At 60.4% G+C, this 81069-nt stretch carries 61 protein-coding genes, 1 other RNA gene and 1 pseudogene (1 of these 63 only partly in view); 25 read left to right on the forward strand and 38 right to left on the reverse strand.

All coding sequences use genetic code 11. The annotated features are described in order from the left end of the window. Positions 1-1581, reverse strand: partial view of a DNA polymerase III subunit gamma/tau gene (gene dnaX, locus BJ917_RS08340; RefSeq protein ID WP_121103041.1) — the 5' portion only. 498 nt of this gene lie to the left of the window's left edge; only the first 1581 of its 2079 coding nucleotides appear in the window; its start codon is at positions 1579-1581; its stop codon lies beyond the left edge, outside the window. Positions 1582-1715: 134 nt separating this feature from the next. On the opposite strand from dnaX, the gene BJ917_RS08345 reads away from it, so the two are divergent. Further along, complete coding sequence (locus BJ917_RS08345; RefSeq protein WP_096512702.1) at positions 1716-2456, forward strand: ABC transporter substrate-binding protein; 741 nt, start codon at positions 1716-1718, stop codon at positions 2454-2456. A 102-nt stretch (positions 2457-2558) separates the two neighbouring features. Here BJ917_RS08345 and BJ917_RS08350 read toward each other — a convergent pair whose 3' ends face one another. Next, entirely contained in the window at positions 2559-4268 is a 1710-nt protein-coding gene (locus BJ917_RS08350) for a bifunctional diguanylate cyclase/phosphodiesterase (RefSeq protein WP_096512703.1), read from the reverse strand. A gap of 278 nt (positions 4269-4546) precedes the next feature. Between BJ917_RS08350 and BJ917_RS08355 the strand changes: the two genes are divergently transcribed. Further along, positions 4547-4861 (forward strand): helix-turn-helix domain-containing protein, encoded by a 315-nt coding sequence (locus tag BJ917_RS08355; protein ID WP_096512704.1) that lies wholly within the window; start codon positions 4547-4549, stop codon positions 4859-4861. 175 nt (positions 4862-5036) lie between these two features. On the opposite strand, the gene ffs is transcribed toward BJ917_RS08355, so the two are convergent. The 6 genes from ffs to BJ917_RS08385 form a co-directional block, all read right to left on the reverse strand. After that, positions 5037-5133, reverse strand: an RNA gene (gene ffs / locus BJ917_RS08360) — signal recognition particle sRNA small type. A 145-nt stretch (positions 5134-5278) separates the two neighbouring features. Next, positions 5279-6445 (reverse strand): putative zinc-binding metallopeptidase, encoded by a 1167-nt coding sequence (locus BJ917_RS08365; RefSeq protein WP_121103042.1) that lies wholly within the window; start codon positions 6443-6445, stop codon positions 5279-5281. A 249-nt stretch (positions 6446-6694) separates the two neighbouring features. Further along, on the reverse strand, positions 6695-9052 hold the full coding sequence (gene ligA, locus BJ917_RS08370) for an NAD-dependent DNA ligase LigA (protein WP_096512706.1): 2358 nt from the start codon (positions 9050-9052) through the stop codon (positions 6695-6697). Between the two features lie 91 nt (positions 9053-9143). Then, on the reverse strand, positions 9144-10004 hold the full coding sequence (gene zipA, locus BJ917_RS08375; protein ID WP_096512707.1) for a cell division protein ZipA: 861 nt from the start codon (positions 10002-10004) through the stop codon (positions 9144-9146). 257 nt (positions 10005-10261) lie between these two features. After that, positions 10262-13750, reverse strand: a complete 3489-nt coding sequence (gene smc, locus BJ917_RS08380) for a chromosome segregation protein SMC (RefSeq protein ID WP_121103043.1) — start codon at positions 13748-13750, stop codon at positions 10262-10264. A 2-nt stretch (positions 13751-13752) separates the two neighbouring features. Further along, positions 13753-14412 carry a GntR family transcriptional regulator gene (locus tag BJ917_RS08385; protein WP_096512709.1) on the reverse strand — a complete coding sequence of 220 codons (660 nt, stop codon included), beginning with the start codon at positions 14410-14412 and terminating at the stop codon, positions 13753-13755. 266 nt (positions 14413-14678) lie between these two features. Here BJ917_RS08385 and xdhA point away from each other — a divergent pair, with 266 nt between their 5' ends. From xdhA to guaD, 4 genes are all read left to right on the forward strand, one after another. Then, complete coding sequence (gene xdhA / locus BJ917_RS08390; protein WP_096512710.1) at positions 14679-16133, forward strand: xanthine dehydrogenase small subunit; 1455 nt, start codon at positions 14679-14681, stop codon at positions 16131-16133. Next, the gene (xdhB, locus tag BJ917_RS08395) at positions 16126-18525 is read left to right on the forward strand and encodes a xanthine dehydrogenase molybdopterin binding subunit (protein WP_121103044.1); all 2400 of its coding nucleotides are present in this window, start codon (positions 16126-16128) and stop codon (positions 18523-18525) included. Before xdhA ends, xdhB begins: the two co-directional genes overlap by 8 nt. 141 nt (positions 18526-18666) lie before the next feature. Then, on the forward strand, positions 18667-19509 hold the full coding sequence (gene xdhC / locus BJ917_RS08400) for a xanthine dehydrogenase accessory protein XdhC (protein WP_121103045.1): 843 nt from the start codon (positions 18667-18669) through the stop codon (positions 19507-19509). A gap of 23 nt (positions 19510-19532) precedes the next feature. Continuing rightward, complete coding sequence (gene guaD / locus BJ917_RS08405) at positions 19533-20837, forward strand: guanine deaminase (RefSeq protein ID WP_121103046.1); 1305 nt, start codon at positions 19533-19535, stop codon at positions 20835-20837. A gap of 162 nt (positions 20838-20999) precedes the next feature. On the opposite strand, the gene BJ917_RS08410 is transcribed toward guaD, so the two are convergent. Next, entirely contained in the window at positions 21000-21764 is a 765-nt protein-coding gene (locus BJ917_RS08410; RefSeq protein WP_096512714.1) for a GntR family transcriptional regulator, read from the reverse strand. Between the two features lie 349 nt (positions 21765-22113). On the opposite strand from BJ917_RS08410, the gene BJ917_RS08415 reads away from it, so the two are divergent. After that, on the forward strand, positions 22114-23304 hold the full coding sequence (locus BJ917_RS08415; protein ID WP_121103047.1) for a benzoate/H(+) symporter BenE family transporter: 1191 nt from the start codon (positions 22114-22116) through the stop codon (positions 23302-23304). Positions 23305-23441: 137 nt separating this feature from the next. Here the strand turns inward: BJ917_RS08415 and BJ917_RS08420 are convergent, their stop codons facing one another. After that, positions 23442-23786, reverse strand: a complete 345-nt coding sequence (locus BJ917_RS08420) for a YggL family protein (protein ID WP_007971486.1) — start codon at positions 23784-23786, stop codon at positions 23442-23444. A gap of 232 nt (positions 23787-24018) precedes the next feature. Here BJ917_RS08420 and dacB point away from each other — a divergent pair, with 232 nt between their 5' ends. Further along, on the forward strand, positions 24019-25479 hold the full coding sequence (gene dacB, locus BJ917_RS08425; protein ID WP_096512716.1) for a D-alanyl-D-alanine carboxypeptidase/D-alanyl-D-alanine-endopeptidase: 1461 nt from the start codon (positions 24019-24021) through the stop codon (positions 25477-25479). A 126-nt stretch (positions 25480-25605) separates the two neighbouring features. Here dacB and BJ917_RS08430 read toward each other — a convergent pair whose 3' ends face one another. After that, positions 25606-28005 (reverse strand): diguanylate cyclase, encoded by a 2400-nt coding sequence (locus BJ917_RS08430; protein WP_121103048.1) that lies wholly within the window; start codon positions 28003-28005, stop codon positions 25606-25608. A 209-nt stretch (positions 28006-28214) separates the two neighbouring features. Continuing rightward, positions 28215-30485, reverse strand: coding sequence for a bifunctional 23S rRNA (guanine(2069)-N(7))-methyltransferase RlmK/23S rRNA (guanine(2445)-N(2))-methyltransferase RlmL (gene rlmKL, locus BJ917_RS08435; RefSeq protein ID WP_096512718.1), 2271 nt, complete (start codon positions 30483-30485; stop codon positions 28215-28217). Between the two features lie 529 nt (positions 30486-31014). On the opposite strand from rlmKL, the gene rmf reads away from it, so the two are divergent. Beyond that, positions 31015-31230 carry a ribosome modulation factor gene (rmf, locus tag BJ917_RS08440; protein WP_003223300.1) on the forward strand — a complete coding sequence of 72 codons (216 nt, stop codon included), beginning with the start codon at positions 31015-31017 and terminating at the stop codon, positions 31228-31230. Positions 31231-31470: 240 nt separating this feature from the next. On the opposite strand, the gene BJ917_RS08445 is transcribed toward rmf, so the two are convergent. From BJ917_RS08445 to BJ917_RS08490, 9 genes and pseudogenes are all read right to left on the reverse strand, one after another. Continuing rightward, on the reverse strand, positions 31471-32490 hold the full coding sequence (locus tag BJ917_RS08445) for a quinone-dependent dihydroorotate dehydrogenase (RefSeq protein WP_096512719.1): 1020 nt from the start codon (positions 32488-32490) through the stop codon (positions 31471-31473). Positions 32491-32608: 118 nt separating this feature from the next. Further along, positions 32609-33985: a hypothetical protein gene (locus BJ917_RS08450; RefSeq protein WP_254007506.1), complete on the reverse strand. Its 1377-nt coding sequence runs from the start codon at positions 33983-33985 to the stop codon at positions 32609-32611. Positions 33986-34037: 52 nt separating this feature from the next. Then, positions 34038-34475 (reverse strand): hypothetical protein, encoded by a 438-nt coding sequence (locus BJ917_RS08455; protein ID WP_096512720.1) that lies wholly within the window; start codon positions 34473-34475, stop codon positions 34038-34040. Then, positions 34465-35973: a FliM/FliN family flagellar motor switch protein gene (locus BJ917_RS32270; protein ID WP_256658524.1), complete on the reverse strand. Its 1509-nt coding sequence runs from the start codon at positions 35971-35973 to the stop codon at positions 34465-34467. The genes BJ917_RS08455 and BJ917_RS32270 overlap by 11 nt, the downstream gene beginning before the upstream one ends. After that, complete coding sequence (locus BJ917_RS08470) at positions 35970-36377, reverse strand: Invasion protein B family (RefSeq protein WP_096512743.1); 408 nt, start codon at positions 36375-36377, stop codon at positions 35970-35972. The genes BJ917_RS32270 and BJ917_RS08470 overlap by 4 nt, the downstream gene beginning before the upstream one ends. Positions 36378-36390: 13 nt before the next feature. Next, positions 36391-37709: pseudogene (locus BJ917_RS08475) on the reverse strand (FHIPEP family type III secretion protein). A gap of 23 nt (positions 37710-37732) precedes the next feature. Continuing rightward, positions 37733-38839, reverse strand: a complete 1107-nt coding sequence (gene sctW, locus BJ917_RS08480) for a type III secretion system gatekeeper subunit SctW (protein ID WP_121103049.1) — start codon at positions 38837-38839, stop codon at positions 37733-37735. Next, on the reverse strand, positions 38836-40491 hold the full coding sequence (sctC, locus tag BJ917_RS08485; protein ID WP_121103050.1) for a type III secretion system outer membrane ring subunit SctC: 1656 nt from the start codon (positions 40489-40491) through the stop codon (positions 38836-38838). The genes sctW and sctC overlap by 4 nt, the downstream gene beginning before the upstream one ends. 4 nt (positions 40492-40495) lie before the next feature. After that, positions 40496-41230 (reverse strand): helix-turn-helix domain-containing protein, encoded by a 735-nt coding sequence (locus tag BJ917_RS08490; protein WP_121103051.1) that lies wholly within the window; start codon positions 41228-41230, stop codon positions 40496-40498. Between the two features lie 225 nt (positions 41231-41455). Here BJ917_RS08490 and BJ917_RS08495 point away from each other — a divergent pair, with 225 nt between their 5' ends. The 5 genes from BJ917_RS08495 (at position 41456) to cobA (ending at position 47388) form a co-directional block, all read left to right on the forward strand. Beyond that, positions 41456-42667 carry a CmpA/NrtA family ABC transporter substrate-binding protein gene (locus BJ917_RS08495; protein WP_121103111.1) on the forward strand — a complete coding sequence of 404 codons (1212 nt, stop codon included), beginning with the start codon at positions 41456-41458 and terminating at the stop codon, positions 42665-42667. 15 nt (positions 42668-42682) lie between these two features. Beyond that, positions 42683-43258: an ANTAR domain-containing response regulator gene (locus BJ917_RS08500; protein WP_096512749.1), complete on the forward strand. Its 576-nt coding sequence runs from the start codon at positions 42683-42685 to the stop codon at positions 43256-43258. Between the two features lie 332 nt (positions 43259-43590). After that, complete coding sequence (locus tag BJ917_RS08505; protein WP_096512750.1) at positions 43591-44802, forward strand: NarK/NasA family nitrate transporter; 1212 nt, start codon at positions 43591-43593, stop codon at positions 44800-44802. A 7-nt stretch (positions 44803-44809) separates the two neighbouring features. Then, positions 44810-46480 (forward strand): bifunctional protein-serine/threonine kinase/phosphatase, encoded by a 1671-nt coding sequence (locus tag BJ917_RS08510; RefSeq protein ID WP_121103052.1) that lies wholly within the window; start codon positions 44810-44812, stop codon positions 46478-46480. A gap of 140 nt (positions 46481-46620) precedes the next feature. Beyond that, positions 46621-47388 carry a uroporphyrinogen-III C-methyltransferase gene (cobA, locus tag BJ917_RS08515; RefSeq protein WP_121103053.1) on the forward strand — a complete coding sequence of 256 codons (768 nt, stop codon included), beginning with the start codon at positions 46621-46623 and terminating at the stop codon, positions 47386-47388. Between the two features lie 104 nt (positions 47389-47492). Here cobA and BJ917_RS08520 read toward each other — a convergent pair whose 3' ends face one another. From BJ917_RS08520 to ppsA, 8 genes are all read right to left on the reverse strand, one after another. After that, a complete protein-coding gene (locus BJ917_RS08520) occupies positions 47493-48542 on the reverse strand; it encodes an OmpA family protein (protein ID WP_096512753.1) in 1050 nt (349 codons plus the stop codon). Positions 48543-48649: 107 nt separating this feature from the next. After that, entirely contained in the window at positions 48650-49240 is a 591-nt protein-coding gene (gene sigX / locus BJ917_RS08525; protein ID WP_075949123.1) for an RNA polymerase sigma factor SigX, read from the reverse strand. A 90-nt stretch (positions 49241-49330) separates the two neighbouring features. Next, positions 49331-50155 carry a mechanosensitive ion channel domain-containing protein gene (locus BJ917_RS08530; RefSeq protein ID WP_096512754.1) on the reverse strand — a complete coding sequence of 275 codons (825 nt, stop codon included), beginning with the start codon at positions 50153-50155 and terminating at the stop codon, positions 49331-49333. A 2-nt stretch (positions 50156-50157) separates the two neighbouring features. Beyond that, the gene (locus tag BJ917_RS08535; protein WP_008017601.1) at positions 50158-50406 is read right to left on the reverse strand and encodes a hypothetical protein; all 249 of its coding nucleotides are present in this window, start codon (positions 50404-50406) and stop codon (positions 50158-50160) included. A gap of 63 nt (positions 50407-50469) precedes the next feature. Next, entirely contained in the window at positions 50470-51465 is a 996-nt protein-coding gene (locus BJ917_RS08540; protein WP_096512755.1) for a zinc transporter ZntB, read from the reverse strand. 26 nt (positions 51466-51491) lie between these two features. Continuing rightward, positions 51492-51980 (reverse strand): ribonuclease E activity regulator RraA, encoded by a 489-nt coding sequence (gene rraA, locus BJ917_RS08545; RefSeq protein ID WP_172901683.1) that lies wholly within the window; start codon positions 51978-51980, stop codon positions 51492-51494. Between the two features lie 140 nt (positions 51981-52120). Next, entirely contained in the window at positions 52121-53110 is a 990-nt protein-coding gene (locus BJ917_RS08550; protein ID WP_096512757.1) for an alpha/beta fold hydrolase, read from the reverse strand. A gap of 184 nt (positions 53111-53294) precedes the next feature. Next, positions 53295-55670 carry a phosphoenolpyruvate synthase gene (gene ppsA / locus BJ917_RS08555; protein ID WP_096512758.1) on the reverse strand — a complete coding sequence of 792 codons (2376 nt, stop codon included), beginning with the start codon at positions 55668-55670 and terminating at the stop codon, positions 53295-53297. A gap of 174 nt (positions 55671-55844) precedes the next feature. Between ppsA and BJ917_RS08560 the strand changes: the two genes are divergently transcribed. Next, positions 55845-56663 carry a pyruvate, water dikinase regulatory protein gene (locus BJ917_RS08560; RefSeq protein ID WP_096512759.1) on the forward strand — a complete coding sequence of 273 codons (819 nt, stop codon included), beginning with the start codon at positions 55845-55847 and terminating at the stop codon, positions 56661-56663. Positions 56664-56769: 106 nt separating this feature from the next. Here the strand turns inward: BJ917_RS08560 and prpD are convergent, their stop codons facing one another. From prpD to BJ917_RS08590, 6 genes are all read right to left on the reverse strand, one after another. Beyond that, on the reverse strand, positions 56770-58254 hold the full coding sequence (gene prpD, locus BJ917_RS08565) for a 2-methylcitrate dehydratase (RefSeq protein ID WP_121103054.1): 1485 nt from the start codon (positions 58252-58254) through the stop codon (positions 56770-56772). A gap of 185 nt (positions 58255-58439) precedes the next feature. Continuing rightward, the gene (gene prpF / locus BJ917_RS08570; protein WP_121103112.1) at positions 58440-59630 is read right to left on the reverse strand and encodes a 2-methylaconitate cis-trans isomerase PrpF; all 1191 of its coding nucleotides are present in this window, start codon (positions 59628-59630) and stop codon (positions 58440-58442) included. 66 nt (positions 59631-59696) lie between these two features. Continuing rightward, positions 59697-62291 (reverse strand): Fe/S-dependent 2-methylisocitrate dehydratase AcnD, encoded by a 2595-nt coding sequence (acnD, locus tag BJ917_RS08575; protein ID WP_096512761.1) that lies wholly within the window; start codon positions 62289-62291, stop codon positions 59697-59699. Positions 62292-62493: 202 nt separating this feature from the next. Beyond that, positions 62494-63621 carry a 2-methylcitrate synthase gene (gene prpC, locus BJ917_RS08580; protein ID WP_121103055.1) on the reverse strand — a complete coding sequence of 376 codons (1128 nt, stop codon included), beginning with the start codon at positions 63619-63621 and terminating at the stop codon, positions 62494-62496. A 42-nt stretch (positions 63622-63663) separates the two neighbouring features. After that, positions 63664-64554: a methylisocitrate lyase gene (gene prpB, locus BJ917_RS08585; protein WP_096512763.1), complete on the reverse strand. Its 891-nt coding sequence runs from the start codon at positions 64552-64554 to the stop codon at positions 63664-63666. Continuing rightward, positions 64551-65267, reverse strand: coding sequence for a GntR family transcriptional regulator (locus BJ917_RS08590; protein WP_177435573.1), 717 nt, complete (start codon positions 65265-65267; stop codon positions 64551-64553). Before BJ917_RS08590 ends, prpB begins: the two co-directional genes overlap by 4 nt. A gap of 301 nt (positions 65268-65568) precedes the next feature. Between BJ917_RS08590 and BJ917_RS08595 the strand changes: the two genes are divergently transcribed. The 4 genes from BJ917_RS08595 to pabB all read left to right on the forward strand — a co-directional run bounded on the left by BJ917_RS08595 (position 65569) and on the right by pabB (position 70189). Then, positions 65569-66105 carry an ATP-dependent zinc protease gene (locus BJ917_RS08595; protein ID WP_096512765.1) on the forward strand — a complete coding sequence of 179 codons (537 nt, stop codon included), beginning with the start codon at positions 65569-65571 and terminating at the stop codon, positions 66103-66105. Between the two features lie 5 nt (positions 66106-66110). After that, positions 66111-67646: an inactive transglutaminase family protein gene (locus BJ917_RS08600; RefSeq protein ID WP_096512766.1), complete on the forward strand. Its 1536-nt coding sequence runs from the start codon at positions 66111-66113 to the stop codon at positions 67644-67646. Further along, positions 67646-68632, forward strand: a complete 987-nt coding sequence (locus BJ917_RS08605; RefSeq protein ID WP_096512767.1) for an alpha-L-glutamate ligase-like protein — start codon at positions 67646-67648, stop codon at positions 68630-68632. The genes BJ917_RS08600 and BJ917_RS08605 overlap by 1 nt, the downstream gene beginning before the upstream one ends. Before the next feature lie 213 nt (positions 68633-68845). Beyond that, positions 68846-70189 carry an aminodeoxychorismate synthase component I gene (gene pabB, locus BJ917_RS08610; RefSeq protein WP_121103057.1) on the forward strand — a complete coding sequence of 448 codons (1344 nt, stop codon included), beginning with the start codon at positions 68846-68848 and terminating at the stop codon, positions 70187-70189. Positions 70190-70301: 112 nt separating this feature from the next. On the opposite strand, the gene thrH is transcribed toward pabB, so the two are convergent. After that, the gene (thrH, locus tag BJ917_RS08615; RefSeq protein WP_096512769.1) at positions 70302-70919 is read right to left on the reverse strand and encodes a bifunctional phosphoserine phosphatase/homoserine phosphotransferase ThrH; all 618 of its coding nucleotides are present in this window, start codon (positions 70917-70919) and stop codon (positions 70302-70304) included. A gap of 163 nt (positions 70920-71082) precedes the next feature. On the opposite strand from thrH, the gene BJ917_RS08620 reads away from it, so the two are divergent. The 4 genes from BJ917_RS08620 (at position 71083) to BJ917_RS08630 (ending at position 74672) form a co-directional block, all read left to right on the forward strand. Beyond that, positions 71083-71823: a phosphoadenylyl-sulfate reductase gene (locus tag BJ917_RS08620; RefSeq protein WP_096512770.1), complete on the forward strand. Its 741-nt coding sequence runs from the start codon at positions 71083-71085 to the stop codon at positions 71821-71823. Next, positions 71789-72112 (forward strand): hypothetical protein, encoded by a 324-nt coding sequence (locus BJ917_RS31730; RefSeq protein ID WP_147432555.1) that lies wholly within the window; start codon positions 71789-71791, stop codon positions 72110-72112. The genes BJ917_RS08620 and BJ917_RS31730 overlap by 35 nt, the downstream gene beginning before the upstream one ends. A 218-nt stretch (positions 72113-72330) precedes the next feature. Beyond that, complete coding sequence (locus BJ917_RS08625; RefSeq protein ID WP_096512771.1) at positions 72331-73872, forward strand: NCS1 family nucleobase:cation symporter-1; 1542 nt, start codon at positions 72331-72333, stop codon at positions 73870-73872. A gap of 71 nt (positions 73873-73943) precedes the next feature. Next, entirely contained in the window at positions 73944-74672 is a 729-nt protein-coding gene (locus BJ917_RS08630) for an aspartate/glutamate racemase family protein (protein ID WP_093217412.1), read from the forward strand. A 132-nt stretch (positions 74673-74804) separates the two neighbouring features. Here the strand turns inward: BJ917_RS08630 and BJ917_RS08635 are convergent, their stop codons facing one another. Continuing rightward, the gene (locus BJ917_RS08635; protein ID WP_121103058.1) at positions 74805-75728 is read right to left on the reverse strand and encodes a LysR family transcriptional regulator; all 924 of its coding nucleotides are present in this window, start codon (positions 75726-75728) and stop codon (positions 74805-74807) included. A 125-nt stretch (positions 75729-75853) separates the two neighbouring features. Between BJ917_RS08635 and BJ917_RS08640 the strand changes: the two genes are divergently transcribed. Beyond that, on the forward strand, positions 75854-76600 hold the full coding sequence (locus BJ917_RS08640) for a 3-oxoacyl-ACP reductase family protein (protein WP_096512773.1): 747 nt from the start codon (positions 75854-75856) through the stop codon (positions 76598-76600). Between the two features lie 127 nt (positions 76601-76727). Here the strand turns inward: BJ917_RS08640 and BJ917_RS08645 are convergent, their stop codons facing one another. Beyond that, a complete protein-coding gene (locus tag BJ917_RS08645; protein WP_121103059.1) occupies positions 76728-77423 on the reverse strand; it encodes an HAD-IA family hydrolase in 696 nt (231 codons plus the stop codon). A 247-nt stretch (positions 77424-77670) separates the two neighbouring features. Between BJ917_RS08645 and BJ917_RS08650 the strand changes: the two genes are divergently transcribed. Beyond that, on the forward strand, positions 77671-81069 hold a 3399-nt coding region (locus BJ917_RS08650; RefSeq protein WP_147432557.1), incomplete at its 3' end, for a DUF6531 domain-containing protein.

Genomic DNA, 81069 nt, shown 5'->3' on the forward strand with positions numbered 1-81069 from the left:
GTCCATGTCCGGTTCGATGTAGTCCTCGTCCAGCGGCGGCTCGTCGTCAAGGTCCATGCCCGGCGTGGCGGCATCGACGTCGGCCACGGATGGCTCCGGGATTGGCGCAGCGGCCCACTCCGGAGCGTCCGGCACCACGCTGTCAGGCGTCGGCAACGGCATCGGTGGCAATTCGGGTTGTTCGCTGGCGGTTTCCAGTACCGGTTCCACCGCTGGTTGCTGGACAGTGGCCGGCTCGACCGGGTCATTCCACGGCAGGTCGACAACCTCTTCGACCACGTCCGCCTCGACCACGGGCTCAGGCAACACCACAGGGGCAACCGGTTCACGTGTGGGAGCCGGCGCCGGAGCAACGACTGGCGCAGGGACCACGGGGGCAACGGCCGCAGCGACTACCGGCGCTACCACCGGCGCGGCAGCCACTGGTTTGGCGGAATCAACTGTGGCCTGGCTGATCCCCACTGGCTTTAGCGGTTGCCTCGGGGCGTCCGCGGTGTCGGCGGGACGGAACGCGAGCATCCGCAGCAGCACCATTTCGAAGCCGCCTCGCGGGTCCGGCGCCAGCGGCAAATCGCGGCGACCGATCAGGCCCATCTGGTAATAGAACTGCACATCTTCGGCCGGCAAGGCCTGGGCCAGCGCCAGTACCCGGTCACGGTCGCCGTGACCGTTGTCGACACCCTCGGGCAAGGCCTGGGCGATGGCAACACGGTGCAGCACGTTGAGAATTTCCGAAAGCACGCCATTCCAGTCCGGGCCTTGCTCGGCCAGATGACGGACGGCTTCGAGCAACGCCTTGGCATCCCCTTCGATCAGCGCATGCAGCACGTCGTAGACCTGACCGTGATCGAGGGTACCAAGCATCGCCCGCACGTCGGCGGCCATGACCTTGCCTTCACCAAAGGCAATCGCCTGGTCGGTGAGGCTCATGGCGTCGCGCATCGAACCATCGGCGGCACGGCCCAGCAACCACAGTGCATCGTCTTCGAACGGCACGTTCTCGACGCCCAGCACATGGGTCAAATGCTCGACCACGCGCTCCGGGGTCATGTTCTTGAGTGAGAACTGCAGGCACCGCGAAAGAATCGTTGCAGGAAGTTTCTGCGGGTCGGTGGTGGCCAGGATGAATTTTACGTAGGGTGGCGGCTCTTCCAGGGTTTTTAGCAGCGCATTGAAGGAATGGCTGGAGAGCATGTGCACTTCGTCGATCAGGTAGACCTTGAAGCGCCCGCGGCTCGGCGCGTACTGCACGTTGTCGAGCAGCTCGCGGGTATCCTCGACCTTGGTGCGGCTGGCGGCGTCGATTTCGATCAGGTCGACGAATCGGCCTTCATCAATCTCGCGGCATACCGAACACTCGCCACAGGGCGTGGAAGTGATACCTGTTTCACAATTCAGGCATTTAGCGATGATTCGCGCGATGGTGGTCTTGCCGACCCCGCGCGTACCGGTAAACAGGTAGGCGTGGTGCAGCCGCTGGCTGTCCAAGGCATTGATCAGAGCCTTGAGCACATGGGTCTGGCCGACCATTTCGCGGAACGAGCGCGGACGCCATTTACGTGCAAGAACCTGATAACTCATCGAAAACCATCGCCACTGGGAAGCAGAAGCGGCTAATGCTAGCGGAGCAAGGCCAAAATTGCATCCGGTGCGCTCGTCTAATCTGGCTAAGCTGCTTTTTGGGGGCTTTTTGATTCAAAGATAGCGGAGCGTTTATGCGGCTGGCCTTGGGGGCACTGCTGTTGATCAGCCTGGACGGCACCGCCGCGCAAGCGCCGTTGCGCTTCGTGGTGCCCGACAGTTGGGCAATGCCGATGGTGCAGCTGGAAAATGGCCGGCCGACCCAGGGCATCTTGTACGACGTCATGCTCAGCCTGGCGACCCAAATCGGCGTACCGGCGGAATTCCATGTACTGCCCAGAGGGCGTGTGCAAAGTGCCATGGAACATGGCGAGGTCGATATCCGCTGCTATGTTGCGCAGTCCTGGCTACCGGACCCGTCCGGCGACTACCTCTGGAGCATCCCGCTCTTCACTCAAGCTGATTTGCTGGTCAGCCGCCCTGCCCCGCAGACTTCAGTAATTGCGGCGAACCTGCCGCGACAATCCATCGGCACGGTGCTCGGCTACAGCTATCCGACCTTGCAGCCGTTGTTCGACGCCAATCAATTGCACCGCGACGATGCCCGCAATCAGGAGCAGGTGCTGGAAAAACTCTACGCCGGGCGCAATCGCTATGCCGTCAGCAATCAATGGACACTGGACTGGTTCAACCAGCGCCTGCTGCCGGGTCGGCAACTGCAAGGCGTGGCGGTGCTACAGGAGCAAAACGTTGGGTGCTACGTGCGCAATGATCCAAAAGTGCCGGGGCAACGGATCCTGCGTACGTTGGTGCAGATGAAAATGTCCGGGGAGATCGATGACATCATCGGGCTCTACATCGGCGGCAAACCATAAACCCTTGTGGGAGCGAGCCTGCTCGCGAATGCGGATTGTCAGTCTCATGGATGCCGAATGTGACGCCGCCTTCGCGAGCAGGCTCGCTCCCACATTGCATTTTCATGCGCCTGACGCCGTTTGATCCAGCACCCGCCATTTCAGCGGCACGACAAACCCTGCGACCCACCCCGGCACCTCTGCCGGCGGCATCGGGCGGGCGATGAAATAGCCCTGGGCCACGTCGCAGCCCAACCGCATCAGCAACTCACCGTGCTCGACGCTTTCCAGCCCCTCGGCAATCACCTGCCGGCCAAACGCCCGGGCCAGGCCGATGATCGCGGTGGTCAGGGCAAGATCGTCGCCGTCTTGCAGAATGTCGCGCACAAAGGATTTATCGACCTTGATGGTTTGGGTGCGCAGGCGCTTGAGGTAGCTCAGGGAAGAATAACCCGTGCCGAAATCCCCCAATGAAAATTGCACCCCCAGCGCCTGGCAGGCCTGCAAGCAATCGCTGACGTGCTGGATATTTTCAATGGCGACCGACTCGACGATTTCCAGGTCAAGCCGCTGCGGCGCGACTCTGGCATGTCGTGCCAGCACTTTTTTAAGCCTCTCGACAAAATCCGCCCGCTGAAAATGCCGTGCCGCGATGTTGATGCTCACCGGCCAGTCATGGCCGGCCTGCTGCCACTGATCCAGTTGCGTCAGCACCTGGTCCATCACCCACTCGCCGATGTCGATAATCAGGTCGGTTTCTTCCACCAGCGGCAAGAACGCCCGGGCCGGCACGATGCCCTGTTGCGGATGCTCCCAGCGCAGCAACGCCTCGAACCCGACGACCTCACCATGGCGCATGTTGACCTTGGGCTGGTAATGCAGGCGCAATTCATCGGCGGCCAGCGCCTGGCGCACCCGTTCGACTGTCTGGTGAGTGGCCTTGACCTCCCGATCCCGGGATACGTCGAATAGATGAAAGCGTTTGCGGCCGCTCTGCTTGGCCACATACATCGCCTGATCGGCATGGCGCAACAGAGTTTCAGCATCTTCATGGTCATGAGGAAACAGTGTGACGCCGATACTGGCAAACACATTGATGTCCTTGCCACTGAGCGAGTACGGCGCGGAAATCGCCTCCAGCACCCGGTTCAGTGCCGCGCGCAATTCCGGCAAATCGCGCACATAACGCAGTACCAGCACGAACTCATCCCCGGCCAGCCGCGCCACCACATCTTCGCCACGTACGATGCCGCGCAATCGTTTGGCTACTTCCACCAATAAAAGATCACCGCTGGCATGCCCGTAGCCATCGTTGACCGCCTTGAAGCCGTCGAGGTCAAGCATGCACACCGCCAGCGGGATGCCTTCCTGCCGCGAAAACTCCAGCGCCTGATCCAGCAAGTCCGATAGAAACGCGCGATTGGGCAGCCCGGTCAACACGTCATGCCCGACCCGCCATTGCAGGGAGTGCAGCAACTGACGCTTCTCGCTGATATCGAAACGAATCGATAAATAGCGCTCGATGCGCCCAGTGGCTTTATCGAGTACCGGCACCATGGTGCTTTCGACCCAATACAGGCTCCCGTCCTTGGTGCGATTGCAGATTTCACCCTTCCAGACATTGCCCGAGGCGATGGTGCGCCACATCCCGACGAAAAACTCGGCCGAATGCATGCCGGAATTGAGCATGCGATGGTTCTGCCCAAGCAACTCCTCGCGGCTGTAGCCCGAGATCGCACAGAATTGATCGTTGACGTGGGTAATCCGGCCGGTCAGATCGGTCTCGGAAAAAATGGCGGCGGCATCCACGGCCCTGCGGTACTTCTCATCCATGAGTCAGACTCGCTGTCACTGGCGGTGGAACCCGTTTAAGGCAGCAACACCAATACTGGTAATATTTTTGTCGAACCTGGGCACTCGCAATCCTGCGAGTGCGCGCGATAGTGGTTCATTTACTGCGTTCCAACTTCCGGGAACAGGTCACCCAACGCGCCTTCAGGGCGGCGATTCTACGAAACGCATCACATTTTGCAAAGCAAGGTGATGGATCATGCAGTTGTATAATGCAAAAATCTATCGTTAAGTTCTTGATTCTAAATGGGAATTGAGCGATGCAAATTTCAAGTTTGGGTCCGGCCATTCGGCGCTACCGCAAGGTCGCGGGGCTTACTCAGGCTGAACTTGGCGAAAAAACCGGTTTTGACCCCAAAACCATCAGCCGCTTCGAAACCGGCACCTATACCCCCAGCGTGGACGTACTGTTCCTGCTTGCCAATGTGCTGGGCGTGAAGCTGAAAGCCTTTTTCGCCGATCTGGGCGAAGAAGATGAACAGCGGGCGTATCTGTTCGATGTCGTACATAAAGCCACCCCGAAGGATCTGGGAAAGCTGATCGCAGCGGTTGACCAGGCCTTGTCCAAGCCTTAGTGCCAGAAAAGAAAAAAGGAGGCCGACTTGTCATGCTGACAGGTCAGCCTCCTTTTTATGTCGTAGCCTGAATCGGAAACGACAAAAAACCGCTATGGACTTGGTCCATGGCAGTGCAATAAAAGTACTTTCATATAGAAACACGAAGAGGGTTCGCGTGGCGTTAAGGTGGCGACCCCACCAGCCACACCCCGGCACACAATGTCACCGCTGCGGCTGCTCCCTTCCAGGCCTGACCGGGTTCACGGCTGATCGTTGCGGGGGGACCGATGGGGTCACCATAACGACGCTCACCTGACGGCGAGCCGCGCCATTGTACCTATCTGAGACGAAGTTACAACCGTTCGGGCGGATTAAAAAATATAGCTGCTTCAATGACATGCAGAACGCCCGAAAGATCGCAGCGTCCGGCAGTCTCTACAGGTCCTGCAAGACCTCGTCCGCCCTGCCCCCCTCGCGCTGAATGACCAGATGAATAAAGTGCAGCTTGGCGATCACCGCCGGTGGCAGCACGAAGGGATAAAAATCCGGCTGGCCCATGCTGCGCGACAGCTCATTGAGCATGCCGGCCAGTTCGATCCAGGCGTTGACGAACGACAGGAACGCCGCCCCGCCCGGATGTTGCGGGTCGTAGAGGGTATCCAGCGGAAATGGCTGATAGTCGAAGTCCATTTCCCGGGCGCTCATGCCAAACCCCAGCGCCGTATCCACCGCGTCCATCATGTGCAGGTAGTGCGCCCAGGTTTCAGCCCAGTCCTCCCACGGGTGCATCGTGGCGTAGGCGCTGACGTAGTGCTGCTGCCAATCAAGGGGGGCACCTTGTTGATAATGCCGATCCAGCGCCTCGGCGTAGCTGGCGCGCTCATCGCCGAACAGCCCGCGGAATGGTTCCAGCCAATCATTGCCAGCGATCAAACGGTCCCAGTAGTAGTGCCCTACTTCGTGACGGAAGTGCCCAAGCAGGGTGCGATAGGGTTCGTGCATCTGTACCCGCACCTGTTCGCGATGGGCATCGTCGGCTTCTTTGATATCAAGGGTGATCAGACCGTTCGCGTGGCCGGTGGTGGGTGGCTTGCCTTCAAGGTCGACACCTATGAAATCGAAGGCCAGGCCCGCCGCCTCGTCGACAGTCTTGGGAATCACCTGCAAACCCAAACTGACCAATTGCGCCACCAGACGCCGCTTGGCGGTTTCCACCTTGCGCCAGCGTTCGTGGTTTTCGGCTATCGATAGATCAGGAATAGTGCGATTCAGGCTACAGGCGATACACAAGGCACCCTGATCATGGGCAGGTAGCAACCAATTGCAGGCGGCCGGGGAATCGAGGTTGGCGCAACGGTGAAACAGGCCTGCGCCAGGATCGGCATCAAGGAGCCAGGTGCCCGTTTGCGCCCCCGGTTGCAGCGAGGACAAGCGACTCTGCTCCGGCTGATAACCCAACGCCGCGGAACAGGCCAGGCACTGGCTGTTGCGAAAGAACAGCGACTGCCCGCAACGACAGGGCCAGACCTTGCTATTGCGCGAACTATCGCCTTTGAAAGGCGCGGCGAGGCGCGAACTGAGCTGTTCGAAGAAACGGTACATGGCGATCTCTCCCTGGGGCTTGCCAAGACTAGATCATTCCTGATCGACGATCGTTCCCGATATTTGTGAGCGGGCTGAGATCGCTTTCGCTGGCAAGCCAGCTCCTACAAAGATCGCGTAAACCCTGTAGGAGCTGGCTTGCCAGCGAAGGCGGCATGCTTGACACACCGCGTCGCCAGCTTCGCCAGCAAGCCGGCTCCTACAAAGATCGCATAGGTCCTGCAGGAGCCGGCTTGCCAGCGAATGGCCTCACACCGATAGGCCGTGCGTACTCAGAAATCCGACAAACGCCTCTTCATCCAGCACCTTCAGCCCCAGCTCGTTGGCCTTGGTCAATTTCGACCCTGCCCCCGGCCCCGCCACCACGCAATGGGTCTTGGCCGATACCGAGCCGGCGACCTTCGCGCCGAGGCTTTCAAGTTTCTCCTTGGCCACATCGCGGCTCATCAGCTCCAACGAACCGGTCAGCACCCAGGTCTGGCCGGCCAACGGCAAACCTTCGACGACTTTCTTTTCGCTGTGCCAGTGCATGCCGAATTCGGCCAATTGCGTTTCGGCCGCCGCGGCCAGCAGGCGATTGTCCTCGACTGCAAAAAACTCACGAACCGAATTGGCCTGCTTCTCCGGCAGCGCCTGACGCATGTCCAGCCAGTCGGCGTCGATCACCCCTTGCAGCGATCCGAATTTGTCGGCCAGCTTCTGCGCCCCGCCCGGCCCGACCGAAGGAATGTGCAGCTTGTCGAGGAAACCACCGAGTGTCGTGCTGGCGGCAAATTCGGCGCCCAGCTCGCCCTGATCCTGAATCTGCAACCCGTGCTTGAGCAGATCGGCGATGACCTGCTGGTTATGCGCATCCTCAAAGAAGCTGTGAATCTCGTGAGCCACTTCCAGGCCAACATCCGGCAAGTACGTCAGCACTTGCGGCAGTGCTTGCTGCACCCGCGCCAACGAGCCCAGGGAGCGCGCCAGCACCTTGGCCGTCTCTTCGCCGACATCGGGAATCCCGAGGGCATAGATGAAGCGCGCCAGGCCTGGCTTCTTGCTGTCTTCGATGGCGCCGAGCAACTTCCTGCTCGACAGTTCGGCAAAGCCTTCCAGGTCGACAATGTCCTCGAACTTCAGGGCGTAGAGATCCGCGGGCGAACTCACCAGACCTTCATCCACCAATTGTTCGACGCTCTTGTCGCCCAGGCCCTCGATGTCCATCGCCCGACGGGAAACGAAGTGAATGATCGCCTGCTTGAGTTGCGCGCCACAGGCCAGTCGACCGACACAGCGATAGACCGCACCTTCGCTGACGGTCTCGCGACCCTTGCTACGCTTGACCAGTTGCGTGCGCTCGACATGGGAACCGCAGACCGGGCACTGCTCCGGAATCTGCACCGGCCGCGCGTTGTCCGGACGCCGCTCGGTGACCACTTGCACCACTTGCGGAATCACGTCGCCGGCGCGGCGGATGATCACTGTGTCGCCGATCATCAGCCCCAGTCGCGCCACCTCATCCATGTTGTGCAGCGTCGCATTCGCCACGGTGACACCCGCCACCTTGACCGGTTTCAGGCGCGCCACTGGCGTGACGGCGCCGGTGCGGCCAACCTGGAACTCCACATCGAGCAACTCGGTGAGTTCTTCCATGGCCGGAAATTTATGGGCGATGGCCCAGCGCGGCTCACGGGCACGGAAACCCAGCTCGCGCTGGGAGGCAATGCTGTTGACCTTGAACACCACGCCATCGATTTCATAGGGCAACGCATTGCGCCGCTCGCCAATGTCGCGATAGTAGTCCAGGCACTCATCGATACCGTTCGCCAGTTTCAGCTCATGACTGATCGGCATGCCCCAGGCCTTGAGCTGCTGCAGATTACCAATGTGCGTGTCGGCAATATCCGCGGACACCTGGCCGATGCCGTAGCAGCAGAATTCCAATGGCCGGTTGGCGGTGATCTTCGAATCCAGTTGCCGCAAGCTGCCCGCCGCCGCATTGCGCGGGTTGGCGAACGTCTTGCCGCCGACCTCCAGTTGCGTGGCATTGAGCCGCTCGAATCCGGCCTTGGACATGAACACTTCCCCCCGCACTTCCAGGGTCGGTGGCCAACCGGTGCCGTGCAGTTTGAGCGGGATGTTGCGCACGGTGCGCACATTGACGCTGATGTCTTCGCCGGTGGTGCCGTCGCCGCGCGTGGCGCCGCGCACCAGCACGCCATCCTGATACAACAGACTGACCGCCAGACCATCGAGCTTGGGCTCGCAGCTGTATTCAACCGCAGCGCCACCACCGAACAGATCACCAGCCGGCAAGTCCAGCCCCTCGGTCACCCGACGATCAAACTCGCGCATGTCGGTTTCTTCGAAGGCATTGCCGAGGCTGAGCATCGGCACTTCGTGGCGCACCTGAGTGAATGCCGACAACGCCTCGCTGCCCACTCGCTGGGTCGGCGAGTCGCTGGTGATCAGTTCGGGATTAGCGGCTTCAAGCGCCTTGAGCTCGTTGAACAGCCGATCATACTCGGCGTCCGGAATGCTCGGCTCGTCCAGCACGTGATAGCGGTAATTGTGCAGATCCAGCTCGGCACGCAGCTCTAGAATGCGGTTTTTGGCGGCAGTCATCGGTGTTCTCTCATAAAGCAAAAGAGCAGCCGAGGCTGCTCAATCTATTGTGCCGATCGTCCCGCGCCCGGCGCGGGAACAACCTTTTGAATCAACGTTTCTGGGTCAGGGCGCGACGCTCGAATTCAACGATGCGCTGACGGTAGTGTTCGATCGTCTGGGCGGTCAACACGCTGCGCTGATCGTCTTTCAGTTCGCCATTCAGCTCCTGGGACAGTTTGCGCGCCGCGGCCACCATCACGTCGAAGGCTTGCTTGGGATGACGCGGGCCTGGCAGCCCCAGGAAGAAGCTCACCGCCGGGGTACTGAAGTGGTCGATGTCATCCAGATCAAAAACGCCTGGCTTGACCGCATTGGCCATGGAGAACAGAACTTCGCCATTGCCGGCCATGCTTTCGTGACGATGGAAGATGTCCATTTCGCCAAAACGCAGACCGCTTTCCAGAATGTTCTGCAACAACGCCGGGCCTTTGAAGCCGGCGGCGTCGCGGCAAATCACGCTGATCACCAGCACTTCTTCGGCTTGCGGCTGATCTTTTTCGCTGACCGCAGCCGAAGCCTTGGTGTCTTCGACAAAATCGTCGTCGCGGCTGCTGAAGCCTGGGCCGCCGTCCAGATCGAGATTGAGGTTCAGGTCGCCCTGGGACGGCTCGCCACCACGCTTGCCGCGCTTGGAACCCGATTCACGGGTTTCGCGAGGCTCGCGCGCCGGCATGCTCACCGACGGCAGATCCTGCTCGTCCAGATGCGGTTCCTTATGGTCGTCCAGCACGCGGGACGGGCCCAACAGCTCGGCGCTGGTGTCCTCGTCCGGCAGGTTGGACAGACTTCGGTCAAGACGGAATTTCAGTTTTCCCTTGCCGCCGCGCATACGGCGCCAGCCATCAAAAAGAATACCGGCAATGACAATAATGCCGATGACGATCAGCCACTCGCGCAGACCGATTTCCATGTAATCCCGTGCCTCTATAAAAAATGCTGAAAAATAAGGGGTTTACAACCTGTAAACACCTTTAAAACGTGGCGCCAACTCTATGTTCTGACAGGTGTTTTGCCCACGTATACGAAAAATTGACATTAAACTAGCACGACCAAAGGTAACTTTACACCGTCTGTCACATAGGCTTCAGCGAATATGTCGATTGGCCAGCAACTCAGGACAAGTAAAAAAGTCCTACACGTCAGTAGTACCTATCCTACAGAGACAACTCAAGCCTCCACCATCGCCATCGCCTCCTCGACATCCACGGCCACCAGACGTGAACACCCCGGCTCGTGCATCGTCACCCCCATCAGTTGTTCGGCCATTTCCATGGCGATCTTGTTGTGGGTGATATAGATGAACTGCACCGTCTGCGACATCTCTTTGACCAGTCGTGCGTAGCGTCCCACGTTAGCGTCATCCAATGGCGCGTCCACCTCATCGAGCATGCAGAACGGCGCCGGGTTCAACTTGAAGATCGCAAAAACCAGGGCCAATGCCGTCAGGGCTTTTTCGCCACCGGAGAGCAAATGGATGGTGCTGTTCTTCTTTCCGGGCGGTTGCGCCATGATCGTCACCCCTGTATCGAGTAGATCTTCGCCCGTCAGTTCCAAATACGCGCGACCTCCACCGAAAACTTTTGGGAAAAGCGCCTGTAAACCGCCATTGATCTGATCAAAGGTATCCTTGAAGCGGTTGCGGGTTTCCTTGTCGATCTTGCGAATCACGTTTTCCAGCGTCTCGAGCGCCTCCACCAGATCGGCGTCCTGCGCATCCAGATAACGTTTACGCTCGGATTGTTGCTGGTATTCGTCGATGGCCGCGAGGTTGATCGCGCCCAGGCGCTGTATACGCGCGGCGATGCGTTCAAGCTCTTCCTCGGCGGCTTTTTCGCTGGCCTCGGCGGTCAGCGTGGCGAGCACGCCATGCAGGTCGTAACCGTCTTCGATCAACTGGTCCTGCAAGGCCTTGCGCCGCACGGTCAGGGCTTGCCATTCCATGCGCTGCTGTTCGAGCTGGCTGCGGATCAACTGCGATTGCTGCTCGGCCTGGCTGCGGCGCTTTTCGGCATCGCGCAATTCGCGGTCGGCATCTTCCAGGGCGATTTGCGCGGTCTTGAGTTCTTCGTCGACGGTCATGCGCTTGTCGAGCAACTCTTCGAGTTTCAGCCGCAGCTCTTCCAGCGGCGCTTCACCCTCCTCCAGATTGAGGCTCAACTGCTCACGCTTTTCGGTGAGGCGTTCGGACTGCATTTCCAGACGCTCCAGCGCCTGGCGCGTCGAATCGTGCTGCGCCTTGAGCGAGCCCAGGCGCACCGCCAGTTGATGGGCATGATCCTTGTGCTGCCGCGCTTCCTGACGCACCCGGTCAAGCCGCTCACGCAAGCTGTCGCGCTGGGCCAGCAGCAACTCGCGCTGCTCGGTGTCCAGCGCCATGCTGTCGAGGGCTTCCTGCAATTGCAGGCGCGCTTCGCCGATGTTTTCGTGCTCCAGCGCGCGCTGCTCGGTCAACTCGGCGATTTCTTCGTCGAGGCGGGTGCGACGCAAGGCCAACTGCTCGGCCTTGGCTTTGCCGGCCGACAACTGGGCTTTCAATTCGCCTTGTTGACGGGCTTCGTCTTGCAACAAGCGACGCAAATGTTCGCGGCCATTTTCCTGTTGACGCTGTTGCGCCCTGAGATTTTGAAGCTGGCTTTCCAGGGTTTCGACGGTGGCTTCAAGCGCTTCGCGATCGAGGCCCAGTTGCTGGATTTCCTGACCGCGGGCCAGCATGCCACTTTCCGCTTCGCTGGCTCGGCGTACACGCAGAAAATGCCGACCGACCCAGTAACCGTCGCGGCTGATCAGACTCTGCCCGGCAGCCAGCTGACCGCGCAAACTCAGGGCCTGCTCAAGGCTTTCGACCGGTTTGACCTGGCCCAGCCACGGCGACAGATCGACTTGCGCCTCGACCTTGTCGAGCAAGCTGCCCGGCACACGCACGCCATCACTGGCCGGGCTGAGCAAACGCAGGTCGCCCTGGGTAAACCCGGACAAATCGAAATCGTTGAAATCGTCCACCAGCACGGCTTGCAGATCGGCGCCCAGCACGGTTTCCACCGCCAGTTCCCAACCGGCTTCTACTTTCAGGCCCTCAGCCAGGCGCGGGCGATCGGCCAGATGCTGTTCGCGCAGCCACTCGGCGGTGCCAGTGCCTGGATCGAGCGCGGCTTGCTGCAAGGCTTCCAGCGAGGCCAACCGGCCATTGAGCCGTTGCAGTTCGCCCTGGGCCTGCTGCTGCGCGGACAGCGCCTGCTGCAATTGCTGGCGAAGCTGCTCAAGCTTTTCGACCTGAGCTTCTTCACTGGTCTGTAAATCCTCCAGGGTCGCCTCGGATTCAGCGAGTTGCTCGCTGAGTTCCATGATCGCCTGGTCTTCCGGGTCCGCCGACAGCAAGGCGCGTTCTTCGCCCAAGCGCTTCTGGCGATCGGCCAGGCGTTCCAGGCTGGTTTCCAGCTGCTGGATTCGCGACTGTTGAACTTCGGACTGGCGTCGCGGCTCGGCGGCGGTCAGGTTGAACGTGTCCCACTGCTCCTGCCAGCCATGCATGGTGGCTTCGGATTCTTCCAGTGCGGCGGCAGCCTCTTCGGCGGCGGCGCTGGTGACTTCCTGCTCCGGCGTGAGCATGTCCAGCTCTTCGCCGAGGGTCAGCATCAAGGTGCGGTCATGGCCCAGGTGCGACTCGGTTTCCAGGCGCGCGCGCTCGGCTTCCTTCAAGTCATCCTGCAGCTGACGCAGGCGTTGCTGACCATGCTGGATGCTCTGCTCGACCCGGGCGATGTCGCCACCGACTGAATAGAAGCGTCCCTGCACCAGATTGAAGCGCTCGGAGAGGTCGTGGTGCCCGTCACGCAAGCGTTCGATGCTGGCGTCGGCATTACGCTGTTCGGCCACCAAGGCCTCGAAACTGACTTCCTGGGTGCCAATGATCGACTCACGCTGGCCGACCTGATCGTTCAGATCCTGCCAGCGCAGGGCCGACAGTTGCGCCTTGAGCTGACGTTCTTCGGCCTTGAGCTCCTGATACTTCTTGGCGGCCTCGGCCTGGCGATGCAAGCGCTCGAGCTGACGCTCGAGCTCTTCGCGCAGGTCGGTCAGGCGCGCGAGGTTTTCGTGGGTGCGGCGGATGCGGTTTTCGGTTTCGCGCCGGCGCTCCTTGTATTTGGAGATGCCCGCCGCTTCTTCGATGAAATTGCGCAGGTCTTCGGGCTTGGACTCGATCAGCTTGGAGATCATCCCCTGTTCGATGATCGAGTAGCTGCGCGGGCCCAGGCCGGTGCCGAGGAAAATGTCGGTGATGTCACGGCGACGGCACTTGGTGCCGTTGAGGTAATAAGTGGTCTGGCTGTCGCGGGTCACTTTGCGGCGAATGGAAATTTCCGCATAGGCCGCGTATTCACCGAGCAATGTGCCGTCGGAGTTATCGAACACCAGCTCGATGCTCGCCTGGCTTACGGGTTTGCGGCTGGTAGAACCATTGAAGATGACGTCGGTCATCGACTCGCCACGCAAGTTCTTGGCCGAACTCTCGCCCATCACCCAACGCACGGCGTCGATGATGTTCGACTTGCCGCAGCCATTGGGCCCGACCACCGCCGCCATGTTACTGGGGAAGTTCACCGTGGTCGGATCAACGAAGGATTTGAACCCTGCCAGCTTGATGCACTTGAGCCGCACGCTTAGGCGTCCGTCAGGGCGGAAATCACCAGATCGCAACTACGCTGGCCATAAGCCGTCAGCACTTGGCGAATCTGTGGAAAGTCACGGGCGATCACGGCGGCGAGCAGGCGTTCGAACAGCTCCAGATACTCGCTCATCGAGGCCTTGCGCTGATCCAGGGCAAGGAAGTAGGCACGGCTCATGGCCGGCTGCAGATTCTCGACGGTTTCCTGCAGATAAGGATTGTTGGCGAACGGATACGTGGCGCGCATCACATTGAAACTGTCGTCGACGAAGGTATGGATGTCCTGGCGTTCGTAGCTGGCGGTCAGGCGCTGCTGGATCTGCACGAAAGGCGCCAGGTCGGCCTGCACTTTCCAGCCAGTGGCCACGGCGTTGGCCAGCAGGATGTACATCTCGCCCATCAGCGTGCACAGGCTCTGCACCTTGTGCGCGGTGAGCTCGGTCACATGGGCGCCACGTCGCGGCAGGATCGCGATCAGGTGGCGACGCTCGAGAATCAGCAAGGCCTCGCGGACCGAACCACGGCTGACGTCGAGGGCCTGCGTGACCTTCTGCTCCTGGATGCGCTCTCCGGGCTTCATTTCACCGCGAATGATGCGTTCGGCGAGGTGGTGAGCGATTTGCTCGGCGAGGCTGTCCGGCGCCTTGAACGTCATGGTTGTCCTTCAAACTCTTCGATCTGCACAAGCGGCGCAGTGTAGCGCAATTGATACGTCATGGCGCAGGGCCCAACCGGCGGAATTTGGCACGATTCAAGCAAAAAGCAGCCTATCCCGCGAGGGTCAATACTGTAGGAACGAGTGGTTGATCGACGAAATGCACTTTCCTGACCTTTAAGTCAGAAAATCATTGACCGGAAAGTCAGACCTGCTAAATTCGGTTCAAGTCGGTTAACAACAATAATGAGTCTGCGAGGCCTTCCGTGATCCAGTTTTTACTTAACCAGGAACTCCGTAGCGAGCACGCCCTGGACCCGAACCTGACCGTGCTCAATTATCTGCGCGACCATGTGGGCAAACCCGGCACCAAAGAAGGCTGCGCCAGCGGTGACTGTGGCGCGTGCACCGTGGTGGTCGGCGAGTTGCAGGTGGATGACGCGGGCCGCGAGCACATTCGCTATCGCAGCCTCAATTCGTGCCTGACGTTCGTTTCCTCCCTGCACGGCAAACAACTGATCAGCGTTGAAGACCTCAAGCACAAGGGCGAACTGCACAGCGTGCAGAAAGCCATGGTTGAGTGCCACGGTTCGCAATGCGGCTTCTGCACCCCCGGTTTCGTGATGTCGCTGTTCGCCCTGCAAAAGAACAGTGAGGCGCCGGATCATCACAAGGCCCACGAAGCCCTCGCCGGCAACCTCTGCCGCTGCACCGGCTATCGGCCAATCCTGGAAGCGGCCGAACAGTCCTGCTGCGGCAAGCAACCAGACCAGTTCGATGCCCGTGAAGCCGAAACCATCGCTCGCCTCAAGGCCATCGCGCCCACCGACATCGGCGAACTCAACAGTGGCGACAAACGCTGCCTGGTACCGCTGACCGTCGCCGATCTGGCCGACCTCTACGACGCTTATCCACAAGCCCGCCTGCTGGCCGGTGGTACGGACCTGGCGCTGGAAGTGACGCAGTTCCACCGCACCCTGCCGGTGATGATCTACGTCGGCAACGTCGCCGAGATGAAAAAGATCGAACGCTTCGACGACCGCCTGGAAATCGGTGCTGCCACCGCCCTCTCCGACTGCTACGACGCCTTGAAAGCCGAGTACCCGGACTTCGGCGAACTGCTGCAACGCTTCGCTTCCCTGCAGATTCGCAACCAAGGCACCCTGGGCGGCAACATCGGCAACGCCTCGCCCATTGGTGACTCGCCACCGCTGCTGATCGCCCTCGGCGCACAGATCGTCCTGTGCAAGGGCGAAACCCGCCGCACCATGGCCCTCGAAGATTACTTCATCGACTACCGCGTCACGGCGCGTCAGGAAAGCGAGTTCATCGAAAAGATCATCGTGCCCCGCGCCAGTGCCGAACAACTGTTCCGCGCCTACAAGGTGTCCAAGCGCCTGGACGATGACATTTCCGCCGTCTGCGCCGCGTTCAATATCCGCCTTGAAAACGGCGTGATCGCCGACGCCCGCGTGGCGTTCGGCGGCATGGCGGCGATCCCGAAACGCGCCAATGCCTGCGAAACCGTGCTGCGCAATGCGCCCTTCAACAGCGCCACCCTCGAGCGCGCCTGCGCCGCACTGGCGGAGGACTTCACCCCGCTCTCGGACTTCCGCGCCAGCAAGGAATATCGCCTGCTCAGCGCGCAGAACCTGCTGCGCAAATACTTCATCGAACTGCAAACACCGCACATCGAGACCCGGGTGACCGCTTATGTCTAACCATCACGCCGTAGAGAAGACTCAGGCCGAACTGGCTGAACTGTTCGCCAAGGACCTGACCACCGGTGTCGGCCGCAGCGTCAAGCACGACAGCGCCGCCAAACATGTGTCCGGTGAAGCGCAGTACATCGACGATCGCCTGGAATTTCCGAACCAGTTGCACGTCTACGCACGACTGTCGGACCGCGCCCACGCGAAAGTCATCAGCATCGACACTTCGCCGTGCTACGCCTTCGAAGGTGTACGCATCGCCATTACCCACGAGGATGTTCCGGGCCTGAAAGACATTGGCCCGTTGATGCCCGGTGATCCGTTGCTGGCCATCGACACGGTGCAGTTCGTCGGCCAGGTAGTGATGGCTGTGGCCGCCCGTGACCTGGAGACCGCACGCAAGGCCGCCATGGCCGCGGTGATCGAATACGAAGACCTGGAACCGGTGCTGGACGTGGTCGAGGCCTTTCGCAAAAAGCATTTCGTGCTGGACAGCCACACCCATCAACGCGGTGATTCGGCAGGTGCGTTGGCGACCGCGAAAAATCGTATCCAGGGCACGTTGCACATCGGCGGCCAGGAACACTTCTACCTGGAAACCCAGATTTCTTCGGTCATGCCCACCGAAGACGGCGGCATGATCGTCTACTGCTCCACGCAGAACCCCACCGAAGTGCAGAAACTGGTGGCCGAAGTGCTGGACGTGTCGATGAACAAGATCGTCGTCGACATGCGTCGCATGGGCGGTGGTTTCGGCGGCAAGGAAACCCAGGCGGCGAGCCCGGCCTGCCTGTGCGCGGTGATCGCGCACCTGACCGGCCAACCGACCAAGATGCGCCTGCCACGGGTCGAAGACATGTTGATGACCGGCAAGCGCCACCCTTTCTATGTCGAATACGACGTGGGCTTTGACGACAGCGGGCGCCTGCACGGCATCCAGCTGGAACTGGCGGGTAACTGCGGCTGCTCGCCGGATTTGTCGAACTCGATTGTCGACCGGGCGATGTTCCACTCCGACAACTCGTATTACCTGGGCGACGCGACCATCAACGGTCACCGCTGCAAGACCAACACGGCGTCGAACACCGCCTACCGTGGTTTCGGCGGCCCGCAAGGCATGGTCGCCATCGAAGAAGTGATGGACGCCATTGCCCGCCACCTGGCCCTCGATCCGCTGGCCGTGCGCAAGGCCAACTACTACGGCAAGACCGAGCGCAACGTCACCCACTATTACCAGACCGTCGAGCACAACATGCTCGAGGAAATGACCGCCGAACTGGAGGAAAGCTGCCAGTACGCCGAGCGCCGCGAAGCAATTCGCCGCTACAACGCCAACAGCCCGATCCTGAAAAAAGGCCTGGCGCTGACCCCGGTGAAATTCGGCATTTCCTTCACCGCCAGCTTCCTCAACCAGGCAGGCGCATTGGTGCATGTCTACACCGACGGCAGCATCCACCTGAACCACGGCGGCACCGAAATGGGCCAGGGCCTGAACACCAAAGTCGCGCAGGTCGTGGCCGAAGTGTTCCAGGTGGAAATGGACCGCGTGCAGATCACCGCGACCAATACCGACAAAGTGCCGAACACGTCGCCGACCGCGGCCTCCAGCGGCGCTGACTTGAACGGTAAAGCCGCGCAGAACGCGGCGGAAACCATCAAGAAACGCCTGATCGAATTTGCTGCGCGGCAGTACAAGGTCAGCGAAGAAGATGTGGAATTCCACAACGGTCACGTACGGGTTCGCGATCACATCCTGACGTTCGAAGCGCTGATCCAGCAGGCGTATTTCTCCCAGGTGTCGCTGTCGAGCACCGGCTTCTACAAGACCCCGAAAATCTACTACGACCGCAGCCAGTCCCGTGGTCGTCCGTTCTACTACTTCGCCTTCGGTGCGGCGTGCTGCGAAGTGCTCGTCGACACGCTGACCGGCGAATACAAAATGTTGCGCACCGACATCCTCCACGACGTCGGAGCCTCGCTTAATCCGGCTATCGACATCGGCCAGGTCGAGGGTGGTTTCATCCAGGGCATGGGCTGGCTGACCATGGAAGAGCTGGTGTGGAACAACAAGGGCAAGCTGATGACCAACGGCCCGGCCAGCTACAAGATCCCGGCCGTGGCGGACATGCCGCTGGACCTGCGGGTGAAGCTGGTGGAAAACCGCAAGAACCCCGAAGACACGGTGTTCCACTCCAAGGCCGTGGGCGAGCCGCCGTTCATGCTCGGCATCGCCTCGTGGTGTGCGATCAAGGACGCGGTGGCGAGCCTGGGTGATTACAGGCATCAACCGAAAATCGATGCGCCGGCGACACCGGAGCGGGTGTTGTGGGGTTGTGAGCAGATGCGGCAGTTGAAGGCGGTGAAAACCGTTGAGACCGAAACCGAGTTGGCTTCGCTCTAGGACCGAGCTGCGGCCATCGCTGGCAAGCCAGCTCCCACAGGATTTGCATGGAATCCTAATTTGTGGGCACCACAAAACACTGTGGGAGCTGGCTTGCCAGCGATGAGGCCCGAACAGACAACAGAGATGTTGAGGTGAGATATGTACAACTGGATCGACGCCCTCGCCGACCTGCAAAACCAGGGAGAGCCCTGCGTGCTGGTGACCATCATCGAAGAGCTCGGCTCGACGCCACGCAATGCCGGCTCGAAAATGGTCATCAGTGCCCGTCAGACCTTCGACACCATCGGTGGCGGGCATCTGGAATACAAAGCCATGCAGATCGCCCGCGAGATGCTCGCCAGCGGCAAGCAGGACACCCATCTGGAGCGCTTCAGCCTTGGCGCCAGCCTCGGCCAGTGCTGCGGTGGCGCAACAGTATTGCTGTTCGAACCGATGGGTCAGGTCCAGGCGCAAATTGCCGTGTTCGGCGCCGGCCATGTCGGCCGGGCACTGGTGCCGTTGCTCGCCAGCCTGCCCTGCCGGGTGCGCTGGATCGATTCGCGGGAAGAAGAGTTCCCCGAGCAGATCCCCCACGGCGTGCGCAAGATCGTCAGCGAAGAACCGGTGGATGAAATTGACGACCTGCCCGCTGGCAGCTACTGCATCGTCATGACCCACAACCATCAGCTCGACCTCGAACTCACCGCCGCGATCCTCAAGCGCAACGACTTCGCCTACTTCGGCCTGATCGGTTCGAAGACCAAACGGGTGAAGTTCGAACATCGCCTGCGCGACCGCGGTTTCGACAATAGCGTCGTGCAACGCATGCGCTGCCCGATGGGGATTGGCGAAGTCAAAGGCAAGTTGCCTGTGGAAATCGCCATCTCCATCGCCGGCGAGATCATCGCCACCTATAACGCGAATTTCGGCCAGCACACCGCCAGCGCCGGCTCGATTGCCAAACTGCTGCCCGCTTCACGCCGCAGCCAAGCGTCCAATTGATAAGACTGAGAACCGGGAATCCCATGCCTTTGACTCGCAAAGCCTACCGCGCCGCCATCCTGCACAGCATCGCTGACCCTGCCGAAGTGGGTATAGAAGCCTCCTACGAGTATTTCGAAGACGGCCTGCTGGTGGTCGATAACGGCAAAATCAGTGCCCTGGGTCACGTCAGCGAACTGCTGCCAACCCTGTCGGCGGACATCGAAATCACCCAGTATCAGGACGCGCTGATCACGGCTGGCTTCATCGACACCCACATCCATCTGCCGCAAACCGGCATGGTCGGTGCCTACGGCGAGCAATTGCTGGACTGGCTCAACACTTACACCTTCCCGTGCGAAAGCCAGTTCGCCGATAAAGCCCATGCCGACGAAGTCGCGGACATTTTCATCAAGGAACTGCTGCGCAACGGCACCACCACCGCACTGGTGTTCGGCAGCGTGCACCCGCAGTCGGTGAACTCGTTCTTCGAGGCCGCCCAACAGTTGGATCTGCGGATGATCGCCGGCAAGGTGATGATGGACCGCAACGCTCCGGACTACCTGACCGACACCGCCGAATCCAGCTACGTGGAAAGCAAGGCGTTGATCGAGCGCTGGCACGGCAAGGGTCGCCTGCACTACGCGGTCACGCCACGATTCGCGCCCACCAGCACTCCGGAACAGCTCACCCTGGCCGGCCAGTTGCTGACTGAATACCCGGATCTGTACATGCAGACCCACATCAGCGAAAACCTCAAGGAAATCGAGTGGGTCAAGGCGCTGTTCCCGGAGCGCAAGGGCTACCTCGACGTCTACGATCACTACCAGTTGCTCGGCGAGCGCTCGGTGTTCGCCCACGGCGTGCACCTGTGTGATGCCGAATGCGCGCGCCTGGCCGAAACCGGCTCCGCGATCTCGTTCTGCCCGACCTCGAACTTCTTCCTTGGCAGCGGCCTGTTCAACCTGCCGATGGCCGAAAAGCACAAACTGAATGTGGGTCTGGGTACCGACGTCGGCGGCGGCACCAGTTTCTCGCTGCTGCAAACCCTCAACGAGGCGTACAAGGTCATGCAGCTGCAAGGTGCGCGTCTGAGTCCGTTCAAGTCGCTGTACCTGGCCACCCTCGGCGGCGCCCGCGCGCTACGCCTGGAAGACAAGATCGGCAACCTGCAACCGGGCACCGATGCCGACTTCCTGGTGCTGGACTACAACGCCACGCCATTGCTGGGCTATCGCCTGAAGCAGGCCAACAACATTGCCGAAACGTTGTTTGTATTGATGACGCTGGGGGATGACCGGACGGTGCTGCAGACGTATGCGGCGGGGAATCTGGTGCATCAGCGCTGAGTTTTCTCCGGGCATAAAAAATCCCCCGCAATCGCCAGATTCCGGGGGATTTTTATGCCCTGTGGGAGCGAGCCTGCTCGCGATGGACTAGAGGGCATCGCGGGGTATCAGATACCCCGCGTAATCGTTAACGACCATCGCGAGCAGGCTCGCTCCCACAGGTCAGATTTTCGCTGGCGACCGCCCTGGCTTCTTGGTCTGCAACAAATGCGAGAACACCGCATGCAAATCATCCGACGCACTTTCTTCGTCGAGGTTGAGTTTGCTGTCGATGTGATCCATGTGATGCATCATCAGGTCCACCGCCAGCTCAGCGTTGCGCGCTTCGATCGCATCGATCAATTGAGTGTGCTCGTCGTAGGAGCAGTGGGAACGGTTGCCGCTTTCGTACTGGGCGATGATCAGCGACGTTTGGGACACCAGGCTGCGCTGGAAACTGATCAGCGGCGCGTTTTTCGCCGCTTCGGCCAGTTTCAGGTGGAATTCGCCCGACAGGCGGATGCCGGCACCGCGGTCGCCGCGGGAGAAGCTGTCGCGCTCGTCGTTGACCATTTGTCGCAACTCGGCAATCTGCTCGGCAGTGGCGTGTTGAACCGCCAGCTCAGTGATCGCCCGCTCGACCAGACGCCGGGCCATGAACACCTGGCGCGCCTCTTCGACGCTGGGGCTTGCGACCACGGCACCGCGATTCGGACGCAGCAACACCACGCCTTCATGGGCCAGGCGCGACAGCGCACGGCGAATGATGGTGCGGCTGACCCCGAAAATTTCCCCCAGCGCTTCTTCACTCAACTTGGTGCCGGGCGCCAGACGCTGTTCGAGGATGGCCTCGAAGATATGCGCGTAGACAATATCGTCCTGGGTACCGCTGCGGCCGGCTTTGCCTGCTCGCGGTTGTTTCTTGAGGGGTTGCAACTGTTCGTTCATGGGCACTCGAGTCGGGAGAACTGCGGCGAATTGACCGTGACTGTAATACGGCACAGTGGGTCGCTGGCAAGTATCGCGTAAAAAACACTGCGATTGTACACAATGGTTAGTGGCAACACGACTGTACGGCTGTTTGTCGCTTCTGCTGTATGGCAATGCCTGCTTACATTTGAGTTTAGGCTTGAACGCAGAATCCGTGGCATTCGCAATCCCATGTAGGAGCTGGCTTGCCAGCGAAGGCGGCCTCAAGGGCTATGCAAAACCCGATGGCCCCTTCGCTGGCAAGCCAGCTCCTACAGAGGGTTGTGTTGCCGCGGACATCTTCGTACGTATAAGGAACATCGCCGTCATGAACGAAGCCACACACACCCAGCTCCGCCCATTGGCCGACACCTCGCCGTCGGCCATCGTCGCCGGCTTCATCGCCATGATGACCGGCTACACCAGCTCCCTGGTGCTGATGTTCCAGGCCGGACAAGCGGCGGGCCTGACCAGTGGGCAGATTTCATCGTGGATCTGGGCGATTTCCATTGGCATGGCGGTGTGTTCGATCGGCCTGTCGTTGCGCTATCGCACCCCCATCACCATCGCCTGGTCGACCCCGGGCGCCGCGTTGCTGATCACCAGCCTGGGCGGCGTGAGCTATGGCGAAGCCATTGGCGCCTATATTACCTGCGCGGTGCTGGTGACGATTTGTGGCCTGACCGGCAGCTTCGAGCGGCTGGTGAAAAAAATCCCCGCGTCATTGGCGGCGGCCTTGCTGGCAGGGATTCTGTTCAAGATCGGCAGCGAAATCTTCGTCGCCGCCCAGCATCGGACCGCACTGGTGCTGGGCATGTTTTTCACCTACCTGGTGATCAAGCGCCTGTCACCACGCTATGCGGTATTGGCCGCATTGTTGATCGGCACTGCGCTGTCGGGGTTGATGGGGCTGCTGGATTTCAGCGGTTTTCATCTGGAAGTGGCCACGCCGGTCTGGACCACCCCGCACTTCTCCTTCGCCGCAACGATCAGCATCGGCATTCCGTTGTTCGTGGTCGCGATGACGTCGCAAAACATGCCGGGCATTGCCGTGTTGCGCGCCGACGGCTACAGCGTGCCGGCCTCGCCGCTGATCACCACCACCGGTATTGCTTCGTTGCTGCTGGCGCCGTTCGGTTCCCACGGGATCAACCTTGCCGCCATCAGCGCGGCGATCTGCACCGGGCCGCACGCCCATGAGGATCGCAACAAACGCTATACGGCAGCGGTCTGGTGCGGGATCTTCTACGGGATCGCCGGTGTGTTCGGGGCGACGCTGGCGGCGCTGTTTGCCGCGCTGCCCAAGGAGCTGGTGCTGTCGATTGCCGCACTGGCGTTGTTCGGCTCGATCATCAATGGCTTGAGCATCGCCATGAGCGAAGCGAAGGAACGTGAAGCGGCGCTGATCACCTTTATGGTCACGGCATCGGGGCTGACACTGTTTTCCATCGGTTCGGCGTTCTGGGGGATTGTCGCGGGGGTGGTGACGCTGGTGATCCTGAACTGGCGCAAAGCCTGAGCAACCACCCTCTGTAGGAGCAAAGCTTGCTCGCGATGGCGTCCTTGAAAGCGCCATTGCGAGCAAGCTTTGCTCCCACAAAGAGAAAAAGCAGGCATAAAAAAACGGCGACCCTTGGGTCGCCGTTCTTCATGACATCAAGCTACCGGATTGATCGGCTTTTCCGGGTACCAGACGTCCAGCAACGGGCTGACTTCAACGCTGGTCAGCTCGGTGCGGCCCTTGAGCCAGGCTTCAACGGCAGCGCGCTGTTCAGCGCTGACCGAGCCACGCTTCTGCAGGCAAACCAGACCGTAGTCGTCACCGCCGACATAGCCCAGGCCGTTGGCTTCCATGGCTTCTTTAAGGAACGCGTCGAGGAAAGCATCAATGGCTTCATCAGCCAAATCTTCTTTGAAATCCAGGTTCAGTTCGAAACCCAGCTCTTGAAATTCATCGACGCACAGTTTTTTGCGCAGACGCTGGGAACGGTTAGTCGCCATTGGAACAATCCTCTTAAGTAATAACGGCCGGCACTTTAGCAGTTTAAGCCGCCGATTGCCCGCCTCTGAACGGTGCGCGCCTTACCGCCGGTAAAAAAATTGCCGATAACTAGACCAAGGCACGGCCCAAGCCACGACACCTTGGGGCATAATGCCGACACTTTTGTGACCGCCGGGGCTTTCATTTTCATGCCCTCGTCTTTTCCCCCTCGACTGCAGGGTCTTATTTCAAATGATCAAATCGTTGCGTCCACTGCTGCTCGCCAGCCTTCTCCTCCCGCTGGCCCTCCCCGTTTCCGCTGATCCGATCAATACCGCCTTGTCGCCCAGCGTCGAAAAAGCCCTCAAGGCCAGCAAGTTGCAGGACAACGCCCTGTCGCTGGTGATGATTCCTCTCACGGGCCCCGGCACTGCCACCGTTTTCAACGCTGATGTATCGGTCAACCCGGCTTCGACCATGAAACTGGTCACCACTTACGCGGCCCTGGAAATGCTCGGCCCCAACCACCAGTGGAAAACCGAGTTCTACACCGACGGCACCCTCAGCGGCGGCATCCTCAACGGCAACCTCTTCCTCAAGGGCGGCGGCGATCCGAAGCTGAACATGGAGAAACTCTGGCTGCTGATGCGCGACCTGCGCGCCAACGGCGTGACCCAGGTTACCGGTGACCTGGTACTGGATAAGAACTTCTTCGTGCAACCGCAACTGCCCGAGTTCAACGACGACGGCAACGATGAGAACAAACCGTTCCTCGTCAAGCCCGATGCACTGCTGGTCAATCTCAAGGCGCTGCGGTTTGTCGCGCGCAATGACTCGGGCAAAGTGCTGGTTTCGGTGGAACCGCCAATCGCCAGCATCCGCATCGATAACCAGGTCAAGGCCATCAATTCCAAGCAATGCACCGGCGGCGTGCGCTACAACCCTGTACCCCAGGCCGATGGCAGTGTGACCGTCACGGTCGGCGGTCAGTTGGGCGAAGGCTGCAGCTCGCAGACTTACCTGTCGCTGCTCGACCATGCGACCTACACCGCCGGCGCCGTACGTGCGATCTGGAAGGAGCTGGGCGGCAGCATTCAGGGCAAGGATGTTCTGGCGCCGACCCCGAAAGATGCCAAGGTACTGGCGCGGGCGTTCTCACCGGACCTGGCGGAGATCATCCGCGACATCAACAAATACAGTAACAACACCATGGCCCAGCAGTTGTTCCTGAGCCTCGGCCAGAAATTCCGCACCGACGCCGACGCCGACGATGCCAAAGCGGCACAGCGCGTGGTGCGCCAGTGGCTGGCGAAGAAAGGCATCACTGCGCCGCACCTGGTGATGGAGAACGGTTCCGGCCTGTCACGCGCCGAACGCGTCAGTGCCCGGGAAATGGCCTCGATGCTGCAAGCCGCCTGGCACAGCCCTTATGCCGCCGAGTACATCAGCTCGATGCCGATTGCCGGCACCGACGGCACCATGCGCAAACGGCTGAAGACCACCGCGATGCGCGGCGAAGCCCACGTCAAGACCGGCACCCTGAACACTGTGCGCGCGATTGCCGGCTTCAGCCGCGATATCAACGGCAACACCTGGGCGGTGGTGGCGATCCTCAACGACAAGGCACCGTTCGGCGCATCGTCGGTGCTCGATCAGGTACTGCTGGACCTGTACCGCCAACCGAAACTGCCGCAGACCGCTTCGGTTCTGTAACCCAACGCAGAACCCATGTGGGAGCGAGCCTGCTCGCGAAAGCGGTGTAACAGCCAACATCTATGTTGAGTGTAAAATCGCTTTCGCGAGCAGGCTCGCTCCCACAGTGTTTGCATGCCGCTTGACTCAGTTCATCTCCCCCTGCACCCGATCCCTTCCCGCCTGCTTCGCCGCATAAACCCCCGAATCCGCCCGTAGCAACAGCGCATCCGCGCCCTCGCCGATCCGCCAACTGGCAATTCCGAAACTGGCCGTGACGACTCCCACTTCGTCGATCGGTGCACTGCGCAAGCTTTGCCACAGCTCCAGCGCCAGCACATGGGCCTGTTCGCCGCCGATGTCCGGGCACAGCACCATGAACTCTTCGCCCCCCAGGCGGCAGAACACATCCGTGCGCCGCAACCGTTGACCAATGCGCTCGCACACCGCTTGCAACACCCGATCGCCCACGGCGTGGCCGTGTTGGTCATTGATGCGTTTGAAGTGGTCGATGTCGAGCATGATCACCGACAGCTCGCCGCCGCCACGCTCCACACGGGCCATCTCGCTGGTCAGGCGCTCCTGGAAGTAGCGGCGATTGTGGATACCGGTCAGGGAATCGGTCACCGACAACGCGCGCAGTTCTTCTTCCACCCGCTTCAAATCGGAAATGTCCGAGATGTAGCCATGCCACAGTACGCCGCCACCGGGAAGCTCCTCCGGCGTGGCCTCGCCGCGGACCCAGCGCAGGCCACGCTGGGGCAGTTGCACGCGGTACTCCTCGCGCCAGGGGCTGAGGGTATCCGCCGAGGCGCGGATCGACGCGCGCACGCGCGTCGTGTCCTGCGGATGAATCCGCGTGAAGATCGCTTCGGCATTGAGCAGCAACACGTCCGGATCGAGTTCGTAGATCTCGCGAATACCGTCGCTGGCATAGATGACACTGAAGCGGCCGTCGAACTCCATCTTGAACTGGTAAATACCGCCGGGCACGTGGGCACTGAGTTTCTTCAACAACAGGTCCCGCGCAGCCAGCGCCTCATGCACGCGCTTGCGTTCGGTGATGTCGATGCACACTGCCAGATGCCCGACCCACAAGCCTTGCTCGTCGAGCACCGGCGTGGCCAGCATGTTGACCATCAAATAGCTGCCATCGCCCCGCACCAGCGTCCACTCCCGCGCTTCGTGCCCACCCTCGATGCTGCCTTCGACCAGCATCGCGTGGCAGGCCGGCACCGGCTTGCCGAATCGCGTGCTCAACTCGGCGGAACGTGCGGCGAGCTCCCGGGGCAAGTGCAGGTTTTCCAGGGTCATGTGCCCCACCACTTCGGCGGCGGTGTAGCCGAGCATTTGCTCGGCACCGGCATTGAAGGTGGTAATCACCCCGCGCAGGTCCGTGGCGATGATCGCCACCTGGGTGGCGGCATTCAGCACTCCGCGTAATTGGCCGTGGGTGCCACGCAGTTCCTGTTCGCGGGCGCGCAGTTCCTGGGTCCGCTGCTCGACCATTTTCAGCGCCCGTTGCCGCTGGCTGACCAGCACGTAGAGCAAGGCGCTGAGCAGTACGCTGAGCAAACTTCCGAGCACCACCAGGGTGGTCACCGACGAATGGTTGGCCTGCAGGAACGCCTCGCTGGGCTGGATATCGACTTGATATTCATGATCGGCCAGGCGCAACAGTCGGGTCGCGGACAACTCACTGATGGCGGGAGGGTTCGGTGATTGGAACAGTACTTCGTGTTGTTCCTCGGTGGATAAGTCGAGAATGCGCACCGCGAGATAATCACGGCCCGCCTCCGGCAAGTCGTCGGCCAACAGCTGGCGCATGCTGATCACCGCCATGACATAACCAAATGGCTTGCCGGTTGCGCCATCCGGGTTATTGCGCAACATGACCGGCGCGACCAGCAGCACACCCCGCGCATAAGCCGGTTCGATGCTGACCAGGTACATCGGTTGCGACACCGCCATGCGCCCATGCTGGTCGGCCCGCTCGAGGGTAGCGCGTCGCATCGGCTGGGCCAGCAGGTCGTAGCCCAACGGCGAACCCAGTTTACTTTGCGTCTGGCTGTACAGCACCACCACGTACTCATCCCGTTCGGCGGCCAATTGCAGCTGGCCGTCGGCATTGAGTTCGCGCAAGGTAAAACCACTCAGGCCCTCGTCCCGCACGCGGCGCTCGAAAGCCGCCCGCTGATCTCCCCTGACCCGTTCGGCGTACGAGTACGCCTGGGTCCGGTGCAGCAGAGGTTGGGTATATCCGTTGAATTCCTCTCGGGTCACCGAATCGGAATTGGCAAAGAACCGGCGCAGGCCGTCGAGGCGCTGCTCCTGGTCTTCGAAACGTTCTTCGATACGGCTGTAGCGTTCACTGGCCAGCAGTTGGAAACGTTGCCGCAATTGATGGTGAAACAGGTTGAGCGTCGACCAGGCCAGCAATCCCGTGAGAATCCCGCCGACGATCAATACCAGGAGCGCGACCAGCCAGGCCGAAACGTCTTCGCTGATAAAACCCAGGATCTTTGGGCGCACGGCGTGCAACGACATAAACGCAACTCAAAACGCCAGGTGCGGGAAAGCCCTTTGGCCATGAGTTGAGTTATAGCTATTAGCCACTAATTTGACCAGCACTGAAACCCCTGCAGGAGCGAGCTTGCTCGCGATGGGCTCAGCGGCACCGCGTACATCCAGAAGATACGCGTTATCGTTGTCGACCATCGCGAGCAGCGCTCGCTCCTACGGGAGAGGATCCACCATCAACGAGCCATGATTTTCCAGGCGCGGTGGATCTTGGCATTGCGGGCAAAATCCGGATCGATGGTTTGGGCGGTAATCTCTTCGATGGCATAACGCTCGGAAAGATTGGCCTCCAGTTCGAACTTGCGGAAGTTGTTGGAGAAGTACAACACCCCGCCGGCTGCCAGCCGCGCCATGGCCAGGTCGATCAATTGCACCTGGTCACGCTGCACGTCGAAGATACCTTCCATGCGCTTGGAGTTGGAGAAGGTCGGCGGGTCGATGAAGATCAGGTCGTACTCGTCACGACTGGCTTCAAGCCACGCCATCACATCGCCCTGCTCCAGGCGGTTCTTGTCGGAGAAACCGTTCAGCGACAGGTTGCGCCGCGCCCAATCCAGATAGGTTTTCGACAGGTCGACACTGGTGGTGCTGCGTGCGCCACCCTTGGCTGCGTGAACACTGGCGGTGGCGGTATAGCAGAACAGATTGAGGAAGCGCTTGCCGGCCGCTTCTTTCTGAATGCGCATACGCATCGGCCGGTGATCGAGGAACAGGCCGGTGTCGAGGTAATCGGTGAGGTTCACCAACAGCTTCACGCCGCCTTCACTCACTTCGACGAACTTGCCTTGCGCTGCCTGGCGTTCGTACTGCTTGGTGCCGCTCTGGCGCTCGCGGCGCTTGACCACTACGCGGCTCTTGTCGATGTTCAACGCCTGCGGAATCGCGGCCAGGGCATCAAACATACGTGCAGAAGCTTTTGCCGGGTCGATGGATTTTGGTGCGGCATATTCCTGGACATGGACCCAATCCTGATACAGATCGATGGCCATGGAGTATTCGGGCATATCTGCATCGTAGACGCGGTAGCAATCGATGCCTTCGCGCTTGACCCACTTGCCCAGCGCCTTGAGATTTTTTTGCAGACGGTTGGCAAACATCTGCCCGCCTTCGCTCAGGCGCGGCAGTTCGACCACCGGTGCGGGTGCCGGGGCCGGTTTGATCGGGTTACCGTTTTTGTTGTACTGGCGCTCTTGCGGCTCGCTTGGGGCCTGATCGTAAGCCGCCTGCTCACGCTCGGCCTGACGCTGTTCCGGCGTACGACGTTCGCCGGTGACGAATTGATCCGGCAGCACCTTGATCAGCAACAGCTTGCACGGCAAGGCGCCGTTCCAGAACGAATACTGCTTGTGGCTGCGGATGCCCATGCGCTTGCCCAGGTCCGGCGCGCCGGTGAATACCGCCGCTTCCCAGTTCAAGCAGGCCTGACGCAGGCGCTCGCCAAGGTTCTGGTAGAGATAGAGCAGGCTCGCCTCGTCACCCAGACGCTCGCCGTACGGCGGGTTACAGATCACCAGGCCTTTCTGGTTCTGGTCCGGACGCGGCTCGAACGTCGCGACTTCGCCCTGGTAGATCTTGATCCATTCGCTCAAGCCCGCACGCTCGACGTTGTTGCGGCCTGGTTGGATCAGGCGCGGATCAGCTTCGTAACCGCGAATCCACAGCGGTGGCTTGGCCAGGCCGGCTGCCGCGCGTTCGGACGCTTCTTCATGGAGTTTTTTCCACAGCGCCGGCACGTGGCCGAGCCAGGCGGTGAAGCCCCATTGCTCGCGACGCAGGTTCGGTGCGATATCGGCGGCGATCATCGCCGCCTCGACGAGGAATGTACCGACACCGCACATCGGGTCCGCCAGCGCGCCGCCTTCGGCCGCAATGCGTGGCCAGCCGGAACGGATCAGGATCGCCGCCGCGAGGTTTTCCTTCAGCGGCGCCGCGCCTTGCTGCAGGCGATAACCACGCTGGTGCAGGCTGTGGCCCGAGAGGTCGAGGGAAAGAATGGCTTCGCCACGGTCCAGGCGCAGGTGGATGCGCAGGTCCGGGTTGAGTTTGTCGATGGACGGACGGTCGCCCTGCGGGGTGCGCAGCTTGTCGACGATGGCGTCCTTGACCTTCAGGGCGCCGAAGTGGGTGTTGTCGATACCCGAGCCGTGGCCGCTGAATTCGACGGCCAGGGTGCCATCATTGAGCATGTGGTCTTGCCACTCGATGTCGAGCACGCCGTGATAGAGATCTTCGGCATCTTTCATCGGGAAACGCTTGAGTACCAGCAGCACCCGGTTGGCCAGGCGCGACCACAGGCACAGGCGATAAGCGGTTTCCATGGTGGCCATGCCGCGCACGGCAGAGGTGTGCTCACGTGCTTCCTCAAGGCCAAGCCCGACGGCTTCCTCGATGAGCAGGCCTTCGAGGCCTTTTGGGCAAGTGAGGAAGAGTTCGAAACGATCGGACATGAGAATTTCTGCGCCTTTGGCTGAGTGAACCGGCAACGCATTGCCGGCCCGGTTTTCAATCAGGCGCTTTTCTCGAAGAGCGCCCGCGTGGCACGAAGGTGTGCCGTTCCACCCCTGCTGCTCGGGTTAAATGAGCTTAGATGCAAGGGCAGATAAAAAAGTTGATGCAACAAAATGTCATAAGTCGACCCTTCGTCGAATAATGCCACACTGCAACGCGAGGCATTCTCACCAAAGGATAAACCCCGTCATCCTGCGGGGGGCCGATCATACAGGGCTTTGACTAATAAATACGGCACAAACATCGTGTTGCTTATGGCCATACCACATTAATAGTTACGCCCTTATGACAAAACGATCATTCCCTCGATGTGACGCATTGGTTAGAACTCAATACAGGTTGGCGCCGCAATGACGTCAACACCTTGGCTCGCCACGCCGGCAGCGAGCCCCAACGGCAGAATTTTTCTGCCTGACCTCAATAGAGGTCGACGCGATAAAAACAGTCAACAAGTGAGGGCTACACCCTATGAGAAGACTTAAGCGTGATCCGTTGGAAAGAGCATTTTTGCGCGGATATCAATATGGCGTTGGTGGCAAATCCCGTGAGCTTTGCCCATTTACTCTACCGTCGGTACGTCAAGCCTGGATCAACGGCTGGCGAGAAGGACGCGGCGACAACTGGGACGGTATGACCGGCACTGCGGGAATCCACAGACTCAACGAACTTCACGCCGTCGGCTAACACAGGGCACACACTCCGACACACAATCTGATTACGTAACGAATTAACCACGCACGTCCCATCCGGACGGCGGGCTCCGGCCCAGGGGCTCCTTTATAGGAGCCCTTTTTTATGCCTGTCGATTCATCTTGAGACGCAGAAAAACTTGTGGGAGCGAGCCTGCTCGCGAAAGCAATCTCACATTCAACAATGACGTTGGCAGACAGATTGTCTTCGCGAGCAGGCTCGCTCCCACAGGGCTTAGCGTAATGCCGCGATGGCGTCCACGGATTCGCGAATGAGCGCCGGGCCTTTATAGATGAAGCCCGAATAAATTTGCACCAGGCTCGCGCCCGCGGTGATTTTCTCGGCCGCGTGCTTGCCTTCGGTGATGCCGCCCGCCGCGATGATCGGCAAGCGACCGCCCAGCTCCGCCGCCAGCACTTTCACGGTGTGGGTGCTCTTGTCGCGAACCGGTGCGCCCGACAGACCGCCCGCCTCGTCGCCATGCTCCATGCCTTCAACGCCCACGCGGCTCAGCGTAGTGTTGGTCGCGATGACCGCGTCCATGCCGGTTTCGATCAAGGCTTGCGCGACTTGCGCGGTTTCTTCGTCGCTCATGTCCGGCGCGATCTTGATTGCCAGCGGTACATGCTTGCCATGACGCAAGGCCAGTTCCGCACGACGCTCGGCCAGATCAGCCAGCAACTGCTTGAGCGAATCACCGAATTGCAGGCTGCGCAGGCCGGGGGTATTCGGCGAGCTGACGTTGACCGTCACATAGCTGGCGTGGGCATAGACCTTGTCCAGGCAAATCAGGTAATCGTCGACCGCTCGCTCGACCGGGGTGTCGAAGTTCTTGCCGATGTTGATGCCCAGCACGCCCTTGTACTTGGCAGCCGCCACGCGGGCCAGCAGGTGATCGACGCCGAGGTTGTTGAAACCCATGCGGTTGATGATCGCCTCGGCTTCCGGCAGGCGGAACAACCGCGGCTTCGGGTTGCCCGGTTGCGGACGTGGGGTGATGGTGCCGATCTCGACAAAACCGAAGCCCAGCTGCGCGAAGCCGTCGATGGCCGCGCCATTCTTGTCCAGGCCCGCCGCCAGACCCACCGGGTTCGGGAAGTCGAGCCCCATGACACTGACCGGCATCTTCGCCGGGGCCTTGCACAGCAAACCGTTGAGCCCAAGACGCCCCCCTGCGCCGATCAGGTCCAGGGACAGATCGTGGGAGGTTTCCGGGGTAAGTTTGAACAACAGCTGACGGGCCAGGGTGTACATGGGCGGGTTGGACTCGGGGCGGCGAAAAGTGGCGGGGATTATAGCCGGGTGGAGGGACACAGGCGAGGGTGCACATGACACCGCCCCTCCACATACGAAACGACACTACGCAAAGCGTTTACGGCGCAGGATTTTCACTCAGTTGCGCGGGTGCATTAGCCCTGTCAGTACGCTGTGAACAACTCCAGATGAATGGAAAGTAGATGAGCATCAGGACCATCGCCAAACCGACAACCAAAAGATGACCTTGAGTACCTTCATCCAAATCGGAAAGAGCCAGCGTGACTGCCGCCGCTCCCAAAGCATGATTGAGTGCCTGGAATGCCGACGTTCGGGATGCGTTGACGTTAAGCAGAGCATTGGCCAGTTGCTCCCTCGATGGCAAACGCGCCCCCGCACGCACTTCCAGAACACTTCGTTGCAGCGATTCGGGGTCAAATTGAGCCGAATCCAACCCCACTGACGGAGATAGCAAGGGCCAGCTTCTACACAGGATGAAAATGAAGTCGTCAGTGACCGCTCCCAAGCCATTGAGTACGCCCTGAATGACATCCGCCCCGAGACTGTAGCCAAGCTCCGCCGCATACCGCCCCGCGCCGCTGAGTGGCATCAAGGCATTCAAATGTTCCAGTGAAAATTGAACAGCTCCATACGCTGCCGTGGTCACCCCGGTAGACAAGGCAGTCGCTCCACCCGCGTTGTCCTGCAAAGGGAAGAAGGCATTGGTCACGTCTCGAGCCACCGTATAGACATTCGTACCGATCACGGTGGAGAGCATGGTGTTTGTGGCGCCGGTCAGCTGTGCCGCAATAAACGCCCCCATCGTAATGCTTGCCATGCACACCCGCCCAAGTCGTGTCTGAAGTGTGGCCGCTCCTGCGCACTCATCACGGATAGCCCCCATCAGACTCATGGCCGGGCCGATCATCGTGATCGCGGCCACGGCCCAGACGCGAGAGGCGTCGGTGGAATCGCCTTCCCGGATAGCTTTTTCCACGTAATAACCAACGAGCTGGCGCAGTACCGTGGTCAGCGTGACGATCAGACCTGTTCGTGCCGTTACGTTCAGCAGGTTCAGTCCAGGTCCCCTCACTCCCTCTAGCAACTCCATGCCCGCCGTGATGACCGAATGCATACGACTTTCACGGGTTTGCTGGTTATCTGTCCTGTTCATTTCGGAAAGTCGGGCGGAAAAATCATCGTACGACCTGATTTCCCCATTTTCGATAAAGAGTCTCACCTCTCCTGCCGTTACCTGCCCTGTCTCACCGAGCTCATCGTGGCACTCACGCAATGCCATCGACACCGGACGATCCAGACGCGTCATACCCGCTACAATTTCCCGCTCCGTGCCCAGTATGTCAGCTCGAAAGTCCATTCCTGCGAGATCGAGCGATTCAAGCAAGGGGCTGTAGGTCTGTCTGGCAGAAGATGAAACAACATTGTCTGAAGAGGCGCGAAAGTTCCCAGCAGACGGAGTAATCGAAATAACCATTTTCTATTCCCTGAGTTGTTATTCATGTTTATTCGAGATGCTTTAGCCCACCTCACCACTCACTCTTCTCCCACGCCTCGTCCCCCATCGGCTGGAATACATCCCGCATGTAGCCCTTGACGAACAGGTCCATGCTGAACGCCAGGCCATTGGCGCCGCTGACTTCGCTATAGATCCGCGACTTTTCCAGACCCTCGTCTTTCAGCCGGACCAGAACCTGCAGCGTGACCGCCATCAACGCCTTGGCAGATGGATACGCGGGGGATTCTCCATCGGCACCCCGCAACGCGCGAAGGAACTCATAAATGGCCTTCTCACCTTGCCCTTCCATCGCCAACAGTTGTTGATACAAGCGCTCGAACTCAGGGTCCGGGCGCTTGTTGCCAGACAGCGCCGGGCTGGCAGCTATCAGGCGCGACTCCAGCGTCTCCACCACCGGACTTTCACCGCGCTCAAGCGCGCTGGAACTGTTTACGGATTCAATTTTCATGAAGCGCCTCGGTCGGGGCAGTGTGGGCGCAGCGGGCTGGGTGTTCGGCAAAGGTCGAACACAATTCCGTGAGTGCCTGCATCGAGCGCTGGTCCAGGGATCGAACCGATTCCGGCAGGTTCGCGATACACGCCAGCAATCGTGGTTCCAGCCGTTGCCGGGTCGTTTCAACATCGAATTCGAGTAGCTGATCGGCGAGCCGCACCACATAGCGCTCTTGAGTGTGATAGTCGATAACCAGTTCGCCGGGCCACAGCCTGCGCAATTGTTCGCGCAGTTCATTGCCTCGCGACCGGAAGTGCGCCGGCAACAGCACTTGCAGCACCGCACCCGAGCCGCCCTGATGCCCGGTCAGCCAGCGCTCCAGCATGTCGTCCAGCCATTCGGGACGACTCAAGGCTTGTGCGAGCAAATCGCGAGCGGCCTGCGCAAGGTCCTTGTGCAATTGCGCTCCCAGCGACTGCGATTCCAGCAAGCCGTTGGCCAGATGCCCGGTCGCACGCAAGAGGCCCTCGGCATAGCCTTCCCGAAACGCCTGGGCATGAATCGCTTCGACGCCCAATTGCTCCTCCAGTTGCACCAGTTCTCCACGGGCAACACACTTGCCATTGGCGCGAATCTCGACGTGATGGGCGGCATCGTCAGCCAGCGGGATCAGTTGCCCTTCGATGATCTGCGATAACGAGGCCAGATCGATTTGCTGGCTGGCGAGTACGAACTCCAGGCGCACCGATAAAGAACCAAGGTCAATCCCGGGATCCGGCGTGTCCTGTTGATTGGCTTCGACCATGGTCGATTGCATGTGTATTCCCTTTTCGTGAAACGTGAAAACGCCGAGGCATCGATCCGCCAGCCAACACTGGTGCACCACCACACAGCGGGAACGCTTCTCGGACTGGCGCAGATGTTCGACGAACTCGGTCACTTCTCTCCCGCGCTCACCGATCAGGCCGATGACAAAAACATCGGCATCGGTGTGGGCGATCAGCATGTTGATCAACGTGGTTTTGCCGGAACCGGCGGCGGCGAAGATGCCGATGCGCTGGCCGACCCCGCAAGTCAGCAAGCCGTCGATGACGCGAATTCCCGTGCGCAGCGAGTCCACAACCGGACGCCGCTGCTGGTACGACGGCGGGTCGGCATCCACCGGACAGTCGCGCTGAGCCAGCGCGGTTGAAGGTGCCAGACGCTCCACGATAGTGCCCTGTGGATCGACCACGCTGCCGAGCAAGGCATCACTGCACGTCAATTGCAGGGTCGAGCCCGTGGGCACAATCATCGACTCCCTGGACAAGCCTTTCGCATCGCCGAGCAAACTGAGTACGACGGCGTCGGGCTTGAAGCCGATGACCTGCGCCCTGGCCGCCACTTCAGGCAAGCGCCAATGGCGACGCACTTCACAAATTTCGCCGATCACCACATTGCTCAGCGCGGCTTCGACCAATGGACCGCTCAGTCGCAAGGGATGGGCAGCCGTTCGCTCCAATCGCCCGGTCATAGGCGCAGAATGCCGCACAGTTCTTCGACCACCGCCACAAAGTGGTCCAGGGCCTGGGCGAACTTGCCGGCTTCGCTGAGGGCCTGCTGATTGCACATCAGCCGCAGTTCCAGCTGCCCTTCTACCTCGCACAGATGCAACTGCCCACTGCGGGACCAAGGGCAGCCTTGCAGTAAAATCTGCAACAACCGGTCGGCACTACGGCCCAATTGCAGAGGCCCGATCTCCATCACCGCGGCCCAGACCCATACCTCTCCTTCCACATGACCGACGTTGATATTGGGCAAATCCTTCATCTGCATTTCAATGGTGCTGTGACTGTCGAAGTGTCCGATCTGGCTGTCCATGCAGCCACTGTGGCGCAGCGCTTCGCGCAACAGGTCGGCAATATCCATTGGCATCATTTACAGGTTTTCCTTACAGCGTCTTGATGACATTGACGGAGACGGTCTCGGAGACTTCGCCGAACGACATCACGTCCAGCTCCCGGAACCGCCCCTCGATCAGCTTCTTGATGTAGCGCCTTACATCGACCGAACACAGCAACACCATGTCCTTGTGCGCGATGTGCACGCTGTCCAGACCGACAGTCAGTCGGTCCATCAAATCCTCCGACTCCGCCGGTTCCAGGTTGATGAAACTGCCGCCCGAGGTTTGTCGAATGCCCCGCCGCACCACCTCTTCGAACTCCGGTGACAACAGCAGCACACGCAAGTCATTGCCCTGGGCGAACTTGTTGCTGATGTAGCGGGCCATCGCGCCGCGAACGTGCTCGACCAGTGCCAGCACGTCCTTTTCCCGCGATGCCCAATGCGCCAGCGACTCGAGAACGAGCTTCATGTTGCGCACGGAAATGCGCTCGCCGATCAACCGCTGCAGCACCTCGGCGATCTTTTGCACCGTGACGTGGCGATAGACTTCCTTGAGCAAATCGGGGTAGCGCGATTCCATTTCGTCCAGCAACTGCTTGGTTTCCTGCACCCCGAAAAACTCCTGGATGTTGCGCGCCAACAGCGTGACCAGGCAGCGATAGCATTCCTCGTCCGCCGGACGCAGGTGATACCCCAACTGCTGCACCCGCTCCCTGTCGCCGGCGTTGACCCAGACACCGCCCAGACGGTTGCTGTCGTTGCCGCGTACCAGGGCAAAACCCAGGGGCTCCAGCTCTGGCGAATAGTCGAGCAGGCGCCAGTGATCAAAATGGATATCGAACTGCTCGGCGCGCACTTCATTGATCAGCACCGCCACTTGATGGGTCGGCAACGCCTCGCTGGCACGCAGCTGCGGTTCCGGAATGCGCAACCCGTAGTCGACGAAAAACTGGCTGCGAAAACGCGCGGCCCAGCGGGCCTTGTTCAGTTCCTCCAGCCGCGCCGTGGGCACCAGCAACATCAACCCACCACCAGACTTTCGCCGATCACGAACTCACCGAACGACGCGATGATCTCCCCCGCATCGGCCTGACTGAGAATCAGGCGGCTGGTGCTGATCGACAGTGCCAGGCGAAACAAGGTGGTCAATAGCAGCAAGGCCGGGAATGTCGAAAAGCTGAGGATGCGTTCGATGTAGAACGAGCCCATGAACACCAGCAGCGAAATGACGATGTTCAGGCCGATGAGAAAATCCACCAGCGCCGTCGGCAGTGGAATGATCAGCATGGCGATGATCATCACCATCAGCGTCAGGATCAGCAGCTCCGGACGAGCGCCGACGTTTCGCAAAAACACATTGAGCATGGCAGGTCAGTTCCGCAAAAAAGTCACGGGCAACCGCCGAGACGTCGCTGTTCGATACATTCGTGGGCGTAGGCAATGTCGGCCAGCCGCATGAACTGTTGGGCCAGGCGCACCGGCGCTTCTTCGTCGGCAAACAGGGGCGTCGGCAATTGCAGGCTGTGCCGACGCAGCGTCTGCAGCACGGTCGAGCGTTCACGGTGCGGACTCAGCAGCACCCGCTCGCCCAATGCGCCGAGCAACAGTTGATCGAGCTCATCGGGGTAGGCCAACACGCCAAGCAGGAACACCAGCCAGTCAGGCTCGTGGGGGTTATGCCGACAGATGAGCGCGTCACCGAGCAGGCTGCCGATGAATAAGTCATCGGCCGAACGCAGGCGCTTGAGGTCGTTCACCCGGGCCAGCAGATGACCAAATTCTGCGCGCGAGCAACTCGGGTCCTGGGCGCTGATGTCGGTGAGCAACGCCGCTTCGATAAAGACCAGAACGTTCTTGCGCTGGAGTGGCCCGTACAACGCAATCCAGTCCTGATAGCAATCGACCGGGCCTTCGTCGGACTCGAGAAAATCGCGGTAGGTCTCGCGCAACAGTGCTGCGCGCACCGCCATGCTTTTACCGAACATCCGGGCTTTGAGGGCAGCGTTAATCCCGGCATTCATACGCTTGGGGGAGCCTTGGGCAACCACCGTCTGCAACAACGTTTCGAGTCGTTGACGAGTAGTCGTTTCCAGCTTTTTTCGGCGCAACAGTTCCCGCAGCACCAACGCCAGGTCGCTATCGTCGGGGAACAGATGTCGCACCATTTGCAGTAGCCAGGTGACAGGTTTGTCCGTCAGCCGCGCAAGGTTGAGAATCTGCCGTGCCTTGGGCACCGTGTCGTCGTCCAGCACCCGCTCGAAATTATCGGCCAGCGTGTCGGATTTGAGTTCGAAGTGCCGTCGGCCACGGAACTGCGCCAGCGCTGCCGACATTTCATCGCTGATCTGTACAAAACGCCCGACAGCAGCAGCCGTACCGCTGTCATCGAGATCGATGTCTGCATCCGCCTGAGGCTGTGGATGTTCGGCGGCCTTCTCGGCATTCAGCCGTGCCTGGGCGGCTCGCCCGCCCGTGGAAATCGATGGCAGAATCATTGTACGGCTGCCCGAAAATAGGACCGGCGCACACGCTCGTGCTGCTCCGGGGTCAGCAATCGTGTAGCCGGCTCTGCCGTGGTGGGCTCCAGTGCGTTGCGAATTTCCTTGGGTTGGATCAAGAACACCCGCACCGTGTTGGCCGAACGGTTCTGCCGATAGCTGAACAAGCGCCCGACCCACGGAATCGAACCCAGAACCGGTATGCGACCGACTTGCTCACTGTTGTCATCGCGGGTGAAACCACCCACCAACAGGCTCTTGCCCTGGGGCACCCGCGCCACCGTGCTGATACGTGTGCGGCCGACCGTTGGCAATGTACCCGGCGGCTTGTCCTGATCAGGTCTTTCGACTTCGTTGCCGTCCTCGATGTTGAGCGACATTTCGACCTCGTCCGCCTGGGCAAAACGGGGCAGTACGCTCACCAGCGTGCCGTAGGTCACGTGCTGCAAATCGACACTGCGCTCCCCCACCAGCGGGGCATAAAACGTGCGGTTGTTGTCGAAGATCGCCGGAACGTTTTCCTGCGTCAGGATCACCGGCCGCGACACCACATTCGCCCGGTTGGTGCGTTCCAGTGCCATGACCTGGGTCACGAACGACGCACCATCGAGGGTGGTCGCCGAGCCGGCATTGAGGGAAGCGGAAAATTTCCCGCCCGTATTCACGGCGCCTTGCCAGTTGATGCCCAGCTGGTTGAGTTCGTCCTTGTGCAAATCAATGATCCACAGCGACAACTCCACATGTCGTTTCGGCGTGTCCAGCGCGCTCACCAGGTTCTCGATAAAACGCACTTGCTCCGGCAACCCCTTGACCAGCAGGCTGTTGGTATCCGGATAGGCCACCACCCGAATGTTTCCGGCGGCCATGTCCCGCGCAAGGATGCGCGGCGCTGCCGGGTCCCGATCCGACGGGCTGGTCGCCAGGCCTTCCAGGGGAAACGCCGGCATCAACCCCTGCGGTCGCGGTGCAGGGGCGTGCGCCACCGACGGCTCGACCTCGCGCTTCTCGCCACGCAATAATTCCTCGATCACGGTGGCCAGTCCGGGGAGGGTCACCTTGTCATCGCGCAGCTCGTATTTGCGGTCGCTGACAAAGGTATTGTGTACCTGGATGACACCGATCTGCTGCTTGCCCAGCAACAACTCCGAACGCTGGTTATCCATCATCCCGGCCGCTTGCACCACCAGGTCGACATACATCGGCGGACCCGACACATGAAAAGTACGCAGACCGTCATGGCGCAGTGGATAACGCACATCGTGCAACCCGGAACGCTCAAGAAACGCCTGAAGCCTGGCCACCGTCAGGGTTTGCAGTGACACCATCGAGCTTTTGATTTCCGGGGCGTCATACAGGTAAATTGCCTGGCCGTCGGTGTACCAGATCAAACCCATTTTCAAGCTGACTCGCTCAAAGGTCTGTTGCGGTTTACGCAGATCGAACGTACCGGAAATGCGCTTGGCCGCAGCGGCCTTGCTGACGATGACCGGCTTGCCAAGCGATCCGGACAACTCGCTGAAAAAAGTCCGCGCGCTCTGTTCGCGGGCCTCGAATTCATAGATATCGGCCTGCGCGGCCAACGGCACGATGATCAACGTGGCACCCAGCCAGAAGGGCAAAACATACAAAGAGTGAATTAGGCGGTTCATCGGCTCACTTGCCTGGTAAATAGGTAATGTCGGCCAGGCTGCTGGGCGTGAAGCCCACCAGTTCGCGGATTTCCTTGGAGAAATGCGAAGAAGAGGCAAAACCGAACTCCAGCGCCACATCCGTCAGGGAACCGCCCTGCAGACTCATGTTCAACAGCGCCTGGGCCGTCCGCCAGCCGCGCAGGGCAGGCTTGGCTGCCGTACCCAGTGCCTTCCGGCACAGTCGGCGAAAATGCGACACAGAGACGCCATAGCGCTGCGCCAGGGTGGTCAGCTTTTCGCTGTGGGTGCCCTGTTCCAGCAGAAAGCGCACCAGTCCGTAACCCTCGGTATGACGCAACACGCTGGCAAAGGCCTGGTAGGCCACACCACCGACCATGGACTGTTCGATGTACCAGCGCTCCAGCGCGCGCTCGCACTGAACGGTGGGGTAAGCCACCGGCAATGCCGCCCAGGGAGCCGGGCCAGGCCGTTGATCATTCAGCGCGTTCCCCAGATCGATGAACACTTGCAACTTCACCAACGGTGCTTGCGCAATCGGCAGCGCCTGCATGCTGCCGTGCGCCTCGAATGCACCGCTCATCGCAATCAGCCCTTCCCAACCTGTCGGCAGGCAGCCGACCGTCGCGCACTGTTGCGAGACCAGTTGCACGGGGGATTCGCTGACACGCAGATGCAGCACCCGCTCGCTGGAACGGGCATCCGGGAAATGCGTGTCGCGTAGAGATTCGATGTGCACGCCAACCTCCTTCGGCCTGACGATCAAGGGCCGGCAGGATGAAAGACATGGCGCGTTGAATCCTGATGAAAAGCTGATGAAACCCCGGCTGGCATATGCCTTGCACCCGTTCAGGCATCAGCACCCGCGCCAACGACGGTGTGAGTGCCAGGACAATGACGTCGTGACCGGACTTGCGTGCGCAAGGCCACCGGTACGACGTTTTTTTTGCAAGGTGAATACGCGATGAACGAACCGTCCGCCGGCCCTCTGGCCTGGGTCAATGGCAGCGATGCCCCGGAAAAGACCGAAATCAATCTGGGCTTCATGGCCCTGAGTGACTGCGCCTCGGTGGTCGTCGCCGCCACCCAGGGCTTCGCCCAGCCCTACGGGCTGACCCTGAACCTCAAGCGCCAGCCATCCTGGGCCAATCTGCGGGACAAACTGGTCAGCGGCGAACTCGACGCTGCCCACAGCCTGTACGGCTTGATCTACGCCGTGCACCTGGGCATCGGTGGCGTGGCTCCGACCGACATGGCCGTGCTCATGGGCCTGAACCAGAACGGCCAGAGCCTCAATCTTTCTCGTGGCTTGCAGGGCCTGGGCGTGACCGGTCCTGAAGCACTGCACCGGCACGTGCACCAAACTCGCCCAAAACTGACCTTCGCCCAGACCTTTCCCACCGGCACCCATGCCATGTGGCTGTATTACTGGCTCGCCAGCCAGGGCATCCATCCGTTGCAGGATGTCGACAGTGTGGTGGTGCCGCCGCCGCAAATGGTCGCGCACCTGCAAGCCGGCCGCATCGACGGTTTCTGCGTTGGCGAGCCCTGGTCCGCCAGCGCGGTGCAACAGGATCTCGGCTTTACCCTGGCAACGACCCAGACCCTCTGGCCCGACCACCCGGAAAAAGTCCTGGGCTGCACCCGCGCCTTCGTCGAGCAATACCCCAATACCGCCCGGGCATTGGTGATGGCAATCCTGCAAGCCAGCCGTTTCATTGAAGACAGCGTCGAAAATCGCCGCAGCACTGCACAATTGCTCAGCGCGCCGCAGTACCTCGACGCCCCGCTCGACTGCATCGAACCTCGCCTGCTGGGCGAGTACGCCGACGGTCTCGGCAATCGCTGGCAAGACCCGCACGCCTTGCGTTTCCACGGTGAGGGCGCGGTCAATTTGCCGTACCTGTCCGATGGCATGTGGTTCATGACCCAGTTCCGCCGCTGGGGGCTGTTGCGCGACGACCCGGACTACCTCGCGGTGGCCCGACAGGTCCAGCAACTGGAGGTGTACCGGGAGGCCGCCAGTGCCGTCGGTGTCGCCGCGTTGGGCACGGAAATGCGCAGCAGCCAGTTGATCGACGGCAAGGTCTGGGACGGCTCTGATCCGGCCGGTTATGCCCGAAGCTTCAAACTACACGCCATGAGCGACAACTCGCCCCTTATCGCCAGCCACTGACAGGAGACTGCGAATATGTTGCGTATCCTGCTGATCAACGACACCGCGAAAAAAGTCGGGCGCCTGAAAGCGGCCCTGACCGAAGCCGGCTTCGAGGTGATCGACGAGTCCGGGCTGACCATTGACCTGCCCGAACGCGTCGAAACGGTGCGTCCGGACGTGATTCTGATCGATACCGAGTCACCGAGCCGCGATGTCATGGAGCAAGTGGTGTTGGTGAGCCGCGACCAGCCACGGCCGATCGTGATGTTTACCGATGAACACGACCCCGACGTGATGCGCCAGGCGATCAAGTCCGGGGTCAGTGCCTACATCGTCGAAGGCATTCACGCACAACGCTTGCAGCCGATTCTCGACGTGGCCATGGCGCGTTTCGAAAGCGACCAGGCCCTGCGCGCCCAACTGCACGCCCGCGACCAGCAACTGGCCGAGCGCAAGCGCATCGAGCTGGCCAAAGGGCTGCTGATGAAAATGAAGAACTGCAACGAGGAACAGGCCTACACCCTGATGCGCCGCCAGGCCATGAGCCGTCAGCAGAAGCTGATTCAGGTGGCGGAGCAAATCATTGCCATGAGTGAGTTGCTTGGCTGAAGCCTTGTGGTGAATGTTCTATCGCCTTCGCGAGCAGGCTCGCTCCCACAGTTGATTGGTGTACGGCGCAATTCCCCTGTGGGAGCGAGCCTGCTCGCGAAGGGTGCACCACGGTTTCGGCTGTTGGCACAAATCTGGCTAAGTAATCATCACAGGTAACCAACGGCGGTTGCCCCACCCACGACAAAGACGTCGCTCACCCCATTTGCCCCTGGCGAATCGGGTAGCGGCGTTTTTTTGTTTTGGCCCCATAGCCCGGGGCCGGTGGTGCGGCCCTTCGGCGCCCCACCTGCATGACTCCCGTTCGAGACTCCTATCAGCTGAGGTGCGCGATGAATTCAAGCTTCTGGAAATCCGGCCATACCCCGACCCTGTTCGCGGCCTTCCTGTATTTCGACCTGAGCTTCATGGTCTGGTACCTGCTTGGCCCCCTGGCGGTGCAAATCGCCGGTGACTTGCACCTGACCACCCAACAACGCGGACTGGTGGTGGCTACGCCGATCCTGGCCGGGGCGGTATTGCGCTTTGTGATGGGCATGCTGGCTGATCGCCTGTCACCGAAAACCGCCGGCCTGATCGGTCAAGTGATCGTCATTTGTGCACTGTTCGGGGCCTGGAAACTCGGCATCCACAGCTATGAGCAAGCGCTGCTGCTGGGGCTGTTCCTCGGCATGGCCGGAGCCTCGTTCGCAGTGGCCCTGCCCCTCGCCTCGCAGTGGTACCCGCCGCAGCATCAAGGCAAGGCCATGGGCATCGCCGGGGCCGGTAATTCAGGGACCGTACTGGCCGCGTTGATCGCACCGGTGCTGGCGGCGGCGTTTGGCTGGAGCAACGTCTTCGGCTTCGCCCTGATCCCGCTGATCCTGACCCTGATCGTCTTCGCCTGGCTGGCCAAAAACGCCCCCGAGCGGCCGAAAGCCAAATCGATGGCCGACTACTTCAAGGCCCTGGGCGACCGCGACAGTTGGTGGTTCATGTTTTTCTACAGTGTGACCTTTGGCGGTTTCATCGGCCTGGCCAGCGCCCTGCCCGGCTATTTCAACGACCAGTACGGCCTGAGCCCGGTAACGGCCGGTTACTACACGGCGGCCTGCGTGTTCGGTGGCAGCCTGATGCGTCCATTGGGTGGCGCACTGGCTGATCGCTTCGGCGGCATCCGCACCTTGCTGGCGATGTACACCGTGGCGGCGATCTGCATCGCGGCCGTGGGTTTCAATCTGCCAAGCTCCATTGCAGCGCTGGCACTGTTCGTCTGCACCATGCTCGGTTTGGGGGCAGGCAACGGCGCGGTGTTCCAGTTGGTCCCACAGCGCTTTCGGCGGGAGATCGGCGTGATGACCGGCCTGATCGGCATGGCCGGCGGCATCGGCGGGTTTGCCCTGGCGGCAGGCATGGGCGCGATCAAGCAAAGCACCGGCAGCTACCAGATGGCGTTGTGGCTGTTCGCCAGCCTTGGCGTCCTCGCCTGGTTCGGTCTGCACGGTGTGAAACGTCGCTGGAGAACCACCTGGGGTTCGGCCGCCGTGACCGCTGCGCGGGTCTGACGCAGCCATGAGCCTGCAACTGAGCTTCGCCCAAGCCAGCGCCACCGGTCCGCGAGACGAGAATCAGGACGCCCTGCGCCTGGTCACACCGGCCCCGGCGCTGGCGGCCAGCAAGGGTTACTTGTTCGCCATCGCCGACGGCGTCAGCCAGTGCGCCGATGGCGGCCTGGCCGCCCGCTCGACGTTGCAGGCACTGGCGCTGGACTACTACGCCACCCCGGAGACCTGGAGCGTCGCCCAGGCGCTGGATCGCTTGCTGCTGGCGCAGAACCGCTGGTTGCAGGCCAACGGCGGTGGGCAGCCTTTGCTGACCACCGTCAGCGCCCTGGTCTTGCGCGGCAAGCGTTTTACCCTGGCCCATGTCGGCGATTGCCGGGTGTATCGCTGGCATGCCGAGCAATTGCAGCGGGTCAGTGAAGATCACGTGTGGGATCAACCGGGCATGCAGCATGTGCTCAAGCGGGCACTGGGACTCGATCAGCACCTGGTGCTGGACTTTCTCGACGGTGAATTACGCCTGGACGAGAGTTTTGTGCTGCTCAGCGACGGTATCTGGGCGGTGCTGGGCGATACCGCGATTGCCACGATTCTGCGCGACCAACCGGACCTCGACAGCGCCGCGCAGACGCTGGTAAAGGCTGCGCACCTGGCCGGCAGCCAGGATAATGCCAGCGCGTTGCTGGTGCGGGTCGATGCCCTCGGTGAAACCAGCATTGGCGATGCGCTGATTCATTTGCAGCAATGGCCACTGCCGCCGGCGCTGAAACCGGGCCAGGATTTCGAAGGCTGGCAGGTTGAAGCAATACTCGGCCAGAGCCAGCAGTCGTTGCTTTATCGGGTGCGCGACAGTCAGCAACAACCCTGGCTGCTGAAAACCCTGCCCGGTGTGCTTCGTGATGATCACTTGGCCGGACAAGCCCTGCTCTCGGAGGAATGGTTTCTCAAGCGGGTGGCCGGGCGACATTTTCCTGAAGTCCATACCGCCAGTCAGCGTCAGCATTTGTACTACGTGATGCGCGAATACGCCGGCTCGACCCTGGCGCAACTGCACGCGCAGACCGGGCCGTTGCCGTTGGCCCAATGGCAGGACCTGGCTGAACGCCTGCTCAAAGCCGTTGGCCTGCTGCACCGGCGGCAGATCCTGCATCGCGACATCAAACCGGAAAACTTGCTGCTGGGAGACGACGGCGAGTTGCGTCTGTTGGATTTCGGGCTCGCCTGGTGCCCTGGCTTGTCCGAAGACCAGCCCTCGGCCCTCCCCGGAACCCCCAGCTACATTGCGCCGGAAGCATTTCGCGGTGAAGCGCCGACGCCGCAACAGGACCTGTATGCGGTCGGTGTGACCCTGTTCTACCTGCTCACCGGGCATTTTCCCTACGGCGAAATCGAAGCTTTCCAGCGCCCACGATTTGCATTACCGGTCAGCGCAAGCCGCTATCGCCCTGACCTGCCGGACTGGTTGAACCTTAGCCTTGAGCGTGCAGTGGCGGCGGATCCGGCCCAGCGCTTTGAAACCGCCGAAGAATGGTTGCTGCTGATGGAACAGGGTGAGCGCCGCAGCTTGAGCGTACGCCCGAGGCCCTTGCTGGAGCGCGAGCCGCTGAAGGTGTGGCGGGCGCTGGCACTCGGGTCGCTGTTGATCAATCTGGCGCTGATGTTTGCGGTATTTCATGGTTGAGACCGAGTTGCGCCCTTCGCGAGCAGGCTCGCTCCCACAGTTGAAATGCATTCCCTTGTGGGAGCGAGCCTGCTCGCGAAGGCGTACTGAACATCACTGCAAATCTTTAGATTTATTCCATTTCCCGTGAGGAAAACACGATGAATGCAAAAGTCTGGCTGGTCGGTGCGGGTCCCGGTGATCCGGAGCTGTTGACGCTAAAAGCCGTGCGGGCGTTGAGCGAAGCAGATGTCGTGCTGATCGATGATCTGGTGAATGACGCCATACTCGAGCATTGCGGCAACGCGCGGATCATTCCCGTGGGTAAACGTGGCGGCTGCCGCTCAACGCCACAAGCGTTCATTCATCGTCTGATGCTGCGTTACGCGCGCCAGGGCAAATGCGTGGTGCGACTCAAGGGCGGCGACCCGTGCATTTTCGGGCGCGGCGGTGAGGAGGCACAGTGGTTGCGCGAGCGCGGGGTTGAGGTCGAACTGGTCAATGGCATCACTGCCGGGCTCGCTGGCGCCACGCAATGCGATATTCCGCTGACCCTGCGCGGTGTGGCGCGCGGCGTGACACTGGTCACCGCCCATACTCAGGACGGCAGCAGCCTGAACTGGCAGGCGCTGGCCCAGAGCGGTACGACCCTGGTGATTTACATGGGGGTGGCCAAGCTCAGCGAAATTCGTCAGCAACTATTGGCCGGCGGGATGGCGGCAGACACGCCGGTGGCGATGATCGAAAATGCCTCGCTACCGCACCAACGGGAATGTCGGAGTAATCTGATGTCGATGGAAGAAGCGGCCCACGACTTCGAGTTGAAAAGCCCAGCCATATTGGTCATCGGCGCGGTGGCAACCAACGAAAAGATCAAAAGATCGCAGCCTGCGGCAGCGCCTACAGGACGCTACGCAGGATCAATGTAGGAGCTGCCGCAGGCTGCGATCTTTTCGGGTCCGGGCTGAAACACCAAATCGCAGGCAAAGAAAAGCCCGGCCTAAGCCGGGCTTTTCTCAGAGCTGCGGGCTAATTACTTAGCTTGAGCTTCAACCTGCGCTTCTACGCGACGGTTTACAGCACGGCCAGCTTCAGTTTTGTTGTCAGCAACTGGGCGGGATTCGCCGTAGCCAACAGACTGAACGCGGGACGGAGCAACACCGTACTGGTTGGTCAGAACTTGCTTAACGGCGTTTGCACGACGCTCGGACAGTTTCTGGTTGTAAGCGTCAGGACCGACGGAGTCAGTGTGACCTTCAACAGTAGTGGTGGTGGATGGGTACTGCTTCATGAAGTCAGCCAGGTTCTTGATGTCGCCGTAGCTGTTAGGCTTGACTACCGACTTGTCGAAGTCGAATTTCACGTCCAGCTCTACACGTACGACTTCAGCAACTGCTGGGCAGCCATCAGCGTCAACAGTTACGTTGGCTGGGGTGTCCGGGCACTTGTCAACGTTGTCGCATACGCCATCGTTGTCGCTGTCGGAGCAGACTTCAGCCGGTGCTGGAACTGGAGCAGCAGCAGGCTTGGAGCCGCCACCGAAGTTCACACCCAGACCTACGGACGGGATGTAGTCCCACTTGCCGTTGTCCAGCTTGTAGTCGGCTTCTACGCCAGCACGGGCGAAGAAGTTTTCGAGGAAGTAGTACTTAACGCCACCGCCTGCAGTCAGGAAAGTCGACTGGTCACGACCGGTGTGGCCGTCAGCGGCTACGTTGGTCATGCTGCCGTGCTTAACACCACCTTGAACGTATGGACGCAGAGCGTCGCCAGCGTTGTTGAAGTGGTACTGGGCGTTCAGACCGAACTGGTCGCCTTCGATTTTCTGATGGCCAGTACCGTTGTTCGAACGGGTGTGGTCGTCATTGTTGTAGGTCGCGTTCAACGACACGTCGTCGGTCAAGAAGTAACCGATGGAGGCGCCAGGAGTGTAGCCGTCTTCAACGTTCTTAACGCTGTCGTTGTACTTCTTCCCGTAGTTGAGCTCGCCTTCAACTGCGCCTTGGCCTTGTGCCAGAGCGCCGAACGAAGTAGCGGCAATAAGAGTACCAATGGCCAAGCCCAAGGTGTTTTTCAGTTTCATCCGTTAAATCCCCATCTGGTGATTGTGAAGCAGTCCCGCAAACCGGGGGACAACTCGGCGGCAAGTCTATCAGAACTTGCCTACGCGTAAGAGATATTTGCGCCGAACTAAGTTTCAGCAATGCCTGCAAATTTCTCACGCAATTTATCTAGAGCGCGTTTGTACCGCATTTTTGTTGCACTCAAACCCATGTGCATGATGTCTGCGATCTCCTGAAATTCCAGCTCTGCGACAAATCGTAGCACCAGAATTTCGCGGTCAATCGGGTTCACATACACCAGCCAGCGATCGAGTCCACCCTTCTCCTCGGGTTTCGGCGCCTTTTCTTCGGACGCTTCTTCGAGGGGGTCCAGACTCAAGGCGTCCATCAAGCGACGCTTTCGCCGTTCTTTCCGATACTGTGTGATGCACTCGTTGTACGTGATGCTATATAGCCATGTCTTGAACTTCGATTTGCCCTCGAAGTTCTTCAGTCCATACAGCACCTTCAACATGACTTCCTGACAGACATCATCTGCGTCGCGATCGTTCCCGAGATATCGTGCACAGACGTTAAATAATGTTCGTTGGTAACGCCGCATCAGTTCTTCATAGGCTCGCGTTACGTGAAACAGCTCGGTATGCGAGCGCGCGACCAACTCCTCATCAGAGAGCTCGCGGGGGTCGTAGCGCATGGATAGCGATTGGGCTTTATTCAAAACAAGTCGGGCCGACAGTCAGGTCAATGTCCGCCGCTGCCAGCATCAGCAGGCATTTTGCGGCGGCATACATTAGCAGGGTTTGCCGGGTTAGCGGCTACTCACATGCTGCTCGAGGAGGATCCGATTGGAAAGAGAGACTAGCTCACCTTCATCGGTCAGCAATGTGGTTTTAACCGTGCCGATCTCTTCGATCTGCCCTTCGACCTCGCCAACACGCACTTGTTGCCCAACCTGGTACAACTCACGCACATAGATTCCCGCAAGAATCTGACCGGCAATTTCCCGGCTTCCCAACCCCATGGCCAGCGCAACTGCCAGACCAACGGTAATCAATACGATTACGATCACATGGTTGAGCAGGTCAGTCTTGACCTCCAACTGGCTGATCGCGACCGAAATGCTGATGATGATCACCAGGCCCTGGGCTATTCGCCCCAGCCCGGAAGCATAGTCCAGGCCTACGCCTTCTGCGGCGCCGCGCACCAGGCCATTGGCCAGTTGCGCCAGCAAGACGCCCACCAGCAGCACCAGCGCTGCGCCGAATACCTTCGGAACATACAGCGCGAGCATATCCAGCGTAGCTGAAACTCGCTCAAGTCCAAGTGATTCTGCCGCAGAAACCAGAAAAATCAGCAGAACGAACCAATAGACGATTTTGCCGATCAGCGTGGAAATCGGCACTTGAAGGCCGGCTCGCGACAGCAGTTTGGTCAGACCGGTACCGCCCATCAGGCGGTCAAGGCCCAGTTTGGCGAGCAATTTGGAGAGCAGCGTGTCCAGCAGCTTGGCCACGACAAACCCCAGAAGCAGCACGACCAGTGCGCCAAACAGGTTTGGAATGAAGTTCGCAACCTTGGTCCATAACGCAGTCATTGCAGTGACGAGGCTCTGTGTCCAGAGATCAAGTTCCATATTCAATCAGCCTTATCAGCAGTGCGAGCGGTAGGTTTACGCAGACGAGACACCGGCGCCACGTGGGCCGATCCGTTATTCAGGGCGATCATCAGGGCGGGCAGCCAGCGGCCCAGCAGGCTGAACAGATCGCCGGCACCGACCTGGCGGTTGGCGGTTTTCAGGACACGGCCAAGGCACGCATCGTCGTCCCGGGTGGACGGTGATGCATTGAGCATGTCACGCAAAGACTGTTCAAACGGATCGTGCATACGCACCTCTCGTGATGTCTGTGAAAGACGCGGTCAAATTTGGTCGGGTCACATGATTCACGTTCAAACCCAGCGCAAACGTCGGAACAACCACCACTGCCCGAGCGCCACCGAGACCATCAGCAGGCAGGCAACGAGGAAGCCGTAAGGACTCCCCGATAACGGAATCCCCCCGACGTTGATCCCCAAAAGACCGGTCAGAAAACTCATCGGCAAAAAGACCCCGGTGATGATCCCGAAGCGATACATCGTGCGGTTCATGCGCACGCTCAAACGTCGGTCCTCAGCCTCCAGGACCAGCCCCACGCGCTCCCGGGTCAATTCCAGCTCCTCGAGATAACGTGTCAGGCTGTTGTTCAATTCGTTCCAGTAATCGCCATCGTCCTCGACGAACCAGGGCAACTTTATTCGCGTCAGCTGACCGAAAATATCGCGCTGCGGAGCGAGAAACCGCTTCAACGCAGCGGCCCGGCGCCGGATCTGCAGAACCTCTCCATGCTCGGGCGTGTACCGTTCGTCGGCATCCAGCTTTTCTTCTTCCTCATCGACCACTTCCGAGAGGCAACTGACCAGGTCCTGCACTTTGTTGGTCAGGTACTGCGCCATATAAAGGATGAGCTCGGAGGCGGTTTTTGGCCCCTTGCCTTCCGCCAGTTGCGCCAACAGTTCTTCCGTGGCGCGCAATGGACGCAAACGCAAGGAAATCACCCGCTGGGCAGAGCCGAAGATCCGCACCGACACCATGTCCTCAGGCTCGGCACCGGGATTGAGGTTGACCCCGCGCAAAAATAGCAGCAGTTCGCTGTCCGAAAGCTGTAAAAGACGCGGACGGGTGTTTTCCTCAAGCAGCAGGTCGCAGCTGAACTCACTCAAACCACTGGTTTTGCGCAGCCAGGTCTGGGTTTGCGGATGACTGCGATCCCAGTGCAGCCACAGGCTTTCATGGGCCTGCAGCTGCAAGTCATCGAGTTCTGTCCGGGCTATCGAACGCGCACCGCCTTTACCGTCCAGCACCAGGGCATGTACCAGCCCCCATTGCGCGTTTTCTTCCTCGAACATCCGCACTCCTCTGTCTACAGCCGCTTTTATTCAGGCATTTTCAGCGGGCTGGGCGAGATGATCACGCCATTGTTGTCCGCATAGATGTAATGGCCCGGATGGAAGGTCACGCCGGCGAAGGTCACGGCAACGTTGAGGTCGCCGATACCGCGCTTGTCGGTTTTCATCGGATGGCTGGCCAGCGCCTGCACCCCGAGATCGGTTTGCGCGATGACATCGACGTCACGGATGCAACCGTAGATCACCAGCCCTTCCCAGCCGTTTTTCGCAGCCTTCTCGGCCAGCATGTCACCCAGCAGCGCGCGACGCAGGGAGCCACCGCCATCGACCACCAGTACCTTGCCGTTACCCTTGAGTTCGACTTGCTCCTTGACCAGCGAGTTGTCTTCGAAGCACTTGATGGTCACGATTTCGCCGCCGAAGGAATCACGGCCACCGAAATTGCTGAACATCGGTTCCAGCACTTGCACCAGTTCCGGATAGGCGTCGCACAGGTCAGGCGTGAGGTAATGGATCATCGAGAAACTCCTGTAAAGAGGAAGACAGCGCGAACATTACGGAAGATTCAATCATCGAAAATGACTGGAACCGCTCAATGCGTCATATCTTAGCCGCAAGCCGATCAGAGCGAAATGCCCTTGATAGAGCGTCCAGCTTAGATGGCCGCGGCCACGTCCGCCTGATCACCCAGCAGAGGCGTTTGCTGATCCGCCAGCCAGCGGGCCACCAACGGCCAGACTTCAGCCTGGGCCGCTTTGCTGACCAGCATTTCCACGTGACCGAAATTGTCGCCAAAACCCTGCTCGCGACCCAGGTTGATAAATTGCTTGTGCTCGGACCCCACCTGTTCGAACAACTTGCGACAAGCCCATGACGGGTCCTGATGGTCACCCGCGGCGCTCACTGCCAATACCGGCACTTTGACCTCTGCCAACCCCGCCCACCAGTCCTTGTCGGCATCGCCAAAACGCCCGAACAGGCCGTACCAGCGCATGCTCTCCAGGGCCAGGCCAATCGGCTCGTCCTCCGGGCCGCGCTTGAGCCGTGAACCGGACAACTGGGCAAAGCGCTTGAGAATGAAGCGCCCGCCCCACTCGACCGGCGGAATTTTCAACGGCCAGTAGGTACGACTGACTTGCGTGCCGAAAAACGCCGCAGAAGCGACCACAGGCTCACCGATGTATTCCCCGCCCAGCGCTGCCGCCAGTGTGATACCGCCCAACGAGTGGCCGATCCAGTGCGGGACCTGGCCGCTTTGCTCGCGCACGAACGCGCCAATGGCCGGCAGATCGTAACGCGCATAGTCGGCGACGCGGTTCTTGCGGTAATTCTGGTTACGCTGGGACAAGCCGTGACCGCGCATTTCCGCGATCCACACATCGAATCCCAGGCGCGTCAGATACGCCCCCAGGCCCAGGCCCTTGGGGGAAAACCAGAAACGTCGATTGGAAAAGCTGCCGTGCAACAGGATCACCGGCACACCACGCACCGCCGGCTCGTCAGCCATGCCCAGGCGTGTCACCGCCAGTTCGACACTGGCGTCAGGGCTGTTTGCAGGTTTCAAACGGTAGACATCTTCGCTCAGATCACCGCGCCGTTCGGCGCTGATCAGGGCGACAGGAAATAGGTTGCTGCTGCTTTGCATAGTCTCTTGCACAAAAAAGGGCGGCATCCAGAGGATGCCCGCCCCAATTGAATCTCTAAAAGCCGGTCAGTGTGGGAGCGAGCCTGCTCGCGAAAGCGGTATATCAGCCGACGACCCTGTTGGATGTCAGTCCGTCTTCGCGAGCAGGCTCGCTCCCACAAAGAGCGAGCCGTTTAACATACCATCAAGCCGAAGCCTGACCCTCAGCCAGGAAGAACCAGGTCTCCAGTACGGAGTCAGGGTTCAACGAAACGCTTTCGATGCCTTGTTCCATCAGCCACTTGGCCAGGTCCGGGTGGTCCGAAGGGCCCTGACCGCAAATGCCGATGTACTTGCCGGCCTTGTTGCACGCGGCAATGGCGTTGGCCAGCAGCTTCTTGACCGCCGGATTCCGCTCGTCGAACAGGTGCGCGATGATCCCGGAGTCACGGTCCAGGCCCAGGGTCAGCTGGGTCAGGTCGTTGGAGCCGATGGAGAAACCGTCGAAGAATTCGAGGAACTCTTCAGCCAGAATCGCGTTGGACGGCAGTTCGCACATCATGATGACGCGCAGGCCGTTTTCGCCGCGGGCCAGGCCTTTTTCGGCCAGCAGGTCCACCACCTGGCTTGCTTCGCCCAGGGTGCGGACGAACGGCACCATGATCTCGACGTTGGTCAGGCCCATCTCGTTGCGTACACGCTTGAGGGCGCGGCATTCGAGTTCGAAGCAGTCACGGAACGATTCGCTGATGTAACGCGAGGCGCCACGGAAGCCCAGCATCGGGTTTTCTTCTTCCGGCTCGTACAGCTTGCCGCCGATCAGGTTGGCATATTCGTTGGACTTGAAGTCCGACAGACGCACGATGACCTTTTTCGGCCAGAACGCAGCCGCCAGGGTGCTGATGCCTTCGACCAGTTTATCGACATAGAAGCCGACCGGGTCGTTGTAGCCGGCGATACGCTTGTCGACGCTTTCCTTGATGTCCTGCGGCAAGCCGTCGTAGTTCAGCAGCGCTTTAGGGTGCACGCCGATCATGCGGTTGATGATGAACTCCAGGCGGGCCAGGCCCACGCCGGCGTTCGGCAACTGCGCGAAGTCGAAGGCACGGTCCGGGTTGCCGACGTTCATCATGATCTTGAACGGCAGCTCCGGCATGGCGTCCACGGAGTTCTTCTTGATGTCGAAGCCCAGTTCACCTTCGAAGATGAAACCGGTGTCGCCTTCAGCGCAGGACACGGTCACGCCCTGGCCGTCTTTCAACAGCTGGGTGGCGTTGCCGCAACCGACCACGGCCGGAATGCCCAGCTCACGGGCGATGATCGCCGCGTGGCAGGTCCGGCCGCCACGGTTGGTGACAATGGCGCTGGCGCGCTTCATCACCGGTTCCCAGTCCGGGTCGGTCATGTCGGAGACCAGTACGTCGCCTGGCTGGACCTTGTCCATCTCGGACACGTCCTTGATGATACGGACCTTGCCGGCGCCGATGCGCTGGCCGATCGCACGGCCTTCCACCAGCACGGTGCCGGTTTCTTTCAACAGGTAACGTTCCATGACGTTGGCCTGGGTGCGGCTCTTCACGGTTTCCGGACGGGCCTGCACGATGTACAGCTTGCCGTCGTCACCGTCCTTGGCCCATTCGATGTCCATCGGGCACTGGTAGTGCTTCTCGATGATCATCGCCTGCTTGGCCAGCTCGCTGACTTCCGCGTCGGTCAGGCAGAAACGCGCGCGTTCAGCCTTGTCGACATCGACGGTCTTGACCGAACGACCGGCCTTGGCCTCGTCGCCGTAGATCATCTTGATGGCCTTGCTGCCCAGGTTGCGGCGCAGGATCGCCGGGCGACCGGCGGCCAGCGTACCTTTGTGAACGTAGAATTCATCCGGGTTCACCGCGCCTTGCACGACAGTTTCACCCAGGCCGTAGGCGCCGGTGATGAACACCACGTCACGGAAGCCCGATTCGGTATCGAGGGTGAACATCACGCCGGCGGTGCCGGTTTCGGAACGGACCATGCGCTGTACGCCGGCCGACAGGGCTACCAGCTTGTGATCGAAACCCTGGTGCACGCGATAGGAAATCGCACGATCGTTGAACAGGGAGGCGAACACCTCTTTGGCGGCGCGAATGACGTTTTCGACACCCCGGATGTTCAGGAAGGTTTCCTGCTGACCGGCGAAGGAGGCGTCCGGCAGGTCTTCTGCGGTAGCGGAAGAACGTACGGCCACGGCCACGTCAGGGTTGCCGGCGGACAGCGCGGCGAACGCCGTGCGGATTTCGGTATTCAGTTTTTCAGGGAACTCGGCTTCCATGATCCATTGACGGATCTGGGCACCGGTCTTGGCCAGGGCATTCACGTCATCGACATCCAGGGCGTCGAGAGCATCGTGAATCTGCTGATTCAAGCCGCTCAGCTCCAGGAAATCACGATAAGCCTGAGCGGTCGTGGCGAAGCCACCGGGCACCGATACACCGGCACCCGCAAGGTTGCTGATCATCTCGCCCAGGGATGCGTTCTTGCCCCCCACATGCTCAACATCGTGTTTGCCGAGCTTATCGAGGGAAACTACGTACTCTACCAAGGTGATCTCTCCACTAACTGTGTTGGAAAAGCTCAGAAGCCGGCTGCTCGGGGGAGCGTTTGCCAGCTATATGGCCTGGACCTGGAAAATAAGTGAGAATGCGGGCCATTGGCGGCCGGCAAATCGCGCCTATCATATCCAAGAATCGTCACTAGCTTAAGGCCCAAGGTGCAAATGAAACGATCTGCTTTCTTTATCTCCGATGGTACCGGCATTACCGCCGAAACCCTGGGTCAAAGCCTTCTGGCGCAGTTCGAAAACATTACCTTCAGCAAAGTCACGCGGCCATACATCGACAACGTGGACAAAGCGCGGGCCATGGTACAACAAATCAACAAAGCCGCCGAAACCGACGGCTTTCGTCCGATTATCTTCGACACCATCGTCAATCAGGATATTCGTGAGATCCTCGCGACTTCCAATGGTTTCATGATCGACATTTTCTCGACCTTCCTGGCACCTCTCGAACAGGAACTGACCGAGCATTCTTCCTACACCGTCGGCAAATCCCACTCCATTGGTGCCAACACCAATTACATGGAGCGTATCGAGGCCGTTAACTTCGCCCTCGACAACGACGACGGTGCCCGCACGCACTACTACGACAAGGCCGACCTGATCCTGGTGGGCGTGTCGCGCTGCGGCAAGACCCCGACCTGCCTGTACATGGCCATGCAGTTCGGCATCCGCGCGGCCAACTACCCGCTGACCGAAGACGACATGGAGCGCCTGACCCTGCCAAGTGCCCTGCGCGCCCACCAGCACAAGCTGTTCGGCCTGACCATCGACCCGGACCGCCTCACCGCGATCCGCAACGAGCGCAAGCCCAACAGCCGCTATTCGAGCTACGCCCAGTGCGAATTCGAAGTGCGCGAGGTGGAAAACCTGTTCCGCCGCGAGAACATTCCGAATATCAACTCCACGCATTTCTCCGTTGAGGAAATCTCCGCGAAGATCCTGGTGGAGAAAGGCGTCGAGCGGCGGTTCAAATAGATTTTCTGCGCCTGATCTGCCGTCTTCGCGAGCAGGCTCGCTCCCACATTTGACTGCATTCCAATGTGGGAGCGAGCCTGCTCGCGAAGAACGATAACGCGGTCCCTCAGATCACAAACAAATCCACAAACCTATTTACCGGCGTTGCCTCCAGCCGGGCCTGGTCCTTGCACAACGCAAATATCTCCTCGCTTCGCTGCCCGGTAAACCGCGTCAGCAGGTTCGCCTTGAACTTGTCCTCCAGCAACGGAATGCCGTCCGTACGGCGCCGACGATGACCAATCGGGTACTCCACCACCACGTTCCCGGTGCTGGATCCGTCCTTGAAAAAAACCTGCACCGCATTGGCGATGGAGCGCTTGTCCGCCTCCAGATACTCGCGGGTGTAGCGCGGGTCCTCGACGATGACCATTTTGTCGCGCAGTACATCGATGATCGGATGCGACCGGTGGAAGTCATCCTCGTAGTGTTCAGCCACCAGATTGCCAAAAGCCAGTGGCACGGCGGTCATGTACTGGAGGCAATGGTCGCGGTCGGCGGCATTGGCCAACGGGCCGACCTTGGAGATGATGCGGATCGCCGATTCGTGGGTGGTGATGACGATTTTGTCGATCTCGTGCAGCCGGTTACGGACTTGCGGGTGCAGGGTCACCGCCGCTTCGCAGGCGGTTTGTGCGTGGAACTCGGCGGGAAAACTGATTTTGAACAGCACGTTCTCCATCACATAGCTGCCGTACGGGCGGGAGAAACTGAACGTGCGCTTGTCTGCGGGTTTGAGCGCCAGATCGTTGTTGGTGTGGCTGAACAACACATCATAGAAGCCCCACTGTTTGGCACTCAACACGCCGGGAATACCCATTTCACCGCGCATCGCAATGTCCGCCAGACGCACGCCTCGGCTGGAGGCATCGCCGGCTGCCCATGACTTGCGCGATCCGGCATTCGGCGCATGCCGGTAGGTGCGCAACGCGTGGCCGTCCGCAAAGGCGTGGGACAACGCCGAAAGCACCTGCTCACGGTTGGCGCCCATCAGTTTGGCAGTGACCGCGGTCGAGGCGACTTTCACCAGAATGACGTGATCGAGGCCGACGCGGTTGAACGAGTTTTCCAACGCAATCACGCCTTGAATTTCATGGGCCATGATCATCGCTTCGAGCACGTCGCGCATGATCAGCGGCGCATCGCCATTGGCCAGGCGCTTTTGTGATAAATGGTCGGCCACCGCGAGAATGCCGCCAAGGTTATCCGAGGGGTGTCCCCACTCGGCGGCGAGCCAGGTGTCGTTGTAGTCGAGCCAGCGCACGATGCAGCCGATATCCCAGGCCGCCTTGACCGGGTCCAGCCGAAAAGAGGTGCCCGGCACCCGGGCGCCGAACGGAACGACGGTGCCTTCGACCACAGGTCCCAAATGCTTGGTGCATTCGGGAAAGCGCAGTGCCAGCAACCCACAGCCCAGGGTGTCCATCAGGCAATTGCGAGCGGTGTCCAGGGCTTCTGTGGATTCGATCTTGAACTGGAGGACGTAGTCGGCAATGTCCTGCAGGACCTGGTCATAGTCCGGGCGATTGTTCAGGTCAACGTTGGCGCTCATGTTCGATTCACTCTGCGGTGGTTCGGTTCAGGGCAATCTCACTGGGTGACACCGTTCTTGTTATTCAAATGCGATCCATTGTGGGAGCGAGCCAGCTCGCGAAAGCGGTGTGTCAGTCGACATCTATGTTGAATGTCAGTCCGTCTTCGCGAGCAGGCTCGCTCCCACAGTGGTTCAGTGTCGATTTAGAAAGAATCGCCCGGCACCCGGACAAAGCCTTCCATCAACACCCGCGCACTACGACTCATGATGGCTTTGTTCACGGTCCATTCGCCGTTGACCTGGCTGGCTTCGGCACCGACGCGCAAGGTGCCCGACGGATGACCGAAACGCACCGCATTGCGTTCGACACCGCCCGCCGCAAGATTCACCAAGGTGCCGGAAATCGCGGCGGCCGTACCGATCGCCACCGCTGCAGTGCCCATCATCGCGTGGTGCAACTTGCCCATGGACAGCGCACGCACCAGCAGGTCGACATCACCGGCTGCAATCGCCTTGCCGCTGGAAGCCACGTAATCGGCTGGTTTGGCGACAAACGCCACCTTCGGCGTGTGCTGCCGCTTGGCGGCTTCGTCAATGTTGGAAATCAGGCCCATGCGCAATGCGCCGTAAGCACGGATGGTTTCGAACATCAGCAACGCTTTCGGGTCGCCGTTGATCGCGCCCTGCAACTCGGTGCCGGTGTAACCGATGTCTTGGGCATTGACAAAAATCGTCGGAATGCCGGCGTTGATCATGGTCGCCTTGAAGGTGCCGACACCCGGCACTTCCAGGTCATCGATCAGGTTGCCGGTGGGGAACATCGAACCGCCGCCACCCTCTTCATCCGCGGCCGGATCAAGAAACTCGATTTGCACTTCAGCGGCCGGGAAAGTCACGCCGTCGAGTTCGAAATCGCCGGTTTCCTGCACTTCACCATTGGTGATCGGCACGTGCGCGATGATGGTCTTGCCGATGTTGGCCTGCCATACGCGAACCACGGCAACGCCGTTGTGCGGGATGCGGCTGGGGTCCACCAGGCCATTGCTGACGGCGAAAGAACCGACCGCTGCCGAGAGGTTGCCGCAGTTGCCGCTCCAGTCGACGAACGGCTTGTCGATGGACACCTGGCCGAACAGGTAATCGACGTCGTGATCAGCCTGGGTGCTTTTCGACAGGATCACGGTTTTGCTGGTGCTGGAGGTCGCCCCGCCCATGCCGTCGATTTGCTTGTCGTAAGGGTCGGGACTGCCGATCACGCGCAAAAGCAAAGCATCGCGGGCCGGGCCTGGGACCTGTGCCGCTTCCGGCAGATCCTTCAAGCTGAAGAACACGCCTTTGCTGGTGCCGCCGCGCATGTAGGTGGCGGGTATCTTGATTTGAGCCGGGTGAGCCATGGTGCTCATACTCCTGATCCTGAAAACAGGCACGGGACTCAAAGTCCCGTGCCCGTACAGCCTGTGTTAGACGGCAACCGCCGATTCTTCGAGGAAGTCCTGGGCGAAGCGTTGCAACACGCCGCCGGCCTCGTAGATCGACACTTCTTCGGCGGTGTCGAGACGGCAGGTCACCGGCACCTCGACACGCTCACCATTTTTGCGATGGATCACCAGTGTCAGCTCGGCGCGCGGTGTGCGATCACCGATCACGTCGTAGGTTTCACTGCCGTCGATGGCCAATGTGTGGCGGTTGGTACCCGGCTTGAACTCCAGCGGCAACACGCCCATGCCCACCAGGTTGGTGCGGTGAATGCGCTCGAAGCCTTCGGCGGCGATCGCTTCTACACCCGCCAGGCGCACGCCTTTCGCCGCCCAGTCGCGGGACGAACCCTGACCGTAGTCGGCGCCGGCGATGATGATCAGCGGCTGCTTGCGGTCCATGTAGGTCTCGATGGCTTCCCACATGCGCATGACTTTGCCTTCCGGCTCGACGCGAGCCAACGAACCCTGCTTGACCTTGCCGTTTTCCAGAACCATTTCGTTGAACAGTTTCGGGTTGGCGAAGGTCGCACGCTGCGCGGTCAGGTGGTCACCCCGGTGAGTCGCGTAAGAGTTGAAGTCCTCTTCCGGCAGGCCCATTTTCGCCAGGTATTCGCCGGCGGCGCTGTCCAACATGATGGCGTTGGACGGCGACAGGTGATCGGTGGTGATGTTGTCCGGCAGCACCGCCAGCGGACGCATGCCCTTGAGCGGACGCGCACCGGCCAGCGCACCTTCCCAGTACGGCGGACGGCGGATGTAGGTGCTCATCTCGCGCCACTCGTACAACGGCGCCACTTTCGGACCGGTGTCTTCGTGGATGGCGAACATCGGGATGTACACCTGACGGAACTGCTCAGGTTTAACAGACGCCTTCACGACTGCGTCGATCTCTTCGTCGCTCGGCCAGATGTCCTTGAGGCGGATTTCCTTGCCGTCGACAACGCCCAGCACGTCTTTCTCGATGTCGAAACGGATGGTGCCGGCGATGGCGTACGCAACCACCAGCGGTGGCGAAGCGAGGAAGGCTTGCTTGGCGTACGGGTGGATCCGGCCGTCGAAGTTACGGTTGCCGGACAACACGGCGGTGGCGTACAGGTCGCGGTCGATGATCTCTTGCTGAATCACCGGGTCCAGCGCACCGGACATGCCGTTGCAGGTGGTGCAGGCGAAGGCCACGACGCCGAAACCGAGTTGCTCCAGCTCATCGGTCAGGCCGGCTTCATCGAGGTACAACGCCACGGTTTTCGAACCCGGCGCCAAGGACGATTTGACCCATGGCTTGCGGGTCAGCCCGAGCTTGTTGGCGTTGCGCGCCAGCAGACCGGCGGCGATCACGTTGCGCGGGTTGCTGGTGTTGGTGCAGCTGGTGATGGCGGCAATGATCACCGCGCCGTCCGGCATCTGGCCTGGCACATCATCCCACTGACCGGAGATGCCTTTCGCCGCCAGATCCGACACCGCGACACGGGCGTGCGGGTTGCTCGGGCCGGCCATGTTGCGCACCACCGAGGACAGGTCGAAGGTCAGGCCGCGCTCGTATTGCGCGCCTTTCAGGCTGTCCGCCCACAGGCCGACCTGCTTGGCGTAGTTCTCGACCAACTGCACCTGCTCGTCTTCACGGCCAGTGAGTTTCAGGTAGTCGATGGTCTGCTGGTCGATGTAGAACATCGCCGCGGTGGCGCCATATTCCGGGGCCATGTTGGAAATGGTGGCGCGGTCGCCGAGGGTCAGCGCCGAGGCACCTTCACCAAAGAACTCCAGCCAGGCACCGACCACTTTTTGCTTGCGCAGGAACTCGGTCAGCGCCAGCACCATGTCGGTGGCGGTGATGCCCGGTTGCAGCTTGCCAGTCAGTTCAACGCCGACGCTTTCCGGCAGACGCATCCACGACGCGCGGCCCAGCATCACGCTCTCGGCTTCCAGGCCACCGACGCCGATGGCGATCACGCCCAGCGCATCGACGTGCGGGGTATGGCTGTCGGTGCCGACGCAGGTGTCGGGGAACGCCACGCCGTCACGCACCTGGATCACCGGAGACATTTTCTCGAGGTTGATCTGGTGCATGATGCCGTTGCCCGGCGGGATCACGTCGACGTTCTTGAAGGCCTTTTTGGTCCAGTTGATGAAGTGGAAACGGTCTTCGTTGCGACGGTCTTCGATGGCGCGGTTCTTCTCGAACGCCTCGGGATCGAAACCGCCACGCTCGACGGCCAGGGAGTGGTCGACGATCAATTGCGTCGGCACCACCGGGTTCACTTGCGCCGGGTCACCGCCTTGCAGGGCGATGGCGTCACGCAGGCCGGCGAGGTCCACCAGCGCGGTCTGGCCAAGGATGTCATGGCACACCACGCGGGCCGGGAACCACGGGAAATCGAGGTCGCGCTTGCGTTCGATGAATTGCTTCAGGGATTCGGTGAGCGTGGCCGGGTCACAGCGACGCACAAGGTTTTCCGCCAGCACGCGGGAGGTGTACGGCAGAGTGTCGTAGGCGCCGGGCTGGATGGCCTCGACCGCTGCGCGGACATCGAAGTAATCCAGGTGGCTGCCGGGCAGCGTTTTACGGAATTCAGTGTTCATCGTCAGGACTCGGTCACGGTAATTACAAAGGGTGGGGCTGGCACCGGATTCGACATCAACACAATCCACTGTGGGAGCGAGCCTGCTCGCGAAAGCGGTCTTTCAGACGACATTTCTTTTGAATGTCAGTCCGTCTTCGCGAGCAGGCTCGCTCCCACAGGGATCTGGGTTGAATTCAGACCCCGGTGTCGGCCCCCACCATTCAGCGTTGTTCGATTGGCACGAACTTGCGCTGTTCGACGCCGGTGTACTCGGCGCTCGGACGGATGATGCGGTTGTTGGCACGTTGTTCGAACACGTGGGCGGCCCAGCCGGTCAAGCGCGAGCAGACGAAAATCGGCGTGAACAACTTGGTCGGGATGCCCATGAAGTGGTACGCCGAGGCATGGTAGAAGTCGGCGTTCGGGAACAGTTTCTTCTGCTCCCACATGGTCTTGTCGATGGCTTCGGAGACCGGGAACAGCACCTTGTCGCCCACTTCGTCAGCGAGTTTTTTCGACCAGCCCTTGATCACTTCGTTACGTGGATCGCTGTCCTTATAGATCGCGTGGCCGAAGCCCATGATCTTGTCCTTGCGCTCGAGCATGCCGAGGGTGCCCTTGATCGCGTCTTCCGGCGACGAGAAGCGCTCGATCATTTCCATTGCCGCTTCGTTGGCACCGCCGTGCAGCGGGCCGCGCAGCGAACCGATGGCCGCAGTGACGCACGAGAACAGGTCGGACAAGGTCGAGGCGCAAACGCGGGCGGTGAAGGTCGAGGCGTTGAACTCGTGCTCCGCGTAAAGGATCAGCGAAACGTTCATCACCTTGACGTGCAACTCGCTCGGTTTCTTGCCGTGCAGCAGGTGCAGGAAGTGGCCGCCGATGGATGGCTCGTCACTCACGCAGTCGATACGCTGGCCTTCGTGGCTGAAGCGATACCAGTAGGTCATGATCGCCGGGAACGCGGCCAGCAGGCGGTCAGTCTTGTCGTGTTGCTCGGAGAAGTCGTTCTCCGGCTCCAGGTTGCCCAGGAACGAGCAACCGGTGCGCATCACGTCCATCGGATGGGCGTCGGCGGGGATGCGTTCCAGCACTTCTTTCAGCGCTTGCGGCAGGTCACGCAGCTTGCTCAGCTTGCTGATGTAAGCCGCCAGTTGGGTTTTGCTCGGCAGTTCGCCGTACAGCAGCAGGTAGGCGATTTCTTCGAATTGTGCGTCAGCCGCCAGTTCGCGAACGTCGTAGCCGCGATAGGTCAGCCCCGCGCCCGACTGGCCCACGGTGGACAGTGCGGTTTGCCCGGCAACCTGGCCACGGAGCCCGGCGCCACTGAGTACTTTTGCTTCGGCCATTTCTGCCTCCAGTTTCTTGAATTTATTAGGGAGTTCTTCGACTTACTTCTTCGCGGCGAACAACGCATCGAGCTTTTGCTCGAAGGTGTGGTAGTCGATGCGATCGTAAAGCTCCATGCGGGTCTGCATGGTGTCGATGACGTTCTGTTGCGTGCCGTCGCGGCGGATGGCGGTGTAGACGTTTTCCGCGGCCTTGTTCATGGCACGGAAGGCCGACAGCGGGTACAGCACCAGCGACACGTCGGCAGCGGCGAGTTGCTCGGTGGTGTACAGCGGCGTCGCGCCGAATTCGGTGATGTTGGCCAGGATCGGCGCTTTCACGCGATTGGCGAACAGTTTGTACATCTCCAGTTCGGTGATGGCTTCCGGGAACACCATGTCGGCACCGGCCTCGATGCACGCGGCAGCGCGATCCAGGGCGGACTCCAGGCCTTCCACCGCCAAAGCGTCGGTACGGGCCATGATCACGAAGCTGTCATCAGTACGCGCATCGACGGCGGCCTTGATGCGGTCGACCATTTCCTGCTGCGAGACGATTTCCTTGTTAGGACGGTGACCGCAACGCTTGGCGCCGACCTGGTCTTCGATGTGAATCGCCGCCGCGCCGAACTTGATCATCGACTTGACGGTACGGGCGACGTTGAACGCCGAAGAACCGAAACCGGTGTCCACGTCCACCAGCAGCGGCAGGTCGCAGACGTCGGTGATGCGGCGCACGTCGGTCAGCACGTCATCCAGGCCGGTGATGCCCAGGTCTGGCACGCCGAGGGAGCCGGCAGCCACCCCGCCACCAGACAGGTAAATCGCCTTGAAACCGGCGCGCTTGGCCAGCAGCGCGTGGTTGGCGTTGATCGCGCCGACCACTTGCAATGGATGCTCGCTGGCGACCGCATCGCGGAAACGCTGGCCTGGTGTGCTCTTGTTCAAACTCATGACTCACCTCGTTTGGCTGTCGGGTTAACGCCGTCCTGGTAATGACGGGCGATATTGCGTTTGGAGGCGCCGATGTGGCGGCGCATCAATAACTCGGCCAACTCACCGTCACGGTCGGCGATGGCATCGAGAATGCGGTGGTGCTCGGCAAAGGCCTGGTGCGGGCGATTGGGCGTGGTGGAAAACTGGATGCGGTACATCCGCACCAGCTGATAAAGCTCGCCGCAGAGCATCTGCGTCAGGGTGCGGTTACCGCTGCCCTGGATGATTCGGTAGTGGAAGTCGAAATCGCCTTCCTGCTGGTAATAGCCTCGACCGGCCTGGAACGCCTCATCGCGCTCGTGGGTTTCGAGGACACGGCGCAGTTCGTCGATTTCTTCGACGCTCATGCGCTCGGCGGCCAGGCGACAAGCCATGCCTTCGAGGGATTCGCGGATTTCGTAGAGTTCCAGCAGCTCGGCGTGGTTGAGCGACACGACCCGCGCCCCGACGTGCGGCACGCGCACCAACAGGCGCTGGCCTTCAAGACGGTGGATGGCCTCGCGGAGCGGCCCCCGGCTGATGCCATAGGTACGGGCCAGCTCCGGCTCGGAGATCTTACTGCCCGGGGCGATCTCGCCCTTGACGATGGCCGCCTGGATACGCCGGAAGACGTTCTCGGAAAGTGTTTCCGAATCGTCCTGGGCGGTGAGTGGCGGATCGAGTTGCTCCAACATATTGTCGACACCTTGAAAACCAATGCCGCAAAAACTAGCGAAATCGGCCATCAGAGTCAAAGGATAAATAGATATTGTCGACAATCGTCTAATAACCGCTTGCACCATAAAGACGCAGCAACGCGACTTATAGCCGCCGGCCAGCGCTGGCGCCATAAAACCACCGTGCTAGAATGCCGCCCGCATTTGTTTGTCACATCTGCACTGCCTGTCATAAATAGCTGATAGGCATACGAGGAGCTTGCGCAGCAATGCCAGGGTCTTGAATCGAAATACGGCCCGCTTTGCACCAGGATTTATGAGACTCAAGCCCTTCCCCGCCTACCTTTATTTTCTTTGCCTGCCCGGCGTCGCAGTGGCAGGGGAAAAGACTGTGTATGGCCTCAATGAGTACGCATCGCTTGGCGGACTCGACCTGGAAGTGGCCGCCAAACTCGATACCGGGGCGAAAACCGCTTCCCTCAGCGCCCGCGACATCAAACGTTTCAAACGCAATGGCGAATCCTGGGTGCGCTTCTACCTGGCCATCGACACGGCCCATACGCACCCCATCGAACGGCCGCTGGCCCGCGTCAGCAAGATCAAGCGCCGGGCCGGCGACTACGATCCGGAAGAAGGCAAGAAGTACACCGCCCGTCCGGTGATCGAGCTGGATATCTGCATGGGCTCGGCCTTACGCAGCATCGAGGTGAACCTGACCGACCGCAGCGCGTTCCAGTACCCGCTCCTGATCGGCTCCGAAGCACTCAAACGCTTCGATGCGCTGGTCGACCCCAGTCTTAAATACGCTGCCGGCAAACCCGCCTGCGCCATCGACGCTCATACCGCAGAGTAATACCAATGCGCTCTCTTACCCTTCATCTGAAAATGCTGATCGCCATCCTGGTGGTGCTGGGCATTTCAGTTACGGCCTATCAGATCTTCGTGCTGGGCATTCCCGTGACCGAAGACGCCACCGACGACTTGTGGAACATCGACGCGAAGGTCGAGTTCGTCGCCAGTGCCAAGGACCCGGTCAAGATCCAGATGTTCGTGCCGCCGCTGAGCCGCGACTACGTCAGCCTCAACGAAAGCTTCATTTCCAATAACTACGGGGTGGCGGTCAACAAGGTCGACGGCAACCGCAAGGTCACTTGGTCGGCACGTCGGGCGAAAGGCAACCAGACCCTTTATTACCGTCTGGTGCTGACCAAGCGCTACAGCGCCGAGAAATCCAAGGTCAAAGGCCCGACCTTCCGTGACAGCATCGCCCTCGACGGCCCGGAAAAAATCGCTGCCGAAGCCCTGCTCGCACCGATCCGCCAGCATTCGGCCGATGTCGAAACCTTCGTTGGCGAAGCGATCAAGCGTGTCAACAATCTCAACGACGACAACGTGAAGCTGCTGCTGGCCGGCGATCCGTCCACCGCGCAAAAGGCCAGGATCGTCGAACTGGTACTGTCCATTGCCCACGTGCCGGTGGAGAAGGTCCACACCATTCGTCTGGTGGCCGATCAACCACAAACTCCTGAGCTCTGGCTGCGCAGCTTCAATGGCACCGACTGGCTGTACTTCAACCCGGAAACCGGTGAACAGGGCCTGCCGACCGACCGCCTGCTGTGGTGGACCGGTGACGAAAACCTGATCACCGTCGATGGCGGCAAGAAGGCCACCGTCACGTTCAGCATGAACAACAGCGAAATGAACGCCATTCGCCTGGCCAAGCTGACCGACGAGAACACCGACGCCAATTTCCTCGAATATTCGCTGTACGGCTTGCCCCTGCAAACCCAGCAGACCTTCATGATCATGGTGATGATCCCGATCGGCGTGCTGGTGATCCTGATCCTGCGCAACCTGATCGGCATTCAGACGCTGGGCACCTTTACGCCGGTGCTGATTGCCCTGGCCTTCCGCGAAACCCAGCTGGGCTTCGGCATCGTGCTGTTTACGATTATCACGGCCCTGGGGTTGTCGCTGCGCTCCTACCTTGAGCATCTGAAACTGCAAATGCTGCCGAGGCTGTCAGTGGTGCTGACCTTTGTGGTGGTGTTGATCGCTGCCATCAGCCTGTTCAGCCACAAGCTCGGTCTGGAGCGCGGGTTGTCGGTGGCGCTGTTCCCGATGGTGATTCTGACCATGACCATCGAACGCCTGTCGATTACCTGGGAGGAGCGTGGTGCCGGCCACGCCATGAAAGTGGCCGTCGGTACACTGTTCGCCGCGTCCCTGGCGCACCTGATCATGACCGTGCCGGAGCTGGTGTACTTCGTCTTCACCTTCCCGGCGATCCTGCTGATCATGGTGGGTTTCATGCTGGCCATGGGTCGTTATCGCGGCTACCGCCTGACCGAACTGGTGCGCTTCAAGGCCTTCCTTAAGAAGGCTGAAGCCTGATGTTCGGTTTCTGGAAAACCTGGAAGGCCCTGGAAGCCCAGGGCATCATGGGGATTAATCGGCGCAACGCGGACTACGTGCTCAAGTACAACAAGCGCAGCCTGTACCCGATCGTCGATGACAAGATCATCACCAAGGAACGCGCCATAGCCGCCGGCATCCATGTGCCGCAACTCTATGGCGTGATCTCCACCGAGAAGGAAATCGACAAGCTCGACGAGATCATCGGCGGGCGCAACGATTTTGTGATCAAGCCGGCCCAGGGCGCTGGCGGCGACGGCATCATTGTGGTCGCCGACCGCTTCGAAGGCCGTTATCGCACCGTATCGGGCAAGATCATCAGCCACGAAGAGATCGAGCACCATATTTCCAGCATTCTCACCGGGCTGTACTCCCTGGGCGGTCACCGCGACCGGGCGCTGATCGAATACCGCGTGATTCCGGACCAGATCTTCAAGAGCATCAGTTACGAAGGCGTGCCCGACATCCGTATCATCGTGCTCCTGGGCTACCCGGTCATGGCCATGCTGCGCCTGCCAACCCGTCAGTCCAGCGGCAAGGCCAACCTGCACCAGGGCGCCATCGGCGTCGGTGTCGACCTCGCCACCGGCCTGACCCTGCGTGGCACCTGGCTGAACAACATCATCGCCAAACACCCGGACACCACCAACGCGGTGGACGGCGTGCAACTGCCCTATTGGGACGGTTTCATGAAACTCGCCGCCGGCTGCTATGAGCTGTGCGGGCTGGGCTACATCGGTGTCGACATGGTGCTCGACCAGGAAAAAGGCCCGCTGATCCTCGAACTCAACGCCCGACCGGGCTTGAACATCCAGATTGCCAATCATTGCGGCCTGACCTTGCGAACCCATGCGGTCGAGGCGCGACTGGAAGAGTTGAAGGCTCGCGGTGTGACGGAAACCGTCGAAGAGCGTGTGGCGTTTGTGCAGGAGATGTTCGGGCATATTCCGCCGGTCGAGGGTTAATCCAAAACCGCGTCGCCCCCTTCGCGAGCAGGCTCGCTCCCACAGGAGCTGTGTTGAACCCTGTGGGAGCGAGCCTGCTCGCGAAGACGATCTCACGGTCGATACATCAATCAAGCCTGCCCCAATCTGCCAATCCCCGACATCCCCTGTAGGAACAATTCCCCGAGGGGACTACAATCGCCACCCCGCCTCGATGGCTGATCCAACCCGCCCATGCTGACCTGTTCCGTACACCCGCTGCCCTATTGTGCCAACCCCGCCGAGTACTTCGCGGCCATTCGACATGCCCCCGGTGCCGTGCTGCTCGACAGTGGCCGTCCCAGCGCCGAGCGCGGACGGTTTGACCTGCTCAGTGCCTGGCCGCTGGAGCAACTGGCGGTGGCGCCTGACGAAAGTGGCGGCCACTTCCTGCAGCGCCTGCGGGATAACCTGACGCGACTGGGCGAAGCATCCCTGCCCGAACCTTATGAATTGCCATTCGCCGGCGGTTTGATCGGCTACCTGAGCTACGACTTCGGCCGCCATCTGGAAAACCTGCCGAGCCAGGCCCTGGATGATCTGCAATTGCCGGATGCGCGTTTCGGCCTGTACGACTGGGCACTGATCAGCGATCACCTGCGGGCCACCAGCCAGTTGGTGTTTCACCCGACGCTGGCCGACAGCGAGCGTCAGCGCCTGATCCAGCTGTTCAGCCAGCCAGCCACTGAAGGGGTCGAGCGGTTCACACTGCAAGCGCCCATGAAGGCGGACCTGAGTGCTGATGAGTATCAACAGGCGATCGAGCGTATTCAGCAATACATCCAGGCTGGCGACTGCTATCAGGTCAACTTCGCCCAGCGCTTCCGAGCGCCCTGCCAGGGTGATCCATGGGCGGCGTATTGCGCCTTGCGCCTGGCGTGCCCGACACCGTTTTCCGGCTTCCAGCGTTTGCCCGACGGTGGCGCGGTGCTGAGCCTGTCACCGGAGCGCTTCGTCAAAGTCAGCGAGCGCCAGGTGGAAACCCGCCCGATCAAAGGCACCCGCCCGCGGGGTCTCACGGCTGCCGAAGACGCGGCCAATGCTGCCGAACTGCTGGCCAGCCCCAAGGATCGCGCGGAAAACCTGATGATCGTCGACCTGCTGCGCAACGATCTCGGTCGCACCTGCCGCACCGGTTCGGTCCGGGTGCCGGAACTGTTCAGCCTGGAAAGCTACCCCAACGTGCACCATCTGGTCAGCAGCGTGACCGGCGAACTGGCGGATGACCGGGACGCCCTGGACCTGATCGCCGGCAGCTTTCCCGGCGGCTCGATTACCGGCGCACCGAAGATTCGCGCGATGCAGATCATCGACGAGCTGGAGCCGACCCGACGCGGGTTGTATTGCGGCTCATTGCTGTACCTGGACGTACGCGGCGAGATGGACAGCTCCATCGCCATTCGCAGTTTGCTGGTCAAGGACGGGCAGGTGTGTTGCTGGGGGGGCGGCGGGATTGTGGCGGATTCCGAATGGCAGGCCGAGTATCAGGAATCGATTACCAAGGTGAAGGTGCTGCTCGATACCCTGCAAAATCTTTAAAAGCTTCGCTGGCAAGCCTTGCTCCCACAGGTTTTGTGTCGATTCCAATGTTGTGGTCCGACACAAGACCTGTGGGAGCAAGGCTTGCCCGCGATGACGTCAGAACAGACGACTACAGGCCTAACGGTCGATTCGAAGCCTTGATGAACTCCTGCTTCAATTCCTCAAACGTATGCACCGCCGGGAACTGCGGGAACTCGCGAATCACGTTATCCGGTGCATGAAACAGAATGCCGGCATCCGCCTCGCCCAGCATCGTGGTGTCGTTGTAGGAATCCCCTGCCGCAATCACTCGGTAGTAGAGGCTCTTGAACGCCAGGACTGACTGACGCTTGGGATCTTTCTGACGCAACTGATAACCCGTTACCCGCCCTGTTTCATCCGTAATCAGACGATGGCAAAGCAAAGTCGGGAAGCCCAGTTGGCGCATCAATGGCTGGGAAAACTCGTAGAAGGTGTCTGACAGAATCACCACCTGAAAGCGCTCACGCAGCCAGTCGACGAATTCGATGGCACCGTCCAGCGGTTTGAGCGTGGCGATCACTTCCTGGATATCGGCGAGCTTGAGGCCGTGTTCGTCGAGAATCCGCAGACGCTGCTTCATCAACACGTCGTAGTCGGGAATGTCCCGGGTGGTGGCCCTGAGGGATTCGATCCCGGTTTTTTCGGCAAACGCGATCCAGATTTCCGGGACCAGCACACCTTCAAGATCCAGACAGGCAATTTCCACAAGACACTCCCATTTGTATTGTTTATTGAGTCGAGCGAGCCCGAACTCTAGCGACTCCACCCCCACCGCGCAACGCAGAGGACGCCCCGGTCGGTGCAGCTTTTTGTTAACATCGACCCCATATAGAGCGCCCAGCGCCACCGACCTGTAGGAAGCCGCCCTGATGAGCCCAACGTTCGACGTCGTGGAACTCGCCACGACCTATGCCAACAAATCTGCCCAGGACATCCTGAAACTCGCATTCTCCGAGTTCGGCGATGACCTGTGGATATCTTTCAGCGGTGCCGAAGACGTGGTGCTGGTGGACATGGCCTGGAAGCTGAACAAGAACGTCAAGGTGTTCAGCCTCGACACTGGTCGCCTGCACCCCGAGACCTACCGTTTCATCGATCAGGTGCGCGAGCACTACAAGATTGACATCGAACTGGTGTCGCCGGACTACACCAAACTCGAACCGTTCGTTAAGGAAAAGGGACTGTTCAGTTTCTACAAGGATGGCCATGGCGAATGCTGCGGCATCCGCAAGATCGAACCGCTGCGCCGCAAACTGTCCGGCGTCAAAGCCTGGGCTACCGGCCAGCGTCGCGACCAGAGCCCTGGCACCCGCAGCGCCGTCGCGGTGATGGAAATCGACACCGCGTTCTCCACCCCGGAGCGCACTCTGTACAAATTCAACCCGCTGGCACAGATGACCAGCGAAGAGATCTGGGGCTACATCCGCATGCTGGAGTTGCCGTACAACAGCCTGCATGAGCGCGGCTTCATCAGCATCGGCTGCGAACCCTGCACCCGCCCGGTACTGCCGAACCAGCACGAGCGTGAAGGTCGCTGGTGGTGGGAAGAAGCCACGCAGAAGGAATGCGGGCTGCATGCCGGCAACATCATCAGCAAATCCAAAGCCTGATCCCGTCTGGCAACCCTCTGTAGGAGCCGGCTTGCTGGCTCCTACAGGTTTGGTGACCGACCGAGAAAATGTGTACACACGAATGTCACCATCGGTGCCATTTATGTGTGCACTTTTTGTTTCTGCGCCCCCAAAAGTTACATTTAACCCGCCTCAATTGCGCTGCCACTTCCTTCTGAAACCCCGTCAAGAAAATAAATACCTGTTCGATCAGTCAGCTTATATCGCCCGCTTTTCAGTGGTTTATCACCCGCTGATAACAAAACGAAATGAGCAGCAATTTCCATAGATCCAGGGCTGGCACAGATCTCGCTTAAGTGCATACATGTTTTGTATACAATCAATTCAAAGCATACATACACTTTAGATCCGCAAGCCTGAAGCGCCCTATCCCGTACAGGCTGCAGATGCCCCGTAACCAATGATGTTCGCCACCCGCGACGAAGATTTGTCGAGCCCAAGCTCAAGCACAGTCATCGCGGCGTCGAGCATCAGGAGCCTGCCGGAATGCGTACAAGTCTCTCCAATAACAATATTGCGCTGGATCTACCCTCCTCCCATTCCACTCACACCGTCGGCGAGCAAACCTTTGAATGCCCCGTGGTGCTCAGCCCGCGCCTGCACAACAAGGATTTGGCGCCGACCAAGGCCGAAGGCCGACGCTGGGGTCGCTATAGCATTTTCGCCCTGTGGACCAACGACGTTCACAACATCGCCAACTACTCGTTCGCCATCGGCCTGTATGCCCTTGGCCTGGGTGGCTGGCAGATTCTGCTGTCCCTGGGGATCGGCGCGGCGCTGGTGTACTGCTTCATGAATCTCTCCGGCTACATGGGCCAAAAGACGGGTGTGCCGTTTCCGGTCATCAGCCGGATAAGTTTCGGCATCCACGGTGCGCAAATTCCTGCATTGATCCGGGCCGTGATCGCCATCGCCTGGTTCGGGATTCAGACGTACCTGGCTTCAGTGGTCTTCCGTGTCCTGCTGACCGCCATACACCCCGGCTTTGCCGACTATGACCATGACTCGATCCTCGGACTATCGACCCTGGGCTGGGTGTGCTTCGTGGCAATCTGGTTCGTGCAGCTGGCGATTCTCGCTTACGGCATGGAGATGGTGCGGCGCTACGAGGCGTTTGCCGGGCCGGTCATTCTGCTGACCGTCGCCTCACTCGCCGGCTGGATGTACTTTCAGGCCAATGCGACCATCGCCTGGTCGATCCGCGAGCCGCTGACCGGCGGTGAGATGTGGCGCAATATCTTTGCCGGTGGCGCGTTGTGGCTGGCGATCTACGGCACGCTGATCCTCAATTTTTGTGATTTCGCCCGTTCTTCGCCGTGCCGCAAGACCATCAAGGTCGGAAATTTCTGGGGCTTGCCGGTCAATATTCTGGTGTTCGCCGCCATCACTGTCCTGCTGTGCGGCGCGCAATTTCAGATCAATGGCCGGATCATCGAAAGCCCGACCGAAATCATTGCTTCGATTCCCAACACGTTCTTTCTGGTCCTCGGTTGCCTGGCGTTCCTGATCGTCACCGTGGCGGTCAACATCATGGCCAATTTCGTCGCCCCGGCCTTCGTGCTCAGCAACCTGGCGCCCAAATACCTGACCTTTCGCCGGGCCGGGCTGATCAGCGCGACCATCGCCGTGCTGATCCTGCCGTGGAACCTCTACAACAGCCCGTTGGTGATCGTGTACTTCCTCTCCGGCCTTGGCGCGCTGCTCGGGCCGTTGTATGGCGTGATCATGGTCGACTACTGGCTGGTACGAAAAGGCCGGATCAACGTGCCGCAGTTGTACAGCGAAGACCCGAACGGCGCTTATTACTACAGCCGCGGGGTCAATTTGCGCGCCGTGGCGGCGTTCATTCCCGCCGCCTTGATTGCCATCGTTCTGGCACTGGTACCGGGCTTTCATCTGGTATCGCCATTCTCCTGGCTGATCGGCGCCGGTATTGCCGGGATGCTCTACCTGATCATCGCCAAACGCCAACCTCATTACACCGACGTCAGCGGTGAATCCATCGCCGTCGATAACGTCAGCCACTGACTCCATCGCGGCCCGGCAGTGTCGGGCCGCAGACCCACTCTTTTATAAGCATCCCGCTATAAGGACTTCCCATGCGAATTCTCGTGGTCAACGTCAACACCACCGAATCCATCACCCAGGCCATCGCCCGTTCGGCGCAGGCCGTTGCTTCTCCCGGTACGGAAATCGTCGGCCTGACACCCCACTTCGGCGCCGACTCGATCGAAGGCAATTTCGAAAGCTACCTGGCTGCCATCGCGGTCATGGACCGGGTGATGTCCTACGACCAGCCCTTCGATGCGGTGATCCAGGCCGGTTACGGCGAACACGGCCGTGAAGGTCTGCAAGAACTGCTCAACGTGCCGGTGGTGGACATCACCGATGCGGCGGCGAGCACCGCGATGTTCCTCGGTCATGCCTATTCGGTGGTCACCACTCTCGACCGCACCGTGCCACTGATCGAGGATCGTCTGAAGCTATCCGGGCTTTGGGATCGCTGCGCGTCGGTGCGGGCCAGTGGCCTGGCCGTATTGGAACTGGAACACGAGCCGCAACGCGCTCTGGAGGCCATCGTGCAGCAGGCCGAACTGGCGGTGACCCAGGACAAAGCCGAGGTGATTTGCCTGGGCTGCGGCGGGATGGCCGGGCTGGATGAGCAGATTCGCCGACGTACCGGCGTGCCGGTGGTGGATGGTGTGACGGCAGCGGTGACCATTGCCGAATCGCTGGTGCGATTGGGGTTGTCCACCTCGAAGGTGCGGACTTATGCGACGCCGCGGCCGAAGAACATCATTGGCTGGCCGGGGCGGTTTGCCCGTTAGACCGCGTTATCGTTCATCGCGGGCAAACCACGCTCCCACAGGTTCTGTGCCGTTCACATTACTGTGGTACGACGCAAAACCTGTGGGAGCGTGGCTTGCCCGCGATGGCCACACCTCGGTCTCAATCCTGTCTCAAACGGCACTAAACCGCTGCCCCAACCCCTGCTCGGCAAACTGTTCGATAATGAAATCGACAAACGCCCGGGTCTTGCCCGGCAGCAGTTTGTGCTCGGCGTAATAGATCGAAATATTGCCATCATCGACATACCAATCCGGCAATACCCGCTGCAACTTGTCCGCGTCCAGATAGCCGACGGCGAAGGGCATGCTCACCAGCGCAATGCCCAGACCCTGGGCCGCCGTGGCACACGCCGCTTCCGAGTCGCTCATGGTCATTCGCGCTTTCAGGGACAGCGGACTGTGTTGCCGGCTGCGGCTGGTCAATTGCCAGGAGCGTACGCGGCCGGTCTGCGGCGAGCGAATCAGGATGCCATCGTGATGCTTGAGATCGTCGGGCTCGATGATTGCCTCGTGCGCCACCAGATAGTCCGCAGAAGCGACCAACACGCGATGGGCCGGTGTCAGCTTGCGCGCCACCACGCCTTGGGGCAGTTCGAATCCACCACCAATCGCAGCGTCGAAGCCCTGGCCGATCAGATCGACCTGACGGTTATCGAAATGCCAGTCCGGGTTGATCGCCGGAAAGCGTCGCAAAAACTCCCCGAGCAACGGCACGATGTACAAGCGCCCGAACACCGTGCCCATGCTGACCTTCAACGTCCCCGCCGGACGCCCCTCGGCGCTGGCGAGATTGGCCACGGCATTCTGGATCGTGTGCAAACTGGCACTGACTTCGCCGAGGAACAGCTGACCTGCCTCTGTCAGCGTCAGGCTGCGGGTACTGCGCTGGAACAGTCGGACTCCCAATCGCGCTTCAAGTTTGGCGACGCTTTTGCCCACCGCTGCCGGTGTCAGGCTCAAGCGTCGTGCGGCTTCGGCGAAGCTGCCGACCTCGGCGCTGCGCACAAAGCATTCGATACTGCTGAAGGTTTCCATGGTTGCCACTATAAACTTTTGGTTTACACAGACTATCGTAATTACCGTCTACACAGCGTGTAATCGGAAATCGATACTAGGCTCCATCAACCGGGACATCCTGCCTCGGGACTTTGGAGATCGATATGACTACTCAGAACCTCAGCGGCAAAGTGGCTTTGATCCAGGGCGGCTCCCGCGGGATTGGCGCCGCCATCGTCAAACGCCTGGCCGCTGAAGGCGCGACAGTCGCCTTTACCTATGTCAGCTCCACGGCCAAGGCCGAAGAATTGCAAAACAGCCTCATCGCCAACGGTGGCAAAGCCCTGGCCATCAAGGCCGACAGCGCCGACGCCGATGCCATCCGCAATGCCGTGAACGCCACGGTAGAAACCTTTGGTCGATTGGACATCCTGGTCAACAATGCCGGCGTGCTGGCCGTTGCCCCGCTGGAAGAATTCAAACTCGAAGATTTCGACCAGACCCTGGCCATCAACGTACGCAGCGTGTTCATCGCGACTCAAGCCGCCGCCCGCCACATGACCGAGGGTGGCCGAATCATCAACATCGGCAGCACCAACGCTGATCGCATGCCCTTTGCCGGTGGTGGCCCGTACGCCATGAGCAAATCGGCGCTGGTCGGCCTGACCAAAGGCCTGGCCCGGGACCTCGGGCCAAAAGGCATCACCATCAACAACGTGCAGCCCGGCCCGGTGGATACCGACATGAACCCGGCCGACGGTGACTTTGCCGACAGCCTGATTCCGCTGATGGCCGTGGGGCGTTACGGCAAAGCCGAAGAGATCGCCAGTTTTGTCGCCTACCTCGTCGGCCCGGAAGCCGGCTATATCACCGGTGCGAGCCTGACCATCGACGGTGGTTTCGGCGCCTGATACAGGTCAGCTCAATACAATCCCCCTGTAGGAGCGAGCCTGCTCGCGATAGCGGTAGATCAGGGACATCAATGTCACCTGACACACCGCCTTCGCGAGCAGGCTCGCTCCTACAGAGGGATTTGTGTCAGGCCCAATCGAGCGCTGGCAAACCACAGGCACTTGGCTTGAACGCTCTGAGCGTACGAAGAATCCCATCAGCGTGTGCGTATTTTTCATCAGCCATCGCAACATCCGGAATCGCAATTGCCGTCATCCCCGCCGCTTTCGCCGCCGTGACACCGAACGGCGAATCCTCGAACACCAGGCAATCCTCCGGTGCAACACCCAGGCGTCGCGCAGCGGTCAGGAAGATATCCGGTGCCGGTTTGGCCGCGCCAACTTCCGGGTCATCAGCAGTGACGATGGTGTCGAACAGCGCGAACCACTCCCGATGCAAGGTGGTTTTCTGACCAAACGACTGGCTCGACGAACTGGTACCCACCGCGATGGGAATGTTATTGGCCTTCAGATGCCGTACCAATTCCTGTGCGCCTGGCATCGCTTGTGCTGTAGGAAAACGCTCGCGCATCAGGGGCTCGCGGATCAGCAGAAACTCCTCGGCACTGATCGGCAAGTCCAGCGCTTCGACCACGTAACGGGCCAGGTCGCCGGCGCCACGACCGATGATGTTCTGCTTGATGCTCCAGTCGAATATCCGCCCATAGCGCCCGGCAATGATGGACGTGACTTCGGTGTAAATGCCCTCGGTGTCCAGCAGCAAGCCGTCCATATCGAATATCACGGCCTTGATCGGGCCGAACTCATTCAGCGCTGCATTCATCGCATCAGATCCGTTTTCAATGGCATCCCAGGCGGCTCGGGTGCGGCCGGTTCCGTGATGGATTAAAGGTTTCAGCAGCATAGCGAGCGCGACCGGCATAGAGCAACGGGCAGAATCCGCCCCTGTTTAAGCAATGACGATGATTTAGCGATTTGCCCTACAGCAAACACCACCTTTCCCGACTTCTTTCTCGACTGATCCACCGCAGAGTTTCGTGCTCCCTCTTCAGCCGTACGAAAGACTGCGAATGTTCGATCCTGACAAGCTGCTGGCCCTGAACAACACCATCGGCTTGCTGGTGGTCGCCGCGATGAACCCGGAGCAACCGGACATCGAAGCACTGCTCGGTGAATTCCGCCTCTGTCTCAACGACTACGAGGCCTGGGCGCAAAGCTTCTGGACCGGCGGCACACTGGATGTCGAGCAGGCGTTCAAGGTCGGCAATGACGTCCACCTCAGTGCGCCGAAGAACGCCACCACCCCCATCAGTTCCACCGTCGCCATGTGCCCCGCCAGCGGACCGCTGACCCTGGTGCATATGTTCGAAGCGGCGCGCTTCGTGCCGATCGGCAATACGCCAGTGATGCTCGAACCCTTGCTCAACGAAGGCCAGGGTGAACCACAGTATGGCGCACCGATTCATGAAACCATCGGCCCCGGCGGCATCCTCGAAATCCCCGATTGCTGGCGCGGCAATCGTTACCGCATCACCTTTTTTCCCAACGTCACCACTGATCACATCAAAGCACTTTACGACTCATACCAAGGTGTCGTCGGTGAACTGGAAGGCTGGTTGCGCAGCGAGTGGGAGAGCGAGTTTCAAACACAGTGGGCCGGGTTTTCCGAGGCAAATTTCAAAGAACGCTACGGCATGCTGCAACGCGCCGACTGGCGGGGCTTCGAGAACTCACTGAACGGCTTGTGGGATGACGTAAAGCAACTCTACGCCCTGATCGCCGACCTGCAGACCAACAGCGCAAAACTCCTTGAATACCTGACCGAAGCCGAACTCGAGAGGCTGCTGAAGGCATCGACCGACGCCATCGCCAATCTGTTGCTGGTGCTGAGCGACGAACCATTGATGTTCATTTATCTGGCGGCTTTCACCAGTTGGCTGAAGATGTTGCCGCCGCAGTACATCGCCGAAGTCGTGGCACAAATTCGTACAGAGCTGCTGATCAGTTTCCTGCTGGTGTGCTTGACCGGTCCATTAGGGTTGAAGCTCGGCATGAGCAGCAAAGTGCTGGGCAGGATCAAGTCCGAGCGCGCCCGACGCTGGCTGTCCGCGGCGGTTTTGCGACTGGCAGAACTCACGAGCCGCCCTGATCTGACCGCTCACGCGGGCGCTCTGAAGCCCTTGATGGTGAGTGCCCGAAACGCACCGCTGAAGCCTGCCCCCACCGTGCCGTTGCGGATCAGAGCGGCAGGTTCGGCGGATAGGCTGGTAGACAATCCGGTTGCCATTGCGCGGAACAAGTCTGAAGCCAGGACGCGCCTGGGCCGACAGGAGCATCGGGACGACGTTCCCAAACCGGCGAAAAACCCCAACGGCGACAGCGTCGAACCCGCCGCCCACACCGCCACCCACGGCTGTCCGCTGTCGCTGGTCACCGGCGAGGAACTGCTGACCCTCACCGACGGCACCCTCGACGGTCTGCTGCCCTTCGCCTTCACCCGCCTGTATCGCACCAGCGCCGTCGACCTCGACTGCGGCCTCGGCTTCGGCTGGAGCCATGCGCTGAGCCAGCGCCTGGAGCTCGACGGCGACACCGTCACCTGGGTCGATCCGGAAAACCGCCGTACGCCGTTTCCCCGCCCCAGCCTGGCGCGCCCGGCGATCCACAACAGCCTGGCGCGGGCGGCAATCTACCTCGGCGAGCAGGCGGATGAGCTGATCGTGGCGCTGGCCGGCGAGACGCCGCGTTTCCAGCACTTTATCGACGGGCGTCTGACGGCGATCAGCGACGCCTACGGCAACCGGCTGACGGTGCAGCGCGATCTGGCCCAGCGCATCCAGCGCCTCGATAACGGCGCCGGGCGTTGTTTGCGGCTGCGCTATGACCGCCAGCACCTGATCGCCGTCGACTACCAGTGCTTTGACCTGGCCGACGAGCAGCCGCCGGCCTGGCGCACGGAGCAGACCCTGGTCAGCTACCGCTACGACGGCCGCGGCCGGCTGATCGAGGCCACCAACGCCGTCGGTGAAAGCGAGCGCTACGACTACGACGAGCAGCACGTCCTCCTGCAGCGGCAGCTGGCCGGCGGCGCGAGTTTCTACTGGGAGTGGGAGCGCGCCGGCAAGGCAGCCCGCTGCATCCGCCACTGGGCCTCCTTTGCGCAGATGGACACGCGTTATGCCTGGGACGCCGCCGGCGGGGTGCGGCTCACCCACGCCGATGGTAGCCAGGAAAGTTACGTCCACGACGACCAGGCGCGGCTGGTGCGTCGGGTCGAGGCCGACGGTGGTGAGCTGCTTAAGGCTTATGACGCCCAGGGCCGCCTGATTGCCGAGCAGGACGCCCTCGGTGCCGTTACCAACTACCGCTACGACGAAGTCGGCCGGCTGGTCGCGCTGATTCCGCCGGAAGACGAGCCAACGTCCTACGAGTACCGCAACGGCTTCCTGCATGCGCGCTATCGCGGTCAAGCCAAGTGGACCTACCAGCGCAATGCCCAGGGCGATCTCACCTGGCTGATCGACCCCGACGGCCAGAGCACCTACCACGAATACGACGCGCAGGGCCGTTTGCGGCTGATCCGCTACCCGGACCACAGCGTTCAGCGGTTCGCCTGGAACGGCCTCGGCCAACTGCTCGAAGAAACCCGCCCCGACGGCGGACGCCGGCAATATGCCTACGACGCGCGGGGGCGACGGACCACGGTCGAGGACGAGTTCGGCGGCATCACCCGCTACCAGTGGGACGCCGTCGGCCGCCTGTTGCAGGTGACGTTGCCGAGCGGCGCCCGCCGCACCTTCAGCTACAACGCCTACGGCCGGATTACCGCCGAGCGCGACGAACTGGAGCGCGTCACCCGCTACGAGTACGCCGACGATTTGCATTTGGTCAGCCGGCGGATCAACCCCGACGGCAGCACGCTGCAGTACCGCTACGACCACGCGCAGCTGTTGCTCACCGCGATCGAGAACGAGTCCGGCGACAGCTATCGGCTGGACTACACGCCCGGTGGCTTGATCCGCCAGGAAACCGGCTTCGACGGTCGGCGCACCGCCTATGCCTACGACCTTAAGGGTCAATTGCTGGAGAAAACCGAGTTCGGCGATGACGGCTCGCAGCTCGTCACCGCCTATCAACGCGACAGCGCCGGACGCCTGTTGCTCAAGACCCTGCCCGACGGGATCAAGATTGAGTACCGCTATGACCGGCTGGGGCGGCTGGTCAGCGTCGACGACGGCCAGGACCACCCGCTGGCGTTCGAATACGACGCCCATGACCGGCTGATCACTGAACACCAGGGCTGGGGCACCCTGCGCTACGGCTATGACGCCTGCGGCCAGCTGCAGCACCTGCGCCTGCCGGACAACAACCGCTTGCAGTACCACCGCGCCGAAGGCGGCGCGCTGACCGCCATCGACCTCAACGGCACGCGCCTGACCGGCCACCAGTTCGCGTGCGGCCGCGAACGC

The organism is Pseudomonas sp. WPR_5_2, assembly GCF_003634475.1.
Lineage (GTDB): Bacteria > Pseudomonadota > Gammaproteobacteria > Pseudomonadales > Pseudomonadaceae > Aquipseudomonas > Aquipseudomonas izuensis.

Coding starts and splice junctions, on each gene's coding strand:
- xdhC (WP_121103045.1), top strand. CDS start 18,667: ATGTACAACTGGATCGACGCCCTCGCCGACCTGCAAAACCAGGGAGAG.
- BJ917_RS08550 (WP_096512757.1), bottom strand. CDS start 53,110: ATGCAAAGCAGCAGCAACCTATTTCCTGTCGCCCTGATCAGCGCCGAA.
- BJ917_RS08495 (WP_121103111.1), top strand. CDS start 41,456: ATGAACGAACCGTCCGCCGGCCCTCTGGCCTGGGTCAATGGCAGCGAT.
- guaD (WP_121103046.1), top strand. CDS start 19,533: ATGCCTTTGACTCGCAAAGCCTACCGCGCCGCCATCCTGCACAGCATC.
- zipA (WP_096512707.1), bottom strand. CDS start 10,004: ATGGAAATCGGTCTGCGCGAGTGGCTGATCGTCATCGGCATTATTGTC.
- BJ917_RS08365 (WP_121103042.1), bottom strand. CDS start 6,445: ATGTACCGTTTCTTCGAACAGCTCAGTTCGCGCCTCGCCGCGCCTTTC.
- BJ917_RS08630 (WP_093217412.1), top strand. CDS start 73,944: ATGCGAATTCTCGTGGTCAACGTCAACACCACCGAATCCATCACCCAG.
- BJ917_RS08635 (WP_121103058.1), bottom strand. CDS start 75,728: ATGGAAACCTTCAGCAGTATCGAATGCTTTGTGCGCAGCGCCGAGGTC.
- BJ917_RS08470 (WP_096512743.1), bottom strand. CDS start 36,377: ATGATGCCAATGGATATTGCCGACCTGTTGCGCGAAGCGCTGCGCCAC.
- BJ917_RS08420 (WP_007971486.1), bottom strand. CDS start 23,786: ATGGCGACTAACCGTTCCCAGCGTCTGCGCAAAAAACTGTGCGTCGAT.
- BJ917_RS08595 (WP_096512765.1), top strand. CDS start 65,569: ATGAGACTCAAGCCCTTCCCCGCCTACCTTTATTTTCTTTGCCTGCCC.
- BJ917_RS08620 (WP_096512770.1), top strand. CDS start 71,083: ATGAGCCCAACGTTCGACGTCGTGGAACTCGCCACGACCTATGCCAAC.
- BJ917_RS31730 (WP_147432555.1), top strand. CDS start 71,789: ATGCCGGCAACATCATCAGCAAATCCAAAGCCTGATCCCGTCTGGCAA.
- BJ917_RS08605 (WP_096512767.1), top strand. CDS start 67,646: ATGTTCGGTTTCTGGAAAACCTGGAAGGCCCTGGAAGCCCAGGGCATC.
- BJ917_RS08645 (WP_121103059.1), bottom strand. CDS start 77,423: ATGAATGCAGCGCTGAATGAGTTCGGCCCGATCAAGGCCGTGATATTC.
- rmf (WP_003223300.1), top strand. CDS start 31,015: ATGAGAAGACTTAAGCGTGATCCGTTGGAAAGAGCATTTTTGCGCGGA.
- BJ917_RS08510 (WP_121103052.1), top strand. CDS start 44,810: ATGAGCCTGCAACTGAGCTTCGCCCAAGCCAGCGCCACCGGTCCGCGA.
- BJ917_RS08355 (WP_096512704.1), top strand. CDS start 4,547: ATGCAAATTTCAAGTTTGGGTCCGGCCATTCGGCGCTACCGCAAGGTC.
- ligA (WP_096512706.1), bottom strand. CDS start 9,052: ATGACTGCCGCCAAAAACCGCATTCTAGAGCTGCGTGCCGAGCTGGAT.
- BJ917_RS08455 (WP_096512720.1), bottom strand. CDS start 34,475: ATGAAAATTGAATCCGTAAACAGTTCCAGCGCGCTTGAGCGCGGTGAA.
- BJ917_RS08345 (WP_096512702.1), top strand. CDS start 1,716: ATGCGGCTGGCCTTGGGGGCACTGCTGTTGATCAGCCTGGACGGCACC.
- sctW (WP_121103049.1), bottom strand. CDS start 38,839: ATGATTCTGCCATCGATTTCCACGGGCGGGCGAGCCGCCCAGGCACGG.
- BJ917_RS08415 (WP_121103047.1), top strand. CDS start 22,114: ATGAACGAAGCCACACACACCCAGCTCCGCCCATTGGCCGACACCTCG.
- prpB (WP_096512763.1), bottom strand. CDS start 64,554: ATGAGTTTGAACAAGAGCACACCAGGCCAGCGTTTCCGCGATGCGGTC.
- xdhB (WP_121103044.1), top strand. CDS start 16,126: ATGTCTAACCATCACGCCGTAGAGAAGACTCAGGCCGAACTGGCTGAA.
- BJ917_RS32270 (WP_256658524.1), bottom strand. CDS start 35,973: ATGACCGGGCGATTGGAGCGAACGGCTGCCCATCCCTTGCGACTGAGC.
- BJ917_RS08600 (WP_096512766.1), top strand. CDS start 66,111: ATGCGCTCTCTTACCCTTCATCTGAAAATGCTGATCGCCATCCTGGTG.
- BJ917_RS08430 (WP_121103048.1), bottom strand. CDS start 28,005: ATGTCGTTGCACGCCGTGCGCCCAAAGATCCTGGGTTTTATCAGCGAA.
- BJ917_RS08640 (WP_096512773.1), top strand. CDS start 75,854: ATGACTACTCAGAACCTCAGCGGCAAAGTGGCTTTGATCCAGGGCGGC.
- BJ917_RS08505 (WP_096512750.1), top strand. CDS start 43,591: ATGAATTCAAGCTTCTGGAAATCCGGCCATACCCCGACCCTGTTCGCG.
- BJ917_RS08450 (WP_254007506.1), bottom strand. CDS start 33,985: ATGGTTATTTCGATTACTCCGTCTGCTGGGAACTTTCGCGCCTCTTCA.
- BJ917_RS08350 (WP_096512703.1), bottom strand. CDS start 4,268: ATGGATGAGAAGTACCGCAGGGCCGTGGATGCCGCCGCCATTTTTTCC.
- BJ917_RS08530 (WP_096512754.1), bottom strand. CDS start 50,155: ATGGAACTTGATCTCTGGACACAGAGCCTCGTCACTGCAATGACTGCG.
- BJ917_RS08445 (WP_096512719.1), bottom strand. CDS start 32,490: ATGTACACCCTGGCCCGTCAGCTGTTGTTCAAACTTACCCCGGAAACC.
- BJ917_RS08500 (WP_096512749.1), top strand. CDS start 42,683: ATGTTGCGTATCCTGCTGATCAACGACACCGCGAAAAAAGTCGGGCGC.
- BJ917_RS08535 (WP_008017601.1), bottom strand. CDS start 50,406: ATGCACGATCCGTTTGAACAGTCTTTGCGTGACATGCTCAATGCATCA.
- prpF (WP_121103112.1), bottom strand. CDS start 59,630: ATGGCTCACCCGGCTCAAATCAAGATACCCGCCACCTACATGCGCGGC.
- prpD (WP_121103054.1), bottom strand. CDS start 58,254: ATGAGCGCCAACGTTGACCTGAACAATCGCCCGGACTATGACCAGGTC.
- dacB (WP_096512716.1), top strand. CDS start 24,019: ATGATCAAATCGTTGCGTCCACTGCTGCTCGCCAGCCTTCTCCTCCCG.
- BJ917_RS08520 (WP_096512753.1), bottom strand. CDS start 48,542: ATGAAACTGAAAAACACCTTGGGCTTGGCCATTGGTACTCTTATTGCC.
- sctC (WP_121103050.1), bottom strand. CDS start 40,491: ATGAACCGCCTAATTCACTCTTTGTATGTTTTGCCCTTCTGGCTGGGT.
- BJ917_RS08625 (WP_096512771.1), top strand. CDS start 72,331: ATGCGTACAAGTCTCTCCAATAACAATATTGCGCTGGATCTACCCTCC.
- prpC (WP_121103055.1), bottom strand. CDS start 63,621: ATGGCCGAAGCAAAAGTACTCAGTGGCGCCGGGCTCCGTGGCCAGGTT.
- acnD (WP_096512761.1), bottom strand. CDS start 62,291: ATGAACACTGAATTCCGTAAAACGCTGCCCGGCAGCCACCTGGATTAC.
- BJ917_RS08410 (WP_096512714.1), bottom strand. CDS start 21,764: ATGAACGAACAGTTGCAACCCCTCAAGAAACAACCGCGAGCAGGCAAA.
- BJ917_RS08540 (WP_096512755.1), bottom strand. CDS start 51,465: ATGTTCGAGGAAGAAAACGCGCAATGGGGGCTGGTACATGCCCTGGTG.
- rlmKL (WP_096512718.1), bottom strand. CDS start 30,485: ATGTCCGATCGTTTCGAACTCTTCCTCACTTGCCCAAAAGGCCTCGAA.
- BJ917_RS08560 (WP_096512759.1), top strand. CDS start 55,845: ATGAAACGATCTGCTTTCTTTATCTCCGATGGTACCGGCATTACCGCC.
- pabB (WP_121103057.1), top strand. CDS start 68,846: ATGCTGACCTGTTCCGTACACCCGCTGCCCTATTGTGCCAACCCCGCC.
- BJ917_RS08385 (WP_096512709.1), bottom strand. CDS start 14,412: ATGACGTTCAAGGCGCCGGACAGCCTCGCCGAGCAAATCGCTCACCAC.
- cobA (WP_121103053.1), top strand. CDS start 46,621: ATGAATGCAAAAGTCTGGCTGGTCGGTGCGGGTCCCGGTGATCCGGAG.